This is a genomic window from Jutongia huaianensis (genome assembly GCF_014384985.1).
Taxonomy (GTDB): domain Bacteria; phylum Bacillota; class Clostridia; order Lachnospirales; family Lachnospiraceae; genus Jutongia; species Jutongia huaianensis.
In genome coordinates, this window is sequence record NZ_JACRSX010000006.1 from 1 (window position 1) to 115,343 (window position 115,343).

The 115,343-nt window shown below is 45.6% G+C and carries 115 protein-coding genes, 2 tRNA genes and 1 pseudogene (1 of these 118 running past the window's edge); 16 read left to right on the forward strand and 102 right to left on the reverse strand.

Annotated features, from left to right (window positions below; all coding sequences use genetic code 11):
- Positions 1–689: 689 nt before the first annotated feature.
- From H8704_RS06250 to ftsH, 13 genes are all read right to left on the reverse strand, one after another.
- Entirely contained in the window at positions 690–2,042 is a 1,353-nt protein-coding gene (locus H8704_RS06250) for a hypothetical protein (RefSeq protein WP_249297719.1), read from the reverse strand.
- A gap of 292 nt (positions 2,043–2,334) precedes the next feature.
- Positions 2,335–3,312 carry a TIGR03943 family putative permease subunit gene (locus H8704_RS06255; RefSeq protein ID WP_022465612.1) on the reverse strand — a complete coding sequence of 326 codons (978 nt, stop codon included), beginning with the start codon at positions 3,310–3,312 and terminating at the stop codon, positions 2,335–2,337.
- Between the two features lie 67 nt (positions 3,313–3,379).
- Entirely contained in the window at positions 3,380–4,474 is a 1,095-nt protein-coding gene (locus H8704_RS06260) for a CobW family GTP-binding protein (protein ID WP_249297720.1), read from the reverse strand.
- Positions 4,475–4,574: 100 nt separating this feature from the next.
- On the reverse strand, positions 4,575–5,300 hold the full coding sequence (locus tag H8704_RS06265) for a TrmH family RNA methyltransferase (RefSeq protein WP_022465614.1): 726 nt from the start codon (positions 5,298–5,300) through the stop codon (positions 4,575–4,577).
- Between the two features lie 70 nt (positions 5,301–5,370).
- Complete coding sequence (locus tag H8704_RS06270; RefSeq protein ID WP_118677483.1) at positions 5,371–5,859, reverse strand: chemotaxis protein CheX; 489 nt, start codon at positions 5,857–5,859, stop codon at positions 5,371–5,373.
- Positions 5,860–5,911: 52 nt separating this feature from the next.
- Positions 5,912–6,664 carry a SurA N-terminal domain-containing protein gene (locus H8704_RS06275; protein ID WP_249297722.1) on the reverse strand — a complete coding sequence of 251 codons (753 nt, stop codon included), beginning with the start codon at positions 6,662–6,664 and terminating at the stop codon, positions 5,912–5,914.
- 5 nt (positions 6,665–6,669) lie between these two features.
- Complete coding sequence (mfd, locus tag H8704_RS06280; RefSeq protein WP_243101852.1) at positions 6,670–10,311, reverse strand: transcription-repair coupling factor; 3,642 nt, start codon at positions 10,309–10,311, stop codon at positions 6,670–6,672.
- A gap of 27 nt (positions 10,312–10,338) precedes the next feature.
- Positions 10,339–10,905, reverse strand: coding sequence for an aminoacyl-tRNA hydrolase (pth, locus tag H8704_RS06285; protein ID WP_118677479.1), 567 nt, complete (start codon positions 10,903–10,905; stop codon positions 10,339–10,341).
- An 11-nt stretch (positions 10,906–10,916) separates the two neighbouring features.
- The gene (locus tag H8704_RS06290; RefSeq protein WP_022465619.1) at positions 10,917–12,053 is read right to left on the reverse strand and encodes an HD-GYP domain-containing protein; all 1,137 of its coding nucleotides are present in this window, start codon (positions 12,051–12,053) and stop codon (positions 10,917–10,919) included.
- Positions 12,054–12,095: 42 nt separating this feature from the next.
- Positions 12,096–13,055, reverse strand: coding sequence for an HPr(Ser) kinase/phosphatase (gene hprK, locus H8704_RS06295; protein ID WP_022465620.1), 960 nt, complete (start codon positions 13,053–13,055; stop codon positions 12,096–12,098).
- Positions 13,039–14,961 carry an excinuclease ABC subunit UvrC gene (uvrC, locus tag H8704_RS06300; RefSeq protein WP_022465621.1) on the reverse strand — a complete coding sequence of 641 codons (1,923 nt, stop codon included), beginning with the start codon at positions 14,959–14,961 and terminating at the stop codon, positions 13,039–13,041. Before uvrC ends, hprK begins: the two co-directional genes overlap by 17 nt.
- Positions 14,962–14,963: 2 nt before the next feature.
- On the reverse strand, positions 14,964–16,052 hold the full coding sequence (locus tag H8704_RS06305) for a fibronectin type III domain-containing protein (protein WP_249297724.1): 1,089 nt from the start codon (positions 16,050–16,052) through the stop codon (positions 14,964–14,966).
- 121 nt (positions 16,053–16,173) lie between these two features.
- The gene (gene ftsH / locus H8704_RS06310) at positions 16,174–18,921 is read right to left on the reverse strand and encodes an ATP-dependent zinc metalloprotease FtsH (protein WP_249297725.1); all 2,748 of its coding nucleotides are present in this window, start codon (positions 18,919–18,921) and stop codon (positions 16,174–16,176) included.
- Between the two features lie 247 nt (positions 18,922–19,168).
- Between ftsH and H8704_RS06315 the strand changes: the two genes are divergently transcribed.
- Positions 19,169–20,776, forward strand: coding sequence for a CTP synthase (locus H8704_RS06315; RefSeq protein WP_249297726.1), 1,608 nt, complete (start codon positions 19,169–19,171; stop codon positions 20,774–20,776).
- Between the two features lie 102 nt (positions 20,777–20,878).
- Here H8704_RS06315 and ytvI read toward each other — a convergent pair whose 3' ends face one another.
- Both ytvI and H8704_RS06325 read right to left on the reverse strand, forming a co-directional pair.
- Complete coding sequence (gene ytvI, locus H8704_RS06320; protein ID WP_249297728.1) at positions 20,879–22,015, reverse strand: sporulation integral membrane protein YtvI; 1,137 nt, start codon at positions 22,013–22,015, stop codon at positions 20,879–20,881.
- 18 nt (positions 22,016–22,033) lie between these two features.
- Positions 22,034–22,885, reverse strand: a complete 852-nt coding sequence (locus H8704_RS06325) for a DUF368 domain-containing protein (protein ID WP_118677469.1) — start codon at positions 22,883–22,885, stop codon at positions 22,034–22,036.
- Between the two features lie 197 nt (positions 22,886–23,082).
- Here H8704_RS06325 and H8704_RS06330 point away from each other — a divergent pair, with 197 nt between their 5' ends.
- Positions 23,083–25,239, forward strand: coding sequence for a C1 family peptidase (locus H8704_RS06330; protein ID WP_249297730.1), 2,157 nt, complete (start codon positions 23,083–23,085; stop codon positions 25,237–25,239).
- Positions 25,240–25,249: 10 nt separating this feature from the next.
- Here the strand turns inward: H8704_RS06330 and H8704_RS06335 are convergent, their stop codons facing one another.
- Entirely contained in the window at positions 25,250–25,942 is a 693-nt protein-coding gene (locus H8704_RS06335) for a 3'-5' exonuclease (RefSeq protein WP_022465628.1), read from the reverse strand.
- A 174-nt stretch (positions 25,943–26,116) separates the two neighbouring features.
- Between H8704_RS06335 and H8704_RS06340 the strand changes: the two genes are divergently transcribed.
- A complete protein-coding gene (locus tag H8704_RS06340; protein WP_022465629.1) occupies positions 26,117–26,356 on the forward strand; it encodes a Veg family protein in 240 nt (79 codons plus the stop codon).
- Between the two features lie 77 nt (positions 26,357–26,433).
- Here H8704_RS06340 and H8704_RS06345 read toward each other — a convergent pair whose 3' ends face one another.
- Entirely contained in the window at positions 26,434–26,937 is a 504-nt protein-coding gene (locus tag H8704_RS06345) for an SEC-C metal-binding domain-containing protein (protein WP_118689303.1), read from the reverse strand.
- A gap of 226 nt (positions 26,938–27,163) precedes the next feature.
- On the opposite strand from H8704_RS06345, the gene H8704_RS06350 reads away from it, so the two are divergent.
- The gene (locus H8704_RS06350) at positions 27,164–28,237 is read left to right on the forward strand and encodes an SGNH/GDSL hydrolase family protein (RefSeq protein ID WP_022465631.1); all 1,074 of its coding nucleotides are present in this window, start codon (positions 27,164–27,166) and stop codon (positions 28,235–28,237) included.
- Positions 28,238–28,296: 59 nt separating this feature from the next.
- Here H8704_RS06350 and H8704_RS06355 read toward each other — a convergent pair whose 3' ends face one another.
- From H8704_RS06355 to H8704_RS06685, 67 genes and pseudogenes are all read right to left on the reverse strand, one after another.
- Complete coding sequence (locus H8704_RS06355) at positions 28,297–29,340, reverse strand: ATP-binding protein (RefSeq protein WP_249297731.1); 1,044 nt, start codon at positions 29,338–29,340, stop codon at positions 28,297–28,299.
- 356 nt (positions 29,341–29,696) lie between these two features.
- Positions 29,697–29,966 (reverse strand): annotated as a pseudogene (locus H8704_RS06360) (ATP-binding protein); the annotation flags it as partial.
- 67 nt (positions 29,967–30,033) lie between these two features.
- Positions 30,034–30,258, reverse strand: a complete 225-nt coding sequence (locus tag H8704_RS06365) for a hypothetical protein (protein ID WP_147354523.1) — start codon at positions 30,256–30,258, stop codon at positions 30,034–30,036.
- Positions 30,259–30,551: 293 nt separating this feature from the next.
- Positions 30,552–30,633: transfer RNA gene (locus H8704_RS06370), tRNA-Leu, on the reverse strand.
- 80 nt (positions 30,634–30,713) lie between these two features.
- On the reverse strand, positions 30,714–31,157 hold the full coding sequence (locus tag H8704_RS06375; protein ID WP_118677457.1) for a GtrA family protein: 444 nt from the start codon (positions 31,155–31,157) through the stop codon (positions 30,714–30,716).
- 15 nt (positions 31,158–31,172) lie between these two features.
- A complete protein-coding gene (locus H8704_RS06380; protein ID WP_249297732.1) occupies positions 31,173–32,747 on the reverse strand; it encodes a 3-hydroxy-3-methylglutaryl-CoA lyase in 1,575 nt (524 codons plus the stop codon).
- 26 nt (positions 32,748–32,773) lie between these two features.
- Positions 32,774–33,505, reverse strand: a complete 732-nt coding sequence (locus tag H8704_RS06385; RefSeq protein WP_022465650.1) for an HAD-IIA family hydrolase — start codon at positions 33,503–33,505, stop codon at positions 32,774–32,776.
- A 4-nt stretch (positions 33,506–33,509) separates the two neighbouring features.
- The gene (locus H8704_RS06390) at positions 33,510–34,478 is read right to left on the reverse strand and encodes a glycosyltransferase family 2 protein (protein ID WP_249297733.1); all 969 of its coding nucleotides are present in this window, start codon (positions 34,476–34,478) and stop codon (positions 33,510–33,512) included.
- Positions 34,465–35,400: an NAD-dependent epimerase/dehydratase family protein gene (locus H8704_RS06395; protein ID WP_249297734.1), complete on the reverse strand. Its 936-nt coding sequence runs from the start codon at positions 35,398–35,400 to the stop codon at positions 34,465–34,467. The genes H8704_RS06390 and H8704_RS06395 overlap by 14 nt, the downstream gene beginning before the upstream one ends.
- A gap of 28 nt (positions 35,401–35,428) precedes the next feature.
- Positions 35,429–37,270: a thiamine pyrophosphate-binding protein gene (locus H8704_RS06400; RefSeq protein WP_249297735.1), complete on the reverse strand. Its 1,842-nt coding sequence runs from the start codon at positions 37,268–37,270 to the stop codon at positions 35,429–35,431.
- 101 nt (positions 37,271–37,371) lie between these two features.
- On the reverse strand, positions 37,372–38,706 hold the full coding sequence (rfbH, locus tag H8704_RS06405; RefSeq protein ID WP_249297736.1) for a lipopolysaccharide biosynthesis protein RfbH: 1,335 nt from the start codon (positions 38,704–38,706) through the stop codon (positions 37,372–37,374).
- Between the two features lie 60 nt (positions 38,707–38,766).
- A complete protein-coding gene (gene rfbG, locus H8704_RS06410; RefSeq protein WP_249297737.1) occupies positions 38,767–39,828 on the reverse strand; it encodes a CDP-glucose 4,6-dehydratase in 1,062 nt (353 codons plus the stop codon).
- A 19-nt stretch (positions 39,829–39,847) separates the two neighbouring features.
- Positions 39,848–40,630: a glucose-1-phosphate cytidylyltransferase gene (rfbF, locus tag H8704_RS06415; RefSeq protein WP_118677447.1), complete on the reverse strand. Its 783-nt coding sequence runs from the start codon at positions 40,628–40,630 to the stop codon at positions 39,848–39,850.
- 48 nt (positions 40,631–40,678) lie between these two features.
- Complete coding sequence (locus H8704_RS06420; protein WP_249297738.1) at positions 40,679–43,414, reverse strand: YfhO family protein; 2,736 nt, start codon at positions 43,412–43,414, stop codon at positions 40,679–40,681.
- A 75-nt stretch (positions 43,415–43,489) separates the two neighbouring features.
- On the reverse strand, positions 43,490–44,935 hold the full coding sequence (locus tag H8704_RS06425) for a flippase (RefSeq protein WP_022465658.1): 1,446 nt from the start codon (positions 44,933–44,935) through the stop codon (positions 43,490–43,492).
- 4 nt (positions 44,936–44,939) lie between these two features.
- Positions 44,940–45,893, reverse strand: a complete 954-nt coding sequence (locus tag H8704_RS06430) for a glycosyltransferase family 2 protein (RefSeq protein WP_118677435.1) — start codon at positions 45,891–45,893, stop codon at positions 44,940–44,942.
- On the reverse strand, positions 45,877–46,524 hold the full coding sequence (locus H8704_RS06435; protein ID WP_022465660.1) for a CatB-related O-acetyltransferase: 648 nt from the start codon (positions 46,522–46,524) through the stop codon (positions 45,877–45,879). The genes H8704_RS06430 and H8704_RS06435 overlap by 17 nt, the downstream gene beginning before the upstream one ends.
- Positions 46,521–47,381 carry a glycosyltransferase gene (locus tag H8704_RS06440; protein WP_249297739.1) on the reverse strand — a complete coding sequence of 287 codons (861 nt, stop codon included), beginning with the start codon at positions 47,379–47,381 and terminating at the stop codon, positions 46,521–46,523. Before H8704_RS06440 ends, H8704_RS06435 begins: the two co-directional genes overlap by 4 nt.
- Positions 47,382–47,426: 45 nt before the next feature.
- The gene (locus tag H8704_RS06445; protein WP_022465662.1) at positions 47,427–48,227 is read right to left on the reverse strand and encodes a glycosyltransferase family 2 protein; all 801 of its coding nucleotides are present in this window, start codon (positions 48,225–48,227) and stop codon (positions 47,427–47,429) included.
- Positions 48,228–48,268: 41 nt separating this feature from the next.
- The gene (locus tag H8704_RS06450) at positions 48,269–49,249 is read right to left on the reverse strand and encodes a glycosyltransferase family 2 protein (protein WP_249297740.1); all 981 of its coding nucleotides are present in this window, start codon (positions 49,247–49,249) and stop codon (positions 48,269–48,271) included.
- A gap of 13 nt (positions 49,250–49,262) precedes the next feature.
- On the reverse strand, positions 49,263–50,291 hold the full coding sequence (locus H8704_RS06455; protein ID WP_182458291.1) for an acyltransferase family protein: 1,029 nt from the start codon (positions 50,289–50,291) through the stop codon (positions 49,263–49,265).
- 34 nt (positions 50,292–50,325) lie between these two features.
- A complete protein-coding gene (locus H8704_RS06460) occupies positions 50,326–50,703 on the reverse strand; it encodes a DUF2304 domain-containing protein (protein WP_022465665.1) in 378 nt (125 codons plus the stop codon).
- 12 nt (positions 50,704–50,715) lie between these two features.
- A complete protein-coding gene (locus H8704_RS06465) occupies positions 50,716–51,405 on the reverse strand; it encodes a glycosyltransferase family 2 protein (protein WP_118677425.1) in 690 nt (229 codons plus the stop codon).
- A gap of 33 nt (positions 51,406–51,438) precedes the next feature.
- Positions 51,439–53,625, reverse strand: coding sequence for a DUF2142 domain-containing protein (locus tag H8704_RS06470; protein WP_118677423.1), 2,187 nt, complete (start codon positions 53,623–53,625; stop codon positions 51,439–51,441).
- 72 nt (positions 53,626–53,697) lie between these two features.
- The gene (locus H8704_RS06475; protein WP_249297741.1) at positions 53,698–55,467 is read right to left on the reverse strand and encodes a glycosyltransferase; all 1,770 of its coding nucleotides are present in this window, start codon (positions 55,465–55,467) and stop codon (positions 53,698–53,700) included.
- 4 nt (positions 55,468–55,471) lie between these two features.
- A complete protein-coding gene (locus H8704_RS06480) occupies positions 55,472–56,710 on the reverse strand; it encodes an ABC transporter ATP-binding protein (RefSeq protein ID WP_249297742.1) in 1,239 nt (412 codons plus the stop codon).
- An 18-nt stretch (positions 56,711–56,728) separates the two neighbouring features.
- A complete protein-coding gene (locus H8704_RS06485) occupies positions 56,729–57,505 on the reverse strand; it encodes an ABC transporter permease (RefSeq protein WP_249297743.1) in 777 nt (258 codons plus the stop codon).
- A 176-nt stretch (positions 57,506–57,681) separates the two neighbouring features.
- Positions 57,682–58,575 (reverse strand): tRNA pseudouridine(38-40) synthase TruA, encoded by an 894-nt coding sequence (gene truA / locus H8704_RS06490; protein WP_249297744.1) that lies wholly within the window; start codon positions 58,573–58,575, stop codon positions 57,682–57,684.
- 27 nt (positions 58,576–58,602) lie between these two features.
- On the reverse strand, positions 58,603–59,409 hold the full coding sequence (locus H8704_RS06495; RefSeq protein WP_022465672.1) for an energy-coupling factor transporter transmembrane component T family protein: 807 nt from the start codon (positions 59,407–59,409) through the stop codon (positions 58,603–58,605).
- On the reverse strand, positions 59,406–60,260 hold the full coding sequence (locus H8704_RS06500; protein ID WP_249297745.1) for an energy-coupling factor transporter ATPase: 855 nt from the start codon (positions 60,258–60,260) through the stop codon (positions 59,406–59,408). Before H8704_RS06500 ends, H8704_RS06495 begins: the two co-directional genes overlap by 4 nt.
- Before the next feature lie 20 nt (positions 60,261–60,280).
- The gene (locus tag H8704_RS06505) at positions 60,281–61,138 is read right to left on the reverse strand and encodes an energy-coupling factor transporter ATPase (RefSeq protein WP_022465674.1); all 858 of its coding nucleotides are present in this window, start codon (positions 61,136–61,138) and stop codon (positions 60,281–60,283) included.
- Between the two features lie 100 nt (positions 61,139–61,238).
- Positions 61,239–61,781 carry a bL17 family ribosomal protein gene (locus H8704_RS06510; RefSeq protein ID WP_022465675.1) on the reverse strand — a complete coding sequence of 181 codons (543 nt, stop codon included), beginning with the start codon at positions 61,779–61,781 and terminating at the stop codon, positions 61,239–61,241.
- Between the two features lie 11 nt (positions 61,782–61,792).
- The gene (locus tag H8704_RS06515) at positions 61,793–62,755 is read right to left on the reverse strand and encodes a DNA-directed RNA polymerase subunit alpha (RefSeq protein WP_022465676.1); all 963 of its coding nucleotides are present in this window, start codon (positions 62,753–62,755) and stop codon (positions 61,793–61,795) included.
- Positions 62,756–62,800: 45 nt separating this feature from the next.
- Complete coding sequence (gene rpsD, locus H8704_RS06520; RefSeq protein WP_022465677.1) at positions 62,801–63,394, reverse strand: 30S ribosomal protein S4; 594 nt, start codon at positions 63,392–63,394, stop codon at positions 62,801–62,803.
- Positions 63,395–63,425: 31 nt separating this feature from the next.
- Complete coding sequence (rpsK, locus tag H8704_RS06525) at positions 63,426–63,821, reverse strand: 30S ribosomal protein S11 (RefSeq protein ID WP_022306313.1); 396 nt, start codon at positions 63,819–63,821, stop codon at positions 63,426–63,428.
- Positions 63,822–63,875: 54 nt separating this feature from the next.
- Positions 63,876–64,244 (reverse strand): 30S ribosomal protein S13, encoded by a 369-nt coding sequence (rpsM, locus tag H8704_RS06530; protein WP_022465678.1) that lies wholly within the window; start codon positions 64,242–64,244, stop codon positions 63,876–63,878.
- A 413-nt stretch (positions 64,245–64,657) separates the two neighbouring features.
- A complete protein-coding gene (gene rpmJ, locus H8704_RS06535) occupies positions 64,658–64,771 on the reverse strand; it encodes a 50S ribosomal protein L36 (RefSeq protein ID WP_118507368.1) in 114 nt (37 codons plus the stop codon).
- Between the two features lie 147 nt (positions 64,772–64,918).
- Positions 64,919–65,137, reverse strand: coding sequence for a translation initiation factor IF-1 (gene infA / locus H8704_RS06540; protein ID WP_022013568.1), 219 nt, complete (start codon positions 65,135–65,137; stop codon positions 64,919–64,921).
- Positions 65,138–65,150: 13 nt separating this feature from the next.
- Positions 65,151–65,936, reverse strand: a complete 786-nt coding sequence (map, locus tag H8704_RS06545; protein ID WP_022465679.1) for a type I methionyl aminopeptidase — start codon at positions 65,934–65,936, stop codon at positions 65,151–65,153.
- Positions 65,937–66,015: 79 nt separating this feature from the next.
- Complete coding sequence (locus H8704_RS06550) at positions 66,016–66,660, reverse strand: adenylate kinase (protein ID WP_249297746.1); 645 nt, start codon at positions 66,658–66,660, stop codon at positions 66,016–66,018.
- Between the two features lie 142 nt (positions 66,661–66,802).
- Positions 66,803–67,765 carry a glycosyltransferase family 2 protein gene (locus H8704_RS06555; RefSeq protein WP_022465681.1) on the reverse strand — a complete coding sequence of 321 codons (963 nt, stop codon included), beginning with the start codon at positions 67,763–67,765 and terminating at the stop codon, positions 66,803–66,805.
- A 271-nt stretch (positions 67,766–68,036) separates the two neighbouring features.
- Complete coding sequence (secY, locus tag H8704_RS06560; protein ID WP_249297747.1) at positions 68,037–69,374, reverse strand: preprotein translocase subunit SecY; 1,338 nt, start codon at positions 69,372–69,374, stop codon at positions 68,037–68,039.
- Positions 69,375–69,376: 2 nt separating this feature from the next.
- Entirely contained in the window at positions 69,377–69,817 is a 441-nt protein-coding gene (gene rplO, locus H8704_RS06565; protein ID WP_022465683.1) for a 50S ribosomal protein L15, read from the reverse strand.
- A 258-nt stretch (positions 69,818–70,075) separates the two neighbouring features.
- Positions 70,076–70,258, reverse strand: coding sequence for a 50S ribosomal protein L30 (gene rpmD, locus H8704_RS06570; RefSeq protein WP_022306320.1), 183 nt, complete (start codon positions 70,256–70,258; stop codon positions 70,076–70,078).
- A 13-nt stretch (positions 70,259–70,271) separates the two neighbouring features.
- Complete coding sequence (gene rpsE, locus H8704_RS06575; RefSeq protein WP_022465684.1) at positions 70,272–70,784, reverse strand: 30S ribosomal protein S5; 513 nt, start codon at positions 70,782–70,784, stop codon at positions 70,272–70,274.
- A 17-nt stretch (positions 70,785–70,801) separates the two neighbouring features.
- Positions 70,802–71,170 carry a 50S ribosomal protein L18 gene (rplR, locus tag H8704_RS06580; RefSeq protein ID WP_022306322.1) on the reverse strand — a complete coding sequence of 123 codons (369 nt, stop codon included), beginning with the start codon at positions 71,168–71,170 and terminating at the stop codon, positions 70,802–70,804.
- A gap of 20 nt (positions 71,171–71,190) precedes the next feature.
- Positions 71,191–71,733 carry a 50S ribosomal protein L6 gene (gene rplF, locus H8704_RS06585; RefSeq protein WP_022465685.1) on the reverse strand — a complete coding sequence of 181 codons (543 nt, stop codon included), beginning with the start codon at positions 71,731–71,733 and terminating at the stop codon, positions 71,191–71,193.
- A gap of 52 nt (positions 71,734–71,785) precedes the next feature.
- Positions 71,786–72,187, reverse strand: coding sequence for a 30S ribosomal protein S8 (gene rpsH / locus H8704_RS06590; RefSeq protein ID WP_022465686.1), 402 nt, complete (start codon positions 72,185–72,187; stop codon positions 71,786–71,788).
- Positions 72,188–72,201: 14 nt separating this feature from the next.
- On the reverse strand, positions 72,202–72,387 hold the full coding sequence (locus tag H8704_RS06595; protein WP_022014871.1) for a type Z 30S ribosomal protein S14: 186 nt from the start codon (positions 72,385–72,387) through the stop codon (positions 72,202–72,204).
- 12 nt (positions 72,388–72,399) lie between these two features.
- Positions 72,400–72,939, reverse strand: coding sequence for a 50S ribosomal protein L5 (gene rplE / locus H8704_RS06600; protein WP_022465687.1), 540 nt, complete (start codon positions 72,937–72,939; stop codon positions 72,400–72,402).
- A 24-nt stretch (positions 72,940–72,963) separates the two neighbouring features.
- Positions 72,964–73,269 (reverse strand): 50S ribosomal protein L24, encoded by a 306-nt coding sequence (gene rplX, locus H8704_RS06605; protein ID WP_022306326.1) that lies wholly within the window; start codon positions 73,267–73,269, stop codon positions 72,964–72,966.
- Between the two features lie 14 nt (positions 73,270–73,283).
- Positions 73,284–73,652, reverse strand: a complete 369-nt coding sequence (gene rplN, locus H8704_RS06610; protein ID WP_022306327.1) for a 50S ribosomal protein L14 — start codon at positions 73,650–73,652, stop codon at positions 73,284–73,286.
- Between the two features lie 40 nt (positions 73,653–73,692).
- On the reverse strand, positions 73,693–73,950 hold the full coding sequence (rpsQ, locus tag H8704_RS06615) for a 30S ribosomal protein S17 (RefSeq protein ID WP_178655120.1): 258 nt from the start codon (positions 73,948–73,950) through the stop codon (positions 73,693–73,695).
- Positions 73,951–73,986: 36 nt separating this feature from the next.
- Positions 73,987–74,166, reverse strand: a complete 180-nt coding sequence (gene rpmC / locus H8704_RS06620; RefSeq protein WP_178655123.1) for a 50S ribosomal protein L29 — start codon at positions 74,164–74,166, stop codon at positions 73,987–73,989.
- A gap of 7 nt (positions 74,167–74,173) precedes the next feature.
- A complete protein-coding gene (gene rplP / locus H8704_RS06625) occupies positions 74,174–74,611 on the reverse strand; it encodes a 50S ribosomal protein L16 (RefSeq protein WP_022306330.1) in 438 nt (145 codons plus the stop codon).
- Positions 74,611–75,276, reverse strand: coding sequence for a 30S ribosomal protein S3 (gene rpsC / locus H8704_RS06630; RefSeq protein ID WP_022465690.1), 666 nt, complete (start codon positions 75,274–75,276; stop codon positions 74,611–74,613). Before rpsC ends, rplP begins: the two co-directional genes overlap by 1 nt.
- Positions 75,277–75,326: 50 nt before the next feature.
- Complete coding sequence (gene rplV / locus H8704_RS06635; protein WP_022306332.1) at positions 75,327–75,716, reverse strand: 50S ribosomal protein L22; 390 nt, start codon at positions 75,714–75,716, stop codon at positions 75,327–75,329.
- 55 nt (positions 75,717–75,771) lie between these two features.
- Complete coding sequence (gene rpsS / locus H8704_RS06640) at positions 75,772–76,047, reverse strand: 30S ribosomal protein S19 (protein WP_022465691.1); 276 nt, start codon at positions 76,045–76,047, stop codon at positions 75,772–75,774.
- A gap of 59 nt (positions 76,048–76,106) precedes the next feature.
- Positions 76,107–76,952, reverse strand: coding sequence for a 50S ribosomal protein L2 (rplB, locus tag H8704_RS06645; RefSeq protein WP_022465692.1), 846 nt, complete (start codon positions 76,950–76,952; stop codon positions 76,107–76,109).
- A 76-nt stretch (positions 76,953–77,028) separates the two neighbouring features.
- On the reverse strand, positions 77,029–77,328 hold the full coding sequence (rplW, locus tag H8704_RS06650; RefSeq protein WP_022306335.1) for a 50S ribosomal protein L23: 300 nt from the start codon (positions 77,326–77,328) through the stop codon (positions 77,029–77,031).
- On the reverse strand, positions 77,328–77,951 hold the full coding sequence (gene rplD, locus H8704_RS06655; protein ID WP_022465693.1) for a 50S ribosomal protein L4: 624 nt from the start codon (positions 77,949–77,951) through the stop codon (positions 77,328–77,330). The genes rplW and rplD overlap by 1 nt, the downstream gene beginning before the upstream one ends.
- Positions 77,952–77,977: 26 nt before the next feature.
- Entirely contained in the window at positions 77,978–78,661 is a 684-nt protein-coding gene (gene rplC / locus H8704_RS06660) for a 50S ribosomal protein L3 (protein WP_022465694.1), read from the reverse strand.
- Positions 78,662–78,818: 157 nt separating this feature from the next.
- Positions 78,819–79,133, reverse strand: a complete 315-nt coding sequence (gene rpsJ, locus H8704_RS06665; protein WP_022306338.1) for a 30S ribosomal protein S10 — start codon at positions 79,131–79,133, stop codon at positions 78,819–78,821.
- A gap of 452 nt (positions 79,134–79,585) precedes the next feature.
- Entirely contained in the window at positions 79,586–81,400 is a 1,815-nt protein-coding gene (locus tag H8704_RS06670; protein ID WP_249297748.1) for a methyl-accepting chemotaxis protein, read from the reverse strand.
- A 155-nt stretch (positions 81,401–81,555) separates the two neighbouring features.
- Positions 81,556–81,840: a septation regulator SpoVG gene (gene spoVG, locus H8704_RS06675; protein ID WP_022465696.1), complete on the reverse strand. Its 285-nt coding sequence runs from the start codon at positions 81,838–81,840 to the stop codon at positions 81,556–81,558.
- A gap of 79 nt (positions 81,841–81,919) precedes the next feature.
- Positions 81,920–83,041, reverse strand: a complete 1,122-nt coding sequence (glgD, locus tag H8704_RS06680) for a glucose-1-phosphate adenylyltransferase subunit GlgD (protein ID WP_022465697.1) — start codon at positions 83,039–83,041, stop codon at positions 81,920–81,922.
- On the reverse strand, positions 83,038–84,312 hold the full coding sequence (locus H8704_RS06685; protein WP_022465698.1) for a glucose-1-phosphate adenylyltransferase: 1,275 nt from the start codon (positions 84,310–84,312) through the stop codon (positions 83,038–83,040). The genes glgD and H8704_RS06685 overlap by 4 nt, the downstream gene beginning before the upstream one ends.
- Positions 84,313–84,632: 320 nt before the next feature.
- On the opposite strand from H8704_RS06685, the gene murC reads away from it, so the two are divergent.
- The 4 genes from murC to H8704_RS06705 all read left to right on the forward strand — a co-directional run bounded on the left by murC (position 84,633) and on the right by H8704_RS06705 (position 89,870).
- Positions 84,633–86,012 (forward strand): UDP-N-acetylmuramate--L-alanine ligase, encoded by a 1,380-nt coding sequence (gene murC / locus H8704_RS06690; RefSeq protein ID WP_249297749.1) that lies wholly within the window; start codon positions 84,633–84,635, stop codon positions 86,010–86,012.
- Positions 86,013–86,280: 268 nt separating this feature from the next.
- On the forward strand, positions 86,281–87,531 hold the full coding sequence (locus tag H8704_RS06695) for a DnaD domain protein (RefSeq protein WP_249297750.1): 1,251 nt from the start codon (positions 86,281–86,283) through the stop codon (positions 87,529–87,531).
- A gap of 48 nt (positions 87,532–87,579) precedes the next feature.
- Positions 87,580–88,602 carry an ATP-binding protein gene (locus H8704_RS06700; protein WP_022465701.1) on the forward strand — a complete coding sequence of 341 codons (1,023 nt, stop codon included), beginning with the start codon at positions 87,580–87,582 and terminating at the stop codon, positions 88,600–88,602.
- A gap of 95 nt (positions 88,603–88,697) precedes the next feature.
- Complete coding sequence (locus H8704_RS06705) at positions 88,698–89,870, forward strand: ribose-phosphate pyrophosphokinase (protein ID WP_022465702.1); 1,173 nt, start codon at positions 88,698–88,700, stop codon at positions 89,868–89,870.
- A 613-nt stretch (positions 89,871–90,483) separates the two neighbouring features.
- Here the strand turns inward: H8704_RS06705 and H8704_RS06710 are convergent.
- From H8704_RS06710 to H8704_RS06735, 6 genes are all read right to left on the reverse strand, one after another.
- Positions 90,484–91,173 carry a polysaccharide deacetylase family protein gene (locus tag H8704_RS06710; RefSeq protein ID WP_182439520.1) on the reverse strand — a complete coding sequence of 230 codons (690 nt, stop codon included), beginning with the start codon at positions 91,171–91,173 and terminating at the stop codon, positions 90,484–90,486.
- Between the two features lie 66 nt (positions 91,174–91,239).
- On the reverse strand, positions 91,240–91,923 hold the full coding sequence (gene tsaA / locus H8704_RS06715) for a tRNA (N6-threonylcarbamoyladenosine(37)-N6)-methyltransferase TrmO (RefSeq protein WP_330605856.1): 684 nt from the start codon (positions 91,921–91,923) through the stop codon (positions 91,240–91,242).
- Between the two features lie 108 nt (positions 91,924–92,031).
- Entirely contained in the window at positions 92,032–92,268 is a 237-nt protein-coding gene (locus tag H8704_RS06720; RefSeq protein ID WP_022465706.1) for a hypothetical protein, read from the reverse strand.
- Positions 92,269–92,406: 138 nt separating this feature from the next.
- Entirely contained in the window at positions 92,407–93,348 is a 942-nt protein-coding gene (locus H8704_RS06725; RefSeq protein WP_118677391.1) for an ROK family glucokinase, read from the reverse strand.
- A gap of 87 nt (positions 93,349–93,435) precedes the next feature.
- Positions 93,436–94,683 (reverse strand): bifunctional glutamate N-acetyltransferase/amino-acid acetyltransferase ArgJ, encoded by a 1,248-nt coding sequence (argJ, locus tag H8704_RS06730; RefSeq protein WP_249297751.1) that lies wholly within the window; start codon positions 94,681–94,683, stop codon positions 93,436–93,438.
- 98 nt (positions 94,684–94,781) lie between these two features.
- Positions 94,782–95,651: a phosphoribosylaminoimidazolesuccinocarboxamide synthase gene (locus H8704_RS06735; RefSeq protein ID WP_022465709.1), complete on the reverse strand. Its 870-nt coding sequence runs from the start codon at positions 95,649–95,651 to the stop codon at positions 94,782–94,784.
- A 439-nt stretch (positions 95,652–96,090) separates the two neighbouring features.
- Between H8704_RS06735 and H8704_RS06740 the strand changes: the two genes are divergently transcribed.
- The 3 genes from H8704_RS06740 to H8704_RS06750 are packed head-to-tail and all read left to right on the forward strand — an operon-like array spanning position 96,091 to position 97,354.
- Positions 96,091–96,456: a spore coat associated protein CotJA gene (locus tag H8704_RS06740; protein ID WP_249297752.1), complete on the forward strand. Its 366-nt coding sequence runs from the start codon at positions 96,091–96,093 to the stop codon at positions 96,454–96,456.
- On the forward strand, positions 96,453–96,701 hold the full coding sequence (locus H8704_RS06745; RefSeq protein ID WP_249297753.1) for a spore coat protein CotJB: 249 nt from the start codon (positions 96,453–96,455) through the stop codon (positions 96,699–96,701). The genes H8704_RS06740 and H8704_RS06745 overlap by 4 nt, the downstream gene beginning before the upstream one ends.
- A gap of 47 nt (positions 96,702–96,748) precedes the next feature.
- Positions 96,749–97,354, forward strand: a complete 606-nt coding sequence (locus tag H8704_RS06750) for a manganese catalase family protein (RefSeq protein WP_118677383.1) — start codon at positions 96,749–96,751, stop codon at positions 97,352–97,354.
- A gap of 191 nt (positions 97,355–97,545) precedes the next feature.
- Here H8704_RS06750 and H8704_RS06755 read toward each other — a convergent pair whose 3' ends face one another.
- Complete coding sequence (locus H8704_RS06755) at positions 97,546–99,276, reverse strand: HD domain-containing phosphohydrolase (RefSeq protein WP_249297754.1); 1,731 nt, start codon at positions 99,274–99,276, stop codon at positions 97,546–97,548.
- A gap of 197 nt (positions 99,277–99,473) precedes the next feature.
- Here H8704_RS06755 and H8704_RS06760 point away from each other — a divergent pair, with 197 nt between their 5' ends.
- Positions 99,474–99,893, forward strand: a complete 420-nt coding sequence (locus H8704_RS06760; RefSeq protein ID WP_249297755.1) for a hypothetical protein — start codon at positions 99,474–99,476, stop codon at positions 99,891–99,893.
- A 286-nt stretch (positions 99,894–100,179) separates the two neighbouring features.
- Positions 100,180–100,323, forward strand: coding sequence for a hypothetical protein (locus tag H8704_RS06765; protein WP_182439518.1), 144 nt, complete (start codon positions 100,180–100,182; stop codon positions 100,321–100,323).
- Positions 100,324–100,401: 78 nt separating this feature from the next.
- Here H8704_RS06765 and H8704_RS06770 read toward each other — a convergent pair whose 3' ends face one another.
- Positions 100,402–100,968, reverse strand: coding sequence for an iron-containing alcohol dehydrogenase (locus tag H8704_RS06770; RefSeq protein ID WP_249297756.1), 567 nt, complete (start codon positions 100,966–100,968; stop codon positions 100,402–100,404).
- 103 nt (positions 100,969–101,071) lie between these two features.
- Here H8704_RS06770 and H8704_RS14525 point away from each other — a divergent pair, with 103 nt between their 5' ends.
- Positions 101,072–101,245 (forward strand): helix-turn-helix domain-containing protein, encoded by a 174-nt coding sequence (locus H8704_RS14525; protein WP_408611193.1) that lies wholly within the window; start codon positions 101,072–101,074, stop codon positions 101,243–101,245.
- On the opposite strand, the gene H8704_RS06780 is transcribed toward H8704_RS14525, so the two are convergent.
- Positions 101,242–102,087, reverse strand: coding sequence for an aminotransferase class IV (locus H8704_RS06780; protein ID WP_249297757.1), 846 nt, complete (start codon positions 102,085–102,087; stop codon positions 101,242–101,244). The genes H8704_RS14525 and H8704_RS06780 overlap by 4 nt on opposite strands.
- Before the next feature lie 44 nt (positions 102,088–102,131).
- Positions 102,132–103,274: a YkvI family membrane protein gene (locus H8704_RS06785; protein ID WP_118677375.1), complete on the reverse strand. Its 1,143-nt coding sequence runs from the start codon at positions 103,272–103,274 to the stop codon at positions 102,132–102,134.
- A gap of 116 nt (positions 103,275–103,390) precedes the next feature.
- On the opposite strand from H8704_RS06785, the gene H8704_RS06790 reads away from it, so the two are divergent.
- The gene (locus H8704_RS06790; protein WP_249297758.1) at positions 103,391–104,302 is read left to right on the forward strand and encodes a LysR family transcriptional regulator; all 912 of its coding nucleotides are present in this window, start codon (positions 103,391–103,393) and stop codon (positions 104,300–104,302) included.
- A gap of 70 nt (positions 104,303–104,372) precedes the next feature.
- On the opposite strand, the gene H8704_RS14235 is transcribed toward H8704_RS06790, so the two are convergent.
- The 7 genes from H8704_RS14235 to H8704_RS06825 form a co-directional block, all read right to left on the reverse strand.
- The gene (locus tag H8704_RS14235; protein ID WP_330605861.1) at positions 104,373–105,806 is read right to left on the reverse strand and encodes a S8 family peptidase; all 1,434 of its coding nucleotides are present in this window, start codon (positions 105,804–105,806) and stop codon (positions 104,373–104,375) included.
- 147 nt (positions 105,807–105,953) lie between these two features.
- Positions 105,954–108,752 (reverse strand): transglutaminase-like domain-containing protein, encoded by a 2,799-nt coding sequence (locus H8704_RS14240; RefSeq protein ID WP_249297760.1) that lies wholly within the window; start codon positions 108,750–108,752, stop codon positions 105,954–105,956.
- A gap of 172 nt (positions 108,753–108,924) precedes the next feature.
- Complete coding sequence (locus tag H8704_RS14245; RefSeq protein ID WP_249297761.1) at positions 108,925–110,058, reverse strand: DUF58 domain-containing protein; 1,134 nt, start codon at positions 110,056–110,058, stop codon at positions 108,925–108,927.
- Between the two features lie 29 nt (positions 110,059–110,087).
- A complete protein-coding gene (locus H8704_RS06810) occupies positions 110,088–111,035 on the reverse strand; it encodes an AAA family ATPase (protein ID WP_249297762.1) in 948 nt (315 codons plus the stop codon).
- A gap of 26 nt (positions 111,036–111,061) precedes the next feature.
- Positions 111,062–111,394: a hypothetical protein gene (locus tag H8704_RS06815; RefSeq protein ID WP_249297763.1), complete on the reverse strand. Its 333-nt coding sequence runs from the start codon at positions 111,392–111,394 to the stop codon at positions 111,062–111,064.
- Between the two features lie 176 nt (positions 111,395–111,570).
- Positions 111,571–112,998 carry an ATP-dependent Clp protease ATP-binding subunit ClpX gene (gene clpX / locus H8704_RS06820; RefSeq protein WP_249297764.1) on the reverse strand — a complete coding sequence of 476 codons (1,428 nt, stop codon included), beginning with the start codon at positions 112,996–112,998 and terminating at the stop codon, positions 111,571–111,573.
- Positions 112,999–113,017: 19 nt separating this feature from the next.
- Complete coding sequence (locus tag H8704_RS06825) at positions 113,018–114,676, reverse strand: D-alanyl-D-alanine carboxypeptidase family protein (protein WP_249297765.1); 1,659 nt, start codon at positions 114,674–114,676, stop codon at positions 113,018–113,020.
- Positions 114,677–114,843: 167 nt separating this feature from the next.
- Between H8704_RS06825 and H8704_RS06830 the strand changes: the two genes are divergently transcribed.
- Positions 114,844–114,915, forward strand: a tRNA-Arg gene (locus H8704_RS06830).
- A gap of 98 nt (positions 114,916–115,013) precedes the next feature.
- Here the strand turns inward: H8704_RS06830 and H8704_RS06835 are convergent.
- Positions 115,014–115,343 carry the 3' portion of a DUF4317 family protein gene (locus H8704_RS06835; RefSeq protein ID WP_330605858.1) on the reverse strand. Its footprint extends 327 nt past the window's final position, so only the last 330 of its 657 coding nucleotides appear in the window; its start codon lies beyond the right edge, outside the window; the stop codon is at positions 115,014–115,016.

Genomic DNA, 115,343 nt, shown 5'->3' on the forward strand with positions numbered 1-115,343 from the left:
AAATCTTTTTGTCTTCTGAAATATCTTTTTTAAGATGTAATCTACATCTTTTATTTAGAATTTTCAGGGTTGTTTTACTGTTCAATTATCAAGCTTCTCTCAAGCGTTCCCGCTTGTTTCTTACTGACTCTTTTCTGCGTCAGCGAGATATATATTATCACGCTTTTCCGAAGTTGTCAACACTTTTTCAAAACTTTTTTTAATTTTTTTTAAAATCTTTTCCAATGCCCTCCAATTCAGGCCTCAAAGCAATCCAAAAAATGGATTTTTTTCCGGCCAGATCCCTTTTAAAACACTTTACATACGGCATCCTTTCGCTCCTGTGAACGTTCTTCCCCGGTATATTTTTTGCTTTATCCGGTGAATTTTGGTCCTCTTCAGTCTTCAGACTTCGTTCCGTTTCACTGTTCGCTTTTCACCTTTGTTTCTCCTCTGATTCCGCAGAAATCATAAACCTGCCAATCATCCGCGAATTACCGTGCTGCTGGCTTTAAATGCGTCTTAAATCATTTTAAAGCGTCTAAATCACATCATTACACCTTCTTTAAAGCAACACCCAATTTTCTGTATTGTTCAAATGATTTTACGCATAATTAACGCCATAATTTCTAAAAAGAAAAAGGAGATACCCTTTCAGGTATCCCCTTCCTTTTGAAAGCTCTTATTATTATTGTAATAGAAGTGAACTATTATTTAACGGTAGCTTTAACCTTTACAGATTTAGAACCTACCTTGATTGTTACGGCTTTTTTCTTAGCCTTCTTAGCACCCTTCAGAGTAAGAGTAGCTTTACCCTTAGCAAACTTAACGTCTGTAAGCTTAACAATCTTGCCCTTTACAGTAATTGTATCAGCAAATGCTTTCTTCTTATTCTGAACCTTAGATGCCTTAATTACTAACTTAGTAGTCTTACCCTTCTTAACAGTGATGGCTTTCTTAGCTGCCTTAACCTTCTTGGCTGAGTTGCGGACATAAACCTTGATCTTAGCAGAAACCTTCTTATCACCATTTGTAGACTTCAGAGTTACTGTTGTAGAAGCACCCTTAACGGCCTTCTTAGGAGCCTTGATTACAACCTTCTTGCCCTTAACCTTAGCTGTAGCAACCTTCTTAGAAGCTGTTGTAGCTGTAACTACTGCAGCCTTTGTAGCTGGCTTAGCAGCTGTTGCTGTGAATCCAACCTTAACAGTCTTACCAGGAGCAACTACTACTGTCTTCTGAGCAGCTTTGATCTTGGATGTACCAACTGCTGCAGGAGTTGTAATTGTCTGCTTTGTTGTAATCTGAGCAGGTGTTGTTGTCTTTGCCGGAGCTGTTGTCTTTGCCGGAGCTGTTGTCTTTGCTGGAGTTGTAGCTGTAGCTGCAGGTGTCTCTGTCGGCACCTCTGCAGGTGCTGCATCATAAACCTCGATTGTTGCACTTGCACCGAAATCAAGACCGAATCCTAAGAATGTACCACCATTCCAATCTGGAGCCGCAGGAGCCTCTCCATCCTCATACTCCTCAGAAAGGTCAATACCGATCTCTGTCTCGCCAAGCTTATATTCACCAAAGAATGTTGACTTATCTTTCACATTGCCCCAGAATTCACCATTTTTAATGTATGAATTGTTAAGACTAGCTTCCTGATCACCCAGTTTGCATTTACCATTCCAGCAGAAATCCCAAAGTTTCAGAGTAGCACCTTCAGTAAGAGATGTTACCTTGTAAACAGGCTGCTTGAATGCGGCGATCTTATTAGCGATCTCCATTGGGAAGAATGTACGGCTAGAATGATTTACACCATCAACCGTCATATCATCTCCATCATGACCATAAAAATCAACAACTTCACCGTTGAGCTTTGTCACAAGATTCTCGTTTGTATCTTTGTTATGACCATCACCCTCCTTTGGTGTAGTGATCTCTAATACATACTTGCTTGGTGTTGCTGTAGTTTCCTCGGCACTAGCCTTGCCTGCAGTTACGTTTACTCCTGTAACTACCATAGCAGCAGACAGAAGTAAGGAAAGAGCTTTCTTCATTCCCTTTGTTAACTTCATTTCTTTTCCTCCTTAAAATTTCCCCCAATTTATTCTATGGGTTGTTTTGATTTTTTAAGAAGTGTACATAATTATCGACTCCGCAACTGCCGATAACTATACCACTTCCATTACGCATTATATCATAACAACTTTCTTCAAAATGTGATATAGACAAATTCACCAATCCGAAGATTGTTTTTTTGTGTTTTATGTCCAAAACCGTCACACTTTCGTATTATTTTGTGCATTTTTCATAATGCTTTTATTTATTTTTTACTTTTCTTGGCATTTTTGCATAACATTTAACCGGTTAATTGAAATATACCAGTTCTTCCTTCGGTTTTTGTGCCGCCACAACTTCTTCTGCATAAAATACCGGTCCCTCTTCTCCGTATTCTTTGCGGAATTTAAACTCCAGACGTGCCGTGATCGTGACATAGCTGCCATTTGCAAAGTCAGACCAGTCATCGGCTTTGCAGAGAAATCCGATAAACTGCACGTCATCGGCGCAGCAGGTCATGGCATGGCGTCCAAATACCACATAACCCTTTTCAAGTCCTCTGGTTTTCTGGATCCGTCCTGTGAGATGAAGTGTCTTGCCATCATAAACAGACTGATGATCGATCATATCCACATACCAGAGGCCAAAATCGTCTTCCTTGATATCAATGATATCCGCTTTGACGTCAAATGGCATTTCGTCCTTCATCTCGTAGAACGCATCATCCTCTGACTCATAAACGATCTGCGCTCTCGGATTTACTGCTTTTACGCTGCCGCGAATGGCATTTTTGTTGGTATTTTCTACGGTGCAACGGTTGACGATGACCATCTCCGATACCTTGTAATGCTCTACCATCATAGACGGCATATTCCGCGTATATAATAAAAAGGTTTCGTCATTTACGACATCTATGGTCTGGAAGTATACCTCCCGGTCAAAGCAGATATCCTCCAGGAAATCATACATCTCCGGGATATGTTTTGTGGACCACATTCCATTGTATTCTATAATAATACGATCCGGGCGGTGCTTTTTCAGAAACTTTTCTATTACCTTGCCATTGAAGGACTCCTCGTCCTCGATATATTCACATGCCGCATGGGTCTGATCAAGAAGCGCCTGAGGATATTCTTCCTCTCCTTCTTCACAGACAAGAATCAGTGTTTTGGATTTGTCGTCAAAAAGCTCATCCACCAGCAAGTCGCGGATCAGACTTGTCTTTCCTGCCTCAAGAAATCCCATGATGACGTATACCATCATCTCCTGTTTTTGCTTTCCAAACATAGCTATCCTCTCTTTGTTGTGTCATTTGTCATTACAATAAACTAATCGTTGCGTTGTGTTTCTTCTATCATACATGGAACAATTCTTTAATCTTATCCTCGTTGAGATTTGCACCGATGACACAGATACGTCCTGTATAATCTGCCGCACCACGGCGAAGCTCAGTCTCCTCCGGTACCAGATCGAAGTGGAACCACTCTCCCTCTACCGGTGTCACGATACCTTTGGCACGAAGTACCTCTCCGTACCCGTCGCCCTTTGCCAGCTTGTCCAGAATATCTTTCAGCTCCTCCTCGGTAAACTTATGAGCAGTCTCTACGCCCCAGCTTGTAAATACATCATCTGCGTGATGATGTCCCTCATGATCATGGTGATGACCACAGCCACACTCTCCATCATGATGATGCTCATGGTCGTCATGATGATGGCCGCAGCCACACTCTCCATCATGATGATGCTCGTGCTCGTCATGGTCATGATGATGCTCATCATGATCGTGGTGATGACCACAGCAGCATCCGCCATCATGATGATGGTGCTCATGCTCTTCCATAAGCTCTTTTTCCAGAGAATTTACCTTTTCCATTGCCTCAAGGATGTTCTTTCCATTGATATCATCCCAAGGTGTTGTAATGATGGAAGCCTCATCATTCTTTTCACAGATCATCTTTACACAGGTGTCCAGCTTATCATCAGACACCTTCTGGGTACGGCTGAGAATTACTGTTCCTGCATATTCGATCTGGTTATTGTAGAACTCTCCGTAGTTCTTCATATACATTTTGCATTTCTGGGCATCTACAACAACAGCGGTACTGTTGATCTCAACGCCCTCTCCGATATTCTGTACTGCTTTGATAACGTCAGACAGCTTGCCTACACCGGACGGCTCAATGATCACACGGTCCGGAGAATACTTCTCCAGCACTTCCTTTAATGCTGCGCCAAAGTCGCCCACCAGCGAACAGCAGATACAGCCTGAGTTCATCTCTGTGATCTGGATGCCGGCCTCCTTCAGGAAACCGCCATCAATGCCGATCTCACCAAATTCATTTTCTATCAGTACAAGCTTCTCTCCTGTAAAAGCTTCTGCGATCAGTTTTTTGATCAATGTGGTCTTTCCTGCTCCTAAAAATCCCGAAATAATATCAATCTTTGCCATAATAATCCTTCCTTTCTTACTTCTTTGTCTATAATATATTATACATTTGTTGTCAACACATCAGGATTATATACTCCTGATATGAACGCCACAAAATCCGTCACCGGCGAGATGCACTATGAGCCGCATACATTGCGATACTGGCGGCAATCGGCAGATTCAGGCTGTCAATCCTGTGGGAATGCGGGATAATAACTGATGTGCCTATATTGAGAAATTCTCCCGGCAGACCGGTTGCCTCGTTGCCAAAGATCAGAGAATACGTCCCTGACGGATGGATCTCCGGCAATGTAATCTGTGCCTGCAGCATAAACGGATACAATTCTCTGTCTCCAAACTGCTGCCGGTACTCCTCAAAGGTATCAAAATACTGAAACTCTGTGGAAAAGATCGCTCCCATAGACGCCCGCACGACTTTTGGGTCAAATGCATCCACTGCCGGGCGCACGATTGCCATCTGGTTTAGCTCAAATCCAAGGGCACTTCTCATAATGGTTCCCATGTTTCCCGCATTGGACGGATTGACCAGCACGATATGAGAGGCGTCTTTTTGCAATGTTCCAGGAAATTTGCGGAATTCTCCGATCACGTAGCAGTTTTCCTTTTGGGAGAGTACGTGAAATATTTTGTCCGTCTGCTGGACCGGTATGCCGGCTTCCCTGCATATTGCCCGCAGCTTATCATATGTGTCTCCTTCTTTCATTGCGGAGTGAACATATACTTTATTGACATATTCTGTCTTGTATCGAAGGAGTTCAAAGGTCAGTGTAATTCCCAGAGAATACGAAACGGGATCGTCCTTGCGATATCGTTTAAATCCTGCCATAGTAATCCTGCATCCTTTCTGCGTTATTTATTCATTTAGAAAGCCGGCAGGCTGTCTGCTGCCGGCTGTGTTATTCTGCAATAAAAATATCTACGGATATGGAACCTGCATCCGAACAAAACGGAATGCTCAACATCTGGTTTCCCTGCCCCTGGTAGCTGCTGCCATCGTAATATCCCGGCGGGGTAATGTCGATCCGAATATTGTTGCTGGCAAATACTGTCGCTGCATTACCTGCGATCATATTCCCCAGTTCGGAGATGGCACTCTGTCCGATCTCATCAATCGTATTAACCGGCTGCATCATCATTTTGGAAATGATTTCTAACGCTGCCGGATGCTCCATGTTGAGTATAACCTTGCCACTCAGGCCTCCTACAATGCCAAGTTCAATAATAGAAGCATCATCCGGGTACTCTTCTTTCTTTACTCCGGGTTTTCCAATCTTGAGATCCATCTTGCATACGTCCTTTACAACCTTGCACACAGATAAAATAAATGGATTAACATGCTCTGCTTTCACCATTTTCGTTCCTCTCTTTCGTACAAATACTGCCATTTGTCCTATCTTTTAGTATAACAAATCACGTTGTCTCTGTAAACATCCTTTCCTACAATGTAAAGTCGTTCCAGAAGCTCTGATTGATGTCCACTTTTTTGTCCTGAAGCCATTGATTATACTTTTTGACAAACATATCCGACTGGCGCTGCCGGATGATCTTTTCCTTCTGCTGATCGATCATATCCTGTGTGATGGAGATATCCTCCTCCGTCTGCAGTGCCGAACCGGATGCCGTTTTTGCTGCCTCCTTCCGGATCGCTTCGCTTGCTTCCTCGTCTGTCACATTGGTATCTGCTTCATCTGTCGCAACATAAAACATCTTTTCTGCCAGCAGATTCTCCTGATAGATCTCACTGATCTTCTGGACAGAAAGACCGTATTCCTTTTTGTCGGCCGCCTTGGCATTCTGCACCAGACTTTCCGCCTGACGAAGCGCCTCGTCCTGCTCGTCTGCCGAGAGACTGACCTCCTGCTGCTGAGCTACATCGGAGATCACTTTCAACTGCGTGATCATATTGACAATCTCCTGCTTTGCCTGGTCACCGATGGTTTCATTGTCATCCAGCTTGTATTGCCACAGCTCCTTGCCAAAGCTGTCCTCATACTGGCATTTCAGAAAATAACAATATGCCATCACTTCACTGTAGCGCACCTGATCGTCTCCGACCATCATTACGACAGTACCGGAGGACACCGTTGTTCCTTTTTCTTCTCTTGATGATTTTTTATGGCCACAGCCGGTAAATACAAGAGCTGCTGCCATGGCAATACATAAGCCTGATATCCATTTTTTTCTCTGCATGATGCTTACTCCATTCTTTCTTTTGCGTCTTTATCCTGCCCACTGGAAGCTGTCATTTCTGTATCATGTCCCTGAAGCTGTCCTATGGCCTTCACAACACTTTCTGCTGCCTGAAATATTCTTTCTGTCTGCCGGCGTTTTTCTTTTGCTGCGGCTTTGCCCGTGACTGCCGCTTTGCCATCCCCTGTCTCCAACGCCCTGCGGACATACAGGAAATGTGCCTCTCCCTTGGAGATATAACGGAGATCGCCATCAAACGCCTGTATCATATCCGGTATCCCTGTAACATCCAGAGACAGCTCCGGCTGCATGTAAAACCGGATTCCATCCGGCTTCTGGGTCACCTGAAGAATACCGCTGCGGTGCGCATCCGCTTTCAGTACAGCGATCCGCAGAAGATTCTGTGCCGCATGAGGAATGTCACCGAAACGGTCCACCAGCTCATCCTCCATGTCTGAGCGTTCTCCCTCATTGTCCAGTGCCGCGATCCGTTTATACATATCCAGCTTCTGATACTCACTTTTAATATACGATGCCGGAATGAATGCGTCAACCTGCAGGTCAATATTTGTCTCCATTTCTTCTCTCTCCGGCCGTTCTCCCTTCATAGTACGAACGGCTTCGCTGAGCATTTTGCAGTAGAGCTCGTATCCTACTGCCTCCATATGACCTGACTGGGCTGCTCCCAGCAGATTACCGGCTCCCCGGATCTCCAGATCCCGCATGGCAACTTTGATGCCGGAGCCCAGATCTGTATATTCCCGGATCGCTGCCAGTCGTTTCTCTGCCACCTCCCGGAGAATCTTGTCTTTTTTGTACATCAGAAAGGCATATGCGGTCCGGTTGGAACGTCCCACACGTCCTCTGAGCTGATAAAGCTGGGACAATCCCATCTGATCAGCATTATCTATAATGATAGTATTTACATTAGATATGTCAAGCCCCGTTTCAATAATGGTGGTTGCGATCAGCACATCGATCTCCCCCTGAATAAAACTCATCATAATGCGCTCCAGCTCCCTCTCACTCATCTGGCCGTGAGCAAATGCCACATTGGCATCCGGCACCAGACGGGCGATCTCCATGGCAACCTCGTCGATATTACGGACACGGTTATATACATAATATACCTGTCCTCCCCGCACGAGCTCCCGGTTGATGGCTTCCCGGATGATCTCTCCGCTATGCTCCATCACAAAGGTCTGGATCGGCAGACGGTCTACCGGCGGTTCCTCCAGTACACTCATATCACGGATTCCCACCAGACTCATATGCAGGGTCCGCGGAATCGGTGTCGCCGAAAGAGTCAGTACATCCACGTCCCCCTTCATCTGCTTGATCTTCTCCTTGTGGGTCACACCAAAGCGCTGCTCCTCATCTACGATCAGAAGCCCCAGATCCTTGAAGGAAACATCCTTGGACAAAAGCCTGTGGGTACCAATGACAATATCCACTTCGCCCCGCTTGAGCTTTTCAATGGTCTTTTTCTGCTGTGCGGCTGTGCGAAACCGCGACATCATTTCCACATTGATCGGATAATCTCCCAGTCTTTCCCTGATGGTATTGTAATGCTGCTGTGCCAGTATGGTGGTTGGCACCAGAAATGCCACCTGTTTATTGTCATTTACCGCCTTGAAGGCAGCCCGAATCGCCACTTCTGTCTTGCCGTACCCCACATCGCCGCAGATCAGACGGTCCATCACCCTGCTGCTTTCCATATCCCGTTTTGTCGCCGCAATAGCTTCCAGCTGATCTGCCGTCTCCTCATAAGGAAACATCTCCTCGAACTCTGTCTGCCAGACGGTGTCCGGACTGAACCGGTATCCCGGCTGCTCCTGACGCTTTGCGTACAGCTCCACCAGCTCTCTGGCAATCTCCTTAACTGCTCCACGGACTCTGGTCTTTGTCTTTTTCCATTCCATGGTGTTGAGCTTGTTAAGCTTTGGCTTTTTGGCTGCATCCTGACTGGCATACTTCTGCAGAACATCCAGTGCCGATGCCGGAACGTAAAGATTCCCACCGTCTCCATACTCAATTTTGATGAAATCCTTGGCAACATTGTCTACCTTGATCTTCTCAATACCACGGTAAATACCGAGACCGTGGTTCTCATGAATCACAAAATCTCCTACATTGAGTTCATTGAAGCTCTGGATCACCTGACCATTGTGCTGCTTCTGACGTTTGCGTCCCGTTCTGGTCCGTGCGCCAAAGATATCACTCTCAGTCACCACTACAAAACGAAGCTGCGTATAGGAAAATCCTTTTGAAAGACGGCCATAGCTTACCATAAGCTCTCCCGGCTGCAGCTCCCGGTCCAGCGTCTCCCGGTAAAATGCCGGCACATCATACTGCTCAAAGTCTCCCGCCAGACGTTTTGCCCTGGTTCTGGAGGCACAGAGCATCAAAATGCGGTAGCCCTGCTCCCGCCAGCGTTTCATGTCCTCCACCAGGAGTTCGAAATGCTTATTGTATGAAGCGATGGTCTGGCACTGCAAATGAAGGCTTTCCTTCACCTCCACCCCTGCCGGAAGCCCATCCAGCATGGATAAATATACCGTTTTCTTCTGCTGAAGCATAGCATTGACTGTCTCTGCACTATACAAGACTTCCATTTGTCCCGGCAGTAAAAGTCCCTTTTCCAGACGGTTTTCCATGCTTTCCCGGAACTCTGTCTCCACCGCCTGCATCGCCTCCAGGCAGCGCACCGGTTCATCTACCGCAAACAGCGTTTCCTCCGGGTCGAAGAAATCAAAAAAAGAACCCGCTGTTCCGTCAAAATAGGTAAGAAAGCTTTCCAGTCCGGCTCCACTGCGTGAGTACTCCACACGCTCCTTCCATTCCCGCATAGTATCCGCGAGACGGTTATATGCCTCAAAATCCCCTGCTTTTTTGAACTTTGCCTGCAGCTTATCCCGGTCTTTTTTGATCTTTGCAAATCCCTGACGCAGCTGCGCATCATTTAATATAATCTCCATTGCCGGAAAGATCGTGATCTGTTCCACACGCTCAATGGACCGCTGGCTTTCCACATCGAAGGATCGTATCGTATCGATCTCATCTCCCCACAACTCAATCCGGTACGGACATTCCTCTGTGGGAGAATAGAGATCAACGATCCCTCCCCGGATAGAATACTGCCCCGGCTGTTCCACCTGGCTCTGTCTCTCATATCCCATATCTGTCAGGCAGCGGCTCAGATCCTCCAGATCGATCTGCGCTCCCTCCTGCAGTCTGCGGCATGATTTCTTATAGACAGATAAGGACTGCACATATTCCATCCCCGCCGTCATGGTGGTGATTACTGTGCCGCCCTCCTGGTCTAATAATAATTTGATTGTCTTTAATCGTTCTGTTTCTACTGCATTGCCATGGACATCTGCACTATAAAAGATAACATCTTTCGCCGGATAAAATACGGCGTTTTTGTCGTACATCCGGTAATCCGCAAGAATTTCCCGTGCCTTTTTCTCATTGGCGGTAATGATCACCGTCCAGCTTTTCTCCTGAGATAATCCACTCACAAGATGGCTTTTCTGTCCGTCGATGCAGCCTGATATCCGGATTGGCATTCTGCCCCGCTCAATACATTCTCTGGCGCTGCCGTAGGCATTTAACTCCTCCAGAGGCTTCCATAGCGTTTCCATGAATGGCTGTCCTTTCCTTATATAAAGTTATTTGTTGTTATATTTGTTCATAGCGGAAGTTACATCCGCCGTAATAATCTCGCAGCATGCTTTGGTGGTCTTTTCCAATGCCTCCCGGATCACCGGTTCTTCTTCTCCGGGAAATCTTCCCAGCACATAATCCGCCAGATCCCAGCCCTTCGGCTTCTCTCCTACGCCCACACGGATGCGTGGAAAGACCTGGGTTCCCAGATGTGCAATGATATTTTTGATACCATTATGTCCTCCGGCGCTGCCCTTCGGACGAATCCGAAGCTTCCCCGGTGCCAGATTGATATCATCGTAAATAACGATCAGCTCCTCCTCCGGATCGATCTTGTAATAATCCACCAGCTCCCGGACACTCTCTCCGCTGAGATTCATATAGGTCTGCGGCATCGCCAGAAGAACCTTCTGTCCCTCGATCACACCTTTGCCACAGACCGCCTTATGCTTTTTGATATCCATGGAAATCCCGTAAGTATCCGCCAACACCGTCAACGCCGAAAAACCGATATTGTGACGGGTGCCATCGTATTTCCTTTCCGGATTTCCTAAACCTACTATTATATACATTTCTTTATCCTTTAATAATTCTTGTGTGTCAGTTTCTCACCCATGTGCACGGTACGTCCCTCGTAACTCTTTAACAGCTCCGTATCCATAACGTAACGGTTATCCATCGTCTTCATAATATCGCGGATCTGCACTTCCGCTGTAACTGCCGGATCGGCCATATTATAGATGACATTCGTCCGGAACGAAAGAACCTCCGGTGCAAGCACATCCTCATCATTGGCGGAAACCACCAGACCCTTGTCTCCATTGGTAAATTCCACGCAGACACCCGGCTGCAAAATATTGATGCTCTGGATCAGTGCGGTCACTACCTCCGGATCAAAGCCCTGCTCCGGATCAAGAAGTATTCTGACAGCCTCAATCTCGGATGCCGGTTCTTCCTCAAAATTCATAGCGGTCAGAGAATCATATGCATAGGCTACTTTCAGTATGTCTATATTTAAAGATTTATATGTAGCCGCATCATCACCATTGGTTTGATGAAGTGCATTGATGATCCCCTTCACGGTACGTTTGATCTCCGGGTCGAGATCATAATCATTATCAATCAGCTGAACCGCTGCATAATGATAGGTCCGGATCTTTTTTTCATCCTCCTGGGTGATCTCGTTTTTGCGTTTGCGGCGGATATGCGGTGGGATCAACAGGCTGCCCACATCATGCAGAATTGCCGCTACCACAATATCCAGCTGCTGCTTAAACTCCATATGAAGCTTGTGAGAGATCATAGCGCAGAGGATTGCCGTATTCAGAGAGTGCTTATATACATAATCCTCATTACTTCTCAGGTTCTGTACAAAGCTGATCTTGTGATTCAGGCTGCCGTAACGGCGGATGATCTGGTTGGCAAACTGATACATCCCCTTTGCCTCTCTCTGCTTTGTCACAGCATCCAGGATCTCCCGGATCGTAAAAATGGACATTGCCTGAAAACGCTCAAACTCGATATCATCTGCCGACATCGGCGGTACAGGTTCTGCCGGCTCCAGAATATACACCCCGATCAATCCAAAATTCTGAATACTGACAATACCCTGTCTGGTCAGCTTGGAATTGCGCTCATACAGCATAACACCATCTCTATTGTAAATAGGCTTTGCCAGACGCATTCCCAGTTTTAAATCATCTGATTTTATAAATTTCATAAATACATTCTCCCTTCTGCCTAATTTCCCTTCATCCCCAATTTATTTCTTCTGTGTTTTCTCTGCAATATTGTTGGTTACACGGTTATAAAGCTCCAGTGCCGCATTGTAACCCATCTTCTTCTGTCTGTAGTTGACTGCGGCAGACTCACAGATGATCGCACAGTTACGACCCGGACGGATCGGAATAGAATGACAGACAACCTTGTTTCCAAGGAACTCAATATACTGCTCCTCCAGACCCAGACGATCATATTCCTGATTTTTGTTGTACTCTTCCAGCTTAATGACCAGATTGATCTCCTGCTCATTTTTTACACTCTCGACACCAAACAGCGTTTTGGCATCAATAATACCAATACCACGAAGCTCGATAAAATGACGGGTGATATCCGGTGCACTTCCGATCAGGGAGGCATCGCTTACTTTTTTAATCTCTACAACATCATCGGACACGAGACGATGACCTCTGTGGATCAGCTCCAGTGCAACCTCGGACTTACCGATGCCGCTCTCACCCATGATCAGAACACCTTCACCAAACAGGTCAAGAAGTACACCATGAACGCTGCAGCGCGGTGCAAGCTCTACATTGAGCCAGCGGATCACCTCCGCCATAAAGGCATTGGTCTCTTTGCCGGTGCGAAGCAATGGCACCTGATACTTGCTGGCAAGCCGGATCAGCTTGTCATCAATGTGAAGATCACGACAGAATACAATACACGGCGGCTTTGTATGACGCTCACTGCCTGCCATGATGATCTCCATCATTTCCAATGTGTAATCCAGACCCTTCTGCTCCATATATGTGTGCTCTACATGACCAATGATCTGTATCCTTCCGGAATCAAAGTAATCAAAAAAGCCTGCAAGCTGCAAAGCCGGACGGTTCACGTCGGTCTGCACGATCTCGATCCGTGAAACATCTACATCCTTGGTTACATTTTCCAGTTCCATTTGTTCGATTAATTTTTCCAATAATACACTATATGTCTCTGCCATTCTGTTCTCCTTTAATCTGTGCTTCCTGCCCGCCGGTCTCCCCATCTGCCGGATGGAAGAAATCATACACCTTGCGCGCAGCCCCTAAGTTCATGGTTTCTGTTTGTGATAACTCCTCTATGTCTGCGCTCCTGACTGCTTCAATGGAGCCAAACTTCTTCATTAATGCACGGCGTCTTTTCCCGCCGATCCCCGGAATATCATCCAAAATAGACTTTACCTGCACCTTGCTCCGCAAAGAGCGGTGATACTCGATAGCAAACCGGTGTACCTCATCCTGTATCCGGGTCATCAGGTGAAAGCCTTCGCTGTTAATATCAATCGGAAGCTCCTCCCCCTGAAAATAAATTCCTCTGGTACGGTGTCTGTCATCCTTGACCATACCACAGACAGGAATGGTTAAATGAAGCTTACGAAGCACCTCCTCGGCAATATGCACCTGCCCCTTTCCACCGTCCATCATGATCAGATCCGGATAGCGGGTAAAGCTGCCATTTTCCTCATCAAAGCCCTGCTCTGCCAGCTTTTTCTCCTCTTCCAGCCCATGCTCAAAACGTCTGGTAAGAACCTCCCGCATGCTGGCATAATCATCCGGTCCCTGAACCGTTTTGATCCGGAACTTCCGGTAGTCGCTTTTGCGGGGACTGCCATCCTCAAAAACCACCATAGAGCCTACTGATTGAAATCCGCTGATATTCGAAATATCGTAGGATTCCACTCTGTGTACTCCCGTGATACCGATCCAGGAACAAATTTCCTGCATGGCACCGATGGTCCTCTCCTCTGCCCGGCGGATCTTCTGGGCATCCTGTTCCAGAACCATCAGCGCATTTTTGTGTGCCAGCTCTACCAGCCGCTCCTTCTGTCCCTTCTTGGGTACCAGAATACGCACCTTGTCGCCACGACGTTCACTGAGCCATCTGGCGATAACCTCTGCATCTTCTATCTCATATTCTAACATGAGTTCCTTGGGAATAAAAGGTGTTCCTGCATAAAACTGCTTAAGAAATGCCTGTAGAATCTCCTGCCGGGTGGAGCCGTCTACACCACCTAAATGAAAATGATCTCTTCCGATCATTCTTCCTTCCCGGATAAAGAATACCTGCACCACGGCTTCGCTCTGATCCTTCGCCAGAGCAATGATATCCCGGTCAAGACCATCAAAGCTGGTAATCTTCTGATGAACAGAAGCCTTCCTGACACTTTCCATCAGATCTCTGTACTGTGCCGCTTCCTCAAACTGCATTGCTGCTGATGCCGCCGCCATCTTTTCCTGCAGATACTGCAGTACCCCTGTGTAATCTCCTTCCAGAATCTTCAGAGCTTCCCGGAAATGCTCTTTGTAATCCCCGGAAGAAATATATCCCTGACATGGCGCATCACACTGGCCAATATGATAATTCAGACATGGGCGTTCCTTGCCGGTATCTCTGGGCAGCACCCGCCGGCAGCTTCGGATATGATAGATTTTACGAAGCAGTTCCAGGGTATCCTTTGCAGAGCCTGCACTTGTATAAGGACCGAAATATTTCGATTTATCCCGTTTTTCCTGTCTGGAAAAGACAAGTCTGGGAAAATCCTCACCCACCGTCGCTTTAATAAAAGGATAGCTCTTGTCATCCTTGAGCATGGTGTTGTATTTCGGACGATGCTCCTTGATCAGATTGCTCTCCAAAACCAGAGCCTCCACCTCAGAGTCCGTAATGATATACTCAAAATGATCAATCTGGGATATCATTTTTTCTATCTTGGGTGAAACATTTCTGCTGGGCTGAAAATACTGCCGTACCCTGTTTTTCAGGCTGATGGCTTTCCCCACATAAATAATCGCATCCTTTGCATCATGCATCAGATAGACTCCCGGCTTTCCCGGCAGTTTTTTTAGCTCCTCCTCAATATCAAACACTTTTATTTTTTGACCTTTCCTTTTTTTACCCCGCTATAGGGACCAAATACTTTCTTTTTGCCATTTAACTTATATGCCCGCACCTTTACATAAAAGACACTGCCTCTGGAAAGATCTGTCAGGGCAGCTCTATGCCCCGTCAATATTACAGAAGCTGCTCCCTTGGGAATCTTTTTACTCGTTGCAAAACGGACCTGATATCCCTTCGCTCCTTTGGTGCTTTTCCAGGTAATCGTCAATGTCTTTTTTTTGTTATTTTTAACAGCCACACCGCTTACCTTCCCCGGTGCTGTCACCTTTTCTGTTGTTTTTTCTTCTGCGTCTGCCTTTCCTGTTGCCTTTGACTTTGCTGCAGTTTTCGGTTTTGTCGTCGCCTTCGGTTTCTTTGTGGTTTTGGGCTTTGTCATCGCTGTCGCCTTCGGTTTTGTTGTCGCAGTCGGCTTGACGGTTGCAGTAGCCGTCGGCTTCGGGCTGCTGGTAGACGGCTTTGGAGTCTCCACCGCATGAGGAATCTGGTTGCCGGAATCATCTGTCAGATAAAGATCCGGACTGCTGATATACCAGATATAATTGGATTCTTCAATCCCGATACTGGCAGAGGTGATAGGGATTCTCCCGGCAAAAATGCCGGCAGCAGGATCGGCACAATAGAATATCCCATCTGTATAATCTGTCACCAAAACGGCATGCTGCTGATCGGACTTCTGTTTGTATACAACAATCCCCTCCGGATGCTCTGACAGTTTGACCGCCAGATCTGTGGCATTTCCGGAAAAGCTGTCATGTGCTACCATCATACCACCACAGGTAAAGTTCCATTTTAAGCCTGTCCCTTCGACCCATGCCGCAGAACGCATCATATCCGTTGTAATGGAGGCCCAATTCGCATTTCCGTTCATCATTGCCCCGCGGCGCACCAGCATAGTCGCAGCCACCAGCGTACAAAGACTGCTGCCGGACGGCTGTTTTAAAAATACACTGTCCTGATTAATATCCGAAAATGTCGCAGCATCCGCATTTTTCACATCCACATGCCAGCCGGCCAGAGCAACACAGGCTGTCAGCAATACCGCCAAGTATTTTTTGTTCATTCTTTTCATGAGTATCTCCTCAGATTTATAATTTAGGTATTATTATAACGACCATTTAAGTCAAAAAAGAGTCGGGGTAAAAAAATACCCCGACTTTCATTTTATCATATTTACCTATGCTTTACAAGCTGTCAGCGGGATTCCCGCTATCGTCCCCGTTGTCATTTTCGGCCTGTGGTGTCATAAATTTCCGGATGATTTCCACGATACCATCCTCATCATTGGATGACGTAACATAGTCCGCTGCCTCCTTGACTTCTTTCTGGGCATTTCCCATTGCAACGCCTTTCCCCGCATACCGCAGCATTGGCAGATCATTGAAGCTGTCACCAACACAGATGACCTTTTCCCTGTTGATCTCCAGGAATTTCATTAATTTGTCCACCGCTACTGATTTATCTACAAACTTCGGCAGGATCTCTACATAATAAGGATCGGAACGGAACACATTGAGTTTGTCTCCGAAGCGTTCCTTCAATGTCTTTTCCACTTCCTTCATCTTGTCCGGTGCTCCGGAAAGAAGAAGCTTGTTTACCGGGAAGTCGATCGCACGAACCAGATCATTGACCTGACGGATCGTGATATCACATGCCTTGGCATCTGCTTCAATATAAGAATCTATGCCATTCCCCGCCAAAAGCTCTTTTGCTTCGTCATGATAAACGGTAATGCCAAGCTGTAACTCCTTAGCTGCCTCATAGACCGGCTTGATCATATCCCGATCCAGTGTCTGATTGTAAATGCACTCTCCTGTCTTGCAGTTGACTACCGTGGTGCCGTTATACGCAATCACATAACCGCCAAACTGCTCCAGCTCAATGGCCGCTGCCGTACGCCGGATGCCGGAAATAGACCGGCCGGAAGCGATCGCCACGGTCTTTCCCCTCTGCTGCAGCTCGATCAATGCCTGACGTGTATTTTCCGATACCTTTTTGTCTGAGCCGACCAGCGTACCATCCACATCAAGAACGAGCGCATTATATAAGTCTCCCTCCGGATCCTTAATGCCTTTCACCTGTCGGAAGATCTTCATAAACTCCTTGCCGGTAATGGTCTCGTGAGCGATCAGAAACTCTGCCAGCTTATCCAATGCTTCTCTGTCACCCTGTAAAAGCTCCTCTGCCTTGGCGTAACATTCCTTCAGGATACGCATAACCTCCTGATCGATCTCCGCCTCTGTGGCATCACCGCAGTTTAACACGGCACGTCCATCAAGATAACGGTTCTGGATCGACTCCAGACCGATCAGTCCGAACTTTTCTGACATACCATACTGTGTCACCATGGCTCTTGCAAGCTTAGTTGCCTGCTCTATATCATTGGAGGCACCTGTGGTAACAGAATCAAATACGATCTGCTCTGCTGCGCGGCCGCCAAACAATGTGGTGATCCGGGTCAGTATCTCATCCTTGCTCATCAGATACTTTTCCTCCTCCGGCACCTGCATTACATATCCCAGAGATCCCATGGTTCTCGGTACGATCGTAATCTTCTGAACCGGTTCCGAATGCTTCATCAGAGCCGTTACCAGAGCATGACCCGTCTCATGGTAAGCAACGATCTTTTTCTCCTCCTTGCCCAGAATACGATCCTTCTTTTCCTTGCCGGCGATCACAACCTCAACCGCCTCAAACAGGTCTGCCTGGCAAACCGCCTTTCTGCCTGCCTTTACCGCCATAATGGCCGCTTCATTGATCATATTGGCCAGGTCGGAACCTACAGCACCACTGGTCGCAAGGGCAATCTCATCAAAATCTACCGTTTCATCCATCAGAACGTCCTTGGCATGTACCTTAAGAATATCCACACGTCCTTTCAGATCCGGCTTCTCCACGATCACGCGACGGTCGAAACGTCCCGGACGAAGAAGTGCCTTGTCCAGCACCTCCGGACGGTTTGTCGCACCCAGGATCACAAGACCCTTGGAGCTGTCAAAGCCATCCATCTCCGAGAGGAGCTGATTTAATGTCTGTTCTCTCTCGTCATTGCCGCCACCATACTGGCTGTCACGGCTCTTACCGATGGCATCAATCTCATCAATAAAAATAATACAAGGCGCCATTGCCTGTGCCTGCTTAAAAAGATCTCTTACACGGGAAGCTCCCACACCCACAAACATCTCCACAAAATCAGAACCGGACAGAGAGAAAAACGGTACTCCGGCCTCCCCCGCCACTGCCTTTGCCAGAAGTGTTTTACCGGTACCCGGAGGTCCTACAAGAAGTGCTCCTTTGGGCAGTCTTGCACCAATCTCTGTATACTTGCCCGGATTATTCAGGAAGTCTACCATCTCTGTCAGGGAATCCATAGCCTCCTCCTGACCTGCTACATCCTTAAAGGTCACACCTGTTTCCTTCTGCACATACATTTTGGCGGTACTCTTGCCAATGCCCATCATGCCGCCGGAATTGCGCGACATCAGACGGAAGATCAGAAAAAGTCCTCCCCACAGCAAAAGTACCGGAAGCAGATAGGACATCAACATATAAATCATACTGGAACTGTTGTCCGTCAGATCCTTTTTAAACTCAACTCCTGCTTTATTTAAACGCTCTACCAGACTATAATCCATAGAAATGATCCCTGTATAATAGGTAATCTGATATACGCTGTCTCCACTGCTCTGAGGAATAATCTTTAACCGGTCTGCTGTCAGCGTGACGGATTTCACCTGTCCATCATCCAGCATCCGGATAAATTTATCATAAGTAATCTCCCGGTTGGTCATCTGCTGTACCTGGTGATTCATCATGGAAAATACCAGAAATACACCGACAGCCACCAAAAGGCAGATGATGATCCCTCTGCGGTTCTGTTTTTTCTGACGGTCGTCATCGCCGCCATTCTGTCTGTTTGTATTATTGTCCAATGCTATATCCTCCTCAATAGCCAGTTCTGTATCAATATTGCCACAAACCGTCCTGGAACGATCCTGCAAATATATCATAGCTTTATTATAATGATAGTGTTCCCATAAATCAATATATCAACCTGTGAAGAAAATCTGAAAATTCTGTAAAAAAAGAATTGAAACATTTCCTAGTTTGGGAGTATACTGATAGATAGTTTTTTTATTGACATCAATCATTGCACATTACAAAATGGAGGAAAAAAACATGGCAGTCAAATATGTCTTTGTTACAGGTGGCGTTGTATCCGGTCTTGGAAAGGGTATTACCGCAGCTTCGCTGGGACGTCTTCTGAAAATGCGCGGATACAGCGTGACAATGCAGAAGTTTGATCCCTACATCAATATTGATCCGGGTACCATGAATCCGGTACAGCACGGAGAGGTTTTCGTTACTGACGACGGTGCGGAGACAGATCTTGATCTGGGTCACTATGAGCGTTTCATCGATGAAAGTCTTACAAAACAGTCCAATGTTACAACCGGTAAGGTATACTGGTCTGTATTAAATAAGGAACGCCGGGGCGATTATGGCGGAGGTACCGTACAGGTTATCCCTCATATTACCAACGAGATCAAAAGCCGTTTCTACCGGAACGATGGCTGCAAGGATACACAGATTGCCATTATCGAAGTGGGTGGTACCGCAGGCGACATCGAGAGCCAGCCGTTTCTAGAGTCTATCCGTCAGTTCCAGCATGATATGGGACACGATAACGTTGCTTTGATCCACGTTACATTGATCCCTTATCTTCACGCTTCCGGCGAGATGAAGACAAAACCAACCCAGGCCAGTGTTAAAGAGCTGCAGGGAATGGGTATTCAGCCGGATGTGATCGTCTGTCGTACAGAGTATCCGTTAGAGCCGGGACTCAAGGACAAGATTGCACTTTTCTGTAATGTACCGGCATCCCACGTTCTTCAGAATCTGGATGTGGAAACCCTTTACGAAGCACCTCTGGCTATGGAAAAGGAGCATCTTGCCGACGTAATCTGCGAATGCTTGAAGTTAGATTGCCCGGAACCGGATATTACCGAGTGGGAAAATATGGTAAATACCATTAAGAATCTGGAAAAAGACGTCACGGTCGCACTGGTTGGTAAATATACCTCTCTCCACGACGCATATATCAGTGTCGTCGAGTCTTTAAAGCACGGCGGTCTTGCCCACAAGAGCAATGTCAACATTAAATGGATTCCTTCCGAGGATGTCAATGAAGAGAATGTAGATGAGCTTCTGGAAGACGTCAGCGGTATTCTCGTACCAGGTGGTTTCGGTGACCGTGGTATTGACGGTAAGATCCTTGCGATCAAATATGCCCGCGAGCACAAGATTCCATTCCTCGGTCTCTGTCTCGGTATGCAGCTTGCGATCGTGGAATTTGCAAGAAATGTAGTAGGATTCAACGATGCGCACAGTATCGAACTCGACCCTCAGACAACACATCCTGTTATCCATCTGATGCCGGAACAGGATGGCATTGAAGATATCGGCGGCACCCTTCGTCTTGGCTCCTATCCTTGTGTGCTGGACAAGTCCACAAAGGCATACGAACTTTATGGCGAAGAGACGATCCATGAGAGACACAGACACCGCTACGAGGTCAATAACTATTACCGCGAGGATCTCCTCAAGGCAGGCATGACCTTCTCCGGTCTTTCTCCTGACGGTCGTATCGTAGAAATGTTAGAGCTTCCGGATCATCCTTGGTTTATCGCTACACAGGCACATCCGGAGTTTAAATCAAGACCAAACAGACCACATCCGTTATTTAAGGGATTTGTCGGTGCTGCATTAGAGTATCAGGATAAATAATACAGACATAAATTATATTAAAAACCGTATGTATGGCAGATATCAGATCCGCCGCACATACGGTTTTATTTTCTGGCGTGGGTGGGAAGCCCAAGTAACTAATTAGTATTTTCGGTATTCATTGATATCACGGGCTAAAATCTTAATCCCGCGGATATAATCATCAAACATTCCCTCCCGGTAGCACTCCATCAGGATCATCCCTACCGGAATACCTACGATCAATCCCAGCATCCCTGCCAGACGATAACCAACCAGCATAAATACCAGGGTTTCAAACGGGCTCGTCCCGATGTTGTCACCAATCAGCTTCGGTTCCAGCGCCTGACGCACGATCAATACCACCACATAGATCACAAACAATATGGCCGCATAAGTATAAGAGCCTGTCACCAGACGGTAAACTGCCCACGGAACCAGAACAGTCCCGGCTCCAAAGAACGGCAGAAAATCTACAATAGCGATCACTACTGCCAGCAGACCACTATAGCTGATTCCCATAAAAGCAAACGGAATCACTGTGATAAAGAAAATCACGATCATAATCTGGAAATGCGCTTTAAAATAACCTCCAATGGCGCGGATAAAGATTTTCTTGATCTTATCCCAGATACGCTGCACTCCGGCCGGTGTCTTTTCCTGCAGAAGCTTCGTGAAGTGATCCTTCTCCACTGTCATAAAATAGGAAGCCAGAATTGTCAGAATCGCATATACAAGAAAATCCATCAGGGAACTCGCCAGTGAGCTTACCTTTGACAAAGAACCGGATTTCACCATTTTAAGCAGTCCGTCGATCGCCTTCTGGATATAGCTATCCAGCATGTTCTCCCGTTGATCAAACGCCAGTTTCACATCTGCCGGAATAATATTGTACTTCTGATGGAGCAACCGGAATAAATGCTGCAGATTCTGTGTGACGGAATCATACACCTCCGGAAGCTCTGTCACCCAGGAACTAAACTGCGATGCCACCAGCACCGCGAGTCCATAAAATGCCGCGATCAATGCCGCCAGCACCAGGATGATCACAAGTGCTGAGCCATGCTTTCGCATGATCTTGATCCGTTTCTCCAGAAAGCGGATGATCGGATTGGCGATCATCGCAACGATCCATGCCACGATCAACGGCATCAGAAAACGCACAAGCTGCGGCACCACAAAGATCAAAAACAGAACACCTGCCAGTGCAACACCAAGATTAACAAGGATCCGTCGATGCAAATCCTTCCGGTCCTCCATACAGATCAACCTCCTCTTTTACTCTTTTCCAAGGCAAAGTGCGATCACAATGCCAATGATAAACGTGATCACTCCGGTCACTCCATCGAGCACTGTCATACCTGCCAGAGATACACTCATAAGAATGACAACCGGCGAAGCCACCACAAGCCCCATAATACCGCTGTATGTCAATGCTTCATACTTCTCCATCAGCATTTCGATCAGCTTTGCCACCGCAAAGATACCAACAATCACCCCGATACCAAACGGAATCAGCACAAGACAAATGTGAATCACCTGTGGAATATCAAATGCCACCAGTGCTGTGATCAGATTTTTGACACTACCGATCACCGGATAATAGTATCCCATCGTCATCAGCATCATAGACCCGCTGACACCCGGAATGACCATTGTTGCTGCTGCGATCACTCCGACAACCACAAGCTTAATCAAAGACACCGGCGTCAGTGTCAGAGCTACGTCTGCCCCATGACCGCCGAAGATCTGCAATAAAATAATAGAACCGAAAAGGACAAGAAATACCAGTCCATGAGACACTCCAAGCTTCGTTCCCTTTAAATGTCCTGTCAGTATCGGCACTCCTCCCAGGATCAGACCAATAAATAACATACAGGTCTGAAACGGAATATGCTCAAACATCGCTACAATCGCAAACGCCAGACCAACAATACCAATTGCCATCCCCACAAAATACGGAAGCAGTGTCTTAATGCTTTTGACCGGCTGTTGGAACAGATGTGTCACACTGTAGATCAGCTTATCATAGATTCCCATAGACACCATCATTGTGCCACCGCTGACGCCCGGTATCGCATTGGCAATGCCGATTACAACACCTCGCAGTATATCCTTAAACAAATTCATAACCTTTTCCTCCTGATCCTTTCTCAATAAACTACATTTCATTCTATGTAGTGTTCGCTAAATAAACACATCATAGCACATAATTATTTTGGTTACAATTCTTTCTGCATTCTTCACAAAATATTAAGATTTGCTCCTCTATCCAATCGGAACCTTTAATGATAAAATAGGGGTATCATATAAGGAAGGATTTTTCTATGGTTAAAATAAATAAAACAATCAAACAAAAAACACGCATAATATCCTGTATTCTGGGGCTTTCCCTCTGTGTCACACTCTGCCCTCCGGCAGCGGTGATGGCCAGTGAGACCTCTACTGATGGACTTGACCGGATCATCACCCGGACGGATCGCTCCGATGACCACAATATGATCCATTCTTCAATGGAGGATGCTTCCGGACAGACTTATACAGATTCCGGTGCAGATGACACAGGGCGCAGTCTCAAAAAAGCTGCCGATCTGCCCGCCCGTTATGATCTGCGTGACTATAATCTGACCACCTCCATAAAGGATCAGGGGGTGACCAATATCTGCTGGGCATTCTCTGTGATCAAAACGATTGAATCCAACTGCATCAAGAATGGACTCTTTTCGCCTGAGACAGCTGACTTTTCCGAAAACCACCTGGCATGGTTTTCTTATCATCCTTCCACCGACATCTCTGACCCCACCTGCCGGGACGGGATTTCCTCCGCAGCAAATACTTCGGATGCTTCCTTCCTTCCTAACCCATTTGCCTACGGAAGTGTCTCCGGTACGATTCCTTATGACAATGGTGGCTCTGCTCTTCTGGCCAATTTTACTCTGGCAAAATGGTCCGGCGCAGAGCTGGAAAGTGCAGCTCCGTTTACCGGCGATACCATCGAGAACGAAACAGCCATGGCTTACAATATGGTACAGAACGGAAAACTGCGGTATGACTCCTACGCTCATCTGCAAAACGTTTACAATTTTGACGAGTACCTGATCGGCCGAAATTACTATTACGACAATCCTTCCATGATCCCTGAGATGAAGCAGGCGATCCTGGATTACGGTGCTATGTCCGTTTCCTTATTTTATGACCGTTCCTTCCTTCACCAGTCTGCAAACGGCTATGCCTATTACCAGAATTATTATACCGGTTCGAAAGCAGTCAAAAATGCAAATCATAGTGTTACGATCATAGGATGGGATGACAATTTCTCCGCATCGAATTTTTCCCGGACGCCATCCGGAAACGGTGCCTGGCTCATTGCCAACAGCTACGGTACTTCCAGTGGAGACAACGGCTATTTCTGGCTCTCCTACTATGACCCGTCCATCTGTGACTGTTCCAGTTTCCTGATGGAATCTCCGGCCAATTATAACAATATTTACCAGTACGACGGCTTTGGCTGGGGAACTGTCACATACTCCGACGACGCCAGTCTCAAGGTCGCCAATGTATTTCAGGCGAATGCAGATTCCAACCAGAAGCTGCGTGCCGTTTCTTTTTATACAATGACTAACGATCAGTCATACCGCATCCAGGTGTACCGCGGCGTAAAGTCGGGACCTACAGATGGGGTACTGATCGACGCATGTACCACAACCGGAACCGCCACCCGGAACGGATACCATACGGTTTCTCTGGCAGCTCCTGTCAATCTGGAGGCCGGCGAACAGTTTTCTGTCGTTGTGACTTATATCCAGGACGGTTCCGATACTGTTTATGCCCCCATGGAGGGCAAGGACACTACAGATTCTTCGTTAAATATTTCATATAGCTCTGAGACCGGACAAAGCTATATATATACCAAGAAAAAAACGACCGCAGCCAACAGTACCATCCACTGGATGGACACCTCCGCACTGGGCTATAATAACGTCTGCGTCAAGGCTTTTGCAGACAATACCACAGAGACAGCCGATGCTCTCCCTTCCGTCAAAAAAACCATTACTCTGGGAAAGGGCGAAACCTACCGTCTGCCGGATCATTATACCGGCTATACCAGCAACGACCCTGCGCTTGCATCTGTCAGCGGCACCGGCAAGGTTTCTGCACTGAAACGCGGAAAAACATCCATCCTTGTGTCCGACGAAATGGAAACCGTTTTATATCGTTTCAATATCAAAAAAGCACCGTCCAAGGTAAAATTTAAGCCTTCCACAAAGAAAAAGACCATAAAAAAAGGAAAGCATTTTACCTTAAAGGTAAAGCTTTCCTCCGGTTCTGCCAGCCATAAGCTTAGATTTCATTCTTCCCATCCGGGAGTTGCAAAGGTTTCCCTGACCGGCAAAGTTACAGCACGCCGCCGCGGAAGTTCCACGATCAGTGTAAAAACTTATAACGGACATAAAGCAAAATTGAAATTAACTGTTGTGAAATAAACATTTGCCATCACTTGGCCGGTTCTTTCCCATCCTTGTCTTTATCTGCCACATCCATAAATGCGGCAAAAAAGTCAGGACACATATCCATCAGCGTCTGCTCCTGCCGCTCCTGGCTGACCAGATCTAACACCGGCTTCATAACCGTCCGGAAACGCTCCGGATCCTTGGATAATCTCAGGATCTCTGCTGTATTAACCGCATCCGCCAAAGCTGTATGCTGTGCCCCCTGAAACTCGTAGTCTGCGGCAGACACCGCATAGGACAGCTTGATCCTGTGATGAAGTCCCAGCAGGCGGCGAAACTCCTCCTGAAAGTCCGTCCAATGGCTTTCCATCCTCTGTATGATCTCCCCCGGATAACTTTTAAACAGGGCTTCATGCTGAAACTGCCGGATATCGGACATACTCCAGGAATAAAACTGCGTCTCCTCCGGACCTATCCACGCCGCAAAATCATCCATTGCCTCAAAAAACTCCGGCGCATCCTTTACCTTGTCATCGGTAATTCCTGTCAGATCAATGATCACGGCGTCCATCGGACCAAACTCCGGCTTCACATAGCTTTGGTATGTATCCACCACCGCAAAGCTGTCATCCATCCGAACGGCACCAATCTCGATCAATTCACTGGATAATTTATTCTTTCCACGCCATTGCTTTTCTATTTTATTCATTTCCAGGTCTATCATAATGTGTTGCATTTTATTACTCCCTATATTTTGTTATATTCGACATTTTGTGTATCTACATATAGTGCCTAATATTGACTTTTTCCCATTTTTATGGTAATATTTATGTGTAGTGCTAACGATTGTTATCGAATCATCCCCCCTGTTTTTGATTCATGACAATCCCGTAATCAAAGGAGGCGAACTATGAGTCAATCCGATATCAATAAGGTGAGACGTTCTGTAGGTATGAACATTGGCAGTAAAGTTAAAATCCGCGCAAACCGCGGCAGACATAAGATTGACATCACCGAAGGAACCATCAGCAAAACGTATCCAAGTATCTTTCTGGTAGAGATTGTGAATGATCTGGATGCAACAACCCAGACAGTTTCTTACAGCTACACCGATGTGTTAACAAAAGATGTCCAGATGCAGTTACTGTAACTGATAATTCAAAAGCCATCCATTCATGGATGGCTTTTTTAGTGCAAAACAAAACACAGCTCAGAAAGTACCGGTTATTATTTTCTGCCACAACAGAACTTATACTTCTTACCACTGCCACATGGACAAGGATCGTTTCTGCCAACCTTCTTTTCCTTTACGATGGTGCCGGATTTCTTCTGCTCCATATAAAGCTCTTTTCTGCGCTCCGGTGTCAGAAGCTCGTCCCATGCCGGAAGCTCATACAGCCAGTCGGCCTTTGCCTCAACCATATGGTAATAAAGCTGCTCCAGATCAATATCCAGGCTTACCTGTGTATTCTCATCCATATCCTCGATCGGATTTGGTGTCTTCAGACTCTCATTGATTCCATCCAGAAAACCAACCATGTACTTCAATTCCATGTTATATTTCTCAGCAAGCTCCTTCACAGTGCCGGAAACAACCTCGCCCGGATTGGCCAAAAGCTGCTCATATACAGCCTTCTCTTCATTAAAATACTTTGCCCAGATTGCCTGGCCTGCCTTTGAATTAATATCTACGCCATATGCGTACTCTCTCCAGTCCTGCAGTAATGCCATTGTAAAAAACCTCTCTTTTTCTTAATTTGGTATCTTTTATGATATCATTTGACGGAATATGTGTCAATCTGCTTGTCATACTTTTTGCTTGGTGTTAAAATGGAAATAAGTGGTTATGTATTCTTTTCTTTCACCTTTCAGAGTCTGCATATTTACTACAGTTCAGATATCTGAGTATCACATTAACCACTATAATTTTGAAGATTACTTTAGAATGGAGGACAAAATGAATTTTTTGCCAACCGAAGATCACGTAAAAGTCAGCGGCAGAACAATTTATCGAGACAACGTACGTTACCTGGGATATTCTGCCACTTCTATATCCTTTTGTTTTACCGGCTGCAAAGCACAGGCAGTGATGATCTCTGATCCCGCAGACTGGCCGGAGGAACAGCACGCCCGGGTCGGCATTTTTGTAAATGACAATCCGGAGCCGTCCAAACGAATCGAGCTCAAAGAATTAAGACAGACGATTGACCTTTACGAAGCAAAAACACCGGAAACCGTTACCATTACGATCATGAAGTACAGTGAGCCGGAATACGCCATCTGCGGTATCGAGGAGCTGATCATCGACACCGACACATTACTGGCACCTCCCGCTCCCAAAAACCGTAAGATCCAGATCATCGGTGATTCTATCACCTGTGGTTACGGCGTTGAGGGAAGTGCGTCAGATCTACTGCATGATACTGCCGTAGAAAATCCTACCAAATCCTACTCCGTCAAAACCGCCCGTGCTCTGGATGCAGATTTCGAAATCGTTGCCTGGAACGGCAAGGGCGTTATTTCCGCATATATCGGAGAGGGCGATCAGGCTGACGACTCCTGGCTGGTACCGATGCTGTATGAGTACACCGATGCCGGCTGCTGCCAGCAGTTCTTCCACGAACCACCGTCTATGTGGGAAAAATGGGATCACACCCGATTTGAACCGGATCTGATCACCGTATATCTTGGCACCAATGATGCCAGCTATACCAAAAACTATCCGGAGCGCAAGAAAGCATTCAGTCTGGTATATCAGGGTTTCCTTCGCAATATTCATGCGAAGCACCCCCAGGCAAAGATCCTGTGTATGCTGGGTACTATGGATCAGACACTCTGCTCCACTGTTCAGCATGCCGTAAAGGAGTTTTCCAAGGCAAATGAGGATGTTTCCATCAAATATCTGCAGCTTCCCTTGCAGGATGAGGAAAACGACGGTATCGGAACCTTCTGGCATCCGACCGAAGCCACCCATGAAAAAACTGCTCAGCTTGTAATTGCCGCAGCAAAAAAACTGATGGGATGGGAATAACGCAGAAGTTAAGAAACAGCACAGACCGATAAGGTCTGTGCTGTTTTTAGCAGCTTCTATTAAAACATTCTCATTTTGATAAAATCTTCAAACCTTGGCAACGCCATAGAAATTTTTCCATACTTTCTCGTGTCGATCACGCCTTTTCGTTTCAGCCGCTCTCTGTACACGGAAAACTGCTCCGAGCTCATCTCCAGCTGTTCTCTGAGGTCTTTTACCTTGATTTCCCCACTTTCCGCCAGTTTCTGCATGATTTCTTTGTCTTTTTCCGACATTTCCGACCATATTTTACTATATACATATTCCTCAAGATATTGGTCATATTCCGGCAATATCTCCTGCACGGTCTTGGTATCCCGATGTTCCCAGTAAAGATATCCAAGCACCTGAAATGCAAACGGATATCCTCTCGTGAGTGCCGCCATTTTCCTTGCACTTTCTTTGTCTAACCGGAATATATCCATATAATGCTGACACACTGCAGTCAGACTTAACGGCTCCAGAATAATTTTGGGTGCCCGATACAGAAAGGTCAACGACTTATCATTCTGCAATTCATATATATTTTCATACAGTCCTGTCATTAACAAAAAGATTGGATAGTCCTGCCGCATGAAAATCTGAAAAGCGCTCACAAATACTTTCATCTGTTCTGAGTATACCACCTCATCAATTGTGATCAACAGCCTCATTCCCTGCTTCCGTATCTGATCCAGCATTTTCGCTACCATATCTTCTACATCCGTCACCGGCGCAGCATTTTCAATTGTAACCCCAAGACCGAATGCAGAAAAATCCAGTCTGGCTTTCAAAAAGCATTCATGCAGCTTCGGAACAGCATATAGCCTAGACGCAAGACTTTGCAGCAAATCTCGGGTCGCATTTAATTCGACAACAATCCAGTCATTTCGTTCGGAAAGAATCCCCGCAATGTTGGTCATCATCACCGTCTTTCCCGACCCCCGGACTCCTGTAACCATATATATCTGATTGGTTACGGGATCTGCCACATAATCTTCCACGATCTGATCTGTCTGCACAATTCTGGACACATATTGCAATGGTTTCTTTCCAAAGGTCAGAGTAAATGGATTATTATTCACGACTAAGTCTCCTTTCTCTGCTTTTTAAAATGTATGAGATTATTGCAAATATATTCTTTTATAACTTTCTATTTATTTTATAACCTTTTATAACTTTTATTGTATTTTATAACTTTTTATAACTTTTTGCAAGCGTCCAATCCTTATTTTGAAGACAGCCCGGATAGGCAAACACCGTATGATGCTGCCCTGAGAGCACTTGGAGAAGATGTTCTTAAAGTATTTCCGTTCAAGCCGGTTTAGCGCGATGAAGTCAATTTAACGCCTAAGCTGAATATTACGGTGCGGTAACACCGCAAATCCGGCAGGCGGGAAACCGCCTGTCCGGACTTCCGGAAACCAATTATTATGCGAGTTTACTCGCGTAACGCTTTGTCCAGTCCATAGACTTCCCGCATTGAGATGTCATGCTCTACATCAATACTTGTGATGTTGACACGGTAGCTGTCATGAGCAATACGGTCAATGATCGCATCTGCCAGAGGACTGGCATCTCCACCAAGCTGGTCGTACCATTCTTCAAAACCATACTGAGAACAAAAGATCGTGGAGGATTTCTTACGTCTTCGATGCAGAAGTTCAAAAATGTCTTTTTGTTCGACTTGCATCCATTCTCGAACACATAGTTCCTTGTTTTCACAAATTGAAAACCCAGATCTACACCTACAATAACCATTTTATCATCTATCTGAATCATTTAATTTCTCCTCTCTGCATTTTCCACAGAAACCCTTTTTGCTTTTCTCCACATTCTTTTCTACGCAACACTGCCCTCCTCCTCAACATGTCCCCCTTCATCTCGGTCATATCTTCTGCCAGTTCTGACTTAATGGTTTCGTCACTGGCGATTGCCCGCAGACACGCTGTTTTCAATGGTGCAAGCTTCAACACTTTCTTGATCGCTGTTTTCTTTGCCATAACCTCCATTGGTCAGCTTAAATAGTGCCTATACATCCTCTCTCCTCGTCCTTCCATTGCTACTGATGTCAAATCATTATTTTCCACTCTGTTTCGAAGACAAATCCAAAATCAAAAAAAGCTCCAAACCCTTATAAATAAAGGGTTTGAAGCTTATTATGCGGATGACAGGGTGCCAGACGTCCGGTGGACGTCTGCCCGGCACCGACCGGAGCGGCAGCGGAGACCTTGAATCCCAGGATTCAAGGTCTCCATCCGCAAAAAACCCCGGAACCTTCGTTCCGGGGTTTTGATGCGGATGACAGGACTTGAACCTGCACGCCTCGCGGCACAAGAACCTAAATCTTGCATGTCTGCCAATTCCATCACATCCGCAGCTATGAAATTATCTGCCGCTTCTACTCCGAAGCGGCAATAATTATTCTAACATTTCCGAAAAATATTGTCAAACAACCTTATTTTCCCTGAAATGCCCAAAACTTATTGAGGATAAAGTTAATCGGTACACCGATGGCAGAATTGATCAGGGGTGCAATATATTTGGAAATGTGCAGTACATCGATCCATAAATAGGACAACACATTACTTAGTATAATTCCGGTAAATGCATATGAAAGATACATTTTAAACAGGGCTCCAAGCAATTCCTTCCAACCGGTACCTTCCATATCAAAAACCAGCTTGTTATTCCAATAAAAGGACCACAGAACACTTAAGATAAACGCTACCGTATTGGCGATAACGTAGTCCCATCTCTGAAAGATCTGTGCCCGTCCCAGTACAAACAGCACGGCAACATTGATCACATAAGAAACCAGCGTATTGGTGACACCCACGATGCCAAATTTGATGAATTGGATCAGCAATTCCTTTTTCGTTTGTTTCTTTTCTTCTGCCATGTTTTCTCCCTCATATTATCGTTTGTAAATACTGTCTGTCAGGAAATCTATTTCCATTTTTTCCTGCAGAGCAGAAATTTCTTTGGCAATCAGCTCATTACGCTCCTGCAGCTGCTCTGCCGTAAAGTCATATTCCAGGCCACTGTTGACATAATTGCCGCGATTGGTAATATCGTAACCGTCTAAGCCTGCGATGGATACCTTCGCGATTCCCATATGCATCAGGAAGTGGAGACACATCAGTCCGGAGTTTTCCATAATCGCCGGCTCCTGGCATGAGTAGCTGGCAAAATTCAGCATATGATCATATTCCTTCGCCTCCCGGAGATTGGATGTAATGATCTTTTTCACCGGCTGATTTACTACATTTTTGTAGCGTCTCATATGGCATACAAAGACATAGTCACAGGAAACCTCCGTCGGAATGAAGTTGAGTCCGATCACCACAGGCTTCTCCTTCTGAATAAATGCCTGCACCAGATCCTTTTGCTCCTCCAGGCTCTTTCCCGGTCCTATCAGCAAAATCTGTCTGCCTGCCAGCTCTTTTTCCAGCTGCTCCACGGATTCCCGGTCGTCCACATAATTCTCCTGATATTCTTTATAGATCTTTTCTGCTTTGTCCTTATTGTAAAGTGCCTTGTCCTCCTTTGGAATCGACTTTAAGATCTCATTGTATGATTTTACGGTCAGTGTTCCCTTGGAAGCAAAATAAATGGCATAATTCGGATGGCATCCATTAGCGGCAGAGAGATATAACGGCAGGGAATATCCCCAGAAATGCTCTCTGTAAATATCGTTCAGATATTCGTCAATGATCTCCAGCATCGGCTCAATGCGGTACTGCTTGTCAAAGTTTTCATTCATATATTCTGCAAAAAGCTCCAGATTAAGGTTTCCGGCTCCACGTCCCATACCAAATACACACGCATCCAGAATAATATCCCGGTGCAGATGCATCTCCGTAAAGGCTGACGCATTGCCCATGGCCTGCTGCATATTGTTGTGGGAATGATAACCCAGCATGATGTCCTCCCGCAGGTTGTGATCGGCAATCTGTGCCAGGCGGACAAAGTCTTTTTTCTTGATCAGTCCAAAGCTGTCCACAATATAAAAGGCACTGATGGGAAGCGCGTTAAATTGCTTGATCAGATCAATAAATTCGCTGTCCGAATAATTGTCGGTTCCTACTGCCTGTGCAAAAACTTCATAGCCCAGCTTCTGGAGTTTCTGAATATAATCGTAGGCTTCCTGAATCTTGCTTTTTTTGAAGATGACACGGAAAACATCAAAACCATCCTCGGTACGTTTTCCCAGCTTTTCCAACGGAATCGGCCGTCCCATATCAATCATGCCGACATAATGAGTCCCCGGATTTTTCGGAGTGATCATCTTCCTCACGCTTTCATTTCCATCAAACAGGGAATAGTCCTCATCATAATCACATTCCCGGACAAATCCGATCTCAAAATATTCGATGCCTGCCAGCACGATCTTCTTGCCAATATTAAAAATTGCCTCGCGCCCGAAATGCCAGTCATTGACATAACCGCCATCCCGAAGCGTACAATCCAGTAAATTTATTTTACTCATGAAAAAGCCTCCTTTTTCTTCTGCTTTTACAGCAATTCACCAATTGCGTGAATACATTTTATGTCTTTATGATCTTCTTCGCCAATATACACAGCACTACTTCCGTAGTTTTGTGCCATGACGATATCGCTTTCGTAAGTATCTCCGACCACAACTACTTCCTCCGGCCGCAGATCATTGTCTTTGCAGATGATCTCCATCAGAAGAGGATTTGGTTTTCCTACGGAATAATCCACTTCTCTTCCGAGACTTCCCTCCAAAGCTCCCACCATTGCACCACATCCCGGCATGCGCTTTGCGTTTTCTCCCGGATAATGACGCTCTTTGTTACAGGCAATAATTTTGTCTGCATGGAATGCCACCTGAAGGGCATCTGTCAGCTTCTGATAATCAAATGTCATATCATATCCAACGATCACAACCTCTGCCTGATCCGATACCGTAATATCAAGTTCCCCAAATTCTTCCTCCAGAGCCTTACTCCCCATAATATAAACGGTATGATAGCCCATCTGCTTCGCATAAAGAGCGGCTGCATATCCGGAGGTATATACCTCGTCATAGCTGCATTTCAGCCCCATCCCGGTGAGCTTTTCCCATATCTGCTTTCTGGACTTGGTGGAATTATTGGTCATAAAGAAAATCTTTTTTCCTTCCTGACGATATTTGTTTACCACCCGGTCTGCCCCCGGAATGAGCTTGCTCCCATAATAAATGGTTCCATCCAGATCAAACAACACGGCTCTGATGTTATCCATGGTATCACTTTTCCTTTCGATCGGTTTTATCGGTTTTTTTTGTAAAATTGATGCGTTCCTCCTCAATAACTAGAGGGCGCCTCATCATTCTCTTATTGATGCTCAACACATATTCTCCCAGAAATCCGATAAAGAATAACTGTACCGAACCGAGAATACATACTGCCAGCAGGATCGGCGTCATACCTGCCACAAAGCGGTCCCAGTAAAGGAGCTTCAGGATCAGATAGACAAATGCCACGATCAGACTGATCGCCGACATAATAAATCCCACAATAGTTGCCAGACGAAGTCCTGCCTTCGTGTAGGAGGTAAAGCTGAGCATTGCCGCATCGTAAAGAGTAAACCAGTTGTTATGTGTTTTGCCGGCACGTCTCTTTTGCTGTTCATATGCAACATCTACCCGCTTGTAGCCAAGCTCTGCCACAATTCCCCGCAGGAACGGTGTGGGATCATCCAGATTTCTCAAGACATCCACAAAGCCCTTGTCATACAGGCCAAATCCGGTAAAATGCTCGATCTGCTCCACATCAGACATTTTTTTGATCATCTTATAATAACAGGTCCGCAGGAAACGCATGATCTTATTCTCTTTGCTGGTAGTTTTGATGGCACAGACAATTTTGGCGCCCTTTTCCCACTCTTCTACAAGACGCGGGATCATTTCCACCGGGTCCTGAAAATCGCAGCAAAGACAGATGGTACAATCACCACTTGTCTGGCAGATTCCGTAATACGGCGAATTAAACTGACCAAAATTCTTCGCATTAAAAATTGCCTTGATCTTCGGATTTGCTGCACAGATCTCTCTCAGATATTCCCTGGTACGGTCTGAAGAATCATTATCAATAAACAGAATCTCATAGTCATAAGACGGAAGATTCGTGGTAATTTCCTGAATCACTGCCTCACTGATGGCTTTTACATTTTCCTCCTCGTTATAGCAGGGAATCATTATACTAATTGTTTTCATGCTGCCTCCATTCCGATCTCATCCACTGTATCGTCTCTGCGATGCCTGACTTAAAGTCTGTCTGCGGCTGAAATCCCGTATCCTGTGTAAGCTCCGAGATATCTGCACAAAGGTACATCACCTGCTTCGCTCCATAAGGTATCTCACCAAAGCCCAGCTCCGCATCCGGATCGATCTGATCTCTGATCTCCATAATATATTCTTTCAATGGATGGGCTTTTCCTCCACCAATACAGTATACCTTTCCATTGTGTCCCTTTTCTCCGATGGCGATCATGGCTCTTGCCGCATCTGCGCTGTAAAGGTAGTCCCACTGCTGCTCTCCGGCAGTCAGTGCAGGCTTTTCCCCGGCAAATAATTTACGGATCGTGGTGGTAACCATCGTCTTGTCACTGTCACATGGACCGTACACGCTCAGAATCCTCGTCCACACATGACGTATCCCCAGCTTTTCACACTCGATCCGGCTCATCTGGCCGGCACAAAGCTTGGCAATACCATATCCGTTTTCCGGAAATGCCGGGGTCGCTGCCGACAGATCTCCTTCTACCCTGCCGTACTCCGCCTGGGAACCGGAGCCCACAAAGGCTTCACAGCCCAGTTTTCCGGCAAGCTGTACGGCATCAATGGTATAACGGATATTATCCGTCTGCAGCCTTGTATCATTCCGGGCGTCTCCAATCGTGGCTGCCCAGCCAAAATGATAAAATACATCGCAGGCCGGAATGTCTGCGGTATCCAGCTGCTCCAGCTTATCCAGACTACATTCTATAATGTGCACCAGATCATTCCGGGGTATTCTCGCGGTCCTCGCAGAACCCGGTCTGCAAATAGCGTAAACCTCAATCTGGCTTTTGATACATTCCTGTATCAGTGCAATCCCTATCGCTCCGGTGGGTCCGGTCACGGCAATTCTGTTCATCTTACGTCTCCCGCCTTTCCATCGATCATCAATCCTCTACCGGATCAATTAACAGATTCTTTAACACCTCTTCCCGTGGCAGGAATGGTGCCAGATCCTCCAGTGGAGGGCTGACAAGGCTGCCATCCTCCAAGCGTTTCGTGGCACTCTTTGGCTCAAAGTTCTGGCTTGGTGAAACAAAAATTTCACAAAATACCGGTCCCTCCTGGGCAAGGGTCTGATCGACTGCTTTTTTCATCTCTTCATTGCTGTGCGCCTGATAATAGGTATAACCAAATGCCTGGGAAAGCTTTTCAAAATCAGGGAATGACAGATCTCCGCTTTCCGGTCCGATACCAACCTTACAATGATTGGAAAATAAATTATTCTGGGTCTGGCGGATGGAATGATATCCCTCATTGTTGATCAGGAACAGCTTGATCGGCAGCTTGTTGGTCAGAACCGTCTGCAGCTCCTGAAGGTTCATCATAATACTTCCGTCCCCTTCAATACATATAGTATCTTTACGATCATTTGCCACACATGCACCGATGGCTGCAGGCAGACCGTATCCCATACTTGCAATGGCACTGTTGATAATAAACCGGGCATCCTTCTGGATCACATAATTATGGCTGCCCACAACGCAGGCACTGCCGTTTGATACTACGGTCAGATTCTTCTCCGGCAGGCTGCTGCTGAGATAATTGATAAACGCATAAACGTTGGCGTATTTGCCGTCCTCCTCCCAATGCTTCGGAAGGGTTACCGGATAATCTTTCTTCCAGTTCTGACAGCGCTCTACCCAGTCCTTTCCTTCAAAGACCGGACTCTTTGCACCCTCCAGTGCCGTAGCCATTTTCTCAAAGAAGTCTTTGGCATCCCCGCACACCGGCATATCCACATGAATCGTTGTTTTCTTAAGCTCTGCCGGGTCTACATCTACATCAATCACATAAGCTTCTCTTGCCCATGTCTTCCAGTTATATCCAACCTGGCGGATGGACAGACGGTTTCCTACGGCAAGCACAAGATCGGCATTCTGTACGGCAAAGTTGCCGGCACGGTCTCCCATAATACCACCGCGTCCCACATAAAGAGGATGTGCTGTCTCAATGGCATCAATGGAATCCCAGCAGGTTGCCACAGGAATTCCTAACAGCTCTACCACCTTCCGGAATGCCTCGTAGCCTTCCGAAAGACGAATACCATTTCCCGCGTAAAGTACCGGACGCTTTGCCTGGCGTACTTTGTCGATCACCGTGCGGATCACAGATTCCTCTACCGGCACCGGCATTGAGCCCTCATCCTCTGCCGGATCGTATCCCTTCAGGTCATCTGTCTCAATATAACATCCCTGATAATTGACCGGAATATCGATCCAGACCGGTCCTCTTCTGCCGGTTGTAGCCAGATGATATGCCTTTTCCAGCGCATAACGGATCTGCATCGGATCTTCGATCATTGTCGCATACTTACACATATTGTCCACAGACTTCGTAATATCAAACTCCTGATCTCCCACAGCACGGAGAGGAAGTCCATCCGTATACTGACTCATATAACGTGCTGTCGTATCATATCTAACCTGGCCGGAAATTACAAACATCGGTACAGAATCAAGCCATGCACCAACAACACCAGTAATCGCATTGGTTCCTCCCGGACCGGTAGTCACACACAAAGCTGCCATTGTGTTATGAATCCGCGAGTACGCTTCTGCTGCAATAGCACAGCCCTGCTCATGATGATTGTACAGACAGTGCATCCCGTCCTTATGACCCAGTGCATCATTTAAATGCATGGCACCACCGCCTGTTACCATAAAACAGTCCTTTATTCCGTGATCTACCAAAAAATCTGCTACATAATCTGCTAATCGTTGTTTCATGCTGCCTCCATTCTGACCGTCTATTCCAGTCATCCTTTGAAATTTATTTCAAAATATCCCCGGCAGCCATGACTGCCGGGAATCTGTATTTTGTATTTCACTTATTGTACTGCTTCTTTGATCTTACGGATCATATAATCGATCATTTCATCGGTCATACCCGGATATACTCCGATCCAGAAGGTATCTGTCATGATCTGGTCTGTCACAGGCAGATCTCCGATCACACGATATCCCTCTCCGGCTTTCTTGAGCTCACTGAAGCAAGGCTGCTTGAGCATATTGCCGCCAAAGAGCATACGGGTCTGAACACCCTCCTTCTCCAGATACTGTACGACGTGATTCTTTTCCACACCCTCACGGCAGGTCAGCAAAAATCCAAACCAGCTTGGATCTGAGTTCTCACATGGCTCCGGAAGGATCAGCTTGTCCTCCACCTCTTTCAGTCCTGCTTTCAGACGGTTAAAGTTATGCTTTCTGCGCTCCACAAAGGATGGGAACTTTTCCAGCTGTGCACAGCCGATCGCTGCCTGCATATCAGTTGCTTTAAGGTTATATCCAAAATGAGAATATACATACTTATGATCATATCCAAATGGAAGCTCTCCGTGCTGTCCGTCAAAACGGTGTCCGCACATATTGTCACGGCCGGAGGAACAGATACAGTCACGTCCCCAGTCACGCATGGAGCGGATGATCTTATTCAGAAGAGGATCATCTGTATAAACGGCTCCACCCTCGCCCATGGTCATATGATGTGGCGGATAAAAGCTGGAGGTTCCAATGTCACCGATAGTACCGGTCTGCTTTGTCACACCGTCAATGGTATAGGTAGAACCCAGCGCATCACAGTTATCCTCTACCAGCCACAGATTATGCTTGTCGCAGAATGCCTTCACAGCCGCCAGATCAAACGGATTACCCAGTGTATGCGCGATCATCACTGCCTTTGTCTTATCAGAAAGCGCCGCCTCCAGCTGTGTTACATCAATATTGTACTGTGGGATCGTCATATCCACGAAAACCGGAACAGCACCATACTGGATCATTGCCGCAATCGTGGTTGGGAAGCCTGCTGCCACCGTGATCACCTCATCACCACGATTGATCTTGCGGTCTCCCAGCAAAGGAGAAGTCAATGTCATAAATGCTACTAAGTTTGCGGAAGATCCGGAGTTTACAAGAGCACAGTAACGTACCCCAAGATACTCTGCAAACTTCGTTTCAAATTCATCTGTATAACGTCCGGATGTAAGCCAGAACTCCAGTGCGGAATCTACCAGATTGCACATTTCCTCGTGATCATACACACGGGATGCGTATGGGATTCTGTCTCCCTCGTGATATTCTTTTTTATTGTGATAGGTGTCACAATACTCTGCCACCATCTTTAAGATTTCATCTTTTGCCTGCTGTTCTGTTTTGTTTTCGAACATACTGCCTCCATTCTGTGCTGCCTGCACATCTTTCATATTTGTTTTATGCTTGCGAACCTCTTACGATTCTTTTTGTGCGTAAAATGCCTCAATCTCCCGATCCATCTCCGCCGGAATATCTCCGCCTGCAAGCCATTCCTTGCTGAAACGGCAAGTCATGTCCATACATTCTTCAATATGCCAGCGCGGAGCCCATCCAAAGACTCTTTTTACCTTGCTGCAATCCAGCTTCAGGAAATTGGCTTCATGAGGGGCATTTTCCTCTGCCTGATTCTCCCAGGCTGCACCGTCTCCCCAGTATTTACAGAACAGATCTACAAGCTGTCCTGTGGTGACACAGTCACATTCATCCGGTCCCACATTATAGAAGCCCGCATAGCTTTTGTCCTCATACTGCTTCTGGGCAATGAGCAGATAAACTCCCAGAGGCTCCAGCACATGCTGAAACGGTCTGGTGGAATATGGATTTCTCACACCAATGGAGCTGCCCTTCTGCATTGCTCTGACGCAATCCGGAATAATGCGGTCATTGGCAAAATCGCCGCCACCAATCACATTACCGGCTCTCGCTGTGGATACCGCCAGATCTCTGTCCTGAAAGAACGAATTGATATAACTGTGCGTCACAAGCTCAGAACAGGATTTACTGTTGGAATATGGATCATAACCATCCAACGGCTCATTCTCCCGATATCCCCATTCCCATTCTTTATTTTCGTATACCTTGTCCGTAGTTACGTTGAGAAAGCTTTTGACACACGGATTCTGACGGACGCATTCACAGATGTTGACCGTTCCCATGACGTTTGTCTCATAGGTATATACCGGATCCTTATAAGAATCACGGACGATAGGCTGTGCTGCCAGATGCAGCACGATCTCCGGCTGTGCCTCCTGAAATACCTGCTGTAAATGTGCCAGATCACGAATATCTCCGATCACCGAATTCATATGCGGCTCCAGATCCGCGATTGAAAACAGATCCGGGTCTGTCGGCGGCTCCAGGGAATATCCCGTAAGCACCGCTCCTGCTTTGATCAGGATACGGCAGAGCCAGCTTCCCTTAAAACCGGTATGACCTGTAACCAGCACTCTCTTTCCTTTATAAAATGATGTATCCATTGTTTTTTCCTTTCTGCAATTAGTCTTCCCATTTCTTCCACGGAGCATTGCCTGCCCGCAGATACTGCTCCAGCATGTCCATCTCACGCTTGTTATCCATACACTGCCAGAATCCCTTATGCATATAGGACATTAACTCACCCTCTGCTGCCAGACGCTCTAACGGCTCTCTCTCCAGGATTGTTTCGTCCCCGTCGATATAATCAAAGATATCTGGCTCCAATACCATATATCCGGCATTGATCGGCGCTCCGTCCGAAATGTTCTTCTCGCGGAAGGACTTCACGGCATTATCTCCGCCAATGTTCAGCACACCCTTCTGCTGCTCCTGCATTACGGCAGTCAGCGTTGCCTTTTTGCCATGCTCCTTATGGAACTGAAGCAGCTTGGCAATATCTACATCACAGACACCGTCACCATACGTCAGCATAAACGGTTCGTCACCCACATACGGCTGGATCCGCTTTACTCTTCCTCCGGTCATGGTTTCCAGACCGGTATCCACCACGGTTACCTTCCAAGGCTCACAATGATGGTCATGAACTGTCACCGTCTTCTGACCGCTTGTATAATCAAATGTCACATCACTGTGATACAGGAAATAGTTTGAAAACCACTCCTTGATCATGTGCTGCTTATAACCGGCACAGATAATAAAATCGTTAAATCCATAGTATGAATATTCCTTCATAATGTGCCACAGGATCGGATTGCCTCCGATCTCTACCATTGGCTTCGGCTTATACTGGGATTCCTCAGATATGCGGGTTCCTTTTCCCCCTACTAATAATACAACCTTCATTTTTTAGCATTCCCTCCACTTTCTTTCTATTGTAATGAACAGATCCATCTATTGCTGTGTGCTGATCAATATCCCTTTCAGATAATACAGCACCGGTACGGCAAACAATACAGCCACAAATACCGCATAGACAATACCAAAAATCTCATACGCCACACTGCTCAGGATCACAATGCCCTTCTGATTCTGTGTGATCTTTCCCTTTTTCAGAAGATATGCACCGGCCAGACACACAAGCAATGTAATAAGCGATATCGCAATTCCTGCCTTTCTGCCACTTGGACTGTACTTCAACACAATGCTGTCGCTGCCCTTTTCCACCGGAACAGACATCATTCCGTCAATGGAACGAATGGCTACCTTCTTGCCATTGACCTTGCAGCTCCATCCCTTATCATAGGAAATTGGCAAAAATACATAATCCTTGGTTACATTTTCCATTTTCAGACGTACCCCCGCATGCTTCTGCTTTAACAGGGTAATGTCTCCATTGTCCTTCTGAATAGACTCAGCCGCAGACTTCAGCATATCATAATCCAGCCATCCCAGATGAAGCAGAGAGGCATCCACATCACCACTAAACTGTACCTCTACCGTCTCATTTTCAAAACTTCCAAGGCAGATCAATCCATTGCCAAAATCCTTTGGATAGCTGATATTTTCCGACGTGTCGGAGTTCGGAATATAAATCTGCTCTCCGTTTACCAGTATGGATACCGGCTGCTCTGTGCTGTTGGTTCCATAGAAATACAAAACCTTTCTGCCGGCTCCAACCTGTGTACTGTACACGCTTCCGTTAATATCCGCCGAAACATCCCGGATCAGCGTATCACTGCTTCCGGTTATCGCCTGGTATAAGGCATTCTGCGTATCAAACTTTTCTCCGGATGCTGCAAGCTCCTGTGTATCTGTCTGTATTGCAAACGGCAGCTCCAGATTATTCTGATATAATCCAATCTGCTCTCCATTGCCATTGTCTATATTTTCACACAGACGATACATGCTTCCCGGCAGCTCCCGATAGCTGAGATCATACTGGATATGTAACAGCGTATCGGAAAAGATCGTTCCTCCGGCATCCAATAACTGCGTCCAGTTAATAGAGTAGCCCAGTGCCGAAAAGTTTGGCTGCAGATTGGGACTGATCACATGCCAGTAGTTAGAAATCGCCTGTTTGCCAAGCACCAGAGGATAATGAATATGGTCAATCTTATAATCGGTATTTTTTATTCGTTCAAACGCTTCGGTTTCCGTCTCCATATTTTTGGCAACATTATTGGCCTGCTCCAGATATCCGGAAGAAAAAACTGTGGAGTTCTCTTTGTTTGGTGCAAAGCTGACCACAGAGGTAACTGCAAGCTGCGCACATAAAACCACCAGCACCGCAAGTCTGTTCCTGTGACTCTTTAACAGAAATACATATATTCCGGCAAACACCGCTTCCACCAGCAGGCACAGAAAACCGTCCCCCAGTGTTGCATATGCAGCCTGACCACAATATGCCTCGTATATTTTGTAAAAGATCCTGCCTGCGGCAATACATACCACAAGACTGATCACGACAGAAAGCCACCGGTCTGTAGATGTCTTCGAAGGTTTACTTTCTCTGTCTCTGTGATCCTGATAAAGCAGCATTGCAAAATCAATCAATACAAAGGAGATCACATAGATAAAGCGGACCGGCCAGCTTGCTCTGCTGCCACCGTGCCACAAAAGCTCCACCGAAGGAATGATCACCGATAAAAGCAGGGCGATCACTACAAAAATATGACCACGGTACTTTTTGACATATCCGGAAGATCTTGCTGCCAAAATTACAAAACCAATAATCGCTGCAACAGGAAGTGCCATGTTTACGCACATTCTCTCAACCATGCTCCACTCATAGTCACTCCACTGTGCCTGCAATGCAGTCATATATGTGTTTAAGAAATTGCCGTCACCACTGCGGGGCGCCTCCATAATACTCCGTAATGCCGGAAGGACGATTACTGCACTCAGAAGCAGCGAGACCACGACCGATACTCCCAGACGCAGAATCCATTTCTTTTTGATGGCCTTGTCTCTGTCATCCTCCAGAAATGTTCTGGCACCGGCGGATAACAGCAGATAGATCAATGTAATACAGCCTGTATATACATTTACCATCATAGCCATCGTAAAAAATACAATAAAGAACAGAGAGCCCCTGTCCTCAAAAATACGGTCTATACCAATCATGATCAACGGAAGCAGAAATGCCGCATCCATTACCAGCATAATCTGAAAATGAACCAGAGATGCTGCCCCAAATGCGTACAATACGCTGCCGATCACATAAGCGATCCTCTCTGTGTCATATTTTCTCAGGTAAAAATACATCGCATAAGCAATCGCGATCATTTTTAATATCATAAGAATATTGACAAACTGATACAAATAGGAACGGGTCGAAAAATATAAAAAGAGATTTAGCGGGCTGAACAGGGCTCCCAGAGAAACGGCACCGGAAATATTCATGCCCAGACCGGAATTCCATGTAAAAAACGGATTTGCTTTTCCATGAAGGACATCCCATACATAATACATCCCCGCAGGAATCGTCTGCTGTACCATGTCTCCTCTGGCAATGGACTGGCTGCCAAAGGGATAAATGCCGTTTACACTATATGCTGTCAATACCGCTATGGTAACGATCAGCAAAATAATCCCCAGATCCCATAGGGTTCTGCGGCTCGCCGGACTGGTCAGCTTGTTTTTTATCTTATCCGTTTTCATATAATACTCCTTTTCCCTGTCTATCATCGTGAAAATACTCCAATTTTCATTATAACATCCCGTCTGCCATATGACAACCACCGATGATCGGCAGATCTGCCGTTACTTCTTCCTGTGAAGAACCGGTGCCAGAAATGCCATCACAAATTCATTTTTTACCAGGATCAGGATCAGCAGATATACGACAGCACTTGCCAGAACGGCTGCTGCCAGGATCACAAAGGAAGACTGGAAAACCGAGGTGCATACCGTTCCGATCAGACCGATCGCGATCACTCCAAGAACAGGACCTTTAAGCATGTTCCATATTCCATGCACCCTGATGTTTTTATCCATATACGGGATCTGTATGCAGATTCCGAGAAACTCTGAAATCGCGGTTGTCGTCGCCGCTCCATTCAGACCATACCGCGGGATCAGCACCAGATTGAGAATAATATTGATCAGTGCCGATACGATTCCTGCCCGCAGGCAGACACTTTCCCTGCCGCTGGGAATCATGATCATATTGCCCATCCAGCCTCCGATAAAGGAACACAGCAGCGCAATGGTCAAAATGTGAAGGGAGGTTACGGCTCCCAAAAAGTCTCTGCCGGCGATCACCTCAATGATCGCTCCCGTTACCACATTTAATCCCGCCAGACATGGAAGGCCCAAAACAATGATAAAATTTAAAGAATATTTTAAAAGACGGTTGATCTCATCATAATTCTTTTTGGCAAAATTTTCGGACAGCTGCGGCATTACAACCCATGCCACAGATGCGATCACCGTATTGACCAGATTGTAAATTTTTACAGAGGTACTGTACAGGCCGACCTCCGAAGCGTCTTTCATCAGACCGAGCATGGTCATATCTGAATTGCAGTAGATCGTCTGTGATAAGATCATGGCAAACAGCAAAAAAATGGGCGGAAGATGTTTTTTGAGATTTAAATTCCGCGTAAAACGAATGTCACAAAACTTTCTGCGGTAAGGAATATTGATCAGATATGCTCCACTGGAGGCAATGACACTGATCACCGCATATTTCAGATAATCCTCCGGACGGTGAATAAAAAGAAACAGCAGTACGATGGAAAGACACTGCACTGCCACGGTTCTCACCGTAATATACCGGAAATCCTCCATCGCTGTATTGATCCAATCCGTTCCCAGTGTCGTAAACAGGATCGACGCACTCTGAATGCATATCAAAAGACGGTAATTTTCCAGCGGCTTTGCCACGATCAGGGTTACTCCCAGAGCGAGATATGCGATCAGCGTAGAAAACAGATTAATAGAAAAGATCTGACTTGCCATATTACTCAGCTCACTCCGGTCTTCCCTTACCTTCGCACACTCCCGGACCGCATAGGTCGTCACCCCCAGAGATGCGATCAACGAAAAATAACTGATAATGGAAGCACCAAAATCAATTTTTCCTACATTTTCTCTCATTAAGACGCGGGAAATATAAGGAAATGTGATCAATGGATATATAATAGAGCATATTGATTTTATGGTATTAAATACCGCATTTTTGTTTACATTTTTTGTTTCTTTCATATTTTTACTTCCTGCATATAAAATTCTTAATTTCCATCAGCTTATTGACCATTTTCATAAAATGATATCTTCTGCGGTACAGCTTCTGATATTCCTTCCAGTACGGCTTGTCCCGGTACTGTTTTGATACCAGCTCCTTGAGATTTTCCGTAGCGGAATACTGGGCATCCGTCATGGACAATTCCCAGTTGATCATCCATTCGGTAAAGAAGTTGATCAGAAGATTTTTCTGAATGATTTCCATATCCTCTGCGCTAAGTGCCTGATTTTGTTCATAGGGCTCCAGCAGCTTCATGTAATTGACATAAAAGACCTGATACAGTCCATAGCTGACATCCTTTTTGGCCGGTGACAGAGATCTTCCGATCCTCTGATTGCATACGACAATGTCATTTTTGCGATATGCTGTTTCATAGATTTTACGAACCTGCCACAAAGACAGCTCACAGCCCGCCGTATCCTTCTCCAGTGCTGCGCAGTCATCCTCCCAGATAGTAAATCCGCCGATCCAGGTGACATAATGCCCTTCTGTCACAACAAAGTCCCGGAAAGAAAAATGCTCCCGGCTTTGTCCCTTTCCCTGTCCGTTGCTTAAAAAAATGCATGGTCTGCTTTCCTGATATTCCTCTGCCAGATTACAGAGAAGCCTTAAGGTATCCTTATTCAGACATAAGGTATCGTTATTTAATTTGCGGAGAATTCCGGTTCCCCGGCTGAGTGCCAGCGGAAAATTCCGATCTCTTACATTTTGTTCATTCCGGAAATAAACAATATGATCAGACTGACCGGCATATTGTCTTCCCATTTGCTCTGTATCGTCGTCGGAAGCATTATCCGATATCACGATTTCCACCTTTCCTTCCCGGAATTCCGGCTGTGCCATAATGGATTCCATGGTTATCTTCAGCTGCTCTACCCGGTTATAGGTTGGTATACAAATACTAACGAGTGGTTTCATTCTCCTTGTCCCCCATTTTTTTTGGAAGTTCCTCCAGATACTTTACAAAATCCTTCTGACTCTCGACAAACAGATCCCGGTGCTCTTTCACAAATGCCTCGTCAATCTGCGAAAAATCGATCTCCAGCAGTTTCCCGCGAAGCTCCTCGTCAAACCGGTATCCCAGAACCTTTGCCGGCACTCCCGCGACAATCGCATAGGGCGGCACGTCCTTTGTCACAATCGCTCCGGCTGCCACAACGGCACCTTGATGGATATGCACACCGGACATGATCATGGCACCGCAGCCGATCCATACATCATCATCCACCCGGATATCTCCCTTAGACCGGGCATCCATCCCATCCCGCGTGATCAGCTCCTGTACCGGATATGTCAGTAAATGATCCATGGGATGCTCTGCACTCAGAATAAACTTCACGCCATTGGCAATAGAGCAGAAGCTTCCTATGGTCAGCATGACATCCCGCCGTGTCATTTCTATGTCAATGGGACCGTAGGTATATCTTCCCACCCGGACACAGTCAATATCATAAACATTCGTGCATCTGGCTCCGTTATGTTTGTTGCGAAAACGCCAGACAACCTTTCGTTTCCATACCAGATAAATAAATTCTAAAAAACCTTTCATATATCCTCCTCTTTGAGCAGCCTATAATAAACCTTTGCAGCCTGCAGAATATTTTTCATCCGAAACTTCATAACCCTTCTGTGATCTCCCAGACTTTTGGTAGCTTTGCCATGATTGTGAAGCACCTGGATATCCGGCTGAAATACAATATCCACGTTGTTCTTCCGGCACCAGAAGCTTAAAATGTATTCTTCATAATAAAAATAAGTCTCCGGCGAAAAAATAACCGGCTTGCGGTCCATAAGCTCTCTGGAAAAGATCAGGCACGCTCCCATCGGCGCAATATTCTTCCGATAGGACAGATCTGTCACGGAAAGAGCGACATCCTTACTGTTTTTCCCCAGCAGCGCATAATAAAGCGGATAAAACCACAAAGCCAGTGTATTAAATAAAATAGTTCTTCGCACTCTATTCTTCGGAAGAACCATATTTTCATCAATGGGACTCTGATGGATTTTCAGAGTTGTGTGAAATACATCGGGACTTAAAATGCCAAAATGACTTTTTTCATATTCCCCGCGTACTTTCCGGATAAACTCCCGGTCCCGAAACAGCAGATCATTATTGGCAAATACCACAAAGCTGCTATCCCAGTGCTTCACAGCATAATCGTAGGCAATATTATTTCCCGCAGAAAATCCAAGATTTTTTTCATTATGGAGAATATACACCTGCTCATTGGACTGATACATCTCCTGAAGACGTCCCAAAGAATCATTGACAGAAGCATTATCCATCACAACGATCTTCACACAGTCACTGTGTTCCAGTGCCAGGATCGAGTCAACACACTCCTGGGTTTCCTCAAAACAATTATAGTGTAAAACAATGAATGTAAAATATTCTTTTCTCTCCATTATAACCTCCGGTTTCCTGTCCGTTTTCTGTCTGCCATACGATTCCTATGAAAGCTCATTGGATTTCTCGGATCTGCTGTAAAATTTATTGATCAGTCCGGCGATCACAGGCGGCCAGAATTTACAATACATAATGTAATTTTCTTTCTGCCGTGCATTGTCTCCAATAATCGCAGTCGTTGCAGACTCTTCATGGATCCGGTGGCTCATCAGAGGCTCCCCGCAATAGACAAACTGCCCCTTCTGTCTGGAAATATTTTCCCACGCCTCCCAGTCTTCACAGCTTCGGAACCCATTTTGAAAGATCGGTTTCTGCAGATTGTCCATGCAAAAGGTCACCGCCGGACAACAGATCGGATCACCCAGAGATAAAATTCTCCGGCGGACAAACCGGCTTCCCTGAAATCCTTTGACCTTAAGGGGCGCCAGCATTTTTCTTTTGATATTCAGATTGACATTTTTATATACCTTTTCTCCGTTTCGCAGTTCCGAATAGCCGGTAAATCCGATCAATGGGTGTGATGCCTTTTCCATCTCTGCCAATACCGTCTGAAGATATGCCGGTTCATATGTGTCATCCTGATGGGCGATCGTGGCATACTTTGTATGCACATGCTCCAGTCCAAAATTCCAGTCCTGGGTAATACCGGATTCCCCTTCATTGATATACAGCTCGATCTGATACTGATCTGCCATTTTCCGGATCCGGTCATTTGGCGTTGAAGTCACCATAATGATCTTTGAGCGCAGCTTCTGGCCACGCAGGGATTGAATACATTCTTCCAGATATTCACTTTCTTTATATGCACATATGACAAAGGTATGTTCTTTCAATTGATTTTCCATTTTATCAACGCCGCCTTCCACTTTCATCTGTCTCTTGCAAATTATAACCAGGATATGATCCGGAACATCAGGGTGTCCAGATGAACCCTGTGCAGCAGCATGGTAACACCAACGCCCAGACGTATTTTGCTGCTCTGTCCTTTTGGTTTAAAAATGCCATAATAAGGATTTCTTTTGTAGTCCGGAAACTTCTGCTTCATATCTCCGAGCCAGAACTGATATTTCTTCTTCATCTTGGCCGGATGACAGCCATGACCATATGTGATCAGAGCATTCACCATATTGGCTACATAGGTGTACTCGATCATCCGTCTCTTTTCCTCGGAGATCTTCTGCAGATCATATTTTTCCAGAAATACCCGGAACATCTCCGCAACGTATTTTTCATGCTCTCTGTCATAGGTCAGGGATTCCGTTGTGGAGAATGCATTAAACCGGTAATAATATCCAAAATAGTGAATGATCTTGTATTTCACATTTTCATAAAAGATAGCAATACTAAAATAAATGTCTTCTCCTACCCGCACCTTGGAAAAGTCAATGTCGTGCTCCCGGATAAATGCTGTCCGGAACATTTTGGCACATGCCAGCGGATAGCAGACAAGCGTCCAGGCACTGTCTTTAATATCATGTAGAACCTTTTTTCCCTCAATATCCTTGGTAAATCCGGCCACCACAATATCATATGGCTCCTTTTCCACCTCTGACATAAATCTGAAAATATAGTCCTGCGCAATATAATCATCGCTGTCCACAAACATGAAATACTCTCCGGAAGCCTGTTTCAGCGCACGCATCCGGCTTCTTCCCTGTCCCATGTTCTCTTCATTTTCTAATACAACAATCTTCTCCGGATATTTTCCCCGGTATTCCTCCAGAATCTCCCGGCTGTTATCCGGACTGCAGTCGTTGACACAGATGACCTCATAGCTTCCGTAATCCTGACTCATCACACTGTCCAGACATTTCCGCAGATATTTTTCTGCATTATATACCGGAATAATAATTGATACTTTATCCATAATCTGTCCCCCGTTATCTCTCCGCTGCATAATGTAATACAGCACCTGCTGCCGTCGTCAGAACCAATGCCAGCCCCATATGCACATACACATCCATTCGCCCGCCAAAACAATAAATCAATAACTGCTGTAACGGAAAAGCACACAGGTATATCGTATAGGAAAAACGTCCTCCAAACGCCAGTCGGCTGCTGCACTGCTTTCCCATAAATGCCAGATATACCAGCACATAAGGATAAAAGATCCAGACTGCGGCAACGGGCATGGATAAAAGGAAGCTGACCACCATCCCTGCCAGCGAGAGGAGAAACAGCCGGAAATCAACCGGTACCTTATCCCGGTATACATATAAAACGTGCCCCAGCAAAAAGAAATATACCGGACGGAGTGCTGCGCTTAAAAGTCCGATCCCAAGCATTGAACAAATCCGGAAGCCGATCACCGCAGCAGCCAGATACAATGCCATCACACCGAGAATTCTCTTTTTTTGCAGAAGTCCCAGCCGGTAGATCACATAACACGCCACATAGCAGAGAACCTCTACCGGCAGTGTCCACAATGCCCCATTGACCACACTTCCATAGAAATTGTGCGAAAAAACACCCGGCAGATTATGCTGCAATACAAATATGGCATTGAGAAGATAACGCCACGTCATGCTGCTGGTGAAATATTCTCCCAGAGGAAGTGTCGTAATACATGCACCCATAATGATCGAAAGGACCACTACTGCTGCCAGAGGCGGCCACACCCGGCGGAAACGTGCCTTAAAAAACTTCCCGGCTTTTTGGGTCCGTTCCATGCTTTTGGCAATAAAAATACCGCTGGCCAAAAAGAACAGGCTGACTGCCATGGTTCCAAAATCCAGCTGCTGCCCCGTGATCACCCGGATCCACTCTCCATTGGACCCATTCAGATCAAAGGAATGATGTACGATCACAAGCCAGGCAGCCAGAAATTTCATCAGATCCAGATTGTTGCTTTTCCGGCGAAGCTGACTTTCCAGATAAAGGCCTTGTTTCTTCTCTGTAATTCCACTCATATTGATACTCATTCTCCCATATTAAGGTACTTCGTTATTTTTCTTCTTTGATTTCCGCTTCCAGCTTCTGATAAGTATCGTACATATCCTTCCGGATAATGGCAATCTCCTGTGCTGTCTTTTTTACCTTGTCCTGAAGATTGCTGACCGCAATGGATAAGGAAAAGATCACAACGATCGACAGACAAAAGCCCAGGAAAAACAGCATATTGACCGCCGATGTAATCCCCAGTGCTCCCGACAGCAGGATCAGTAAGCGTGGGAAGATCGTGAGCACCAGAACACACAGTGCCACAAGCAGCCATAATAATGCATAGCGGAAATCTATAATCTTTTTTCGAACTAAATTAATAATATACATCATCGCTATCAAGATAACGACGATCAACAAAATTTGAAGCTTTACAGACATTATCCTTCTCCTTTATTTTTTCATTCGGGCGATCACTACGGCAAAACTTACCTTGATCATATAATAAACACTGTTCCTTAACGAAATAGAGGAGATTCCCTCTTCTCTCTCGTTCATCACAACCGGTATTTCCGTCACTTTATGCTTCTCAGACAATACTGTCACAACGCTCTCCGGCTCCGGATAATCCTTTGGATATTCATTGGTGAATTTCTTTAACAGCTTCCGGTTGATCATCCGCATTCCCGACGTAGGATCTGTCACCGTTTTACCGGTCAACAGCTTAATGAGCAATGAAAAATATCGTATACCTATCCGTCGAAGTCCTGATGACTGGAACCCTTCCTTTTCTATAAAACGGGAACCGATCACCATGTCAGACTCTGTCTCCTCCAGAACCTTTGCCATCTGAGCAAGAAATTTGGCACTGTGCTGTCCATCCCCATCGAATTGCACAGCCAGGTCATAGCCATGATAATAGGCATAACGATATCCCGTCTGAACAGCTCCGCCAATGCCCAGATTGACCGGAAGGTTCAGATAGCTGAAGCCCTTTTCCCGGCACATCCCCAGGGTGTTGTCTGTGGAGCAGTCATTCACAATAATATAATCAAAGTCAGGTGCGTTCTCCCTGATATCCCGCACCGTCTTCTCCAGATTTCCCTCTTCATTGTATGCCGGAATGACAATAATCTTTTTCATATAAATGTACTCCTATCATTCATTATTTCCATTTTACAGGAACTCTGTAATCATGCAGCTTGCAAGTGCAATGGATATCACCATAGACGCTCCCTGAATATAGCGATCCACCTTATCGCTTCTCGGAATGGTCAGGAACCGGATCTGTCCCAGTGTCAAAAAGAGCGGTGTCACGATCGGCCAGAGATAGCGTCCTTGACATCCCTCAATAGAGGCAGAACCTACGGCACTAAACATTACATACATTGCCGTTGCAACACAGCATGCGGTGATAAACGCCAGCGGTAAAATCGCGATCTTAACCGGACAGCCTACGGTTTTCACATCCTCCTTGCGGCGGTCAAGGATCGTTACAGCCACAAGCCATATAATACAAGGCATTCCCAGTGTCGGAATACTCAGATAATATGCTGTCTGGACAATAAATGTCTTAAACATAGTCGGGTTCAGATATTGATAACGCAGGAAGAACAGAAGCACCTCCGTATATTTCTTTGGATTGGCCATAATATACTGAATCTGTCCAACCGCATTGACATCCTCGCCTCCGCGGATATCGCCTCTGCCCAGACCGCCTCCGAAGATCAGAACCGAGAATCCGATAACCGCCAGAATGACAATGCCTCCAAAGAAGCATCGGTAGATCCGGCGCCATTTGACATTTTTGAACTTGCAGGCAGGCAGAAAGGCTGCCAGACCCAGAAGCGGAATATATACCGGCTTCACGATCATACCGATCAGGAACGTTCCAAAGATCAATATAATATCCTTAAGGGTCAGTATCTTTTCGGGATGCTGGTATTCCCCGATCAGATAGGCAATGGAATAGGCGATCAGCGAGATCAGCCAGTAGTCATAATTATAATTACATACAATAAACACCGCTCCCGGCATCAGTGCCACGGCTGCCATGATCATTTTGCCAGACTTCAGATGACGCATTCCCAGATAGATGATCACAAGATAAAACAGGGCACTTGCAAGTCTTCCCAGAACGATCATCGCCGACAGCGGAATCCCCAGACCTCTCGTGATAAAAAACACAAGGATCACCGGAAGATATACCAGTGAGTTATATTTTATGGATACTTCTTCCTGTTCCGTTTTCGTTACACGGGCTGCCGGATCGTTAAATATATTCTTGATACCGGACACATTGGAATCGGAGTAAATTTTAAGCTGGCCGGAGAAACAGGTCATATAAAAATCTTCCTCCGACAACGCCAGCGTATTATTCTGGAGATGAGAGGCTCCCGCCGCATTCAGATAATGGATCTGGTCATCCCACGACACATTGAGACGCAATGGCAGAAGCAGGGTAAGTCCCAGACAAAGAATCACGCCACAGCGCAGGAATAATACTTCAAAGGTTCTCTTTTGGGCCAGAAACAGATATTTGATGATCTCAAAGCCGATCAGGCCAAGCATCGCACCATAGATCACACTTTTGGAGGTACACTGCCAGCTTCCGTGATGAACTGCCATGACATAGAGATTCCGCAGAACCCATCCACAGACAACCGCACCTACATACAACAATGCCATGATCAGAACATGCTTTGGATGGTGCTGCAGATAAGAGCCGAGATTTTTGAAGGAGTCTTTGCATTTGTTGATAAGCAGCTCGGTCTTTTCCCGCTTCGCAAGCCAGCAGGATACAAGGATCAGCACAACCACAAATGCTGCCACCTTCTTTTGCAGAGGACCTTCCTCGCCCCCCTGTGTTTTCTGAAGATGATCAATGTATACGGAATCCAGCGAGAAATCCTGATCGGAAGAAATCCGCAGGCGATTGACCGGTTTGTGATTCAGATATGTCTTTTCTGCATACTGCCCCGCCGGTACACCGATCGTAATCTCCTCCACCTTCTCGTCATTATAGAATGACTGCACCTGGAAATTGGTATCCACCGCAGCCTCTGCACTGAGATTCAGCCACAGGACACGGATGGCTCTGTCATCAAATGTATAATCAATATAATGGGTGTCTGCATCTTCAATATGGTAATTATTGTCGGCCACCGTATAGCCTGCCACAGACTGCTCTCCCGGATATTCCAGAATGCTCTCCTGAGAATATACATTCAGGGAATGATATACGATCATTCCAAATAATACTGCGATAATACACAATATCGTCAGGTTTCTGGGATAATGTATTACCGTCTGTTTTCTTGTGTTTCTGTTGTTCTTACCCTTTGTTTTCTTTTTTGAAGACATTCTGTTCCCCCATTCTGCCACCCTTGCAGCAAATCAAATATCGACGCCCCGGACTCCGGTTTCTAAAAACTTTTATCCCTGATGTTTTCCCAAAATAAAATCTGATGAGTTACTTGTTAAATTGATATTGTAATACGGATCTCCCTGCCGGATCACCGTTTGCCACCGTTCCTTCAACAGCGCCATCTGCTCTGTCTCATCCGCATATTCCCCATTGGCATTTCGTTTTTCTTCCCAGTTGATCATATCACTATGGGAAAATCCAACTCTTGCATAAGGATCCACTACATTGACTTTGCCCAGCTCTCTCAGCTTCAGGGAGAGATCAAATCCCGCAAACCAGGTCAGCAGAGCATCATCCATGCCTCCCACCTGATCATAATATGCTCTCCGTACCATCATACATGTATCAGACACGGCAGACACATTATGCATATAATAAAAATTTCCCCAGAAACCGTCATGGTCATCATTTAGCAGGTAGAAGTTGTTGCTTCCCAGTCCGTAATATCCCACGCCCAGTGTAATACCGGCATCCCGGATCACATTTTTGGGATAGCTAACAACACCGGCGGCTGCGCCAACTTCCCCGCGCTGCGCCACACTTAACAGCTCCTCCAGCCAGTCATCCTGTCTGCAGATACAGTCGCTGTCCAAAAATAACAGATACTCTCCCTTTGCTTTTGCGACAACCTCACTCCACTTCATACCATTCCGGCGTACCAGAATCTCATAATGAGAATAGGATGTGATCTCACGGATCCTCTGCCCGCATTTTTCACTCTCTGCCTCCGGTGAATTCTCCGACAGGATAATGGATACCAGCGGCTGTCCCGAAAGCTCATATTTCACACGGTAAATGACCGGATACAACTCTGAGCTTGCAACAGTTGCTTTGATCTGCTGCCTCTCCAGATGTGATTCTATCGCCCGTTTGCCGGCATCAATGCAGTATGTCTTGGCAGAAATGTCTGAGGCCACGGACAAAGCATGATTTCGCCAGAAATAAAGCACCTTCGGGATATGCACGATCTTTGCCGCTTTTTCGGTTAAACGGAGCACAAGATCAAAGTCCTGACTGCCGTCGTATTCTGTACGAAACATTCCATCAATCTGATCTAACAGTGTTCTTGCAAAGCATGTAATATGACAGATATAGTTATTGGACCGTAAATCATCCGGCGCAAAATCCTGTTTGAAATGATAGCTGTCCGGCTTCTTTGGATTTTTTGAAAAAACCGCCTCATCCGTATAGATAAAGTCAGCTCCCTGATCGACTGCCTGCTTCAGCTCATATAAAGCACTCTCGTGAAGCAGATCATCATGATCAAACAGCACCACATAATCTCCCGCTGCCATAGCAACACAGGCATTGGTATTTTCTGAGATACCACCGTTTTTCTCAAGCTGCTGATACTTTACCCTGGGATCCTTCTGACGGTACTCCTTTACAATCTCCCCTACCTCGGAATGTTCTGCATCACTTCCATCCGCAAGACACAGCTCCCAGCTGCCGTAGGTCTGCTGCTGTACCGATTCGATCATTTCCCTTAAGAACTTCTCCGGGGTATTATATAATGGCACCAGAATACTAAAACATGTAGCTGTCGTATACTTCTGGTCCCTTTGACGCTGCCGTTCCTCCGGGGTGATCTGCAGACATTTATAATACTGCTTCTGTGCAATCTTATCGCAGATCCTCCCATGCACCCATCTCATCTGTGCCTTGAATCCATGCTTGCGGATCCCCAGCATAATGGCGTAGCACTTTCTCGGAATATAAAACAATCTGCTTTTTCTCAGATAAATACGGATCTTCGACAGTTCTTCGTTATTTCTCATTTTCTCACTCCAGTTTCCATTTTGAATTCATATTGCAGATTCCCGTTTTGCCCGTGGTATTCTGTACACAAAAACGGATCGTGTCGTGAATTCGGTCAAGTATCTCACCATTTTCATCTAACGCATCCACATCCAGCATAAAATCGCCTTCTAATAATTCGAGCTTCTCAAATTCTATGATAAATTTACTTTTTCCATGAATCTCCTCTGTGCAGCTGTTCTCGATCAGACTGGTACTACCATAATAATGGGTATCGTCATCTCCATAGATCCGGACCGCAAATTCTGCCTTATGGATTTCCTCTGCTGCCGAAAATGTATACTCGGCTCTCATATAATCACCGGTCTCAAATACACTCTCCGGCTGGTTATTCCGGTCATACAGTGTCACACCGGTAAAGAATAACTTCCCGGAACCGGAACGGATCACTTCCCGTCCGCAGAATGTATTCTGGTCATTCTCTGTCCCCGTCTCTCCATTTAACGCCTGCATTCTCTGCTGTGACCGCTTTTCCAGTTCTTTCAGATACTCGGCATGAACCTCCATCGGCTTTCCGATCTTGCGGATCTTGCCATAATCAATCCAGATACAGCGGTCACAGATCTGCTCGATCTGTCCCAGCGCGTGGGAAACGATCACGATCGTAGTGCCTGCGTTTTTAATTTCTTTGAGGCGTTTAAAACATTTTTTCTGAAAGCTCATATCCCCGACAGCCAATATCTCATCAATCAGAAGTATGTCGGCTCTTACATTGATCGCAACGGAAAATCCCAGCCGCATATACATTCCGGAGGAATAAGTCCGCACCGGGTTGTCAATATATTCATCCAGCTCAGAAAATGCAATAATATCATCGATCTTCTCATCAATCTCCTTTTTGGTCATTCCAAAAATAGAAGCATTGGTATAGATATTTTCCCTGCCGGTCATATCCGGATGAAAGCCTGCTCCAAGCTCCAGCAGACTGGAGACTCTTCCGTTGACCTTCACCTTTCCGTCCGTGGGATACATGATCTTGTTGATCAGCTTCAGGGTTGTACTCTTGCCACAGCCGTTTCTGCCGATCAGTCCTACCGCTTCCCCCTTCTGAATGGAAAAGCTGATATCATCCAGCACCCAGTGATCCTCATACCGATTGCGCTTCCAGAACAGCATTTTGTCCTTCATGCTGTTGCCTTTATCTGCATATATCTTGAACTTCTTTTTTACATTCACCAGCTCGATTGAATTTTCGTTCTTCATATCACCGTCATGCCTTTCTTATAATTCTTCCACGAAGCCTCTCTGCAGCCGTTCAAATACTAAACAGCCCACACAGACGAATACAACGCCTGTTACAGTCGCCAGAAGAAGCGTCTGCATCTGCGGAATCTGCTTATAATACAGGATATCGCGATACGCCGTGATGATCGGTGCCATCGGATTTAACTGAAAAATGGACTGTAACTCCTTCGGAATAAAAGACAGAGGATATACCACCGGCGACATATACATCCACGCCATGGATACAATGCCCAGAATGTGCTCCAAGTCTCTCAGATACACGGTGCATGCCGAAGTGATCAGTGCCAGACCCAATGCTAAAATATATTCTATGATCATGATCAGCGGCAAAAATAAACATGCCACAAAATTGAATCCATATCCTGTCACGAATAAAACCGCAAAGATAACGATAAAGCTGAACAGCATATTCACAAAACAGCTCGTAACGTAGGAAATCGGAAGTATAATCCTCGGAAAATATATCTTCTGGATCATATCCTGATTCATTACGATAATATTGGCTCCCCCGGTCAGGGAAGAACTGAAAAATATCCATGGCACCAGCGCAACAAATACGAAAATGTAAAACTTCTCGATGCCGGCACGCATTACAACAGAAAATACTACCGTATATACAAGCAGCTGTAACAACGGATTAATAAATGTCCAGAAAAAGCCTAAAACAGATGCCTTATATCTTCCACGCAGATCCTTTTTGACCAGAGAAATCAACATCTGTCTATACGCATACAATTCTTTTAACTTGTCCATTCTCTCTAAAACCCTTCTACTACCAATTTACATAACTCATTTAAGTATAGCACACTCCTCATATTATAGGCAACTCCTATTTCCCCGCAAACCCTGTTAAAAACTGACAATCGCGAAAGCTATCACCTCGCATTATAAATGCAGAATAACAGTTTTCGCGATATTTATCATTGATATTAATCATATTTAATCTCTACCAGTCTGAGCCCCCTGGCCGGTGCTGTCGGACCTGCCTTTGCCCGGTCACAGGCAGCAATGATCCCCTCGATCTCCTCCGGCCGGATATGACCTCTGCCAACCTCCACCAAGGTTCCTGCAATGATCCGCACCATATTGTAGAGAAAACCGTTTCCCCGGACACGGATGGTCATAAGGCGTTCCGGTGACCGTTGTGACTGCTCTACAGCTGCAGTTTCCGTCGGCTGGCAGATTGGATCTGCCCCAGTCACCTCGGACGCCGGCTTACTTCCTCTTCCGGTGACCGCCAGCGGCTGCTCCAGCACTTCCAGACTGTAGATTGTCCGTACCGTAGTCTGCACCTGTGCCCCCGCCGCACAAAAGGAAGCAAAATCATGCTCTCCCAGAAATGCCTGACACGCCTTTCGCATGGCATCCAGATCCAGATCCCCATATAGAAAATATGCCGTATTCCGGTAGGCAGGCAATGGAAACGTACGATTTAATATATCATATTCATATGTTTTGCGGCAATCACAGTGTCTCGGATGAAAATCATCTGCCACCTGTAAAGAGGACTGGATCACGATATCCTCCGGCAGCCGCTGATTCAGTGCGTAGGAAAACTTCTCCGCCGGAATCTTTGATACCGTATCAAAAACCGCCACATTGCCCAGCGCATGGACGCCGGCATCGGTCCGGCTGGCACCGGTCACCTGTATTTTCTCTCCGGTAAGCTGTGTTAAAACACGGTTTAATTCGCCTTCTATGGTCTTTGCATTGGGCTGTACCTGCCAGCCATGATAATTTGTTCCATCATAAGCAACCCGCAGAAGAATTCTGCGGGTTGTGTGCAGCTCTGATGTCATTTTGTCCGAATTCTCTGACGCCATCTGATCCATCCTCCTGATCTGTCTATACTAGATTGCCACAACCCTCGTCACCACAACAAGCAGCACCAGATAAACCGCCAGCACACCATACCCCTTATAGTCTCTGCTATGGTACTTGAGCGGCTTCATCTTCGTCCTTCCGGCACCGCCGTTGTAACAACGGGCGTCCATGGCATAGGCCAGCTCGTTGGCGCGCCGTGTCGCAGATACAAATAACGGCACCAGAAGCGGGATCATATTATGCAGCCGGTGCATCAGATTTCCCGACTCAAAATCAGCGCCTCTGGACATCTGCGCTTTCATAATCTTGTCCGTTTCCTCCAGCAGGATCGGAATAAAGCGCAGGGCAATGCTCATCATCATGGCAACCTCATGTACCGGTGCCCCAAAACGCTTTAACGGTCCCAGTAAATGCTCCATGGCATCCGTCAGCTGATTTGGCGTGGTAGTCAATGTCAACAGCGAGGATCCTATGATCAGCAGGATCAGACGAAGTGCCATAAAGACGCATTTATAGATACCTTCTTTGGTGAGATTTAATATACCAAACCGCCATATGGTTTCTCCGGGTGTCCACAAAAGATTTAATGCCGCGGTAAAGAGCAGCAGAAATAAAATCGGCTTCAGCCCCTTGATCACATAACGAAACGGCACCTTGGACAGCTTCAGCACCAGCGCAAAAAACAGTCCTGCCACCAGAAAACCGATCACATAGCGAAAGCAAAACAAGGAAATGAGATAAACAAGCACTCCCACAACCTTCATTCTCGGATCCAGCTTATGGATCAGGGATTCCCCCTGATAATACTGACCTATGGTGATGTCTCTGATCATGACTGCCTCCTCAAATAATCTGCAATGTTTTGTGCTGCCTGCTCCGGTGTGATCCCATTGACATCAAGATCCATCCCTCTGTCCCGCAGTTCATATAGTATATTGGTAGACTGCGGCACATCCAGACCAATCTCCCGGAGCTCCTTCCGATAACGGAATACCTTTTCCGGTGCTCCATCCAGTACAAGCTCTCCCTGGTTCATCACCAGAATGCGCTCCGCATAACGCGCTACATCATCCATACTGTGAGAAACTAATATTACCGCAATATTTCTTTCCCGATGAAGCTTTTGCAGCAGTTCCAGAATCTCTGTCCGCCCCGCCGGATCAAGTCCCGCTGTGGGTTCATCCAGAATCAGCACCTCCGGCTGCATGGCAAGAACTCCGGCGATGGCCACACGCCTTTTCTGTCCTCCGGAAAGAGCAAAGGGTGCCACATCCAGCAGATCATCACTGATCCCTACCTGCTTCAGGGCATCAAAGGAACGCTTCTCGATCTCCAGGTTGTTCATCCCCAGATTTCTCGGTCCAAATTCCACATCCTTGATCACGGAAACCTCAAACAACTGATGCTCCGGATACTGAAAAACAAGTCCTACCTTCTGACGAAGCTCCTTTTTAGAAAAACCTTCTCCCTGGATATCCTGCTCATTGTAAAAGATCTGACCGGACGACGGTTTTTCCAGACCGTTTAACAGCTGTGTTAAAGTAGACTTTCCGGAACCCGTATGACCAACAATCCCCACAAACTCATTATCATGAAGCGTCAGATTTATATTTTTTAATGCCCATTTTTCCTGCCCGGTTCCCTCTCCGTAAATGTAATTCACATTTTCCAGCCGAATCGACATGTTCATTCACCTTTCTATCGTTAGATCCACAATTTTTCCAATGCGTCCACAAGCTCCCTCTGATCCAGAATATCCTCCGGCAAAGAAATCCCCTTCTCCCTGAGCAGCATTGCAACCTTTACTGCTTCCGGCACGGCCAGCCGGTGCTCCTCCAACTCCCGGCTTCTGGCAAAGATTTCCCGCGGTGAGCCTTCCATCACAACCTTGCCGCTGTCCATCACATAGACATAGTCGGCTCCTGTGACTTCTTCCATATAATGAGTGATCACGATCACAGTAATTTTTTCTTCCCGGTTGATCCGGCTGATGGTATCAATGACCGCTTTCCTTCCACCCGGATCAAGCATTGCCGTAGACTCATCGAGGATAATACATTTCGGTTTCATCGCAAGTATGCCGGCAATCGCTACTCGCTGCTTCTGTCCTCCGGAAAGCTTATTGGGGGAATTTTTGCGGTAGGCATACATTCCGACATTTTTCAAAGCCTCTTCCATTCTCTTCCATATCTCATCCGTGGGAACACCGATATTTTCCGGTCCAAATCCCACATCCTCCTCAACCACATTAGAAATAATCTGGTTATCAGGATTCTGAAATACCATCCCCACGGTTTTGCGGATGTCCAGGTCCTTTGTATGATCTCCACACTCCATGCCTCCTACATAAAGAGTTCCCTCCGTCGGGGTTAAAAGAGCATTTAAGTGCTTGGCAAACGTCGATTTGCCGGAGCCGTTTGCTCCCAATACTGCAATAAAGTCCCCCTCCTTCACCTGAAGAGACACTCCATCCAGTGCCCGGTTGATCCCAGTCACATTTCCCTCTTCATCCCTCCGGGAATACTCATGTACTAAATCCTTCGCATCAATGATCGGCTGCATGTTCTCACCTTTCCTGTATCGTTAGCAATTTCTACAAAGACAACTTTTAAAACAAAAGGCGTGCACATATCATGCACGCCCTCTATTTTCAAAGATTCAATTATACCAGCTCGATGAGTACCTGCATAGCAGCATCTCCCTTACGCTGACCAATCTTCACGATACGAGTGTAACCACCATTGCCGTTACGCTCAGCATACTTTGGTCCCAGCTCATCCAGTACGATGTTGGAAACATCAACTGTCTTTGTGCCATTCTTACGACCCTGAGCATCTGCAGGAACCTCTGTGATCTTGTACAGAGTCTTCTGCATCTGACGTCTTGCGTGAAGTCTGGAAGGCTGATCCTTTTTGATCTCCTTCTCAACATTGTCATAAACAGTTACTTTCTTACCGTCTACAACCTCTTTTACTCTCTTACCATCTTTATCCTTACGTGCTACCTTAGCAGTAACAGTTACGGTATCGAAGTTGTTGCACTCCTTGATTCCCAGTGCAATGATTCCTTCTGCAATCTTGCGAATTTCCTTTGCCTTAGCCTCTGTAGTAATAATCTTTCCGTAGTAAAGCAGATCTGTTACCTGATTACGAAGCAACGCTTTTCTCTGGCTGGAAGTTCTTCCAAGTTTTCTATAGCCTGCCATTTGCTTACCTCCTAATTATCCTCTCCTAAATTCAGAGAAAGACCTAATTCATTTAACTTTGCTAAAACCTCGTCCAATGACTTACGTCCAAGGTTTCTTACTTTCATCATGTCCTCTGATGTACGGTTACACAGTTCCTCAACTGTATTGATACCTGCTCTCTTCAAGCAGTTGTATGAACGAACGGAAAGCTCCAGTTCGTCAATGTTCATCTCAAGAACTTTCTCCTTGTCATCTTCCTCAGATGGTGCAATGATCACTGCTTTCTTTGCATTCTCTGAAAGGTTGATGAATGAGTTCAAATGAACGCTGAGCACCTTTGCCGCCAGACTGACAGCATCGCTTGGCTCGATCGTTCCGTTTGTGAATATCTCAAGTGTCAGCTTATCATAATCTGTAATCTGACCAACACGAGTATTTTCAATCTGAATATTTACTCTCTCTACCGGAGTGAAGATAGAGTCAATGGCGATAACATTGATCGGCAGGTCATCTCTCTTGTTCTTGTCAGAGCTGACATAACCACGTCCATTGACAATCGTCATCTCAATGTAGAGCTTGCAGTCAGGACCACCGCTAAGTGTAGCGATTACCTGATCAGGGTTCAAGATCTCGATATCGGAATCCACCTGAATGTCTGCTGCTGTAACTACGCCTTCGCCGGAAGCCTCGATATATGCTGTCTTAACTTCATCGGAGTCGCTGTTGTTTTTGATTGCTAAACTCTTGATGTTCATGATGATCTCTGTAACATCTTCCTTTACTCCAGGAATGGAGCTGAACTCATGAACGACGCCATCAATCTTGATATGACTAACAGCTGTACCCGGCAATGATGAAAGCATAATTCTTCTGAGAGAATTACCCAAAGTCGTACCGTATCCTCTTTCCAGAGGTTCTACAACAAAACGTCCATATTTCTTATCTTCTGAAATCTCAACAATCTCAATATTTGGTTCTTTAAAATCAAGCACTCCAGGACCCTCCTTTTGGGTTTATGCTCACATGCTATCCGGTTATTACTTAGAATATAACTCGACGATAAGCACTTCATTTACAGGAACATCAATCTGCTCTCTTGTAGGAATTTCCTTAACCGTACCAGTCAGAGTCTCATGATCAGCCTCAAGCCAATCAGGGATCAGTCTGCCCTCGGTTGTCTCCAGAACATCTTTATATCTCTGGTATCCCTTAACCTTTTCCTTGATCTCGATCTTGTCGCCCGGCTTCACTGTGTAAGATGGAATGTTTACGCACTTTCCATTTACAAGTACATGCTTGTGACCAACGATCTGACGAGCTTCTTTTCTGGTACGTCCGTATCCCATACGGAATACTACGTTGTCCAGTCTCAGCTCAAGAAGAATCATAAGGTTCTCACCGGTTGTACCGTATTTTAACTTCTGTGCTTTTGCAAAATTGTTACGGAATGGTTTCTCAAGAACACCGTAGATGAATTTTGCTTTCTGCTTCTCTTTTAACTGTAATGCATACTCACTTGGCTTTCTGCCAGCGCGAACATTTCTCTTAGACTTCTTATCAAGTCCCATATATGCAGGCTCAATACCAAGAGCTCTACATCTCTTCAGTACAGGCGTCATATCTCTTGCCATTTCTATATCCTCCTAATCTGGTAATCATTGATTAAACACGACGACGCTTCGGTGGGCGGCATCCATTATGTGGTACAGGTGTTACGTCTCTGATGCTTGTTACATCGATACCGCATGCCTGCAGTGCACGAATTGCTGCCTCACGGCCTGAACCAGGTCCCTTAACCATAACGTCAACAGATGTCAAACCATGTGGCAGAGCTGCTTTTGCTGCTGTCTCAGCAGCCATCTGAGCTGCATATGGAGTTGACTTCTTGGATCCTCTGAATCCTAATCCGCCTGCGCTTGCCCAGGAAATAGCATTTCCTTCTGAATCTGTAAGCGTAACGATTGTATTATTAAAGGAAGACTGAATGTGTGCCTGTCCATGTCCGACATTCTTCTTGACACGCTTCTTTGTTGCCTTCTTTGTTGCTACTTTAGCCATTATCAAACCCTCCTAGTTAGATTTTGGTAGAGTGTCTAACTGTTCCTACCTAAATTACTTTTTCTTATTAGCGACAGTACGCTTAGGACCCTTACGAGTTCTGGCATTTGTCTTTGTCTTCTGTCCACGAACCGGCAGACCTTTTCTATGACGAATACCTCTGTAACATCCGATTTCCTGTAATCTCTTGATGTTCATAGCGATCTCTCTACGAAGATCACCCTCTACTGTCTGTGTCTCATCGATGACATCACGGATACGGGATACTTCCTCGTCCGTAAGATCCTTGACACGAGTGTCAGGATTGACATTAGCTGCTGCCAAAATACGCTTAGAGCTTGCAAGTCCGATACCGTAAATATAGGTAAGACCGATCTCTACACGTTTCTCTCTTGGTAAATCTACACCACTAATACGAGCCATGTGTACTTTACACCTCCGTTAATTTTTAAGTTTTACTATAGTTTCGTGGCAGGTAAAACTGCCGGTCACACAGGAATGACTCCCGTGCTTTCAGTGATTTCGATGAGGGAATAGATGGTTCCTTCATCTTCAGCCGCTTTAAATTGTAATCCCACTGCATAGACATTTTTCTCTATGACAGCACTATTGCTGCCCCTCGGGATCGCCTGCGAATTGACGATCGATCTATGCCGCAGTCATCATCTGCCGTGGCAGGACCATCCAACAATGAAAATGACACATCGTACGGATGAGACGGGTAATCACTCCGTCTACAATGTCATAGTACGAAATAACGTACTATAATTACAGAAAGCAAGTTCTATCTTAACAACAGAAAAGCCAAAGTATCTGCTTTGGTTTCTGTTCTCTCATTAGCCCTGTCTCTGTTTGTGTCTAGGATTCTCACAGATTACTCTGATACGACCCTTTCTCTTGATGACCTTACATTTTTCGCAAATCGGTTTTACTGAAGATCTAACTTTCACAGCAATAACCTCCTTTCAGAAAAGTCCATTAACCACTATATCACAATTTTTGTGTCAATGCAAGTACAAGTTTTATTTTTTGTAAAAAACGGGGATATCTCCACCTTCTCGGTAAAGATATCCCCGTTTATGAACTGGTTTAAAGAATTATTTATCTCTCCAGGTAATACGTCCCTTGGTCAGATCGTATGGAGACATTTCCATTGTCACCTTATCTCCCGGCAGGATACGGATAAAGTTCTTACGAAGCTTTCCGCTGATATGTGCCAGCACCTGATGACCATTCTCCAGCTCTACCTTAAACATTGCGTTTGGCAGCTTCTCCACTACGATACCTTCAATTTCAATTACATCTTCCTTTGACATATTTCCTCCATTCTTACGCCTTGATCGTTTCATAATTGTGATCCCATTCCGGATAGGACAAGAGCTCCGGCTCTCCCTCGGTGATCAGGATCGTATTTTCATAATGTGCGGAATTCAGAGAATCCTGTGTAACCACTGTCCAGTCGTCCTCCAGCACCCATACCTCCCAGGTGCCCATATTGATCATTGGCTCGATCGCCAATGTCATACCCGGACGAAGCTTCATGCCTCTGCCAATTGGCTTGTAGTTTGGAATCTGTGGATCCTCGTGAAGATTTTCTCCCACACCATGACCAACCAGATCACGAACAACTCCATATCCGTTTGCCTCGGCATAATCCTGAACTGCCTTGGAAATTTCAAACAGGTGATTGCCTGCTTTTGCAAACTTGATGCCCTCAAAAAAGCTCTGACGGGTCACATCAATGAGACGCTGATTCTCCTCGGATATCTGGCCAACACCATGGGTTCTGGCCGCATCGGAATGATACCCTTTGTAGATAACACCTGCATCAAGACTGACAATATCGCCCTCTTTCAGAATTCTCTTTTTACTCGGAATCCCGTGAACGACCTCGTCATTAACGGATACACAGATGGATGCCGGATATCCCTGATAATTCAGGAAGGACGGGATGCAGTCATAGCTGCGGATCACTTCCTCACCTTTCCGGTTAATGTCCATCGTAGAGATCCCCGGACGAATGATCTTTTCCATCTCCTGATGAACAATGGATAAAATCCTTCCGGCCTCTCTCATAAGCTCGATCTCGTGTTCTGATTTAATTGTAACTGACATAGTATGCCTTCTTTCCTCATCTATTATAATGAATTTTTAGTCGTCGCGCCGACACGGCTGGAAATCCGCCGGTGTGATCTTATTTCTGATCCAGGATTGCACAGATATCCTGGAAGCCCTGCTCTAATCCTGTGGTTCCATCGATGACACGAAGAATGCCTTCATTCTTATAATAATCGATCAATGGAGCTGTCTGCTTGTGATAAACTTCCAGTCTCTTCTTTACAGTCTCCGGCTCATCATCCTTACGGATCACAAGCTCTTTTCCACATTTATCACAAATTCCCTCTTTCTTTGGAGGAATATTTACAATATGATAGGTTGCACCACATGAGCAAACTCTTCTGCCACTCATTCTGTCGATAATGACCTGATCGTCAAGATTGATCTCGATCGCATAATCAACCTTCTCGCCGGCAGCTGCCAGAGCCTTTGTTAAAGCCTCTGCCTGTGGAATTGTTCTTGGGAATCCATCCAGTACATAACCGTTCTTGGCATCGTCCTGATGAATTCTGTCAACAACGAGATCACAGGTAAGCTCATCCGGAACAAGCTCGCCGGCATCCATATAACCCTTTGCTTTCTTTCCAAGCTCTGTACCGTTTTTGATATTCTCACGGAAAATATCACCGGTAGAAATATGAGGAATGCCATACTTCTCTGAAATTTTGCCAGCGTGTGTTCCTTTTCCGGCACCAGGTGCCCCCAACATAATAATCTTCATGAATATATTCTCCTTTCACTTGCATCATACCCTTTACGTCTAAAAAAAGACGTCTATAGAATATGATACCCCAAGGTGGTTTATTTTTCAACCGTTTTTTACGGCATTCTACGGTAATCCTGTATCGGATGCCGGGAAATGATCATCGTTCCTTTTCCTCCCAGGTACGATCACTGATAATATACCGCGGTCTGTGCTTCACTTCCATATAGATCTTGCCAATATATTCGCCCAGCACCCCCAGACAGATCAGCTGCACTCCACCGATAAAACAGATAATACTGATGGTACTTGCCCAGCCCACAACGCTATGCTTCATATAAAACATAATGAAGGTCCATATGATCGCCAGAAAGCTCAGCAGGGAGATAAAGGTTCCGATCCCGGTGATAATACGGATCGGTTTAATACTCAGGCTCGTAATGCCATCAAAGGCGAGTCCCAGCATTTTGCCCAGAGGGTAATGGCTTTCTCCCGCAATTCTCTCGTGACGTTCATAATATACGCTGGTGCTTTTAAATCCAACAAGCGGAAACATTCCCCGAAGATAAAGGTTTACTTCCTTAAAATCTGAAAACTCCTGCAGCACCCGCGAAGAAACCAGACGATAATCTGCATGATTATATACCACCTCAGCACCCATGGCATTGAGCAGCTTATAAAAGCCCTGTGCCGTAAATCGTTTGAAAAAGCTATCCGTATCCCGTTTGCTGCGGACTCCGTAAACGATCTCGCATCCATCCAGATAAGCATCCACCATATTATTCATAGCGTTGATATCATCCTGTCCGTCACAGTCAATGGAAATCGTAATGTCGGCTTTGTCCTTCGCCTCCATCAAACCTGCCAGCACCGCATTCTGATGACCCCGGTTACGGCTCTGGGATATTCCGATAAAGTGTTCGTCCTTCTGCGCCAGCTCTGTGATGATCTCCCATGTGCGGTCCCTACTGCCATCATTAACAAAAAGAACACGGCTTTCATTGGAAATCTTCCCCAGATCTGCCAGCTCATTGATCTTTGCCAGAAATTCTCCACTGGTGATCGGCAGCACCTCTTCCTCGTTATAGCACGGTATTACAATATATAAAATTGGTTTCTCCATTCTGTACCTCTTTTCCCTATTAAAACAGATCTTATCTCAACAATCCGTTATTTCTATTGTTGCAAACCTTTTCTATTATACCCAAAATTATCCACTGATACAATATGCGCCGTCTCACATTTGTGCAAAACAAGAAAGATCTCCGATACCCGTGCAGTGGCTGTGCATAGATATCGGAGATCCTGATTACCTTTTATTAAATGCTTTGGCAAAAGTCTAAAAACACTTTACTTTGCCCTTGCATGCATCATTACAAAACCTTCGGCAGAAATTACTCGCTGATAAAGCCTCTGTAATGGCGAACAAGCATCTGTGACTCGATCTGCTTCAGTGTCTCAATAACAACACCTACGATAATGATCATAGATGTACCACCGAAGGATACGTCTGCACCAAATGCACCGGATACAAAGATCGGAACAAAGGATGCGAAAGACAGACCTGCTGCACCAATAAAGATGATGCTGTTCAATACATTGGTCAGATAATCCATCGTCGGCTTACCCGGACGGATACCCGGAATAAATCCCCCTTGCTTCTTCATATTCATAGCAATCTCCTGCGGATTGAAGGTGATTGATGTGTAGAAGTATGCAAAGAAGATGATCAATACAATATAAATGACAAGACCTAAGGTATACTTAAACTCGCCCCAGCTCTCTAAATTACACCACGCATTCTGATTCAATACCTTCAGGCACTTCTGGAAAAATGTTGCGCCTGCACCGGATGCCGGCTGCACACCTGCAAAGTTCGCAATAACGATCGGCATAGAGAACAGGGAACCTGCAAAGATTACAGGGATAACGCCTGCGGTGTTTACCTTCAGCGGAATATGAGAAGACTGACCACCAACAAGCTTACGTCCTCTGGTTTTCTGGGAATACTGCACGCTGATTCTTCTCTCACCATCGGAAAGATAGATGATGAATACAACCATGCCTACCAGTACGCCAATGATAATAACAGCAGCAAGCAGACTGTTTACTGTTGTTGTTGCGTTCTTTACAAACTTATTGAACAATGTACTCATATCCTCAGGCATACGGGATACGATGTTGTATAACAGGATAATGGAGATACCATTTCCTACACCGTGTTCTGTAATCTGCTCACCAAGCCACATCAAAAGAGCAGAGCCTGCTGTCATGGATACGATACAAACTGTGATGGATGAAAATGTAGCACCACCGGTCAACAGGTCCTGACTTGCAAAGCCGATTGCCATAGCAGCACTCTCCATCAGTGAAAGTGCGATTGTTACATATCTCGTATACTCAGAGATTTTCTTTCTTCCCTCTTCGCCGTCCTTGTGCAGCTCCTCAAGACGAGGAATTGCGATGGTGAGCAGCTGTAAGATAATGGAAGATGTGATATACGGTGTAATGTTCAATGCGAAAATAGACATTTTCTCAAAGGAACCACCGGTCAACTGATTAAAGAAATCCAGGGAGTTCTGATCTGCAAACCACTGTGAAATATAGTCAGCATCTACGCCCGGGATTGGAAGCTGGCATCCGATACGCACTACAACGAGAATGAAGAGTGTGTAAAGGATCTTTTTTCTCAAATCCTTAATCTTAAATGCATTGCGGACTGTTTCGAACATCCTTAGATCACCTCAGCTTTTCCACCAAGAGCTTCGATCTTCTCAGCAGCACTCTTACTGAATGCATTTACCTGAACTGTAAGCTTCTTAGTTAATTCTCCATTTCCGAGTATCTTAACTCCGTCCTTAGGATTACTGATAACACCTGCCTCAAGTAAAGAATTTACAGTAACGACTGCGCCATCTTCAAACTTGTTAAGCTTATCTACATTGATTGCAACGATTTCCTTAGAATTGATGTTTGTGAAACCTCTCTTAGGAATACGTCTGTACAGTGGCATCTGACCACCCTCAAAACCTGGACGTGGTGCACCTGAACGAGCCTTCTGACCCTTATGTCCCTTACCTGCTGTCTTGCCGTTTCCGGATCCATGTCCACGACCTCTTCTGAAATTGTTGCTCTGCTTTGAGCCATCTGCTGGTCTGAGTGTTGATAAATTCATTATAATTACCTCCTGATTATAAATACTAACGGGCTGTGCGCATCCCCGGTCATTTTGCGGATTGACCGATTCAGACGCAGGGTATGACCAATACCCCTTAAATGAGAACGGTGATCTCATTTACCCTCGCAATTGTTACATGTGTCTGTAAAATGACACATCATATAATATAGCACAATCTCTCCGAAAAGAAAAGACCTAATCAAAAAAAATGCCCCATGATTATGAGACATTTCTTTCGTTTGACATATATCCTGTTTAGATCTCTTCTACCTTTACAAGATGCTTTACATGCCAGATCATTCCTCTGACAGCATCATTGTCAGGAAGCTCAACAGACTTATTGAGTTTCTTTAAGCCAAGAGCCTCTACTGTTGCACGATGCTTTGGAATGGCACCGATCGTAGATTTCACTAATGTAACCTTTAACTTTCCTGCCATTTTGATCCTCCTTTTAGCCTAACAGCTCTTCTACAGAAATACCACGAGCCTTTGCAACTTCCTCAGGAGTCTTAAGATTCTTAAGTCCCTCGATTGCTGCAAGTACAACGTTCTGCTTGTTGTTTGAACCAAGAGACTTTGTACGAATGTTCTTGTATCCTGCAAGCTCAAGTACGGCACGCGCCGGACCACCGGCGATGATTCCAGTACCTTCTGGAGCCTTCTTAATCAATACAGATGCGCTACCGAACTTACCATTGAAGTCGTGTGGCACACTTCCGTTCTCATCGATAGGAACTTCAACAAGGTTCTTCTCTGCAGCTTCTTTTCCTTTACGGATAGCCTCAGGAATCTCTGTGGCCTTACCCAGACCAGCACCTACATGTCCGTTCTTATCGCCAACTACTACTAATGCAGTAAATCTCATATTACGTCCACCCTTAACTACCTTGGTTACACGCTTAATCGTTACTACATTATCTTCCAGCTCACCTAACTGGCTTGGGTCAATAATTGTACGTTTCATGAGTTCTCCTCCTAATCTTAGAAATTCAAGCCTGCTTCTCTGGCTGCCTCAGCCAAAGCTTTTACCTTGCCCTGATATACAAAACCGCCACGGTCAAATACTACTGTGTTAATTCCTTTATCTAAAGCTTTCTTGGCGATGATCTCACCAAGCTTTGCTGCTGCATCTACGTTATTTGTCTTCTCAAGACCGTCCTTCACATCTTTCTGAAGGGTAGAAGCGAAAACCAGAGTATTTCCTACGGTATCATCAATAACCTGTGCGTACATATGATTATTGCTTCTAAATACAGCTAAACGTGGTCTCTCGGCTGTGCCTGAAAGACGATTACGAACCTTCATGTGTTTCTTCACACGAACATCACTTCTTGACTGCTTTTTAATCATCGTATTTTCACTCCTTTATATTATTTTTTACCGGTCTTACCAACCTTACGTCTGATTACTTCATCAGCATACTTAATACCCTTACCCTTATAAGGCTCCGGAGCTCTCTTTTCTCTGATTTCAGCAGCGTATTGGCCAACCTTTTCCTTGTCGATTCCCTTAACAACCAGTGTGTTAGCGTCCTCAACTACAACTTCGATTCCTTCAGGATCTTCCATCTCTACCGGATGAGAATATCCCAGGGACAGCGTAAGAAGCTTTCCCTTCTTTACAGCTCTGTAACCAACACCGTTAACTTCGAGCTTCTTCTCATATCCCTCTGTTACACCAACAACCATGTTGTTGATCAGAGTTCTTGTAAGACCATGAAGAGATTTCATCTTCTTAAGATCGTTTGGACGGTTAACGATGATCTCGTCTCCCTCTTTCTTGATCTCCATCTCTGCAGGAAGCACTCTCTCAAGTGTTCCCTTTGGTCCCTTTACAGTCACTTTATTATTTTCTGCAATATCAACTGTTACACCAGCCGGTACCGCGATAGGCATTTTTCCGATTCGTGACATGCCGTGCACCTCCATATTCTTGGTTTAATGGGTGGCTGACTATCTGGTATGACTACCAGATAAATGCCAGTACTTCACCGCCAACGTTTTCTTTTCTAGCTTCCTTGTCTGTCATTACACCCTTGTTGGTAGAAATGATAGCAATTCCAAGTCCTCCAAGAACCTTTGGAAGCTCATCTTTGCCAGCATAAACTCTAAGACCCGGCTTAGAAATTCTCTTGAGACCGGTAATAATCTTGTCGTTCTTGTCTGCGCCATATTTTAATGTGATATGAATTGTCTTGATTCCGTCAACTTCATTCACGTCAAACTTCTTGATATAACCCTCTTTGAGAAGGATCTCTGCGATAGAGATCTTCATCTTTGAGCTTGGTACATCTACTGTATCATGCTTTGCAGTGTTCGCATTACGGATTCTTGTAAGCATATCTGCAATTGGATCGCTCGTCATCATCTTGTTTTACCTCCTTACCAGCTTGCTTTCTTCACGCCTGGGATCTGTCCCTTGTATGCTAATTCACGGAAGCAAATTCTGCAGATTCCGTATTTTCTTAAATAAGCATGTGGGCGACCACAAATTCTGCAACGACTATATTCTCTTGTAGAGAACTTTGCCTTACGCTGCTGCTTAACTTTCATAGAAGTCTTAGCCATGAGATTCCCTCCTTACTTCTTGAATGGCATACCGAACTGTGCCAATAATTCACGAGCTTCTTCATCAGTCTCAGCGGTAGTTACAACGATAATGTCCATACCTCTGACCTTGTCAACCTTATCATACTCGATCTCAGGGAAGATCAGCTGCTCCTTAATACCGAGAGCGTAGTTTCCTCTACCATCGAATGCATTCGGGTTAACACCTCTAAAGTCACGAACTCGTGGCAGTGCGAGGTTTACAAGACGATCCAGGAACTCATACATTTTCTCACCACGGAGTGTTACCTTACATCCGATTGGCATTCCCTCACGAATCTTGAAGTTTGCGACAGAATTCTTTGCCTTTGTTGTAACGGCCTTCTGACCTGTGATCTTTTCCAAATCAGCAATTGCAGAATCCAAAATCTTGGAGTTCTCTTTTGCTTCGCCGACACCCATATTTACTACGATCTTCTCGAGCTTAGGTACCTGCATTATATTCTGATAACCAAATTTCTTGGTCATTGCATCAACGATTTCGTTGTTATACATTTCTTTTAAACGAGCCACGTTAGATTGCCTCCTTTCCAGTTATTAGTCGATTACTTCACCTGTTGCTTTTGCGTAGCGGACCTTCTTGCCATCCTCTACCTTAAAGCCAACACGGGAAACCTTTCCCTTGCTCACATACATTACGTTTGAAATATCCAGAGGAGCTGACTTCTGAACGATGCCGCCCTGAGGATTTGCCTGATTTGGTTTTGTATGCTTTGTTACCTGGTTGATTCCCTCGATAATAACCTTGCCATCCTTAACGGATGTTACTTTGCCCTCACGGCCTTTATCTTTACCGGCGATTACTTTTACGGTATCGCCTTTTTTAATCTTACTTGTTGCCATTGTCGATACCCTCCTTATAATACTTCCGGTGCTAATGAAACAATTTTCATGAACTGCTTATCTCTCAACTCTCTTGCGACTGGTCCAAAGATACGTGTACCTCTTGGTGTCTTGTCGTCACGGATGATAACGGCTGCATTCTCATCAAACTTGATGTAAGATCCATCAGGACGACGAGTGCTGTTTACTGTACGAACTACAACAGCCTTAACGACATCACCCTTCTTTACAACACCGCCTGGTGTTGCATCTTTTACAGAAGCAACGATGACGTCACCGATACTTGCATATCTTCTGGTTGAACCACCCATAACTCTGATACAAAGAAGCTCTTTAGCACCTGTATTATCAGCTACTTTCAGTCTTGATTCCTGCTGTATCATAATTACCTCCATATTCTGCCGTCTAATACCCGGCTCACAATTATTTTGCTTTCTCGATAACCTCTACCAGTCTCCATCTCTTGTCCTTAGACAAAGGTCTGGTCTCCATTACTCTTACTCTGTCACCGATCTTGCATGTATTCTCCTCATCATGAGCTTTCAGCTTACGAGTTCTCTTGATGATCTTGTTATAAAGTGGATGCTTAACGTTATCAACTACTGCAACAACGATTGTCTTATCCATCTTATCACTTACTACTTTACCTACACGAGTCTTTCTAAGATTTCTCTCCACGATCGTGTCCTCCTTTCCATAGGGCTTCTATCAAATGAATTAGTTCTGGGATGCGAGCACTGTCTGAATTCTTGCGATATTCTTCTTGACTTCCTTAATACGGCTCGTATTGTCCAGCTGATTTGTTGCATTCTGGAACTTCAGATTGAAAAGTTCTTTCTTCGCAGCAACTAAATCTTCATTTAATTCTGTAACGGACTTACTCCTCAACTCTTCCATAAACTGCTTACTCTTCACTGCCCGCACCTCCTTCTAAGTCTGCACGAGATACGACCTTACATTTAACAGGCAACTTGTGAGTTGCAAGACGTAAAGCCTCTCTTGCTACCTCTTCTGATACACCTGAAATCTCGAACATTACACGACCAGGTTTTACAACAGCTACCCAGTACTCCAGCGCACCTTTACCTTTACCCATTCGAGTCTCGGCAGGAGTCTTTGTTACTGGCTTGTCAGGGAAAATCTTGATCCAAACTTTACCACCACGCTTAATATAACGTGTCATCGCAATACGGGCTGCCTCAATCTGGTTGGATTTGATCCATGCCGGCTCTAAAGCCACGATACCAAAATCACCATTTGTGATCTTGTTTCCTCTGAGCGCTTTTCCTGTCATTCTACCGCGGAACTGCTTGCGATGTTTTACTCTCTTTGGCATTAACATTATTTATCGCTCCCTTCCTTTTTGTTATTCTTGGTTGGAAGAACTTCACCATGGTAAACCCATACCTTAACACCAACCTTACCATAAGTTGTGTCAGCCTCAGCGAAGCCATAATCAATATCTGCACGAAGTGTCTGAAGAGGAATTGTTCCCTCGCTGTAGAACTCTGTACGAGCCATATCAGCACCGCCCAGACGTCCGGAGCAAGATGCCTTCACACCCTTTGCGCCTGTCTTCATCGTTCTGCCCATTGCAGACTTCATTGCACGACGGAAGGAGATACGATTCTCAAGCTGCTGCGCAATATTCTCTGCTACTAACTGCGCATGGCTGTCCGGATTCTTGATGTCCATGATCTTGATATCCAATGCAACCTTGCGATCTAAAACCTTTAATAACTCTTTCTTCAGGTTCTCAATCTCAGCACCGCCCTTACCGATTACGAATCCAGGCTTTGCTGTGTGAATGATAACTCTTACTTTATCTGTCGGTCTCTCAATCTCAATCTTTGAAATACCAGCGCTGTATAATTTCTTCTTTACAAATTCTCTGATCTTGTAGTCCTCTACAAGATAGTCTGCAAATTTGTCCTCTGCAAACCAATTGGAATCCCAGTCACTGATAACACCGACTCTTAAACCATGAGGATTAACCTTCTGTCCCATTTTAATCTCCTTTCACAGATCAAAAATTCTGATCTGAAGCAAACTTATGATTAGCGCTCGTTGAGAACGATCGTGATGTGGCTCATTCTCTTCTCAATACGGTATGCTCTACCCTGCGCTCTTGGTTTGATTCTCTTCATTGTCGGTCCTTTATTTGCATAACACTCTTCAATGTACAAATTCTCAGGATTCATACCATTGTTGTTCTCAGCATTTGCAACTGCAGACTGTAATAACTTTAAGATAATGCTGGACGCATATCTTGGATTATATGTCAAAATACCGATTGCTGTCTCTACATCTTTGCCTCTGATGGCATCTAACACATAACAAGCCTTCTGAACTGAAACTCTTGCATAAGATAACTTAGCTGAAGGTCTGGTGTCTTTCTGGTTCTCATTTCTCTCTCTCTTAATCTGAGATCTATGCCCCTTAGCCATTTGTGAAGCCTCCTTTCGATTCTCTGTTGATTTATCTCTCCGCTGTCATCAATGACTAACGGCCCTTCTTCTCGTCCTTACCGTGACCTCTGTAGGTTCTGGTAGCTACGAACTCGCCGAGCTTGTGTCCTACCATATCCTCAGTTACATATACAGGTACATGCTTTCTACCGTCATGTACAGCAAATGTTAAACCTACGAATGATGGGAAAATAGTGGAACGACGAGACCATGTTTTGATCACTGCCTTATCACCGGATGCGACTGCAGCGTCTACCTTCTTTAAAAGGCTTGCATCAGCGAAAGGTCCTTTTTTTAATGAACGTGCCATTGTATCCTCCATTCTGCCTTAACGGCTAATCCAATCTTCAAATAGACTGCTCCGGCTGATTATTTAGCCAAAGCCTTTCCGTCTCTTCTTCTTACGATCAGTTTATTTGACTTATTGTTCTTCTTACGTGTCTTTAAGCCAAGTGCAGGCTTGCCCCAAGGAGTACATGGACCCGGACGGCCGATACCTGTCTTACCTTCACCACCACCGTGTGGATGGTCGTTAGGGTTCATAACGGAACCACGAACAGTAGGTCTGATACCCATATGACGCTTACGTCCTGCCTTACCGATATTTACAAGTGCATGCTCACCGTTTCCTACTACACCGATTGTTGCACGGCATACGATAGGAACCATTCTCATCTCACCAGAAGGAAGACGAAGTGTTGCATACTTACCTTCCTTAGCCATCAGCTGTGCGCTGTTACCAGCGGAACGAACAAGCTGACCACCTTTTCCAGGATAAAGCTCAATGTTGTGAACCTGAGAACCTACTGGAATGTTCTGAAGTGGAAGTGCGTTTCCTACTGCGATCTCTGCCTCAGGACCGTTCATGATCTTCTGACCAACCTTCAGTCCCTCCGGAGCGAGGATATATGCTTTCTGACCATCTGCATAGCTGATCAGTGCGATATTTGCTGTTCTGTTTGGATCGTACTCAATTGTCTTAACAGTAGCTGGAATACCATCCTTATTTCTCTTGAAATCGATAATTCTGTATTTTCTTCTTGATCCGCCACCACGATGTCTTACAGTGATCTTACCCTGTGAGTTACGTCCGGCGTTCTTCTTTAAAGACACAGTCAATGACTTCTCAGGAGTTGTAGCTGTGATCTCAGCACGATCCATTGTTGTCATATGTCTTCTGGAAGGTGTATATGGGTTAAATGTTTTAATTCCCATGACATTTTCTCCTTTCAAATACTTATATTTGATCCGCCCGATAGGTTTTCCAGGCGATTTAGGTCTTACTCAGATCTTACAGTCCTTCAAAAATCTCGATATCCTTGCTGTCCTCTGTAAGCTGTACAATCGCTTTCTTATACTTAGCTGTCTTTCCCTGAGTTCTTCCACGGCGACGAGTCTTACCGTCACAGTTCATTGTGTTTACCTTTGAAACCTTTGTACCGTCGAAAAGCTTCTCAACAGCTTCCTTAACCTGGCTCTTTGTAGCATCAGGATGAACAGCGAATGTGTACTTTTTCTCTTCCATAGATGCCATAGACTTCTCAGTCACGATTGGCTTCTGGATAACATCATAATATTTCAAATCTGCCATTATGCGTACACCTCCTCAATCTTTGCTACAGCACTCTTTGTGATGATGATCGTATCATACTTCAGAATGTCGTATACGTTGATTGCGTTAGAGTAAACTGTTCTGACACCGGCGATGTTTCTTGCAGAAACCTCTACGTTGTCATTATCCTCACCGTCAAGAACAACGAGTGCTTTGTTTACCTTTAATGCATCAAGAACACCTACCATTTTCTTTGTCTTGATCTCATCAAACTTTAAAGAATCCATTACGAAGAATTTCTCCTCGTTTACCTTTGTTGTCAGTGCAGACTTAATTGCACCGGCTTTCTCTTTCTTATTCATCTTGAATGAATAATCTCTCGGTGTTGGAGCAAATACAACTCCACCGCCTGTCCACTGTGGAGATCTTGTGGAACCCTGTCTTGCATGACCTGTTCCCTTCTGTCTCCATGGCTTTCTTCCGCCACCGCTTACCTCAGAACGTGTCTTAGCTTTCTGGGTACCCTGACGTTTATTTGCAAGCTGTAATACAACAGCCATATGCATCAAATGCTCATTTACATCAACAGCGAATACGCTATCGTTAAGATCAAGCTTTCCAACTTCGCTGCCTTCCATATTATAAACAGATACGTTAGCCATCTGTGTGTTCCTCCTTTCCAAAAGAATTATTTAGCAGTTTTAACGCTTTCCTTGATGGTCACAACAGATTTCTTTGGTCCAGGAACAGCTCCCTTAACCAGGATCAGATTCTGCTCTGCGTCTACGCGAACGATTTCAAGGTTCTGGATCGTTCTCTTTACGCCACCCATCTGACCAGGCATCTTCTTACCCTTGAATACACGGCTAGGATCAGAACAAGCACCATTGGAACCTGCGTGTCTGTGGAACTTAGAACCATGACCCATAGGTCCTCTGTGAAGACCATGTCTCTTGATCGCACCCTGGAAACCTTTTCCCTTTGTAGTGCCGCTTGCGTCGATCTTGTCTCCGGCTTCAAAAATGTCAGCCTTGATCTCCTGACCAAGTGTGTACTCCTCAGCGTTCTCAAACTTAAACTCTTTCAGATATCTTTTTCCGGATACTCCAGCCTTTGCGAAGTGTCCCTGAAGAGGCTTGTTTACGCCATGACTTCTCTTTACTTCCTTCTTACCTGTAGAATCCTTGCTGATAACCTTATCCTTCTTATCAACATATCCTACCTGTACTGCACTGTACCCATCATTTTCAACTGTCTTTACCTGTGTTACGAAGCAAGGACCTGCCTGAAGTACAGTTACCGGAGTTAATACTCCGTTCTCGTTGAAGATCTGTGTCATACCGACCTTCGTTGCTAAAATAGCTTTCTTCATAATGTTGCACCTCCTGTTAATCTACAGCGGAATACGATTGGCGCACGCAGTTTTTACTGCCGGTTGGAATCGTATTCATCCTAGACGGTCTATAATGTGCAAGTTTGATTCAAAAAACTTCGTTTATATAAACCCTAAGGACTTTCTCTTTAAAATCTTACTTTTCCTTCATCTTGAGCTGTACAGCTACACCGGAAGGAATCTCCATCTTTGTTAATGCTTCGATGGTCTTCTGTGTTGGAGCGATAACATCAATCAGTCTCTTGTGAGTTCTCTGCTCAAACTGCTCTCTGGAATCTTTGTACTTGTGAACCGCACGAAGAATTGTAACTACTTCCTTCTTTGTAGGAAGAGGTACCGGACCGCTTACATTAGCGCCAGTCTTCTTTGCTGTCTCAATAATCTTCCCAGCAGCATGATCAATCTGATTGTGGTCATACGCCTTCAGTGTAATTCTCATTACGTTAGCCATAAAAAAAGCCGCCTCCTTTTCGCACTTTTGCGAGCAAACTGATCTGATTGGCATCGAATCATGCTCGTTGTAATAGCGCAACAAGTGGTGACTGTACACTTATCCGGGTGTGTCCTGTTGAATCACATCGGGTAACGCAGGACATCCCTTCTGTCTCTATCTGCTTTCGCAGAATGTTAAATTGGTACAGTGACTTGTCGCCAGTTTCCTAACTTGACATTCGCTCCACGGAAAACCTGTCATTCGTTACCAGATGACAGCAACCTCACGCTTCACAGCTATCAATGTCACAGCATTTGCTATTGTAGCAAGATTTTACAGGCTTTTCAAGGACTTTTTTTATTTTTTTTGTATTTTTTACTTTTTCTACGTTTTGCACAAAAAATGCCGTCACCGGAAACTTTTGTTGTGAAAATGCACAACTTCGTTTCAGATGACAGCATCCCTGTTCTTTATAATCGGTCAAACTTTCCGGCTTCACCGGTCAGCTTTTCTGCAATCTCTTTGTTTTCCTGCATCTGGCTTGCAATCTCTCCCATACCCTGTACCAGTTCTGTAGTATTAGTTGCCGCAGAGCTTACGCCCTTGGCACTTTCGTCCACCGCAGCACTGATCCCCTGGATGGCTCTTGTGATATTGTCCACCAGGATCTGCACCTCGTCTGCCATCTGATGAAAACGAGTAACAATCTCATCTACATGAACAGCATCTTTTTTGTACTGGGCACCGGAATCCACAAACCCATCATAATCTGTAGAGATATCTTCCATTACATAGGAAGCAATTGTTCTGGACTGCTCTGTCAATTCCTCTACAGCACCTACAACAACCTGATTGATATTCTGGATATTATTGGCTGCTTTCCGGCTCTCTGCTGCAAGATTACTGATCTCATCCGCAACAACAGCAAAGCCTTTTCCGGCCTCCCCTGCTCTCGCCGCCTCGATCGCAGCATTCAGTGCCAGCAGATTGGTCTGGCTGGATATGCTCAGAATTTCATCGGTCAGCTCATTGACAGTCGCAACACTCTTACTCCCTTCAATTGCCTCCTCCAGCTTTTTGATAATGCCATTTACCACAACGCTGGTGTTTTTCTTGGTTTCCACCGCAGTGGATTCCAGCTTCTCCGCACGCTCCCGCATATTTCCGGCGTAATCCAGCAGTTCCTTGGAAGCATCTGCCAGCTCAACGATATTTCCATTGACTTCTGTAGCATTATCACTGATATTGGACACAGTCGAAGAAATCTCCTGCATAGACGCTGACAACTGTTCCATCAAAGCAGAAATGTCTGCAGAACTGTCATTGGCTGTAGTCACATGCTCCGACACATTGCCTACGATCTCCTCCAGACTATTTGCACTGGTGGTAATCTCCTTCATAATACTCTGCAGAGTTTCCAGGAACACATTGATCCCTGTAGCAATCTTACCCATCTCATCCCTGCTGTCCACAGATATTCTCTCAGTCAGATCACCATGTCCTGACTGTACATCATCAATGACCTTGGACAGCTTACTGTCAATCCTCCCAAGAGGAAGACTGATGCTTCGGTGGCTGATCGTAACACCCAGCACATCCACAAAAACGCCACTGATCAAAATGATTACAACCATAAATATAGAAGAGTTATATTTGATCTTCTGCTTTGAAATGGCTGACTCCATTCCCTCCTTGTTGCTCTTAACCATATCACTGATCTCGTCAGAGATGGTCTTGCCCAATGTGCTCAGAGTACCATTGGCCAGATTTTCCGCTTCCTCATTACGATTCTTCTCGCTCAGACGGATTGCCTGCTCAAAGTTTGTAAGGTATTCCTCGTAGTCACTTTCAAACTGCTGGAACTGTTCCTTCTCTTTCTCACTCTGCATCATCTCTTCATACTCAATATTAGCACCCTGTATATCGCTGCGCAGGGAGCTTGCCTCCGTCGCCAATTCTTCTGTGGAAGCTTTTTCCTCTGCCAGACAATGAGCATAAACTACCCGGTGAAGAGACTGGAAATTCTCGGCAATCTCTCCCAGCTTACTGATATTCTGCGCATATCGTTCTGAGATCATCTGGCTGGCACGAAGCATCCCCTTCAGCTGACCAATGCAGAGAATACTGCACAGGAAAAGCATGACCCCAAGCATAGTAATGGGCAGCATAACTTTCCACTTCACAGAATTCTTATCTATTTTAACAGATCCTTTTTTCGGTACCGAAAGCTTCAGCTTCGGCATTTTCATTTTCGGTAAGTTTGGTTTTAATTTTTTCATTTTCATTTCGGTATCCTCCACTTTTCTTTTGTCGAAAACGGAGACAGGCACTCCCGTCTCCGTTCCATGGTGTATATTGTGAATTCACCTTCCCCGTATTATAACGGCATACGCCGTTTTCGATCTGCCTCCCTGCCCCCTGAAAACCAGGAAGCCTTCCGTCAGACCTCCGTGCTGTCAGTCTCGTCTTCCTCCAGCACAGTTTCATACTTCTCCAAAATTATATTTTGGATCATCTCCCTGGTCTCCGAATTGATCGGATGGGCTATGTCACGATATTCTCCATCTCCTGCGCGTCTGCTCGGCATTGCAATAAAAAGTCCCTTCTCTCCTTCAATCACCTTAATATCGTGAACAACAAACTCTCCATCAAGGGTAATCGAAACGATTGCTTTCATTTTACCTTCTTTTGCAATTTTGCGGATACGCACATCTGTTATCTGCATGTTGGAAACCTCCTTTGATTCCAGACAATATTGTTATCAAATAAGAAGAAACTCTCCTGTATTCATTCTGCGCCCGACATCAAAGTGCATAACGCTCGTTTTTCTCGATCACAATACGAATCTGTCCATTTTCGCCAATATACTCTGTATTTGCACGGATTGTATCTCTGCTTTCTACGATACAATTCTCAATGTGTGTATTGTCGCCAATATAAACATCATTCAAAATGATCGAATTCTTAATGACACAATTATTTCCAACGTATACTTCTTTGAACAAAATAGAATCCTCTACCTGTCCATTGATGATACATCCACTGGATACAAGACTGTTTCTCACATCAGAACCTGCATTATATTTTGCAGGCGGAAGATCCTGCACCTTAGAATATACATCCGGATACTGCTTAAAGAAGTAATCGCGGATCTCCGGTTTCAGAAAATCCATATTGGTGCGGAAGTAAGATTCCACAGAGGAAATATTACTCCAATATGTATCCAGCTTGTATGCATAAATCTTTTTGATGTCCTTGTAACGGATCAGGATATCCTTAACGAAATCATATCTTTCCTCCTGATCAGCCTTCTCGATCAGCTCGATCAGCAGACGGCGGCGTACAATATAAATACCCGCAGATACCTGCTGTCCCTTTGCCTGGATCGGCTTCTCCTCAAAGCTTGTGATACGCCCGTCCATATCGGTAGAAATAACGCCGAAACGACTCGGATCATCCTTCTCATTCATATCTGTTGTTACTACGGTAAAATCCGCTTTCTTGGCAATGTGATACTCAAGGACCTTATTGTAGTCCATCTTGTACACGCCATCTCCGGATGCGATAACAACATACGGCTCGTGGCTGCTCTTCAGAAATCCGATATTCTGTGCGATTGCATCTGCAGTACCCCGGTACCAGTAACTGTTGTCCGGTGTCGTGGTAGGAGTGAATACATATAAGCCCCCCTGTTTTCTACCAAAATCCCACCATTTTGAAGAATTCAAATGCTCATTCAGCGACTTTGCATTATATTGTGTAAATACAGCCACCTTCTGGATATGCGAATTCGTCATGTTACTCAATGTAAAGTCAATGCTTCGGAAGCTGCCGGCTATTGGCATAGCTGCAATTGCTCTCTTGTTGGAAAGCTCTTTCATCCGGCTGCTATTACCACCAGCTAATACAATACCTATCGCTCTCATTCTCTGTCACCTACCTTAATCAATGTCTCACCGCCGTCCAAAAGACCATTCGGATAATCTGCCGGCTCTGTGATGCCGGAAATTGCTGTGTTCTTTCCAATCTTAACGCCGTCCGGAATCACAGAATCCTCTCCGATGGTTACCAGACCAAACGCATAAACACTCGGTTTTACTTTGTTTTCCTTCTCTTCACCGATACCCAGCTCGCAGTTCTTACCAACAGTAACTCCCTCTGCAATGATAGACTTGTCAACCGTTGTCCCGGCACCGATCGTCGTAGAGCTCATAATGATGGAATCCCTCACTACCGCTCCTTTTTCGATCGTAACACCACAGCCGATCACAGAATTATGTACCTCGCCGTAAATCTCACATCCTTCGCCAATAATCGCCTTATCCACAACGGCATCCTTTGCGATATACTGCGGAGGAATACGATCACTCTTGGTATAGATCTTCCAGAACTCCTCATAAAGGTTGAATACAGGAATCAGATCGATCAGTTCCATGTTGGACTCCCAATAAGAACCAAGGGTTCCTACATCCTTCCAGTATCCATTGTACTCATATGCAAAAATACGCTTGCCCTGCTCGTGGCAGTACGGAATAATATGTTTACCAAAGTCACATGCCGGCTGATCCTTCAGCTTCAGCAACGCCTCGCGAAGTACAGGCCATGAGAAAATGTAAATACCCATAGACGCAAGATTGCTGCGTGGATGCTCCGGTTTCTCCTCAAACTCCTGGATCTTTTTATGCTCATCCGTAATAACCACACCAAAACGGCTTGCCTCTTCCAGCGGAACAGGAATTGTCGCTAACGTAACATCTGCATTGTTGGCTTTATGGAAGTCGAGCATAACCTCGTAATCCATCTTGTAAATATGATCTCCACCCAAAATAAGTACATAATCAGGATTATACTGCTCCATATATCGCAAGTTCTGATATATTGCATTGGCAGTTCCTGTGTACCACTCACTGCTGGTACTTTTCTCATACGGCGGCAGGATGGAAACACCGCCGACATTTCTGTCCAGATCCCACGGAATACCAATTCCAATGTGAGTGTTCAGACGCAACGGCTGATACTGAGTCAGAACTCCAACTGTATCTACCCCCGAATTAATACAGTTACTTAATGGAAAATCAATTATACGATACTTACCACCAAATGAAACTGCAGGCTTTGCAACATCTGCTGTGAGTACTCCAAGACGAGAGCCCTGACCACCTGCCAGTAACATTGCAATCATTTCTTTCTTTATCACGATATCACCCCTTGTTGTTCAGAATAATTGTATTATAACACACTTTTCATAAATTGGGAATAAATTTGACAAATAATTTGAAAATATTTTCTATTTTTTAGATATTTTGACTAATTTTTACCGGATTATTACATTTCACCTCCTTTTTCAAGCAAAAAAATGCACAACGTCTCCGGGCATTTTCATAGAATACAGAACAAACCTTTTTTCGCTTTCCCCCACAGAAATATCCAATAAAGGAATTGTAATTTTCCCCTTATTCGTTATAATAATGTAAGAACATTACATATTATATATAGAAGAAAGGCGTGGTTTTTATTATGTATCAGATTGACTTTAACCATCCGGCAAATGTATATTTCATCGGAATCGGCGGTATCAGCATGAGCGGATTTGCCCAGCTTCTGCACGATTACGGTTTTCAGGTACATGGCTCCGATGCCCACGAAAGCAAGATCACTGACCACCTGGAGTCACTTGGTATCCATATAATATATGGCCAGTCCAAAGAAAATATTACCGGGGATATCGACTTTGTTGTATATACGGCAGCCATCCATCCGGACAATCCCGAATTTAAAGCAGCAAAAGAACTGGGACTTCCAATGATGGAACGTGCCGAAATGGTAGGACAGGTAATGAAAAATTACCAGAATGCCATTGCAATTTCCGGTACACATGGCAAGACAACGACTACCTCCATGGTATCCCATATCTTTCTGGAAGCGCAGAAGGACCCAACCATCTCCGTTGGCGGCATCCTGAAAGCGATTGACGGAAATATCCGCGTAGGTCATTCCCAGGATTTTATTACTGAGGCCTGCGAATACACCAACAGTTTCCTGAAGTTCCACCCAACAGCCGGGATTATCCTGAATATTGATGCGGATCATCTGGATTTCTTCAAAGATATCAACGATATCCGTCATTCCTTCCGTCGTTTTGCCGAGCTTATCCCGGAGCATGGGGTTCTTATTGTAAATGGCGAGATTCCGGATCTGGCCGAGATCACAGAAGGTCTTGCCTGTCAGGTGATCACATTTGGTCTCACAAGTGACTGTGATTATTTTGCCGATAATATTTCCTTTGATGAGCACGGTTATGGACACTTTGACCTGATCCGCAACGGAATCAGAGAGACTCCCATCGACCTTCATGTCATCGGCCGTCACAATGTAGCCAATGCACTGTCTGCCATTGCACTGGCACAGTATTATCATATAGATATGGATTCCATCAGACAGGGGCTTCTTGCCTTTGAAGGAACAGAGCGTCGTTTTGAGTTGAAGGGTTCTTTCAACGGGGTAACTGTGGTGGACGATTATGCACATCATCCGACAGAGATCACAGCGACGCTGACTGCGGCAGAGAAATTTCCTCACAAGCATCTGTGGTGTGTATTCCAGCCACATACTTATTCCCGTACCCGCGCCCTTTTAAAAGAGTTTGCACAGGCTCTGTCCCAGGCAGAGAATATTGTTCTGGCTGATATCTATGCCGCCAGAGAGGATGATCCGGGAGATATTTCTTCCCGCACCCTGCAGGAAGAGATCAAAAAACTCGGAAAGGATGCCTATTATTTTCCATCTTTTGAGGAGATCGAAAAATTTTTATCAGAAAAATGTATCAACGGTGACCTGTTGATAACTATGGGTGCCGGAAATGTTGTATCTATCGGAGAAGATCTGATCAAAAAATAAGTTATCCACATTATCCACAATTTTTTGTCAAAAACTGTCGACAAATATTGTGGATAATTTTTGTTTATAAAACCCAGGAATTCACAGGGATTTCATGAATTCCGTCCACATTATTCACATTATCCACAATTGAAAATCCACAGAAACCCACTGTTTATCGGTGTTTGCAAGTTTTTTTCTTTGTGTTATTATAGGATACAGACTTGAGATATAAAGCAGTTTTCTTATAATGATTACTTAAAATAACTGCTGGGAACGGAGGATTTACATGGATAATATACTGCTGTGCTCCAATCATATACCATTGGTCACATCAATTCACAATACATTTATCGAGAAATATATGCTTCATGCAAACGGAAGTTATGTAAAAGTGTATCTGTACCTTTCCAAATGCATCCAGGCGGGCGAGGAAGATCTCTCCATCTCCTCACTGGCTGATCAGATGGAAAATACGGAGAAGGACGTGATCCGTGCATTGAATTACTGGGAGAAGCAGGGATTAATGAGGCTTACCAGAGGCGAGGACGGAGAGGAGATTCTCGGCATTGACGTTCTGAACCCTGATGAAACACTATCCGCCCAGGAAGAATCCCGCTCCTTTGCTGATCTTTCCGCTGATACCGGAGATACAACCGGCACATCTGCCAAAAGATCCTCTTCCAATAAAGATGCACACTCTTCATTGGAGGAAGCTGCGTCGGACAACCACTCTGCCACAGATGCCAGCACCGACAATGACGCAAAAGCTTCCGAGCAAAAACCGGAGCATTCAAAGACTACTGCGGCATCAAAGACACAGACAGCTTCGCCTTCTATCTCTACAGTGGAAGCCAGGCCAAAAAGCAGCCATAAAACGATTCAGGTAACGACGGAGCAAATGAACCGTCTCGCTGAAAATGATGACTTCTGCTGGACCTCCAATGTGGTGGAGAGCTATCTGGGGCGGCCGGTCAAACCGAAGGAGTTACAGCTTATTACATATTTATACGATACACTTCACTTTTCTTCCGAGTTGATCCTGCATCTGTATGAGTACTGCATTTCGCTCGGCAAGACAAGCACCAGCTATATTGAGAAGGTGGCGATCGCATGGGATGAAAAACAGGTAAAAACACCTGATGATGCACAAAACGCAACAATCGAGTACAACACCACCTATAATGCTGTTTCCAAAGCAATGGCACTGGGGCGCCCTCTGGCTGCCATAGAAAAGGATTTTGTTGACCGCTGGCAGAATCAGTGGAGCATGGACCTGAGTGTTATTCTTGAAGCCTGTAACCGCACATTATTGAAACTGCAGCATGGCGATTTCAAATATGCAGAGGCCATTGTAGAGCGCTGGCACCGATCCGGCGTACATACACTGGCAGATATCCAGAAAGCAGATGAGGCCTTTGCCAATGAAAAAGCGATGGAAAGAGCCGCCAAGCGCAACGGCAGCGATTCCGGAACAGTTCAGCATAAGCGTTCCCAGGCAGAAACCGCCGCTTTGGAAAGACAACTGTTACAGGTTTAATATTTGAAATTTAGAATTACATTTTCGCACAGGAAAGGACAAGATATCATGGGGATTTCAGCAAACCAATACGGAAGTATCATGGATCAGTATGACAGAACACGGATGAAAAACCAGCGTATCCTGGATCAGCGTACAGAAGCTCTTCATAAGGAAATTCCCGAACTAGAGGAGCTTCAGGGACAGATCATACAGCTTTCTTTCCAGCAGGCCCGTAATGAACTGCTGCAGCCGGAGCAGGCACAATCTACCGCTGCCCGGTACGCCCGGCATATGCAGGCTCTGTTTGAGAAAAAACAGGCTCTTTTGGAAGAACACGGGTATCCCAAAGATTACCTGTCCCCTGTTTACACCTGTCCTGATTGCCATGATACCGGATATATCGACGGAAGACCATGCCATTGCCTGACGAAGGCACAGGCCGATTTTCTCTATGCCAACGCAAACCTCAGCGACATCCTTTTAGAAGAAAATTTTGATACTTTTGACAGTGAATACTACGACGATACCACTGTTAATGATAATCTTTCTCTAACTCCAAAGGAAAATATCAATAAATTAAAGGATATTTGTCTGGATTTCATTAAACACTTTGATGACGCCTATGATAATCTCATATTTTACGGACCTACCGGCGTCGGAAAAACATTTCTGACCCACTGCATTGCCAAAGAGCTTCTCGACACGGGTCACACGGTCGTTTACTTGACTTCTTTACAGCTATTTGATATTTTAGAGAAAGGCAGGTTTGGCAAAGACGAGGAAAGTGAACAAATCCGCACCAAAACAGATTATCTGATCCATAGTGATCTGCTCATTATTGATGATCTTGGTACTGAACTCACAAACAGCTTTACAATCTCTGAGCTGTACCATTTCATTGAGGAAAGGCATCTACAGCAGAAATCAACGATCCTTTCCACCAATCTGACATTTCAGGAATTGTTAAACCGGTACGGCGAGCGCATTTTCTCCCGTTTCACCGGCTACTATCACTTCTGTATGATCATCGGAGATGATATCCGCCCTCTCAAGAAGCTGCGGGCACACACTCCGAAAAATATATCTTAATGATCCCCGTCTGACAAGGTATCAGGCAATCCGGACGGTATCATTAAACCCCAATATCATAAATTCACACATGTAAGAATGGAGGATTTCATAACATGAAACGACACGACAAACTGGCAGAAACAATACCTGTGGGTAATCTGGGAATTTTAGCATTGGAAAGCAGCAGGGAAATGGGAAACCGCGTCAACGACTACATTGTAGAATGGCGTCAGGAGCGTTCCCGAATGGAAGCACCGGCTTCTTCCATTGCTGATTACAGCAAGGATTCTTATCTGATCGACTGCGCCTGCCCACGTTTCGGTTCCGGCGAAGCAAAGGGGCTGATCCGTGAATCTGTTCGAGGCGATGACCTCTTTTTATTGGTTGATGTCTGCAACTACAGCCTGACCTATAAGGTATGCGGGCAGGTAAATCATATGTCCCCGGACGATCATTATCAGGATCTGAAGCGTCTGATCGCTGCTGTAGGCGGCAAAGCAAGACGTATCACTGTCATTATGCCGTTTTTGTATGAAAGCCGTCAGCACCGTCGTTCCAGCAGAGAATCCCTCGACTGTGCCCTTGCATTACAGGAGCTTACACAGATGGGCGTGGAAAGTATCATTACATTTGATGCACATGATCCGCGGGTACAGAACGCAATCCCTCTCAAGAGCTTCGAGACCGTTCAGCCAACCTACCAGTTTATCAAGGCGCTGTTAAAGAATGTACCGGACATTAAGATTGATGCACAGAATCTGATGGTTATCAGTCCGGATGAGGGTGCTCTGGGAAGAGCCGTTTACTATGCCAATGTCCTCGGCATTGATGTGGGAATGTTTTACAAACGTCGTGACTATAGCCGTATTGTGGACGGACGCAATCCGATCATCGCACACGAGTTCCTGGGTGCCGATCTGGAGGGCAAGGATGTGATCATCACAGATGATATGATCTCCTCCGGCGAGAGTATGATCGATGTGGCCACAGAGTTAAAGCGCCGGAAAGCAAACCGTATTTTTGTTGCCGCTACGTTCGGTCTTTTCACCAATGGAATGGACAAGTTTGATGAAGCAGTCGAAAAGGGACTGATCTATCGTGTTATGACAACAAACCTTGTATATCAGCCACAGGAGCTTCTTTCCAGAGATTATTATATCTCCGTAGATATGAGCAAATATGTAGCTCTGCTGATCGATACATTAAATCACGATCAGTCCATCAGCGATCTCCTGAATCCGACAGAGAGAATTCAGAACATTCTGGTAAAATACGGCCAAAGATAATGACCTGCTAATTGTAAACATAGTTTTTTCGGCGTTTTTGGAAAGTTCATAGTTTTTTTAGAAATTAAACAATTTTACATCACATCTGCTTTCTATAATGAATTCATAAACATAAATAAGCCGACTGACTAATGTTTGTTATAGATTCTTTTTCATTTTTTTCATTTTCGGTCATGAGGCAGCTCCCTCTGCCTTGTGACCACTCCTTTGAGTGTTACTTTGAAAAGCCCGAAGCAAAAGCTTCGGGCTTTTCGCGTAAAATAAATTTATCTATGCTGCAACATTTCTGTGATATAATGGCACATATAAACAGACAACGAAGTCAATATATAAACGAATAAGGTATCAGACAGAATTATTTTCAAGGAGGTGATCGTCATGATGACAGGATTGACATTAAGCGCAGTATGCATTATTGGACTTGTAGTAATTGTAGGGGGCATTATCATCGGGTTCCATTTCTGGGATAAGGATTGATATACCATCAAACCATTCCCCTTCTTATGTATATTCAATATGTAAAACAAAAAGTGTTACAGACCCCGCATTTTAGCAGTCTGTAACACTTTATATGTCATTTCACAATTATCCCGGCCATTCTCCAATACCATTATCAGATTGCTCCAAACATTTCCAGACACTCCCGGTTGGTTCCCCGGAAAATATCACGCCGGTCCGCAAACATCCGGCAAAGCTTCTCCAAACGATCCCAGTTATCTTTCACATAATACTCATAGCTGTGTCCCCAGATATAAAACAACTGCTGCTCTCCCGGTGCCGGTTCGCTTTCCAGAAATTGCTGCGCCAGCTCGAAAAGCTGCTCATCATCATGATGACAGGTCGCCTTTAACAGGATTGGATTCTCCGGTACCGCAAAACCATGTGTCGCTTCCACGGTACGACCGTATTTTATTCCATGACGCTGCAGATAATCTACTGCTGCCTGATCATAGGCACCATAGGCATACGCCATGCCTACCGGTTTCTGTCCATAGATCCGGGTAATATTATCAATATCTGTCAAAAATTCCTGATCCATCTCCTCCTCGGTCATATCCACAGGTGCCCGGTGAGTCAGCCCGTGAACTGCAATTTCATGCCCGGCATACAGATCTCTGATAGTTTCCTGATCCATACGGCAAATCTCTTTTCCTTCAATCTCAAAACGACTTTCACGGCTCTGTATGCCGGTATTCAGATTAAAAGTACACTTCATCCCGTAACGGTTCAAAATCTCCACCAGCTTCCGGTCTGATTCAATGCCATCATCATAACTAAACGTAATTGCTTTTTGATATTTCATAATGTTTCCACATTCCTTTCCTGCCATCTATCGCATAATGGTCTTTGGTCTTGATCTGCCTGAGTTCTACCCCCGCACAAGCTCTACGACCCGTAAAACATTCTCCTGCACCGTAAATTTTACTTCATATTCCCCGAAACTCATGCCGTAGATTCGCTCCGGATCCTTCTGATATCTTGGTCTGGGGTCCTGTTCTAAAACACCCCGAAGTGCCTGAAGCTTTTCTCCGGAAATCTCCGACGCAGCGACAGGCTCCTCCGGAAACTCCACTTTGACACGCCGCACCTGTGTTCCATCCGTAAAGCCCCCCTTGGCCCCAGGGTGACTGTCCGCATAAGGAAGATATGGCTTAATATCATAAATAGGTGTCCCGTCCATCATATCGACTCCTGATACCCAGATTACAGGCTTTCTGGAATCCTGCAGATCAATCTGCTCCAATTTTACACAGGACAGGCCAATGGGATTGGGACGAAACGGAGAACGCGTTGCGAATACGCCAACCCGACGATTTCCACCCAGACGGGGCGGCCGCACTGTAGGAGACCATTCCGACCGAACTGCCTCTGAAAACTCCCATACAAGCCAGAGATGAGAAAACTCCTCCAGCCCACGGAACGCATCCGGATTGCGATATTCCGGCTCCAAAACAATCTTTCCAATAAGTTCCGGCACCAGACCACTCTGTCTCGGCACTCCAAACTTTGTCGCAAAATCCGTGTGGATCCTGCCGATCATCTTCATTTCCATTGTTTCTTACCCCTCAGGATTTGTATTCCACAGAAAAAATAAGCCCGGCAATGCTCTCAGGCACTGACCGGACTCATCTGTTCATCAGTTACATCTCTGTACAACCAATCAGGCACGCACCAGTTCTACCTGCCAAAATCCCTCCGTGTGAGATGGTCCCTGTGTAATCTCAACTTTAAATTTATACATTGCCTCCTCCAGTTTACGCTGGAACTGAATCTCGGAAAGATCTGAATCTGGCTCCTGCAAGATGATTGTGTCACCAACCTTCGCATAACTATATGCAGAACCTAATGTCTTAAATGTTGCCTTCCAAGTTTCCTTTTTCTTTAAAAAATCAAACACAATAATCACCTCTGCTTTCTATAAATATATGTCAGCTTCAAAATCTCGTGTCATCTATCCGCTAGATAACTATATTATAACACATTTTTTCTAAAAAAGAAAGTAAATCGCAGTATTTTCATAGGAAAAATATAAATTTTACGATAAAACCATTCTTACGGCGCCATACATACCGGCATCATTTCCAAGTTCTGCCAGACGGAACTCCTTGCCCTTGAGTGCAAACATAACGTCCTGCTCGTACTTCTCCTGTACCACATCCAGAACAATCTGTCCGTTTTTGGAGACACCGCCGCCAATTACAAACGCCTGTGGATCTACCACGGCAGCCACATGGGAAAGTCCCTTGCCCAGATAGCTGGAGAATGTATCTACAATCTCCTTTGCCAGAGCATCGTTATTTTTGTATGCCTTAAACAGCTCCAGTCCGGTGATCGGATGATCATACTGGCGAAGCTCTGACGGTGTATCTGTCTGTTCCAGCTTCTCCTTGGACATTCTGGTAATACCCGTTGCAGAAGAATACTGCTCCAGACAGCCCTTCTTGCCACAGCCACAAGTGCGTTTCTCGTGAGGATTTACCAGCAAATGACCAATTTCTCCTGCCGCACCGTTGCTTCCGGTCAGGATCTTGCCGTTCAGGATGATTCCTCCGCCTACTCCGGTACCCAGAGTAACCATAACAATGCTGTCAAATCCTCTGCCACCTCCGCGCCACTGCTCTCCGAGAGCCGCTACGTTTGCATCATTGCCCACTTTGATCTTTTCTACACCTGTCAGCTTACGAAGCTCATCCGCTACGGAGAAAATGCCCCATCCCAGATTTGCACATTTCAGCACACGTCCATCCTCTGTGATCGGTCCCGGCACACCCATGCCAATACCAATAATATCACTTTTATCAATGGACTTTTCTTCATTTTTGTCAGCAATCGCCTTCGCAATATCCGGCAGGATCAACTCGCCGTTATTTTCCTTACGTGTCACGATCTCCCATTTCTCCAGCATATTGCCTTCCTGATCAAAAAGCCCCATTTTTACTGTAGTTCCACCTAAATCTACCCCATAAATATACTTCATCTGATATTTCCACCTTTCCTTTTTGAAGCACTGTAAACAACAGGCCACTGCTATATCATACCCGATTTTACCGAAATGGTAAAGCACTTAAGAACGGTAATCTCCATTAATCTTTACATAATCATAGGTGAGATCACAGCCCCATGCCTTTGCAGAGCCGTTTCCCTGCTTCAGATCAATGTCAATATAGATCTCATCCTCCGCCAGCACTTTTGCCGCAAACTCCTCGGAAAAATCAATACCTGCACCATTTCTGCACACCTCCAGAGTCCCTGCTGCGGACGAAAGATCTACATCCATGGTATCAATTGCAAAATCTGCGTCTGCATAACCAATGGCACACAACACACGTCCCCAGTTTGCATCCTCTCCAAACATTGCACATTTAAACAATGGGGAACGGATCACACTCTTAGCAACGATGATCGCTGTCTCCTGATCCGGTGCTCCCTTGCATGTACACTCTAAAAGTTTCGTTGCTCCCTCTCCGTCCTTTGCAAGCATACGCGTCATATTCATCATAACAATATACAACGCCTGCTTAAATACAGCAAAACCTGCATCCTCTGTGGTGCAGATCTCTTCATTGCCCGCAAGACCGTTTGCCATCACGCTGACCATATCATTGGTAGAGGTATCTCCGTCAATGCTCAGACAGTTGTATGTAATCTTGACAATCTCATCCAGAGCCCTCTGAATCATCTCATGGCTGATTGCCACATCCGAAGTAATGAAATTCAGAGTTGTGGCCATATTCGGATGGATCATGCCGCTTCCTTTTGCCATACCACCCAGATGACATGTCTTACCATCAATTTCAAACTCTACTGCCACCTGCTTCTTCACGGTATCGGTGGTCATGATCGCTGTGGCCGCCGCATCATTGCCGGACTCACTGAGACCATCCACCAGCTGCTTCATATGGTCTGCAAACGGAGCCGTAGGCATTGGAAGTCCGATCACTCCTGTCGATGCAACCACCACCTGATCCTCCGTAATGCCCAGAGCATCTGCTGCCAGCCGGGACGTCTCGGCTGCCACCTGCTCTCCGTTTGCATTGCCGGTATTGGCATTCTTGGAATTTACAAGAACCGCATGGGTCACTCCGTTTCCGGCCTCCAGATGCTTCTTCGTCACAAGGATCGGCGCACCTTTGACCTTATTCTGTGTATAGACAGCCGCTGTCTGGCAAGGTTCCTTACTGTATACCATGCCAAGATCATTTTTCTCCTTGTCCGGATTCAGTCCACAGTTGAGACCGTTCGCCTGAAATCCCTGAGAAGCGCAAACACCGCCGTCAATATATTTATAGCCTTCAAATTGTGTCATATTCATAAGTCGTCTCCATTCTGTAATCCTGCAAAAACCTTCAATTTCGCATATTTGCAAGCAAATATGCTTCTTGTCGGTGTTTGACGGGTCAAGCCATATTATTACAGTTTCTTGCCGGTCAAAAGTTCATATGCCTGAAGATATTTTGAAATAGTCTTCTCCACGATATCTTCCGGAAGAGTCCAGTCATTGTCCGGATTTGCCTTGAGCCAGTCGCGGGCAAACTGCTTGTCGAAGGATGGCTGTCCATGACCCGGCTCATATCCCTCAGCCGGCCAGAATCTGGAGCTGTCCGGCGTCAGCATCTCATCACCGAGAACGATATTGCCATTCTCGTCCAGACCAAACTCAAACTTGGTATCTGCAATGATGATACCCTTTTCTAAAGCATAGTCTGCGCACTTCTTATATAATGCGATCGTGTAATCGCGCAGCTTCTGCGCATACTCCTCGCCCTTACCCGGAAAATACTTCTCCAGATGAGCTACGCTCTGCTCATAAGAAATATTCTCATCGTGATCTCCAATCTCTGCCTTAGTAGACGGTGTATAGATCGGTTCCGGCAGCTTATCAGACTCCTTCAGTCCCTCCGGCAGCTTAATACCGCAGACTGTGCCATTCTCCTGATAGCTTGCCCAGCCGCTTCCTGTAATATATCCTCGAACAATACACTCGATTGGAAGCATTTCCAGCTTACGGCACATCATACTATTTCCATCAAACTTCGGCTGCCGGAAAAACTCCGGCATATCCTTCACATCGACTGAAATCATATGATTTGGCAGAATGTCCTGTGTCAGATCAAACCAGAACTTTGACATCTGAGTCAACACGGTTCCTTTTTTGGTCACTTCATTATGAAGGATCACGTCAAAACAGCTTATTCTGTCTGTTGCAACCATGATCAGACTGTCTCCGTTGTCGTAAATCTCCCGTACCTTTCCTTCCTTCATCGGCTTTAGCTCTTTCATTTTTCCTCCAATCCCACACACCGCCCTGAGACAAATGTGCGCGTGCGTCGTGTCGTTGTTTACATTATCCCTTTAAGTATAATATTTTCTGGAGAAATTGCAAGACAGGAATCTGCATATTTGCAAATCCCTGTCCTTCCGTTATTCTTTTCCTGGAAACCGTTACTTTATACACCTTTTTCTGAACCGATGTGCCGGTTTTGGCCGGTACCGCAGACGGAGCAGTTTTCGGAGTTACTGTTGTCTGAGGAGCCGGGGAAACCGTTGGTGCCCGGATTCAGGTAGCAGGCATATACATTCTCCGTGCTCCTTTCATATCTCACATTCCTGTTACTCTTTCTCTTCTTTATCCCGCACTTTGTCTGTACTACCGCATATATTAAATGTAACCAGAAAATATTCCTTATATTTTCGAAAACATTTAGAAAGGATGTATATTATGAACACAATGAATGGATGCCGCGGCAATGTAAACTGCCGCGGAAACAGAGGCTGTTCGTGTGGCATGGAAAACTGCGATCAAATGCAGAATTCCTGCTCCTGCGGCAGCATGCCGGATAACCAAAATACCTGCGGCATGAGTCAGTCCGAAATTGCAAACCAGTGTCAAAATGATTCTGCCGGGGACTGCTGTACAGACCCATTGTACGGTATGCCACTGGCCATGGGCTATGTGCCGTGGCAACAGTGGAATAAGATCTATGATCCCTGCGACGGCCTCGCAAACGGAACGATCTTCCCTGAACTGAATTTACAATTTTATGGCTGCATCCCTCAGGGCTGTGGAAAAGGAGGCAGATTATGAGCAAAGATCAAATGAGATTATTGAAATTTATTTCCCAGGTCAGCTTTGCTCTCACCGAAACAAATCTGTATCTGGACACTCATCCGTGTGATAAGGTTGCACTGAGCTATTATCAGATGGTAAAAAAACAGCGCCAGGAGGCAGTGGATGAGTACAGCCGCAAATATGGTCCTCTGCAGGCAGATCAGGTAAACTGCAAGGATTACTGGACTTGGGTGGAGACACCATGGCCCTGGGAGCGTTAAGGGATTTGAAAATTTCTATGAAATAAAATGAGAATGGAGTTTATGATATGTTTAATTATGAAAAAAGACTGGAGTATCCGGTTCATATCACACGAACCGATCCGAAAGCGGCAATGGTGATCATTAGTCAGTACGGTGGTCCCGACGGGGAGGCCGGAGCTGCACTGCGCTATCTGTCACAGCGGTATTCCATGGAGGACCGCAAGGTAGCCGGGGCTCTGACAGACATCGGCACCGAAGAATTAGGCCATCTGGAAATTGTCGCAACCATCATCCACCAGCTCACCAAAGATCTGACTCCGGAGGAGATCAAGGCTTCCGGTTTTGACAAATATTATATTGACCACACTCTTGCTATCTGGCCACAGGCCGCCAGCGGAGAGCCATTCAGCGCCAGCCAGTTCCAAAGCACCGGAGATACCATCACCGACCTCTACGAGGATATGGCAGCAGAGCAGAAGGCACGTCTGACCTACGACAATATCCTGCGGATCGTGAAGGATCCGGAAGTGGCTGATCCGATCCGTTTCCTGCGGATGCGTGAGATCGTGCATTTCCAGAGATTTGGAGAATGTCTGCGCCGCATTCAGGATCAGCGAAATCCAAAGAATTTCTACGCATATAATCCACAAATTGATAAAAAGAAATGTTAGCTGCAGGCAAACCTGTATTGCACCCGCTTTGTACCAATAAATAAAAACAGCTTATCCGGTCAGAAATGATATGCTCCCGTCCAGGTAGACAAGGAAAATAATAAAAACCCGTCACTTAACAGGAACATATCCACGTTCTGGCCGGAACGCTGTTTTATCCTTTGAATCTGTTGTTTGTTTATCGTTTACTTTTACAGTTCCTTATTTGTTTCTTTTGCGGAAGATTCCTCCTTGTGGTATCCTGTGTCGATCACAGCCTCCATCTCATCAATATGCTTCAAAAACAGCTCATCAATGTATGGATCAAAATGACTCCCCTTACTTTCTTCCATAATAGCGACTGCCTTTTCCTTTGAAAATCCCTCTTTATAGTGACGTTTGGACCGGAGAGCATCATAGACATCCGCCACTGCCATGATCCGGGCTGACAATGGGATTTCTTCTCCTTTGATCCCCTCCGGATACCCGGCACCATTATATTTCTCATGGTGATACATTGCCATATCATAAGCAATCTCACAATATGCGTCATTTTCCAGATCCTTCAGGGTATGCTTGAGGATTTTCGCTCCCTCCTGGGGATGTGTCTTCATAATGGCAAACTCTTCATCAGTAAGCTTTCCTTCCTTCTGAAGAATACGATCCGGAATGGCAATCTTTCCAATATCGTGAAGTCTCGCCGCAGCCGCCACCATATCCGCATATTCCAGCGTAATGATATCCCTGTAGCGTTTGTCCACTGCCATTACATTGACCAGCACACGCACCAGATTCCCGGTGTTTTTAATATGTAATCCGGTAATGCCGTCTCTTGCCTCGATCATAGCAGCAAAACTACCGATAATATCACGCTGGATCCGCACAACCTCTCTGGTCTTACTCCTCAGGTCGCGCTGGAGACGTTCTGTATAATAATACCGGTCCGTAATCTCTGCCATAGTCAAAGTCTGTCCATAATTGTTCTCACCTTTGGAAATATCATGCAGTGCCAGCTCATAAACACACTTTTCCGTTGTGTGATGTTTCTCTCCGTCCTCCGCTGCGCATTTATCCAGAAAAAGATATTCCTGCTTTTCGGCAAGCTTTTTTAAATCCTCCAGCTCTCGCTTTCCTTCTTCCTGCTCCAGACAATTCAATATCCGGTCTGCTTCCTCGTTGGAGTATATCACCTCTCCCGCAGTTCCTATAACGATCAGGCCGTTTGCCATATGATTGACGGCTTCCTCCTGGGCCAGCGTCAAGGTATCAAACAACCGATATTTACGCATCAGCCGTTCAAATATAAAGGCGGCTGCCAGATACGCAGGTGCCGTAGTATCATATCCATTGGTCAGGTGCAGCAGGAACAGAACCAGGCTGAGCATACTAAGCAGAACCATTCCCAATATCATCAAAAGCTGTTTCCTGATGATCGGTGATTTCGTCTGACGCAGCTTACGGATTGCCGCCCAAAGGATCACAATAAAATAATAAGCAATAAATACGTTATACAGATTATATAATACACCATGGCTCAGGATCAGATGCGGAAACATTCCCTCCCCGGTATAGGACACGGAAGAATAATATAAATGGTGGTACTCATTGGTGGACACCAGACCGCAGATTAAAATACAGATTCCAAAGAGGATGTTCCGGCGAAGCTTCGGCACAACCAGATTGCAGTACTCCATAATAAACATATACATAAAAAATACAACAAACGGCTTACCATAATAAGAAAACTTTGTTGCCTGTATCGCAACCTGCTGTTTCCCTGCCTGTATCTCCATAGTATATCCCACAATATTGATCAAGGACGAATACAACAAAAGCACTAATGCCATCTGCAGTTTGGAACTCTGTTGCCGGCTCACATAGAAAATTTCTACAATTAATGCAAAAATTCCAAAGTATTGTAATAATACCAAAAAATGATACATAAACAATTATCCCTTCCTAAACAGATTCTTTTCATTTGAGTTATAAACCAAATCACATTTCCCTATGAAATATTGTACCATAACTTAACTGTTTTTTGCTATTTTTATTTAAAACGAGAAAAAACAGGAAGTTATCTCCAATAAGTTGTAAAATCCTCTCAATTTTGCTAGAATATATTGGAAATGAGGTGCTGCAGATGAAAGAGACATATAAGATGAGACGGTGGATCAGTCTCTGTCTGATCATTATATTGACAGTCTCCGGGATGTGTTTTGAACGTGTCAAGACAGATCCTGATTTTGGCGTGTCTGTTTCGGCATCCCCAGATATTCTTCGCACGCTGCAGGTACAAAACGCCGAGCAGGATATGTGCTCCCCGGATCAGCTTGGAGATTCTATGCTGCGGGGTTCTACAGAGGTATTACGCCGGACCGTATCCGGTCAGAAGAACAGGATCTTTTCGAGAATACGTTCTCTGATCCGGCTTACCGCAACGCTTTGTGGTCTGCCAGACACGGTCTTTTTTCGGGAAGCCAGTATTACTGCAAGCAGTATTATCACATATGGTTCTGTTATCATTACATATATACATCAGCAGGACGGATCAAAGGGCTGATATATGCATAATTTCTAATGACACAGACTTCTTTTGGGAGAAAGAGGTTTCTTTCTGTATGAAAATTTCGGTATGAAAAATGAAAATAAAAATCCTCAGAAGGTATGAAATGATATAACAAAATATTTCTCTGTGACAGAAATGGAGAAGCTGTGACAGGGATGCCATTTTCATACAGAAAAAGAGGGCACTGTAAATCAGCACCCTCTCTTCTATATAAAAGGCCTGCAGTCCAACAGGCTGCAGGCCTTTTATAAGCATATTGCAAAAAGAAAGGTGAATGAAAATGCATATATTAGGTATGATCTTATTAGGTATCGGAGGAGCTTTTGGTATTGCACTGGTAGGAGGCACCGTTGTTGGAATGATCGGCGTGATCATCTACAAAATATACAGAAGTCTCAGATATCATATTTCACTGTACGATTAATTGTACAGATATAAAATGACCCGGAAAGGAACGATATGATTTTCAACTCATATCATTCCTTTCCGGGTTTTGTTTTACTTACTCAAACTTCCCGCAAGCCGTTAGTGACAAGGCAATTTTCTGATAACCGGCAAGGATCATCTCGATCGCCTTGTACCCAAACATCCTTGTGGTCTGATTCCCTTTTGGAGAAAGGCTGGACTCTACCGCATGTACCAGTGCATCAATGGAGCTGGTCGCAAACACACCAAACGGCAGACTTTCCAGAGGCTCCGTCACAAGGACTAGCTCCTTATCCTTAACCGGCGGGATTTTGCCGTCATAGAGATCTAAAACCGGAGATACCTCTTTGAGTGCAAACAGCTTGGAAATATCAATGACAGTTCCACCGCCTACTGCGATCACACGCTTATGCTCTCCGTGAATATCCTTGTACATTGCCTCCACCATGTCATCCGAAGGCTCTCCCTGTCCGTATTTTTCCTGAAAAATGACATCACATTTCAGATTCAGTTCACCAAAAAACGATTTGTAAATATATTCATTCGTTACCACCAGATCTCCTTCTCCAATCTGAAACTCCTCCGCAAAAGCGCGGACCGTATCAAAATGATAGATTTCCGGTTTGATCATTAATTCCTTCATGTTGTACCCCCATTTCCATAAGAAAACTCATCCGTGATCACCAGTGGAGCGAGGAAACGGATAACATTTCCATAGATACCGGCACTCTCTACGATCAGACCATTTGCCGCACACTCCTGTACCAACGCTTTTACCAGAGCCGGAACTGTTTCTACACCGTAACACCGTAAATTATCGTATTCAAAAAATAAGAAGCCTTGTCTCCATGGATACTGCGATCCAGAAAACAAGACTTCTCCTTGCCTTTTATATGAATGATGTCCGTCCTTATCTTTAAGCCTTTGTGTCCTCAGCATAATAAGCCGCATACGCATCCTGAAGCTTCTTTAAAAGCTCCGGAGCCTTGCCGCCCACCGGCTTTCCATCCAGCTCAACAGCCTGTGTACAGAGTCCGCCGGAACTGCTGACGATCACCTCGTCTGCCTCTGCAAGCTCCTGCATGGTAAATGGTGCCTCTTTGGTTGGGATTCCATTCTGCTCTGCAAGCATCAGCAGATGCTTCAATGTAATACCCGGCAGGATCAGATTATCCCTTGGCGGAGTACACAATACCCCATCCTTGATCATCAGAATATTACTGTGGGCGCATTCTGTCACACGGTCTCCCCTGTGGAATACCGTCTCCTGACAGCCCTGCTCCATACAACGCTGATATGCAATGACACTTGGAATCAGATTTAACGTCTTAATATTGCAGTGAAGGAAACGGGTGTCCTCCATAGAGATCAGACGGAATGTCTGGTCAAACGGAATCAGCTCACAAGGCACCGTAAAGATCATCAGATTCGGCTTTACCTCCTTCGGCGGAAACTTATGATCACGGGGTGCCGTTCCACGGGAGCACTGCCAGTAAAGCATACCATGGTCATTATCATTGGCATCAATACATTTCTGAAGCTCGGCAACCAGCTTCTCCCTTGGCATATCAAACGGGATTTCCAACAGCCTGCAGCTATTATAGAAACGATCCAGATGATCCTTCTCACCAAAGATCTTATTGTTGGCAAATGTGGTGGCATCATAGCAACCATCTCCAAAATAAACCGCGCGGTCCAACATCGGAATTTTCATTTCCTCCAGTGCGCCAATCTCTCCATTATAATATCCTACATTTTGCATATCTATTTCTCCTTCCATTCCAAAATATCTCATGATGCTTCCACTTATTTATTCCAGTTGCGGATAATACGGTAGCCGCCTACCAGCAATGTCGGAAGCAGATAGAACAGGATAAAACCGTATGACAGGTAGGTATATCCCTGCTCGATCAATGTTACTACACCGATTCTGGAAAGGATCAGTGCTCCAATCAGTGTCGCCACTGTAACAATACCTCTCTTGGCATCAGTCAGTTTGGCAGCCCCCTTCTCCTCCAGAGCCACATCAAAACGATCAATGATCATGTGAATACATCCGGTCGCTGTCTCAACCAATGTCCATCCCATAACGATACTAAATACCGCCAGAAGCACCGGACCTCCATGTACCGCCTTGATCATTTCCACCCAAGGTGTTGCAACATCTGCACCGACAATAGAAGTATCTCCATAAAAGCACATCATTGCGAAATAAGAAAGGAACCACGGAATAACCATCAAAAGACCGGCGATCATACCGGAAATGAACGTCTCTTTCCTCTTGGTCTGACGTGTCAGCGAAAACATTCCCATAGGAATGGAATTGATATTGTAAGCCACATATAAAATACCTGTATAAATGCACAGAGGAATTGTCACAGAACCATCATACGCACTGGTATCCATCGTAGAAAATACCTTCGGAATATTGCTTCCCTTATTTACAATAACAAGGATCGTAAATAAAATATAGCCTCCATACAAAAGAATCGTTCCCACGGATTCAAACTTTTCGATCAGTTTGGAACCCTTGAAATTCAAAAATCCACAGATCAGCACGATCACAACAGATCCCAGAATATTCGGCATACCTGCCTGTTCAAAAATACTTCCCGTCGCCGCCGCCATAACCGCGATCAGCAGGATGGCGATCAATACCGTCAGAATATCCATCACCGGCCACAATGGTCCGATCACCTTCTGGATATAATTCTTGTAATCATACACCTTGTAAATACGGCAGATCTCAAAGGTCAGAAATGCAAAAAGCGCAAACCCGATCCCAATAGTAAGTCCGGCGATCCATCCCATACTTCCAAACTTTGCTCCATAAGAATAGATCTCACGGCCGGTCGCATAGCCTCCGCCGATCAATACAGACTGCAGCAGCACACCCGGCAGAACATAGCGGGCATACTTTCCTTCATAAAAATTTTTCAGTTTTCCCATAATTTTCTCACTTTCTTTCGTAATATCTTTTCTAAATTATAAGACAATTTTATCTGACTTGCCAATATGATTATCAGATATTATAATAAGTTAATCTTATTACAGGGGGCGTATTTATGAATTTAAAACAGTTAGAATATTTTATTGCCGTGGCAGAATTATTAAGCTTTACAAAAGCCGCCAAAAAATGCTATATCTCCCAGACAGCCATCACGCTGCAGATCCAGTCTCTGGAAAAGCGTCTGGGAGTTTCGCTGTTTATCCGGGACAAGCATCATGTAGAGCTTACCGCCGCCGGAAAGGTCTATCTCAACGAAGCCCGTGCCATCCTGATCCGTGCTGAGGAGGCTGCCAAGCTGGCACGTACCGCCTCTGAAGGTGTTACCGGCGAGCTTTCCGTTGGTTTTATCCGTGGTTATGAGCAGAGCCGCTTTTCGGAGACTCTGCGCACCTTCCGGGAGGCTTATCCTAATATTTCCCTCCACCTGATCCGCGATAACATGAGCGCCCTGTATCATCATCTGGAAGATAACAGCTGCGATATTGTCCTGAATCTTTCTCTCGCCGCACAGGGCTACGAGAATATGACACACCGATTTCTCAAGCGTTTTCCTCTGATGGCAGTGCTCTATCCCGGTCATCCTCTGTCCGGTCACAATCACCTTTCCTATCAGGATCTGGCACAGGAGGATTTTATTATTATGCAGCCCCATGGACGTGCCACAGACGAAGCGGAAGAGGTGCTCCTCTGCTATAACCGCGGCGGCTTCATTCCTCACATTATCAGCCGTGACCGCGAAGTACAGACCGTACTTCTAGAGGTCTCTGCCGGCTTCGGCATCGCAATTCTGCCGGAATATGCCGTCCGCTACTACTACAACGCCCGAAATCTCATTATTCTTCCTTTGCTGCGAAGCGATGGCACACCGGAGGAGGTGGATTTTGAGATTATCTGGAAAACAGAAAACAGCAATCCTTCCATCGAAAAACTGCTGCAGTGGATGGAAACCCACGATTATACGGAATAGACACCGGAAACGCTTTTCCCGCTTCTCTCCGGACTGCTCTGCCGCAGGAGGATCTGCTGTGATCTTCTCACTACGGCTTCGGACGGATCACTTCAAAAGCCCCATACAGATCTAAAGTTCCATAGCCCCACTCCTCATTTGGAAATGCTCTGCCCGACCGGTTTGCTCCGCGGATCAGATATTTCTGAACTCCCACACTATCCATATTGATATCATTTTCTCTGACAATCCCCCATTCTGCCAGCAATACTGCCGCTCCTGCCGTGACCGCAGCCGCCGCACTGGAGCCGGTCCGGTAACCGTAGCGCGGTGTGGCATCTCCTGCAGAAATCATGACATTTCCCTGTCTCGGCAGGGGACCAAAAATATTGATGCCCGGTGCCGCAATGTCTGGCACGACTTCTCCCCGCCAGTTATAGCCGCGGCTTGCATCCGCCACCACGCTGCGGTTCGCTCCATCATAATCAGAAACAGCAATGATCTGGGAATTATTCGCAGGATCACATATGGTAATGTTAGGATCCGGACGCAGAAAATATGTCCCCTGCCGGATAAAATCCCGGATTGGAAGCCACATATCGAACTGCAGCGGAATGTCCGTCTCATTAAATACCCGAATGCGCCAGATGCCCTCCTCCGGTCCAAAAAAACGGATACGGACACATTCATCCCCGCTTTCAAAGGACACCAGAAGATAATCAATATAAACCACAGTCTTCTCCAGCAGGAATCGGATCACCTGGCGTTCCCCGACTCTGGCATATGTCCTGCCACTGTATTCGCCACCGGGAGAGATCAGCCCCACCGAACAAAGCCCCGGAGCCTTGCACCACAGCTCTGTGGTGAATCCATCCTCCCGGCTGCCCACCCGGAGCTCCACATCTGTCTCCTGCCTTGCCCCCAGTTCCTCCTGATGAAAATGATGGGATGTATTTCCTTCATTGCCGCATGCCGCCACCACGATAAATCCCCGCAGATTCCCGTAGGACTGTAAAACCTCGCCCAGGGCCCCGCCCCGGTAATGACTCCCCAGACTGGTTCCCATTCCGATGCATACCACCATAGGCCTTCTTCTCCGGTATGCAATTCTCGCCAGGTAACGCACCCCCAGCATAATATCGTTTTCCATATAACAGGGCACATCCCCTGTAATTCCATAATATTCCCGAATATTTTCTTTGGCCTCCTTGCATTTGACCACCACAAGCTCCGACAGAGGGGCAATCCCCGAAAACTCTCTCTCCACATCCTCATTGCCGCATGCCACTCCCGCCAGAAAGGTGCCATGTCCTTCGGTATCCCTGCTTGGTACGATATCAAAAGGATTCTCCGCCTGTAATGCCCGGTTAATAGCTTTCCTTGCGTATTCCGTCCCATAGGAAAGCTCCTCCGGAAGATTTCCTTCCTGTCCGGAATCCGGGACATACGGTATACTCTGATCCCAGATGGAATAGATCCGGCTGCTTCCATCGGCATTCAAAAAAGAGGGGTGTGTGTAATCAATCCCCTCTGGTGTGTGTTAAAACAAAAAAGGGCAAAACCAGCGTTTTGCCCTCCAAGAATTGCTTCGCAATTCTCGTTGGCTTCCCTCTACGCTACGAGCATTTTCCTATACACCAAAAAAGGCAAAACCTGCGTCTTGCCCTTTTATCTATTTCCGCTGCCAGCCCCGGATCACAACCGCATAAATTCTTCTCCGGGTCTTTGCCGAAGAAACCGCCCCCCGTTTAACACCACGGATCAGACGGACACATTCCCGAATCTCTTCCTTCGTACCACTCTCCCTGTCAAAGCGTGCTTTCTCCAACTGACGATAATACTTCTCAATCAATCCATCCTCCAGACCCTTCGGATAGATCTGTCCCAAAAGTCGGATATATTCCTGATCTGTCATCTGTCCCGGTCTGCCGAAGCCACAGCAGTGAAGCATCTGTTCCAGCTGCCGGTTCATCTCCAGCAGATATGCCCCTGCTCCATGGCATCTTTTCAGACGGCGTCTCCTGTGAAGCCGCTGGCTGTACCAGAGCAGCCAGATTACAAATACGATTGCCGCAGCGACCGTTGTTTTTATAAGAACAGCCCTAAGCTCCGGCGAAATCACATCCGGATGCTTTGTCTGTTTTTCCCCGCCGCCGGCATCCGAAGTGGCATCACCGTTTCCTTTTCCGTTTTCAGAAAGATCACCGGAATCATCCGGAAGGTCTGTCTCCTGTGGTTTGTCCGTTTTTTTCGGTTTCCTGGTCACTTCCGGCTCTGCTGTATCGGAAGCCGCCTTTTGTGTACTCTCCGGATCATCTTGCAAAAACGCATCATCCCCATCCGTATCATTTTTATTTAACGACGGATCCTGATTATTATTCAGACCACCAGACGAAGAACCTGTGACCCTTGCTGCTCCCGGCGTCATATCCGCCACGATCCAGCCTGCACCTAAGCTATAAACCTCCGTCCACGCATGGGCTTCCAGATCCGGCACCTTTGCCGTATAGGTTCCATCCCCATTGTCCACAAAATCGGACGCTGGCACACGATATCCCGATACATATCGCGCAGGTACCCCCATAGCACGAAACAGCACTGCTCCGGCAGTAGCATAATGTTCACAATATCCTTTCCTCTGTACGAAAAGAAAATTTTCCACATAGTCCGTTCCGATTTCTTTCATCTTTAACTGCTGGCTGTACTCTGTAATCTGTCCAAGATAACTTCGCAGATCATCAATAACAGCACTGGCTGTTGAAGTATAAAACGATTCATCTGTACTGCTTGTCAAAGTAACATAATTGTATTTCAGAATTTTCTTTGCAAGCGCCTTTGTTTTAGAAAGTCCCATCTGAGGAAGCTGCAGATCCTCATTCATAATATACTGATAATATCTTCCAAGATTCCGGTCTGAAACCTGTATATAATTGCTTGATCCTCCGATCAGCGGGTTATCAGCATCCCCCGTAGTTACTTTTCTTACTTTGTAAGATCCGTCTTCCATATTATAAAAAAGCATATCTCCACTGTTGAGTGTACCATCCGGGCTGTCCTCGTCACCCTGTTCATAATATGGGACATATCCTTTCTGGAGCAGGTCCGCATTTCCCATCATATATGAGGTTTCCCTGTCTGTCTTCTGCGTTGTGATCTCATAGCTTTTAACATCATCACTTCGACGGAATCCCCTGTCGTGATCCAGCATCAGAGTTCCCATAGATTTATTGCTTAGTTTCGAGTAATACGGAAAATAAGCAAAGGTCGTATTATTGTCCTTTGCATATTCTATTTTCATTGTAGCTGCATTTTTCTTTCCCAGCTTCTCGGAATTTTCTAACACATCATCAAGGGATTTGTCACTCTTATTAACAACGGAATACACCTGATACTCCGTATAATCCTGTGTAAAAAGCTGATAACATTTCTCCGAATCAAAATAACTGTCGAGCTTATCCTTCCTTGGATTACTCCATTTACCGTTTTCGTATTTGGTACCGATAAAGCCCCGCAGATAAATATCTTCCTCCGGTTTCTCGTCCATCGTAATGGTCAGCACCGTTTTCCCTGTGTAATTCGGAGAAGAATTGGTCATAATTCCCGGCTGCTCAACCCCCAGCAGATCCTGCAGCTTCTGTACCAGCTTTACGCCAAAATCCGTAATTTCGCTTTCTGCCTTATGCTGCACTTTTAAAAGCTTTTCCTCTCCCTGTAACGCTTTATCCTTCGTGGCTATGGAAACTCTGGCTCCCACGCCGAAAATGGCCAGTATGCACATAAGCATCGCCGGATAAAACAGCCAGTGACGCACCCCGGCCACACTGATCTGACGAAAATGTCTGGAGCCGCCCTTATGATGCCCGTCTACGCACATCTGCACCCCCAAAATACCTGCCATTAACAGGATCATCGCCGGAATCGTTGGTGTCTTTCCCAAAAGCAGCCCCGCTGCCACCAGCAGTGCCGGTGGCAGTGTTCCCAGAAACATTCCGTGACGGTGCACAAAGGCTCTGGACATCAGAAGTCCCGACAACAGCTCCAGATCCAGCAAAAGCCAGGTTCCACTGGCTCCGTGACGAGATGCTTCATAGGGATTAAATGCTCCCTTCATCTGATAGTAATACACACTCTGCCGATATGCCACCGCATCCCGCAATGTCACGAAATCCTTCTGCAAGTGTCCCATATATCGGATAGACAAAATCCCCCATACAAGCAATGTAAGCATCAAAAGAAAAGCGGCTGCCGGATATTTGATCACCGGTATTTTGAAACGATATTTCACGCGGTATTCTATCCGGCGAAATGGTGCTGCCGCCAGAAAGGAAAACCACAGTGATGCCACAGCCAGTGCCACCGCAAATTTATATAAACTTCCTGCTTTCAGGAATGCAGAATACACACAGAGATGCATTCCAAAAAGCAGCATGAAAAGACAGATCCCCTGCATAATAAACGGTTTTCTTTTCACAGTAATCCCCCATTTCTTTCTCAACTCGCAAACTTTGGGCCGCAGGCACAAATTTGCCGTGCGAAAAATTTTATTTTTCGCACTATCCTCCATTTCTTTCTCAGCCTGCAAATTTGGAGCCGCAGGCACAAATTTGCCGTATGAAAAAACTTAGATATATGGTTTTTTCATACTATACCACAAGCTCCTTTGCTCCCAGCTGGCGTTCAATATCCGAAACATCACCGCTGTAACGTGCTTCTACCTCACCGTTTTTCTTTAGTGTCAGTTCCGTGGTCAGCTCCAGACAGGTGACCCCCGGTGTTTCATGATACTTCTGACGATACAGCTCTTGCAGATCTTTTTTGTCGTGATATACCGAAAGCTGTCCCAGTTGAAACAACATCTCAAATATATTTTCCTCATTTTCAATACGATATCTGCAAACGTCACCTTTCCGGCTGTCAAACCATATCACATGATGACGGCATCCTTCTACAACCATAGAATGGCTGACCGACGCCAGAATCTGCAGATAACTGTCTCTTTGTGTTTCGTCTTTTCTACGATGTACGGCCGCCGGCTGATAGAGATCCAGATAGAAGTCCACAGGGCACCCCAAGGGCATGGACTGCTCCCTCACCATCATTTCCTCTGTCTTGGCCGACAGCTTCCAGTGAATACTCCTCAGCTTGTCCCCCGGCTGATAATCCCGGATCTGGAACACCTCGGATGGATCGTCTCCTCCCCGTTCTTTGGAATGTTCCTCACTTTCCCCGGCAAAATCACGGCTCTGGCGGCTCACCATCACCGGTACCTCGCTGATCCTCGGCAGGACCAGCAGCGTCTCCGGTTCCAATGCTTTCCAGTATTTTGCAGACAACGGAAGCGCCACAAGTCCCAGAAAATCATAGCACCAGACCCTGCTAATCTCCATCCGGATACTGCCTACACATCTGCTCTGATACTCTGCCTTGATCTTCGCTGTCTTTTTGCTGCCTGCCAATGCTGTATAAAACCAGGTTTTCTCATCCTTCTGTCCCATAGGCAGCTTTCCCTTTACCTGCACAGCCACCCTGCCGCCAATCGGGAATCCCCCGGTAGTCACATGCAGCATTACCGGCGTTTTCTGTCCCTGCTCCACCACCGGGATCGGCAGTTCCATACGAATACTCGTATGACGCACCGCCGGAATCAATGTCAGCAGCAAAAAAACAGGAAGTGCAAGTTCGACATAAAACAGCATTAAAAAACTGGTACTTCCGTAAAGCACAGCCGTATATATCGTTGCTGCGATCACGATCAAATAGGTAATTAATCTTTTCACGTTAATAACCAGACCTTTCCCACTCGCCACTATTTTCTTACTTTTGGCGTCCGAACACTTTCCATAATCTGCCCCAATACCGTATCTGTAGTAACATGACCTACACGCGCCTTGGAATTTAATACCAGACGATGACCTGCTACCGCCGGAAATACCTCTGTCACATCATTTGGCACAACAAAATCACGGCCGGATAAAAATGCGGCTGCCTTTGCCATCTTTGCCAATGCGATAGTTCCACGGGGACTCATCCCCAGCTCCACAAGAGAATTCTCTCTTGTCGCTCTTGCCAGATCAACAATATACGCATAAATCTCATCGTGAAGAAAAACATTCTCCACCTCTGCCTGTATCATAGTCAGCTCCTGTGCCGGAATCACTCCCTGCACATCACTCAGCTGCATTCCATTACTTCTGCCTTTGGCAATGGCAATCTCATTCTCTGCATCCGGATATCCCATGGTCATACAGATCATAAAACGATCCAGCTGGGACTCCGGCAAAAGCTGTGTTCCAACACTTCCCACCGGATTCTCTGTGGCAATTACCACGAAAGGCTCCGGCACGCGCCTTGTCACACCATCCACTGTGACATTCCCCTCTTCCATAACCTCCAGCAATGCCGACTGTGTCTTTGGGGAAGTACGGTTGATCTCATCTGCCAGAAACAGATTGCACATGATCGCTCCCGGCTGATAAACAAAGGCTCCCTGCGCCTTATCGTACATAGAAAATCCCAAAATATCTGCCGGCAGTACATCCGGTGTAAACTGCATACGATGGCTGTCCATCTCCATAGCACCTGCAAATGCCATAGCAAGTGTTGTTTTTCCTACACCGGGAATATCATCGATCAGAATATGTCCCCCTGCCAAAATTGCAGACATGGCAAGCTTGACACATTCATCCTTACCGATCACTACCTTTTTTACCTCATTCATTACTGCATATGCTTCCTGAAAATATCTCTCGTCCATTAATTTAACACCAACCCTTTCTCCGTTTATCGAACTCCAGCCCCCGTATCTATAATCCCGAACATTACACCCTGTCCGAAAAGCTCCAGACGCGGCTGTCTGCGAGCCATGGCAATCCCTGTTTCCTCCAGCATCTGCGCAGAGCTTAAAAGACCAAAACATCTGGGGATCTCCAATTCTGCATTCCGACGGTTGCTGTCCACCTGCGCTCCCTCCAGATATACAATCGCGAACCGGGAGCTTACCAGCTGATAGCACTCTGTTTCATACTGTTCCGGCACCAGCTCCGGCCGGTTGCCGTACTCCACAATATAGTCCTCATACTCTTCAGAATAAATTTTGTCCTGACAATCCAACACATTCCCTCCCGGATTAAACTGATGCCACGGATTGCTCCATTGCCATGCAATTTCCGCAATCCTGCAAACACCTGTGATCCCGCATATTTGCAGGCAAATCTGCTTCCTGCCGGTGTTTCACCCTTACATCATTATCTTATGCAAAAGCCTCATATCCCGTGACGGAATATAATGTCTTAATCCGGACGCTGCGTCAGTAACGTCGCTTCGCCGCTCTCTCTCATCTCGATCTTCGGCGATCCATGATGCTCAATATAATCCTTTGTGATAGTCACCCTGCCAATAAGATCATCCTTCGGGATCTCATACATAATATCCAGCATAAACTCCTCTATGATCGCCCGAAGTGCTCTGGCACCTGTCTTTTTCTCTGCCGCCTTTTTTGCAATGGCCGCTACTGCCTCCTGATCAAACTGCAGATCTACCTCATCCAGCAGAAGAAGCTTCTGATACTGCTTAAGGATTGCATTTTTCGGCTCTGTCATAACTCTTGCCAGCATCTCCTCTGTCATTGCCTGCAGCGAAAAGATCACCGGCAGACGTCCCAGAAACTCAGGAATCATACCAAATTCTCTCAGATCCTCTACCGTCACCTTAGACAAAATATTTTCATCCTTGTCATAAGTATCCGACAGCTCTGCCTGAAAACCGATGGACGCCTGACTTGTCAGACGTTTTTTAATAATCTTGTCAAGCTCCGGAAATGCTCCACCACAGATAAACAGAATATTTCGGGTATCTATCGTGGTCATCGGTACCATGGCATTTTTGTTGGTGGCCCCCACCGGCACCTCCACCTCGCTGCCCTCCAGAAGCTTCAACATCCCTTGTTGTACCGACTCACCGCTGACATCACGGCTGTTGGTATTACGCTTTTTCGCAATTTTATCAATCTCATCAATAAAGATAATACCCTGCTGTGCCTTCTCCACATCATTGTCCGCTGCTGCCAGAAGCTTTGATAAGACGCTCTCCACATCATCACCAATATAACCTGCTTCTGTGAGACTGGTAGCATCTGTGATCGCCAGAGGTACCTGCAGGATCCTTGCCAGTGTCTTAACCAGATAGGTCTTACCACAACCGGTAGGTCCCACCATCAGAATATTGGATTTCTCAATTTCAATCTCATCCATGGTATCTGTCAGAACGCGCTTATAGTGATTATAAACTGCTACAGACATTACCTTTTTGGCATAATCCTGTCCGATCACATACTCGTCCAGATGCTTTTTAATAATATGCGGAGCCGGAAGATGGCGGATATCTATGATGCCTTTCGTATCTCCGTTTTCTCCCTCCCCCTTCTCTGCCTTCGGTTCTTCCTTCTTTTTCTTTTTTAACTTCTGATTCTGGGGAATGTCCTCAAATCCGTTTGGCCCACCGGTAAACATATCCATATATGGCGGCATGCCTCCCATCATCCCCGGAAATCCATTCATATTCCCCATGGAATCAAATGTTTTCTGCATACAATCTGCGCAGATGCAGATATTATTCGGAATATGAATCATCTTGCCTGCTTTGCTCTCCGGCCGCCTGCAAAGATAGCAGACCTGCTCATATTCGGAATTGTCATTCTGGTTGTTATTATCTTCTGCCATAAAATCCTATACCTTTCTGTTATTTATCAAAATCATAAAAACTTCTTCCAAAGCTTTCCCTTGTTTTCTTACGATTCTTTTTCATTTTTCTTGCGCTGATGCTGCTGCCACTGTCGGACATCTTTGCTCCGGTTGTGCGGCGGCTGCTGGTATAATCTGCCCCACGGCGTCTGCGTCCCTTCCGCTTGCTTGCCGAGAAGGAACGACGGCTGTTTAAGGACATACCCCCTGAGGCCCGGCGGCTTCTCGTACGGCTTCTGCGCTTACGCCGGGAATTCATCCGGTAATTGAGTACCAGCAGAACGATCAGAAGGATCACTAATGCTGCCACGATCACCAGAATGACTCTGTCCCGGAAAAAGGACACCATATTATAAAAACTGTATTTAATTCCGGACAGCTTCTGCAGGATCACCGCATGCTTTTTATTGTTGGTCTTAATCTGCCTGATCTCGGAATCCACGATCCGGCGGGATGCTTCATCCAGATGTGATGCCGACTTGGTGCTGTCATAAATGATATCCGTGGAACCCACCATACGTCCATCGTATGTGTATTTTACAGTTCCGATCACATTCTCGCCATCCTGCAGCTTCACCGAATTGTCATACTGGATCTGCTGCTTTGCCTTCCTGAGTGCCACTCCCTTCGGAAGGATTACTGCGGACTCTGCAGACAGACGGAGCGGGGACTGATCCGCATTAAAATAACTGTCGAAAGTATTGAACAGGTTTTCATTGACGTCACTGTTCTCACCATTGACCGCATGCTTGGAAAACTTCTCAAATGCGTAATCCAGAATCCTTGTGGTATCTGTATACTCATTTGGCTCCCCCTGCTTTGGGCTGTTACCCTTCATGATAACAGACACAAGCTGCATGCCATCCTTTTCCGCAAAGGTCACAAGCGTAGAATGTGCCATGGAAGTGTAGCCCGTCTTGCCACCGATCACATAGTCCTTCTCATAACGGCTGCTCGTTTCATAACCATTGATCATCTGATGATGGTTCAGAAGCTGGCCTCCGAGGATCTCGCTGGCTTTTCTCTTATTCGTTGATTTCACCTGATATGTTCTGGTGCCACAGATTTTCTGGAAAGAAGGATTCTTCCAGGCCTCTCTGGCGATACATGCCATATCATAGGCAGACGTATAATGGTCGTCATTGTGAAGTCCGTTGGGATTCATAAAATGGGTATCCTTAAGCCCAAGCTGTGCCACGCGCTGATTCATCATCTCCACAAACTTGTCCACACTTCCCGCCACATGATCGGCTGCTACCAGACACATTTCATTGGCAGACTGGAGCATGATGCCATAAAGCACCTGCTCGATCGTGAACTTCTCCCCCGGCACACAGTACATAGAGGAGCTGCCGGTCTCAATGCCGTGGGCTTCCGCCTCTGTAAAAGTGACCACATCACTCGGTGAGCTGTTTTCCAGGGTAAGAAGTGATGTCATAATCTTTGTGATACTGGCCGGATAGTGCTTTTTATGAATATTTTTTGAATAAAGCACCGTTCCCGTAGAAAGCTCCATAACGATAGCAGACGCACTGCTGAGACTTCCTTTGTCCGGTCCCTTAGGCCATTTTGCAGCCGCCTGTGCTGTAGAACTGCAGATACTTCCCACCATGATAATTCCCGCCATCAAAGCGGCAAATATTCTCTTCCTTTTCATCATAAACCTCATTTCTGAATTTTATATAATTTTCATCTCTGTGCCAGAGGCACAGCCTTCCAATGATCTGTTTCACCGCGTACTGTCATATAAGCACACTTGAATATAAGTATAATATTATTTGCATGAAAACGCAACTTATGTTATACTTGTCGTCGATATGGATTGTTTCCTTAGTTAAATGGATATAACGGCCCCCTCCTAAGGGGCAGTTGAGGGTTCGATTCCCCCAGGAAACGCTGAAAAGAGTGCGGGCGAGATTTCACCTGCACTCTTCTTTCATTATTCCGTTATTTCCATTTCTTCCCACTTTCATTTAAAAATTGAAGATAGTATTTTATTGTCCCTGTGATTCTCCCGCCTGTTTTATCCCCAGCAGCTCCATTAACCCCTGTCCTGCTGCCGCCCCCGGCACGGCCTGAAAAACATTGATAAACCGGCTGTCACTGCTCCGGTTGCGAAATGCCGGATAGAGAAATCCACATTCCGGCTCTCCCGGCTCGTAATCCTCCTCCAGAGAACAAACAATCCCCACCAGAAAATCGTAAATCTCCTCGGACTCCCACTGGCTGGCACCATCCGTGCCCTTCCGCGGAATGTCATATCCACCGTAAAACATATACACGGCACACCCGCCGCTTTCATGGAAATATTTTCCTGCTTCCTC

Coding starts and splice junctions, on each gene's coding strand:
- H8704_RS06265 (WP_022465614.1), bottom strand. CDS start 5,300: ATGGCAGGATTTAAACGATATCGCAAGGACGATCCCGTTTCGTATTCT.
- pth (WP_118677479.1), bottom strand. CDS start 10,905: ATGTATATAATAGTAGGTTTAGGAAATCCGGAAAGGAAATACGATGGC.
- infA (WP_022013568.1), bottom strand. CDS start 65,137: ATGTCAAAGGAAGATGTAATTGAAATTGAAGGTATCGTAGTGGAGAAG.
- H8704_RS06470 (WP_118677423.1), bottom strand. CDS start 53,625: ATGTCTTCAAAAAAGAAAACAAAGGGTAAGAACAACAGAAACACAAGA.
- rpsK (WP_022306313.1), bottom strand. CDS start 63,821: ATGGCTAAAGTAGCAACAAAGAAGGCAACAAAGAAGCGTGTCAAGAAG.
- H8704_RS06290 (WP_022465619.1), bottom strand. CDS start 12,053: ATGAAATTTATAAAATCAGATGATTTAAAACTGGGAATGCGTCTGGCA.
- H8704_RS06260 (WP_249297720.1), bottom strand. CDS start 4,474: ATGGCAAAGATTGATATTATTTCGGGATTTTTAGGAGCAGGAAAGACC.
- rpsM (WP_022465678.1), bottom strand. CDS start 64,244: ATGGCTCGTATTAGTGGTGTAGATTTACCAAGAGAGAAACGTGTAGAG.
- rplV (WP_022306332.1), bottom strand. CDS start 75,716: ATGGCTAAGGGGCATAGATCTCAGATTAAGAGAGAGAGAAATGAGAAC.
- ytvI (WP_249297728.1), bottom strand. CDS start 22,015: ATGGAGGACCGGAAGGATTTGCATCGACGGATCCTTGTTAATCTTGGT.
- rplC (WP_022465694.1), bottom strand. CDS start 78,661: ATGAAGAAAGCTATTTTAGCAACGAAGGTCGGTATGACACAGATCTTC.
- H8704_RS06475 (WP_249297741.1), bottom strand. CDS start 55,467: ATGAGAAATAACGAAGAACTGTCGAAGATCCGTATTTATCTGAGAAAA.
- H8704_RS06275 (WP_249297722.1), bottom strand. CDS start 6,664: ATGCAGAGAAAAAAATGGATATCAGGCTTATGTATTGCCATGGCAGCA.
- H8704_RS06550 (WP_249297746.1), bottom strand. CDS start 66,660: ATGAAGATTATTATGTTGGGGGCACCTGGTGCCGGAAAAGGAACACAC.
- H8704_RS06365 (WP_147354523.1), bottom strand. CDS start 30,258: ATGGCAAAGAAAACAGCGATCAAGAAAGTGTTGAAGCTTGCACCATTG.
- H8704_RS06790 (WP_249297758.1), top strand. CDS start 103,391: ATGAATTTAAAACAGTTAGAATATTTTATTGCCGTGGCAGAATTATTA.
- rplB (WP_022465692.1), bottom strand. CDS start 76,952: ATGGGAATTAAAACATTTAACCCATATACACCTTCCAGAAGACATATG.
- rpsD (WP_022465677.1), bottom strand. CDS start 63,394: ATGGCAAGAGATATGACGCCTGTACTGAAGAGATGTAGAGCTCTTGGT.
- secY (WP_249297747.1), bottom strand. CDS start 69,374: ATGTTCGAAACAGTCCGCAATGCATTTAAGATTAAGGATTTGAGAAAA.
- H8704_RS06780 (WP_249297757.1), bottom strand. CDS start 102,087: ATGCAAAATGTAGGATATTATAATGGAGAGATTGGCGCACTGGAGGAA.
- rpsC (WP_022465690.1), bottom strand. CDS start 75,276: ATGGGACAGAAGGTTAATCCTCATGGTTTAAGAGTCGGTGTTATCAGT.
- mfd (WP_243101852.1), bottom strand. CDS start 10,311: ATGGAAACGCTATGGAAGCCTCTGGAGGAGTTAAATGCCTACGGCAGC.
- H8704_RS06395 (WP_249297734.1), bottom strand. CDS start 35,400: ATGAACAGAATTGCCGTGACCGGACCCACCGGAGCGATAGGGATTGCA.
- H8704_RS06765 (WP_182439518.1), top strand. CDS start 100,180: ATGCATATATTAGGTATGATCTTATTAGGTATCGGAGGAGCTTTTGGT.
- H8704_RS06345 (WP_118689303.1), bottom strand. CDS start 26,937: ATGGCATTACTGCAGGACTGGAGAGAGTACGCATATGGCGTAGATATT.
- H8704_RS06750 (WP_118677383.1), top strand. CDS start 96,749: ATGTTTAATTATGAAAAAAGACTGGAGTATCCGGTTCATATCACACGA.
- H8704_RS06315 (WP_249297726.1), top strand. CDS start 19,169: ATGGCAGTCAAATATGTCTTTGTTACAGGTGGCGTTGTATCCGGTCTT.
- H8704_RS06325 (WP_118677469.1), bottom strand. CDS start 22,885: ATGAATTTGTTTAAGGATATACTGCGAGGTGTTGTAATCGGCATTGCC.
- rplN (WP_022306327.1), bottom strand. CDS start 73,652: ATGATACAGCAGGAATCAAGACTGAAAGTAGCTGATAATACAGGTGCT.
- H8704_RS06375 (WP_118677457.1), bottom strand. CDS start 31,157: ATGGCAGAAGAAAAGAAACAAACGAAAAAGGAATTGCTGATCCAATTC.
- H8704_RS06430 (WP_118677435.1), bottom strand. CDS start 45,893: ATGAAACCACTCGTTAGTATTTGTATACCAACCTATAACCGGGTAGAG.
- rplD (WP_022465693.1), bottom strand. CDS start 77,951: ATGGCTAACGTATCTGTTTATAATATGGAAGGCAGCGAAGTTGGAAAG.
- H8704_RS06725 (WP_118677391.1), bottom strand. CDS start 93,348: ATGAAGTATATTTATGGGGTAGATTTAGGTGGAACTACAGTAAAAATG.
- H8704_RS06500 (WP_249297745.1), bottom strand. CDS start 60,260: ATGTCGATTCGGCTGGAAAATGTGAATTACATTTACGGAGAGGGAACC.
- spoVG (WP_022465696.1), bottom strand. CDS start 81,840: ATGCAGATAACAGATGTGCGTATCCGCAAAATTGCAAAAGAAGGTAAA.
- H8704_RS06425 (WP_022465658.1), bottom strand. CDS start 44,935: ATGAAAGAAACAAAAAATGTAAACAAAAATGCGGTATTTAATACCATA.
- H8704_RS06350 (WP_022465631.1), top strand. CDS start 27,164: ATGAATTTTTTGCCAACCGAAGATCACGTAAAAGTCAGCGGCAGAACA.
- H8704_RS06670 (WP_249297748.1), bottom strand. CDS start 81,400: ATGAAAATGAAAAAATTAAAACCAAACTTACCGAAAATGAAAATGCCG.
- H8704_RS06255 (WP_022465612.1), bottom strand. CDS start 3,312: ATGTTTGGAAAGCAAAAACAGGAGATGATGGTATACGTCATCATGGGA.
- H8704_RS06485 (WP_249297743.1), bottom strand. CDS start 57,505: ATGGACAAGTTAAAAGAATTGTATGCGTATAGACAGATGTTGATTTCT.
- H8704_RS06505 (WP_022465674.1), bottom strand. CDS start 61,138: ATGCAGCCGATCATTGATGCGAAGGATTTAGTACATGAGTATTCCCGG.
- rplF (WP_022465685.1), bottom strand. CDS start 71,733: ATGTCACGAATCGGAAAAATGCCTATCGCGGTACCGGCTGGTGTAACA.
- clpX (WP_249297764.1), bottom strand. CDS start 112,998: ATGGCAGAAGATAATAACAACCAGAATGACAATTCCGAATATGAGCAG.
- H8704_RS06700 (WP_022465701.1), top strand. CDS start 87,580: ATGGGGATTTCAGCAAACCAATACGGAAGTATCATGGATCAGTATGAC.
- H8704_RS06420 (WP_249297738.1), bottom strand. CDS start 43,414: ATGATAGACAGGGAAAAGGAGTATTATATGAAAACGGATAAGATAAAA.
- H8704_RS06755 (WP_249297754.1), bottom strand. CDS start 99,276: ATGTATCATTTTTTGGTATTATTACAATACTTTGGAATTTTTGCATTA.
- H8704_RS06810 (WP_249297762.1), bottom strand. CDS start 111,035: ATGGACGAGAGATATTTTCAGGAAGCATATGCAGTAATGAATGAGGTA.
- rpsS (WP_022465691.1), bottom strand. CDS start 76,047: ATGGCACGTTCATTAAAAAAAGGACCTTTCGCTGATGCAAGCCTTTTA.
- rplW (WP_022306335.1), bottom strand. CDS start 77,328: ATGGCAGATTTGAAATATTATGATGTTATCCAGAAGCCAATCGTGACT.
- H8704_RS06510 (WP_022465675.1), bottom strand. CDS start 61,781: ATGGCAGGCTATAGAAAACTTGGAAGAACTTCCAGCCAGAGAAAAGCG.
- H8704_RS06710 (WP_182439520.1), bottom strand. CDS start 91,173: ATGAAATATCAAAAAGCAATTACGTTTAGTTATGATGATGGCATTGAA.
- H8704_RS06740 (WP_249297752.1), top strand. CDS start 96,091: ATGAACACAATGAATGGATGCCGCGGCAATGTAAACTGCCGCGGAAAC.
- H8704_RS06555 (WP_022465681.1), bottom strand. CDS start 67,765: ATGGAGAAACCAATTTTATATATTGTAATACCGTGCTATAACGAGGAA.
- rpsJ (WP_022306338.1), bottom strand. CDS start 79,133: ATGGCTAACGTAATGAGAATTACACTGAAGGCGTATGACCACAATCAG.
- H8704_RS06400 (WP_249297735.1), bottom strand. CDS start 37,270: ATGAAACAACGATTAGCAGATTATGTAGCAGATTTTTTGGTAGATCAC.
- rplR (WP_022306322.1), bottom strand. CDS start 71,170: ATGATTAAAAAGCAGTCAAGAAGTGATGTTCGTGTGAAGAAACACATG.
- tsaA (WP_330605856.1), bottom strand. CDS start 91,923: ATGGAAATGAAGATGATCGGCAGGATCCACACGGATTTTGCGACAAAG.
- map (WP_022465679.1), bottom strand. CDS start 65,936: ATGTCAGTTACAATTAAATCAGAACACGAGATCGAGCTTATGAGAGAG.
- rpsE (WP_022465684.1), bottom strand. CDS start 70,784: ATGAAACGTACAATTATTGACCCAAGCCAGTTAGGTGAGCTGGAAGAT.
- H8704_RS06695 (WP_249297750.1), top strand. CDS start 86,281: ATGGATAATATACTGCTGTGCTCCAATCATATACCATTGGTCACATCA.
- H8704_RS06380 (WP_249297732.1), bottom strand. CDS start 32,747: ATGAGTAAAATAAATTTACTGGATTGTACGCTTCGGGATGGCGGTTAT.
- truA (WP_249297744.1), bottom strand. CDS start 58,575: ATGGCGTCAGAGAATTCGGACAAAATGACATCAGAGCTGCACACAACC.
- H8704_RS06770 (WP_249297756.1), bottom strand. CDS start 100,968: ATGAAGGAATTAATGATCAAACCGGAAATCTATCATTTTGATACGGTC.
- H8704_RS06270 (WP_118677483.1), bottom strand. CDS start 5,859: ATGGCAGTATTTGTACGAAAGAGAGGAACGAAAATGGTGAAAGCAGAG.
- H8704_RS06250 (WP_249297719.1), bottom strand. CDS start 2,042: ATGAAGTTAACAAAGGGAATGAAGAAAGCTCTTTCCTTACTTCTGTCT.
- H8704_RS06745 (WP_249297753.1), top strand. CDS start 96,453: ATGAGCAAAGATCAAATGAGATTATTGAAATTTATTTCCCAGGTCAGC.
- hprK (WP_022465620.1), bottom strand. CDS start 13,055: ATGGCAGAGACATATAGTGTATTATTGGAAAAATTAATCGAACAAATG.
- murC (WP_249297749.1), top strand. CDS start 84,633: ATGTATCAGATTGACTTTAACCATCCGGCAAATGTATATTTCATCGGA.
- H8704_RS06465 (WP_118677425.1), bottom strand. CDS start 51,405: ATGAAAAAGATTATTGTCATTCCGGCATACAATGAAGAGGGAAATCTG.
- H8704_RS06385 (WP_022465650.1), bottom strand. CDS start 33,505: ATGGATAACATCAGAGCCGTGTTGTTTGATCTGGATGGAACCATTTAT.
- argJ (WP_249297751.1), bottom strand. CDS start 94,683: ATGAATATGACACAATTTGAAGGCTATAAATATATTGACGGCGGTGTT.
- H8704_RS06785 (WP_118677375.1), bottom strand. CDS start 103,274: ATGGGAAAACTGAAAAATTTTTATGAAGGAAAGTATGCCCGCTATGTT.
- H8704_RS06460 (WP_022465665.1), bottom strand. CDS start 50,703: ATGTCTGTAAAGCTTCAAATTTTGTTGATCGTCGTTATCTTGATAGCG.
- rplX (WP_022306326.1), bottom strand. CDS start 73,269: ATGGCAACAAGTAAGATTAAAAAAGGCGATACCGTAAAAGTAATCGCC.
- H8704_RS06335 (WP_022465628.1), bottom strand. CDS start 25,942: ATGCAACACATTATGATAGACCTGGAAATGAATAAAATAGAAAAGCAA.
- rpmD (WP_022306320.1), bottom strand. CDS start 70,258: ATGGCAGGAAAGTTAAAGGTTACATTAGTGAAATCTACGATCGGTGCC.
- rfbG (WP_249297737.1), bottom strand. CDS start 39,828: ATGGATACATCATTTTATAAAGGAAAGAGAGTGCTGGTTACAGGTCAT.
- H8704_RS06480 (WP_249297742.1), bottom strand. CDS start 56,710: ATGAAGAACGAAAATTCAATCGAGCTGGTGAATGTAAAAAAGAAGTTC.
- H8704_RS06595 (WP_022014871.1), bottom strand. CDS start 72,387: ATGGCTAAGACTTCTATGAAAGTTAAGCAGCAGCGTAAGGCAAAGTTC.
- glgD (WP_022465697.1), bottom strand. CDS start 83,041: ATGAGAGCGATAGGTATTGTATTAGCTGGTGGTAATAGCAGCCGGATG.
- H8704_RS06390 (WP_249297733.1), bottom strand. CDS start 34,478: ATGAAAACAATTAGTATAATGATTCCCTGCTATAACGAGGAGGAAAAT.
- H8704_RS06825 (WP_249297765.1), bottom strand. CDS start 114,676: ATGAAAAGGAAGAGAATATTTGCCGCTTTGATGGCGGGAATTATCATG.
- H8704_RS06340 (WP_022465629.1), top strand. CDS start 26,117: ATGAGTCAATCCGATATCAATAAGGTGAGACGTTCTGTAGGTATGAAC.
- H8704_RS06735 (WP_022465709.1), bottom strand. CDS start 95,651: ATGAAAGAGCTAAAGCCGATGAAGGAAGGAAAGGTACGGGAGATTTAC.
- H8704_RS06330 (WP_249297730.1), top strand. CDS start 23,083: ATGGTTAAAATAAATAAAACAATCAAACAAAAAACACGCATAATATCC.
- H8704_RS06495 (WP_022465672.1), bottom strand. CDS start 59,409: ATGATCAGAGACATCACCATAGGTCAGTATTATCAGGGGGAATCCCTG.
- rpsH (WP_022465686.1), bottom strand. CDS start 72,187: ATGATGACGAGCGATCCAATTGCAGATATGCTTACAAGAATCCGTAAT.
- rplO (WP_022465683.1), bottom strand. CDS start 69,817: ATGAATTTATCAACACTCAGACCAGCAGATGGCTCAAAGCAGAGCAAC.
- rfbF (WP_118677447.1), bottom strand. CDS start 40,630: ATGAAGGTTGTATTATTAGTAGGGGGAAAAGGAACCCGCATATCTGAG.
- H8704_RS06435 (WP_022465660.1), bottom strand. CDS start 46,524: ATGAAAGGTTTTTTAGAATTTATTTATCTGGTATGGAAACGAAAGGTT.
- H8704_RS06445 (WP_022465662.1), bottom strand. CDS start 48,227: ATGGAAAATCAATTGAAAGAACATACCTTTGTCATATGTGCATATAAA.
- rpmC (WP_178655123.1), bottom strand. CDS start 74,166: ATGGAAGAGTTGAGGAGTAAGTCCGTTACAGAATTAAATGAAGATTTA.
- H8704_RS06705 (WP_022465702.1), top strand. CDS start 88,698: ATGAAACGACACGACAAACTGGCAGAAACAATACCTGTGGGTAATCTG.
- H8704_RS06455 (WP_182458291.1), bottom strand. CDS start 50,291: ATGAGTGGAATTACAGAGAAGAAACAAGGCCTTTATCTGGAAAGTCAG.
- H8704_RS06305 (WP_249297724.1), bottom strand. CDS start 16,052: ATGAACAAAAAATACTTGGCGGTATTGCTGACAGCCTGTGTTGCTCTG.
- H8704_RS06760 (WP_249297755.1), top strand. CDS start 99,474: ATGAAAGAGACATATAAGATGAGACGGTGGATCAGTCTCTGTCTGATC.
- rfbH (WP_249297736.1), bottom strand. CDS start 38,706: ATGTTCGAAAACAAAACAGAACAGCAGGCAAAAGATGAAATCTTAAAG.
- H8704_RS06450 (WP_249297740.1), bottom strand. CDS start 49,249: ATGGATAAAGTATCAATTATTATTCCGGTATATAATGCAGAAAAATAT.
- H8704_RS06440 (WP_249297739.1), bottom strand. CDS start 47,381: ATGGAGAGAAAAGAATATTTTACATTCATTGTTTTACACTATAATTGT.
- rplP (WP_022306330.1), bottom strand. CDS start 74,611: ATGTTAATGCCAAAGAGAGTAAAACATCGCAAGCAGTTCCGCGGTAGA.